Source organism: Sphingobium herbicidovorans, from assembly GCF_002080435.1.
GTDB classification, from domain to species: domain Bacteria; phylum Pseudomonadota; class Alphaproteobacteria; order Sphingomonadales; family Sphingomonadaceae; genus Sphingobium; species Sphingobium herbicidovorans.
On the sequence record NZ_CP020538.1, the window covers coordinates 1,084,364 to 1,197,578 of the forward strand.

Sequence of the window (113,215 nt, forward strand, 5' to 3'; positions counted from 1 at the left end):
GACGCCGCCCCGCACATCATCATTTCCGATGAGCTGCGCAGCCCGCCGCCCCAGCCCGGCGTCAACCTCTACAAGGGCGCGGCGGTCGACCTGCGCCACTACAAAGTCCGCAACGAGGTGCGCGGGCTTAAAGGCTGGCCGGAGATATTGCGCACCATCAACGCGCTGCCCGGCGCCATCGGCTCGCCCAGTCTGAGCGGCGCGATCACCTTGCGCAGCGGCGGACGGGAGGAAGCGCTGACCATCGTCGGCGTCGATCCCGCAATCGAGGAAAAGGTGAGCACTATTCAGGACCAGCTGCGCGTCGGACGCCTGCGCGATCTGGAAAGCACACAGGGCGGCATCATCATCGGCGAGGAAATGGCCCGTCGGCTTGGCCTTGGCGTGGGTGATGTGGTGGGCGCGACCTCCGCTTCGGGGAAAAGCCGGTCGCTTCGCATCGTCGGCATGTTCAAACGGGGCCAGACGCAGATTTCATCCGGCTTGGGCTATGTCCTCTTAAGGGAAGCGCAATCGCTGCTCGGCCGTCCCTTCATCATCAACCGCATCGGCGTCCGTCTGGCCGACCCCTATGAAGCCCAGCCGATCAGCCGCCGCCTGGAGGCGCGCTACGCCTACAAGGCGGAAAGCTGGCAGGAGCGTTCCGCCGACTTTCTCTCCCTGCTCGTGACCCGCAACGTCATCATGTACAGCGTCGTGTCGGCCATCCTGCTGGTGGCCAGCTTCGGCATCTACACGGTCGTATCCAACAGCGTGTCCGACAAGAGGCGCGACATCGCCATCATGCGCTCCATGGGCTTTTCAGAGCGCGATCTTCAACTGATCTTCGTGTTCGAGGGTCTGGCCCTGGCGTTGATCGGCATCGTCGCCGGATGGCTGCTCGGTTACGGGCTGATGGCGATCCTCGGCTCGCTCAAATTCCCCATCGCGGGCGAAGACCAGCGCCTGCCCCTCGACCGCTCCGCCCGGCAATACGCGATCGCGGCGGCCGCCTCCCTGCTCTCGGGCGTGATCGCCGCATGGTTGCCTGCCCGAAAGGCCGCGCGCGTCGATCCGGTCGACATATTACGGGGCGCGGTATGAGCGCGATTATCGAAGTTGAGGGCGTTTCCCGTAGCCTTCCGGGCACGCCTCCCGTCACGCTGGTCGCTGACGTTTCCCTATCCATCCAGCCCGCCACCTTCGTCGCCATCGTGGGGCCGTCCGGCTGCGGTAAATCTTCGCTGCTCTATCTCCTTGGCCTGCTGGACCGTCCAACAAAGGGCCATGTGCTGTTCAACGGGCAGGACATGAACCCGCTGCGCGGCGACGCGCGCGCGCAGATCAGGTTGGCGAGCTTCGGCTTCGTCTTCCAGTTCCACTTCCTGCTGCCCGAGTTTACCGCGCTGGAAAATGTCATGCTACCCATGCGCAGGCTCGGCAAACGCCCGCTGGGTGAGATACGCGCCAAGGCGCAGGCGTTGCTTGAGGGCATGGGTCTTGGAGAGAAAAGCGCGAAGACGCCCGATCGCCTCTCCGGCGGCGAACGCCAGCGCGTCGCCATCGCCCGCGCCATCGCGAATGATCCGGCACTGGTGCTGGGGACGAGCCCACGGGCAATCTCGACAGCCAGAACAGCGCCCGCGTGGTCGATATGTTTCGCAACCTTGCCCATGAGCAGGGCCGCGCGGTCGTCTGCGTCACCCATGATCCCGATGTCGCTGCGGCCGCCGATGTCCAGATCTCCATGCTGGACGGCCGCATCAAGGAAACGAGCGTGAGGCCGCGATGAGTGCTGGCGTCAATCCTGCCTTCATACAACCCTATCTGCCGCTTCTGGCCGCCATAGCGATCGGATTGCTGATCGGCATACAAAGGGGATGGGCGCAACGATCCTTCGGCACCGGTCGCCGCGTCGCCGGATTCCGCACCTTCGGCCTCATTGGCCTGATCGGCGGCATAGGGGGTCTGGCGCCGGACATGATGGCAGCCGCCCTTGCAATCGGCGTGGCGGCCGTTTTGACCGCGGGCTATGTCCGCAGCGCGGATCAGGACCATCTGTCGGCCACCACCACGCTCGCGGGCATATTGACCTTCTCGGCCAGCTATTGCGCTACCCGCTTTTCTCCGGTGTTCGGCCTGGCGATAGGCGGCGCAACCTTTGTCATGCTGAGCGCCCGACACTCGATGCACGCCGTGTTGAAGGGAATGGACGAACAGGAAATCGAAAGCGTCTCGCGCTTCCTGCTGGTCGCGCTGGTCATCCTGCCCCTGCTGCCGGATCGGGCGATAGGGCCCTATGAAGCCTGGAACCCCCGCAGCATCTGGCTGGTCGTCGTGTTTGTCATGGGCCTGTCCTTCGCGGGCTATGCCCTGTCGCGCCGGCTGGGGCAGGACAGGAGCATCCTGCTGGTCGCCCTGACGGGCGCGATCGTTTCGTCCACCGCAGTCACGGCCGAATATGCACGGCGCCTGCGGGAAGAGCCTGCTATTCGGGGGCCACTCGCAGCGGGCATCGCCATCGCCTCGATCGTGATGTTCGTCCGGGTGCAGTTGCTGGCGCTGGCGCTCATCCCCCGCGCGCTGCCGACCCTGGCCATCACCATGGCGCCCGCGACAATAGTCTCCGTCCTGTTCGCTCTCTTCGCCTTCCGCCAACATCGCGGCGAAAGCGCAAAGGTCAGCATCTCCAACCCGCTCGGCTTCACCCCCGCGCTTATCCTGGCTGGCATGGTGGTCGTGCTGTCACTGGTGGCAAGATGGGCGCTGCATCATTTCGGGGAACAGGGGATGGCGGTGGTGCTGACGCTCACCGGCATTTCTGATGTCGATGCGGCGGTCATCACCATGTCGGGGCTGCCCGCTCATATGCTCAACGATCAAATCGCCGGGCTGTCGCTGGGCGGCGCGGTCCTCGCCAACACCTTTGCCAAAGCGGTCATGACGGTGGTCATCGGCTGGGGCCATGGCGGCATCCGGGCTTCGGTCCCGCTTTTTGCGGCGCTGTTGACGGCGGCAGCCAGCATCTTGGCCTGGGCGATGTTCCTCTGACGGATGCGGACAATTCCGTAGTGCAAAGCCGCTCGAAAGGCGCAGGATGGACGCGATGATGGTGGAGGAGCGCATGCCCGACGAAACACTTGGCAAAGCAGCGCGGCAGGGCGCCGCCGCGCGAAAGGCCTTGCCCGTAGACCGGTCGCCAGAGGATAATGGCGTCGTCTATCTCAAGATCCCGGTGAACCAGCTATGATCCCAGCCTTCCCCCACGCGCAACCAGTCGAAGGGCTGATCGGCGGCCTGATGATCGGCATCGCCGCCGCCATCATGCTGCTCGGCCTCGGGCGTATAGCAGGCGTCAGCGGTCTTGCCGCACGCGCCACCGGCCTCGCCGACAGCGGAGCGCCGCGCAACATTGCGATCGCTTTCATCATCGGCCTGCCCGCAGGCGCGCTGGTCGTATCCCTGCTGACAGGCGGGGTGCCGGCGCGCTTCCCGTCTATCGGCCTGCTGCTGATCGCCGGCGTCATCGTCGGCTTCGGCACGCGGCTCGGGTCCGGCTGCACCAGCGGTCATGGCGTGTGTGGCGTGTCCCGCCTCTCGCCCCGCTCCCTGCTCGCGACGGCGCTCTTCATGGCCAGCGGCTTTGCCACAGTCGCGGTCCTTCGCCTCGCAGGCGCCCTATGATGAAAATCGCCCTTGCCCTGATCTCGGGCGCGCTGTTCGGCGCTGGCCTGGCTCTATCCGGCATGGCGGACCCGATGCGGGTGCGCGCCTTCCTCGACCTGCTCGGCCCTTGGGATCCGACGCTCGCTTTCGTCATGGGCGGCGCGATGATCCCGATGGCGATCGCCTGGGTGGTGCAGAAACGACTTGAGCGCCCCCTCGCTGGAACATCCTTCAACCTGCCCGAAACGCGGAGCCTCGACTGGAAGCTGGCGCTGGGCGCGGTGCTTTTCGGCATAGGCTGGGGCCTTGGCGGCCTCTGCCCCGGACCTGCGATCGCCAGCCTTGCGCTGAAGCCGATCCATGTCGCGCCCTTTGTCCTCGCGATGTTGGCTGGCATGGCGCTCAACCGTTTTCTGCCCAGCGGCGGCGCAGGCGAAAATCAACGGGCAAGATGGACTGGCAGCCCCCGCCCCCCTGCGTCCGAAACGCCGCGTGGCTGAATGGCGGCCGTTATCCTGGATGGCCTTCACTATGCGCTGAGGGGGCATTACAGGCGGCCTTGACGTCTCCGTCCTCGGCGGAGCGGCGGACGGCGCAAGTCAGCCTTTCTGCAAGTTCCGCTCCAGCAGCTTCAACCGATCGACGATCGAAAAGAAGAAAGCCGTCGACCAGCCAGTCAACATGATGCCATTCGCACCCTCGATCGGCCGCTCCTATTTGGCGCCATGCTCGCCGCGGCGATGGAGCCGGAGCAGATAATCGTTTCGGCCGCCGTCCCAATCTTGCTGTGCCTTGTAACCCTGCGCCTGCTGATCAAAGCGGATTGGGCGCGCCAAGCTGCCTAATGGAGTGGCGCAAAGGACTTTGTCTTCGCATTAGTTACAAACTGGCACAGTTTGTTCGACATCCACAACTAGCCGGTATTTTTCGATTGACCTTGCTTGACTTGACGGCTTGATCGCAAACGCCTTCTTAACCAACGCTATATATCGCTCGAAGGCGTCAAAGGGGATTCTCGATGCGATCAGATGCTGCCAACCTCCTTGCCCGGCTGGGGCGCAAGGATTTCAGATACCGTGAGTTTACCGATAATTTCGCGGATATGGAGTTGTGGCCGATCTTCGAGGCCCTTCTGACCGACGACCGCGTGGTCGGCAGGCCCGTTTCCGCCCTTGCCGCCCGCAGCGTCGAAGATGTCATTCCCGTAGGCAAGGCGGCCTCCGCCAAGCCAGCACCGGCTCAGTCCAACGGGGGGATTTTCGGCAGCTATTCCGCCCCCCGCCGCGACGCCTCTCCCCCCAGAGCAAAAATGACCTTCGATCCTTCCTGCAGCGCATCTCGGACGATGAGGAGGGTCAGAACTGATGCCCCTTATCCTTTGCCATTCCCCGAAAGGCGGAACCGGAACGAGCTTTATCGCGGCGCATCTTTCGATGCACCTCGCGCGCCAGGGCCATGATGTCGCCGCGCTCGATTTCACCTATCAGGACACGCTGAAACTGTTTTTCGGCCTGCTGCCGACCCAGGCGCTGGCCGAATTTCACGGAGGCGGCTCGGCGCTCGCGGTGGCGGGCGTTGAGCTTTTCTCTGCCTATCGGCTGAGCCGGGAGCCGGATTTCACCGAAGCGCTCCGGCGGGGCCAGTCACCGTTCAACGACGGCAAGATCTATATCGCAGACGTCGCTGCGGGCGACCGGGAGACCAAGGACCTGCTGCTTCCCCACGCACAGTTGCATGTCTGCACGTTGCTGCCGCAACCCGTTTCGCTGGCGGCGCTGACCAAGGTGGCGGCGGGAACGCCCACCATCGAACTGCCCAATACCGCCTATATCCTGAACCAGCTCGATGACACGCACCGCTTTTCGCGACACACCCACATCTTCCTGCGCGAGCTGGTCGGCGACCAGCTGGTCGGCACGGTCAGGCGGGACGAGGCGGTGAACGAGGCGGCCGCCATGTTCGAGCCGATCAGCAAATATGCCCCGGCCAGCGCCGCGCTCGCGGACATCCGCACCGTCGCCGGGCAGATCGAGGCGAGGATCGGCCTTAACGCCAATGTGGAACAGTTGTCATGAAGCTGTTGTCATCGCCAATCGTCAAATGGAGCGTGGTTCTTTTCGCCGCCATGCTGGTCGTCCTCGTCATCGGCGTCCCGCTCGACCTGGAAGCGCAGTGGCTTTTCACCGGCATCACGATAGCGGGCGCCATCATCCTTGGCCGGTCGCGCACGCGCAAGGCAACATTGGCCCTGGGGCTGCTGTCGATACTGGTGTCGACCCGCTACATGTTCTGGCGCACGACGCAGACGCTGGAATTCGGCACGCCGCTGGAGTTCATTCTGGGTGCAGGGCTCTATCTGGCAGAGATATATGCCTGGATCATCCTGCTGCTCGGCTTTCTCCAGACCAGCTGGCCGCTCTATCGGCCCGTCATCGAGCTTCAGGGCGAGCCTGAACAATGGCCCACGATCGACGTCTTCATCCCGACCTATAATGAAAGCCTCTCCATCGTGCGCAATACCGTGTTCGCGGCGATGGACATGGACTACCCGGCCGACCGTTTCCGCGTGTTCATCCTGGACGATGGCAGGCGACCCGAATTCCGTGCATTCGCCCGGCAGGTCGGCTGCGGCTACCTGACGCGAGCGGACAATCTCCACGCCAAGGCGGGCAATCTGAACGCGGCCATGAAGAAAACCGCGGGCGAACTGATCGCGGTGTTCGATTGCGATCACGTCCCCACGCGCGCTTTCCTGCAAATGACGGCGGGTTGGTTCCAGAAGGATCCCAAGCTGGCGCTGATGCAGACGCCGCACCATTTCTATTCCCCCGATCCGGCGCAGCGTAACCTGCGCACGGTCGAGGATCTGCCGGGGGAAGGCGACCTGTTCTACGGCAATGTTCAGCGTGGCAACGACCTGTGGAACGCCGCCTTCTTTTGCGGTTCCTGCGCCATCATCCGGCGTGAAGCACTGACCCAGACCAATGGTTTTGCCGGAGAGACTGTAACGGAGGATGCGCACACCGCGCTCAAGCTCCAGCGCATGGGGTGGAACACGGCCTTTATCAGCGCGCGCCTTTCGGCAGGCCTGGCTACCGAGCGGTTGGTGCTTCACATCGGCCAGCGCATCCGCTGGGCGCGGGGAATGACGCAGATCCTGCGGATCGACAATCCGCTGATGGGGTCCGGCCTCAAATGGCAGCAGCGGCTCTGCTACCTGAACGCGATGCTGCATTTCCAGTTTCCGCTGCCGCGCATCGTGTTCCTGACCAGCCCGCTCGCCTATCTGATCTTTGGCCAGAACATCATCCACGCGTCGGCTTCGCTGATCTTTGCCTATGCCGCTCCGCACCTCTATTGTTCGATGGTCTCGGGCGCGCGCTCGCAGGGCGGGGACCGGCGGCCATTCTGGGGCGAAATCTACGAAACGATCCTCGCCTTTCATCTTGTCCCCGCAACCGTGTTGACGTTGTTCCAGCCGCGCAAGGGCAAGTTCAACGTGACCGACAAGGGCAGCTTGCTCGACCGTACCTATTTCGACCTGGGAACGGTAAAGCCGCATCTGGTCTGCATCGGGCTAATGCTGTTCGGCGTCGCGCTCGGCGTGGTGAAGCGGGTCTTCTTCCCGCACATCTTCAACATCCAGACCGATACGCTGGTCTTGAACACGGCTTGGGCCCTGTTCAGCCTGGTTATCCTGCTGGCGGCGGTGTCGGTCGCGCGTGAAACAAGGCAAGCGCGCGAATTCATCCGTATCCAAAGCCAGGTGCCCGTCACAATCTATGTCCAGGACGGGCATGTTTTCGATGCCACCACAATCGACCTATCCATGGGTGGCGCTGCCATCCGCCTGCCGCAGGACATATCTTTGCGAGACCGGACAGTCACCCACATCTCGCTGCCCATGGGCGACGAGAAGCTGACCTTGCCGGTCGATACCATCCGAATTGAACATGGGGAGGCGTTTCTGCGTTTTCAGCCGCTTGATATGACGCTGTCCCGGCATCTCGTCCGGGCCATTCTGGGACGAGCCGACGCCTGGGAGCCTGCGGCCCCGCAACAGCCGGTTTCGGGCCTGCGGTCCCTATGGGACATCATCGTCGTCGATTTCACCACGCTCAAGCGTATCTTCCGCCTCAATCGGACCGAGCGCCGCAATGTGAAGCGCATGGCGGCCATGGCCGGGGTGAAGGCGTCCGCGCTCGTCCTGGCCGCAGGCGCGCTGATCAGCCTCACGCCCGATGGCGCTCATGCGGCCCCTGCTGCGGCGTCCGCCGCCCAAAGCGCCACCGCGCCAGCGAGTGGAGCGCGCCAGCAGCGGCTCAGCTTCCGCGACCTGCAGGTCAAATCCCCGATTCGGCTGCAAGGCACGCGGGGAGAGATCGGCATCCCGTTCGGCATGCGCCGTAACGATGTGGTGACAAAGGCGGCGTTGACGCTGAACATGGCCTGGTCGCCAGCCATGATCGGGGATCTTAGCCAACTGGTCGTCCTGCTGAACGGCGAAGTCGTCCAGGTGGTGCCGCTTCGTCCCGGCGACGCGCGTGGGCAAGTCCTGAACATCCCCGTGAACCCGGCATTGTTCCTGCCGGGCGACAACCGCCTCAACCTGCGCCTTTTGGGCCATTACACGCGCGACTGCGAAGACCCGTTCCACAGCTCGCTGTGGGCGAATATCAGCAATGTGCGATCCTGGTTCGACCTGACCGTCCAGAGCCTGCCGCTTGGCCCTGACCTTGCGCGCCTGCCCAGTCCCTTTTTCGACCGCAGCGACAACCTGCCCCTGCGCTTGCCCTTCATATTCGCGGGCGCGCCGGGCAATGGCGAACTGGAAGCCGCCGCCAGCATCGCGTCCTGGTTCGGTGGCATGGCAAGCTATCGCGGCTATTCCTTCAAGCCGCTGTTCAACCAGCTGCCCCAGGGCAACGCCGTCGTCTTCCTCTTGGGCAACCGTCCCGTTGGGGGCGTGCAGATGCAGGTCCGGGGACCATCGGTCGCCGTCATCCGCAATCCGCGCGATTCCTTTGGCACCCTGCTGGTCGTCATGGGTCGGAACACGCAGGAATTGAAGCTTGCGGCGGCAGCCGTCGCCAGCGGACGCGGCGTGTTCGGCGGCACACAGATGGCGCTCGACAATGTGCGCATCCCTGCGCACGGTCGCTATTCGGCGCCGCGCTGGATCAACACCGACCGGCCAGTGCGCCTGGGCGAACTCACCGACGCCTATTCCTTGCAGGGACTGGGGCTGCCTCCCGGCCCACTCAGCGCCCGCTTCCGCATAGCGCCCGACCTGTTTTTCTGGCCTCGCCAGGGTGGCAGACTGGACCTGCACTATCGCTATCCTAGCGCCGATTGGCTGGACAAGCGGGGATCACGGCTCGACGTGTCCATGAACAATCAATATCTGCGCACCCTGCCCGTTGCGGGGGGCGACCTGTGGGATCAGGTGTTCAAGAGCCGTGGCCCCTCATCGCAGGACAGCAAGGCATCCATCGTGCTGCCGCGCTACAATCTGTTCGGCCAGAACGAGCTGATCTTCGACTATAATCTGATCCTGGCGAACAAGAAGAAGTGTGAAGGCACGCTGCCTGAAAATGTGCGGGTCAGCATCAGCCCGACGAGCACGATCGATTTCAGCCACGCCTATCATGCGTTGCAGATGCCCGATCTCGCGACTTTCGCAGGGGCCGGTTATCCCTTCACGGTCCGCCCGGACCTCGCGGAAACCGCCGTCATCATGCAGCGCAATTCGTCGGCCAGTGCGATCGAGGCGTTTCTGGCGCTGATGGGCCGCTTTGCCGACTCGACCGGCCTGCCCGCTACCCGCGTCACCGTGATGAACCGGGTCGAGCCGTCTGCGCTTGAGGGCAAGGACATATTGGTCGTGGGCGCCAGCAGCCTTGCCGGGTCCGATGCGCTGTTCGGCGGTTCGCCGGTGCGTTTCAGCAATGGCGGCCTTCAGGTTACGGAGCGTTCACCTTTCCAGAGTGCGCAGAATTTCTTCGCGCTGGGGGCTCGCTCCAGTCCGGAGGACGCGCAGCAGATCATCTATAATGCGCGCGGATTTTCCGGTATCGCCGGATTCCGTTCGCCCTTCGACAGCGAACGCAGCGTTGTTGCCGTGCTGGCTGACGATCCCAATGCGCTGCCGCAACTGGTGAACGGCATGGCCGATACCAAGATCAACGCGCAGATTCAGGGTGACCTGGCCGTCACCGATGGCGAGGGCATGACCAGCTTTGCGGTGGGGCCGACCTATTGGGTGGGATCGCTGCCGATCTGGATGCGCATCGCCTACTGGTTCAGCCAGCGCCCGATCCTGATGGCGGCCAGCGGGCTGCTGCTCGCGTTGCTGCTCGCCGGGCCTGCCTATCTCTATTTCAACTCGCAAGCCAAGCGCCGCCTGGACGGGGCTGACGAAGCATGACCGGAGCGACGACGATGCGAAAACTGCTAATCGCTACACTGCTGGCGTCGGCGGTGACGCCCACGATGGCGGTCGCCGAGGTGCCCGGCGTTTCCGCGCTCATTCAGCAGGGGCGCTACTGGCGGTCGAAGGGGCGTAATGACCTCGCCGATCAGGCCTATCGTCGCGCGCTGGCGCTCGATCCCGCCAATGCCGAAGCGCGGCGGGGGCTGGACGGCGCGCAGGCACGGCCCGTCAGGCCCGCAGCAGCGGCGACGGCGGCGAAACCCGCGCCGCGCGCCACACCGGCACAAGCTGCACCGCCAGCTTCCGGTCGCACCGCGCCCCGCGATACCGGCGGTGACGCGCGCGCGGCAGGCTTCAGGGCGCTGGACCGCGGCAATCTGGGCGAGGCCGCTACGCTCTTCGAGCGCGCGCTGGGACGCAACCGCAATGATGCCGATGCCCTTGGCGGGCTTGGCATCGCCCGGCTTCGCCAGAATCGTTTTACCGAAGCGCGCGACCTGCTGGAACAGGCATCACGGCGAGGCACTGCGTCCAAATGGGCGGAGGCGCTCTCTGCTTCTCGATTCTATGCCGATCTCGGCGAAGCGCAGGCGGCCCTTTCGGAAGGCCGGGTGAGCGATGCACAGGCAAAGGCCGAAGCGCTGGTGCGGTCCGACTTTTCCGACCGGCAACCTGCTTTGGAACTGCTCGCCAACGTCTATGAACGGCAGGGCCGCTATGCGGACGCGGCGGATATTCTCCGTCAGGCATCTGGCAGCGGCGCGGCGAACGATCAGTCGGAACTGCGGTTGAAAAGCCGGGCAGCGCGGGGCCGAGCGCTCGCCGCGCTCGAGCGCGGCGACGATGTGACCGCGGAACAGGAATTTCAGTCGGGCCTGCTGCTCGACCAGAATGATCCCTGGATCCGCTACGAATATGCGCGTTTCATGATTGATCGGGGGCGGGTGTCGGATGCCGATGCGCTGGTGCGCTCGCTGTCCGCTTCGTCGAATCCGGATGCGCTCTATGCAGCAGCTCTTATCAATAATTCCCTCAAGCGGTTCGGGGCAGCCGAGGCGTTGGTCGATCGCATCCCCGACAGCCAGCGCACATCGCAGATGCGCAATTTCGCCATGGGACTGAAGGCCGATCAGGCGATCCAGCGCGCGCGCGACATCGGCGCGATGGGCCGTCAGGCCGAAGCGCGGGCGGCGCTCAATCAGTTGAGCGGGATGCCCGGAATGCCCGCCGCAAAGCAGGCGGCGATCGCCGATGCGCTGTATGACCTGGGCGACACGGCCGGCGCGGCTCAGCTTGCCCAGCAGGCGCTTGCCGGCGAAATCAGCGATGTCGAAGGCTATGAGCCGGTCGTCCGCGTACTGGCCAAGACCGGGCGCGATGATCTGGCGGCGGCCGCCCTGCAACGGGCGAACGAACTCGCAGGAGCATCTGCCGATGGTCAACGTGCGCTCGCCCGCATCAATGGAGGCATGGCGGCGTCACAGGCCGACCGGCTGCGGCTGGCGCAGCAATATGCGCCTGCCTTCGATATACTCCAGTCCGCATGGAATGCTGCGCCGGGGAATCGCGAAGTGCTGTCCGCGCTTGCACGACTCTACCAATCGGGCGGGATGCCTGCGCGGGCAGCCCAGACTTATCAATTGATCCTGGCGCAGTCTCCCAAGGACCGCGAAGCTCAATTGGGGCTGATCGAAACGGCTGGAGCAGCGGGCGACAGGGCTCTCGCGCAGCAGGCGGTAGAGCGGGCGATCCAGACATGGCCCGACGATCATGAAATCTACATGGCCGCCGCCCGGATGGAGCAGGCGCGCGGCAATGAAAGCGGCGCGGTGCGCTATCTGAAGCGCGCGCGGGAAGTTTATGCGCGGCGGATGGGCGGCAGCAACGTGCAGCTAACCGCCAGCAACCCCTTTGGCGGCGCTGCTGGAATGGGCGGAGGCATGGGCGGAAATCCGTTCCGGTCGCAGGCATTCGCCCCCGCACCAGCGCCGGTCAATCCCTTCGCGCTGGACGGTGGCGCGCGCCTTCCATCCTATCAGGCAGCGTCGGGCTATGCCGCCGCTCCTGCGCCTTCAGGCGGCGGGTTCGGAGGCGGAACCATGGCTGCGGGCGGCGCCGCTTATGGCACGCCGGACGGGGCAATCGCGCCGGGTGGAGCGATGGGCGATCCAGTCCTCGCTCGCCTGGAATCCGACATCCGCACCCTGTCAGGCGAAAGCGGGCCCCGCGCCGAGGTCGAAACCGGATATCGCCAGCGGTCAGGCGAGCCGGGACTGAGCGAACTGAAGGAAATCACCGGTTCGGCCACCATATCGACAGGCATCGGCAGCGGTCGCCTGTCGGCCAAGGCTGAAGCGGTGGTGCTGGACGCCGGAGCGCCCAGCGCTTCGGGTGCCGCGCGTTTCGGCGGCAACGGCATAGCTGAAGCAACAGCAATCGGCGGGCAGGTCTCGCCGCGCAATATCGGCATCGATTCGCAGCATGCAGCCGGGGTCGCGCTTTCCGCGTCCTACAAAAGCCCGCTGGTCGAATTGGAGGCGGGTGTCACGCCGCTGGGGCTGGGAGACACGAAAGCGACGTGGCGGGCCGCCGTCACACCGCGATTCTCCTCCGACGCATCGGCAAAGCTGTGGTTCGAGCGGCAGCCAGTGAAGGACAGCATCATTTCCTATGCCGGAGCGAAAAATCCGGCGACGGATGCACAGTTGGTTCAGGCGGCCAGCGCGATCGTTGCGGCAGCAGGTGAACGCGACCCGGTTACGGGCCAGCGCCTGTTGGACGTCCCCGGCTTCTTTGGACCCTATGGCATGGGCGAGCGCTGGGGACAGGTGATGAAAACCGGAGGCGGCGCGTCGTTCAGCTACGACCATAACGGCTCCGGCTTCTACGGAGACGCCAGCTTCCATCGCTATCGCGGCGAAAATGTCCGCAACAATTACGGCATCCAGCTGAATGCGGGCGGCTATATGCGTTTCTATCGCGGTGACAATTCGTCCCTGACCGGCGGCATCAACGTCAATTATCAGGACTTTGACAACAACCAGAATTTCTTCACCTACGGCCATGGCGGCTATTTCAGCCCGCAAAGCTTCATCAGCGTCAGCTTCCCAATCCGTTACGCCTATGACAGCAGCCGGTGGGAAGTCAGAGGCAATTTCGCGCCCGGTTACCAAAGCTATGATCAGGAAGCGGCCAACCTTTATCCCACCAGCGACGCTGCGCAGGGGCTGCTTAACAATCTGAAACTCCTCAACAGTGACGTGCGTTCTACCTATGACGCCATCAGCAAAACGGGCTTCGCCCTGTCTGCGGACGGCGCCATTTACTATCGCGTAAGCCCTTCCATGCGAGTGGGTGGACAAATGGGAATCAACACGTTCGGCAATTATGACGAGTTCCGGTCTCTGATCGGCATTCGCCAGTCATTTGGAGGTGCGCAGTGAGCGAAGTCATGCGTCGGCTGATGCCGGATCAAAGCGCCTCGGGTGATCCCAAGGGCCTGGCGCTGCTGGTCGCGATGACGGCTGCCGAAATCTGGAACACGGCTACGCCTGCACAGGCGCACGGTTTTTTCCTGGCCGTGGGCCGCAAGCTGGCCGCCGCAGAGCCGATGGATGACGCCACCGACCTGACCCTGCTGGCGACGCGCGCCAACAAATTGTGGGCGGCGCTCGACTGGGGCCATGTGATCTTCTGCATGGAACAGGAAGGCATCGCCATTCGCCATCAGGGCCTGCCCCCGGCGCTCGACGGCGATGTCGAAGGGCTGTGGTCGGAAGTCATTTCAGCGGTGCTGGAAGGCGCCTATGACAGCTGGTTCCGCGCGCTGGGCAGCGGCGATACGCTCGTGACGCGCCGCGTCGATTTCAACGGCGGCGCCCTGGACCTGTGGCATGGCCGTTGACCGAAGAGCATTCTCGCTCGCCGCGCTCGCTGCGCTGACCATTTCCTGCGCACGGGCCGGGGGGCGTCCTGCTTTGAAGAACGGCATGTGGCCCCGATTCAAATCCGCCTTTCTCGATCGGTCGGGGCGCATAGTTGACAATGGCAATGGCGGGATAAGCCACAGCGAAGGCCAGGGCTATGGCCTGTGGCTCGCGCTGACGGCCAATGACCGGGATGCATTCGACAGCATCCATCGCTGGACCGAAGCGACGCTCGCCCGCCGCGACTTCGCGCTCTATTCCTGGCGCTACGACCCGCGGCAGGAAAATCCTGTCGCCGACCGCAACAATGCGACCGATGGCGACATCTTCATCGCTTGGGCGCTGGCCCGCGCAGGCGAACAGTGGCAGGACGCGGCATTGACCGCCCGGTCCGAGGAGATCAGGGCGGCGATCCTCGCCCATCTTGTGATCGAACGCTTCGGGCGGCGGTTGCTCTTGCCCGGCCTTGACGGTTTTTCGTCGCCTAATGTGGTGACGGTCAATCCATCCTATTTCATCTGGCCTGCCTTCGATCAGTTCCGGCGGCTTGATGGAGAAGCGGTCTGGGGCAGTTTGATCCGCGATTGCGAGAAGCTGCTGAAGGCAGCTCGTTTCGGCCCACGCCGCCTTCCGACCGACTGGATCGACGTTACTGCCGATCCGGCGATCGCCCCCGCCGCTTCCAAGCCGCCCCGCTTCGGCTTCGACGCGGTGCGCCTGCCACTTTATGCGCAGGCGGGCGGCAGGCCGCAGTTGGTCAGTCCGATCATTGACTGCTGGCGCGGCTATGTCCGCGCGCGTCGGGAGATCCCGGCATGGATCGACGTTCAATCAGGGCAAGAGGCGGACTATGCGCTCTCTCCCGGCGGCATGACGATCGCCAACCGCGCGCTTGGCCTGCCCGCGTCGTTGCCGCTTTCGTCAGACTATTACGCGGCCGCGTTGCAGACGCTCTCCCAGTCGCTCTGACACGGGATCGGGCCACGGCCCGTCCCGCATTGGCGACATCTTCCTGTGTGCAGAAATATAGCTGTGCCTTGCCGCCTCGCTCGGATTGATAGAGCGCGGCATCGGCGCAGCGGCGGCGCAGCGGCGGCGCAGCGGCGGCGCAGGCGAGGCCTCTGGCGGGGCAGCGCCGCCACACTCTGGACAACGCTCTTCCTTCATCATCGGCGTTTTATCATCGAATGCTTCGTTCAAATGTTGAGGGGCACTTATGACACGCCGCTAAAGCGCTCCCGGCCAAATCCAGAGGTGGAAGCCCCCACGCGCAACGCAGGGATCGATCCTCGCTTAACCGAAGATCAGCGCGAACAGGCGGCGGCACGCCTCCGCGATCAGGCGAAGATTCAGGCCTAAACAAAGCACGGGGAAAGCCTGACTAGCGAAAGCCGTAGCGGGGAACCTTTATGGAACACACCAACATTCTAAAAATCATCTAGCAAAATCAATGATAAATGGCGGAGCGGGAGGGATTCGAACCCTCGATACGCTTTTGACGTATACTCACTTTCCAGGCGAGCGCCTTCGACCACTCGGCCACCGCTCCGCATGCACTGGAAGGCGGCTCCCTATCGCGCGTCGCGGCGGGTGGCAAGGGGATGCGTTACTTTCATTGCGATCCGGCAAAATCGCGGCCTTGGGCGGCGCTGCTGTAATTCCGTCCGGGCAGACTATATCGGATAAGAATATCGTTCCGGCGGCGGCCCTCAATCCGGAACAATCGTTGCTTACCCTGCGATAAAATTCCCTTGGATGATATGCGCTGAAGGGATGGAAAGGCGAAAACATGATTGTAGGCACGGTACGGGAGATCAAGAATCACGAATATCGCGTCGGCCTGACGCCCGAAAGCGTTTATGAGCTGACCGCTCATGGCCATCGTGTGCTGGTTGAGAGCGGTGCGGGTGACGGGATTGGCGCGCATGACTCGCTCTACGCGAAGGCAGGCGGCGAAATCGTATCGGCCGCGCGGGATGTATTCGCTTCGGCCGAAATGGTGGTGAAGGTAAAGGAACCGCAGCCCGAGGAACGCGCAATGCTGCGTCCGGGGCAGATCCTCTACACCTATCTCCACTTGGCGCCCGATCCGGAGCAGACGCATGATTTGGTCGCATCCGGCGCGATCTGCATCGCCTATGAAACGGTGACCGACGACCATGGCGGCCTGCCGCTGCTCAAGCCGATGAGCCAGGTTGCCGGACGCATGGCGATCCAGGCGGGCGCGACGGCGCTGGAAAAGGCGAACGGCGGACGCGGCGTGCTGCTGGGCGGCGTGCCCGGCGTGCTTCCGGCCAAGGTCTGCGTCATCGGCGGCGGCGTCGTGGGCTTCAACGCGGCACAGATGGCGGCGGGGCTCGGCGCTGACGTCACCATCCTGGACCGCAGCCCCGAAGTACTCGAAAGGCTGGGCATCTATTTCGAAGCGCGGGCCAAGACGCGCTTTTCCAACCGCGCCAATCTGGCCGAATGCGTGGCCGACGCGGATCTCGTGATCGGTGCGGTCCTCATTCCCGGCGCCGCCGCGCCAAAGCTGGTGACGGCGGACATGCTCAAGACGATGAAGAAGGGCGCAGTGCTGGTCGATGTCGCGATCGACCAGGGGGGCTGTTTTGAAACCAGCCATGCCACGACCCATGCCGAACCAACCTATGTGATCGACGGCATCGTTCATTATTGCGTCGCCAACATGCCGGGCGCAGTCGCGCGCACCAGCACCTATGCGCTCAATAATGTGACGTTGCCCCATGCCCTGCGCATCGCCGACCTTGGGTGGAAAGAAGCGCTGCGGTCCGATCCGCACCTTCTCGCCGGTCTCAATGTCTGGGACGGCAAGGTCACCTATGAAGCGGTCGCGCAGGCGCTGGACCTTACCTACACCCCCGCACGGGAAGCGCTCGGCTGACAACGCCTGCCTTCTCTATTTGCGCTCGGGAAAATTGCTGACCAGCTGCGCGCGGGTTCCCGCCACGTCGACGATGCGGGCCTGGCGATAGGCTGCGACCTCCTGCGCGGTATAGGGCCGAAACCGACCGGGATCCGGCTTGCCCATCGTCGCCATGATCCAGTTCATCACCTCGGCCAGATCAGCGTCGCTCAGCTTGGAATTGGCGGAACCCGGAACCTGGATCAGGAAGCGACGTCCACCGTCTACCTCAAGGAACCGGGCGATCTCCCCTTTCATCGAGGGAACTTTGCCCGCCATTCCGCTCCCGTCAGACAGATGGCATCCTTGGCATTCCGTCATGTAATTGACGCGCGGCGTACGCCCGTTTCGCGCAAGATCGGCCGGGCGCGTCGCCGCCCCTTCGGCGATTGCGGAAACCGCGAAGGTCAATCCTGCGATACACAGAAAAGCCCGCTTGATCATGATTACGCCTCAGGCCTCGCCGAGGACTACAGCGGTGGAACAGTTATAGACAATGCCTACTTGGGTTCCCAGACACCAATTGATATCGTTCGAACCGGAGGGCTGATGCACCGGCGTATCGCCTTCGTTTCTGTTGCACTGACACCGCCCGCAAGCAGACTTGCCGCAGCAGTCATTGTACGAAATGACGTAATCCTTATTGTCGACAGGATTACGGCAGGTTCCCACCCATGTGATTGGCGACGGCTCCGTCCCCGGAGGACAGGATGAGGTAGATCCCCCGCAGCAGGAGCACAGAAAACCGTCGATCGCGCAGTAGCGCCAATAGTCGCACGAATTGGGATCGCCCTGTTCGCCCGGTTGCTGCGCAGCCAACGCCCGAGACACAGGCAGGAGCGGCAGCGAAGCCGTTATGCCCAAGGCGCTCATCCGGCCGAAGAAGCTTCGCCGCGATATACCGCGCGCCGCCGTCCGGCTTATGCGCTCCATGATGCGGTCTATCCTGTTCATTTTATAGCTCCCTGTAGGCTCAGCCGGCCATTTCCTGGCGCGCCATATAGTCCTGGATCGATGCGATCCCGATCCGTTGCGCTTCAAACAGGCTTTCGGCATGTTCGCGATTGTTGATGAGGCCCTTGGCCGCGACCCTGCCTTGCTCATCGAGAAGCACGGCATAGGGTAATTTGCCGACGCCATGCGCGCGCCCAAGATCGGTTGAAAGGACAAAGGGATAAGCTTCGAGTTTTTCCCGTTCGATCAGCTTCCTTTGGGCCGCCTCGTCGCCGTCACTGGCAAGCACCAACCGGGTCGATCCCGCATACTCACGCGCCATCGAACGGATAATGGGAAGCATGATTTTGCAAATCGGACAGGTCGGCGACAGGAAGAATATAATTGTGGAAAGGCCGTCCTCCGCTTTGCCTCCGATCACCACCGTGCCCCCATTCAGGCTGGGCAGTATGAAAACCCGGGCCTCCTCCCCTACTTTGCTGCCTCCCGTCAGGGTCAGGGCGCCAACCGGCCCCAATCTTTCGTGCAGCATGCCCACCTGCCGGATCAGACCAACGATCAATATCGCCATCCCAAAAATCGCAAGCCACTGAACCGCAAAGGCTGTCAGAAAGAACATGTGGTTCATCGACCGCTTCCTTTCGTCTGATCTAAAGCCGGAAAAAGGCCGGCCCCATAGTACAGCAAGGCAAAAGTTCCCAACGCGCCGGCGAGGGAAATCCAGTCGATCACCTGAAGCTGACGCTGTTCCAACGGCAATGCCGCGCTGATGAAGGCTATGGTCGCGAGCAGAAAATTTCGGAGGACCAGCGCCCAACTGATTGGAGAGCCGGTCTGCCCGAACGAACAACCGCAATCGATGGCGCGATTGCCCCGAACGATGTTGGTGGCAATCGCGACAGCATAGATCGACAATAGAATACCCAATCCGGCAAGACCAGCCTGGGTACCCAGCCAAAGACCGACCAAGGCCGTCATGCCGAATATAATTTCGGCCAGAAGAATAAGAACCGCCAAAGTTTTCGATAACATTGCAGGCGCCAGCCTGTAGTTGCCGACAGTGACCGTGAACGCAGACATTGAGCTCAACTTCTGAACCGCGCCGGCCAGGAAAAGACATCCGAGAAAAATGTCCACGATCAATACGAGCAGAATGTCGCCAGTCATGGCTCGTCGCCAACCGGTGCCGGCTGAATGACAGTCATGGTCGGTCCCAGCCCTTCCACCTTGCGAAGTAGCCGCCCTGCGATGGCATCGTAAATCCGCAAGTCACGATCACCAAACATGGTCGTATACAACAACGGCCTATCGTCTTGGCTCACAGCGACGGCTGTGGCCGGTCCATCGAGCTTGATACGTTGGATCCTCTTGCCTTGCGCGGCATCAAAGACCCAAAGTTCCGTACCTGGATCCTTGTGCGTGTAGGGACCACCTTCATGCATCAAGACATAGAGGCGACCCTTAGCCCGGTGATATGCGGCAGTTTGAAGCGCACCCGGTCGCCAAGTGCCCTCATTGGCTCCCATCAGCGACCACGTCCGCTTGAGCCGAGGCTGTGCCGTCGAATGGTCGATGACATGCACTTTGCCTGACGGAGTGAAGAACAACCATTCCGTTCCCGTCCAGACACCCTTTTCGGTAACCGGATCGTGATCGTCGAACAGCTTTCTGGTCGGCTTGCCGAGCTTCAATTGCCCGGTTGAATCCAGCGTGGCTGGCAGTAGGGATCCGTCGCTGCAGATAAGGAATAATTCGGACGCGCTGGTGGGATAGATAAGACTGCAGCCCGCCGTGGCGTATTCGCCCACAGTTTTCTGCGCAGCCATGTCCAATACAGTGACGGACTGCTCCGGCGTGAAATTATAGACTAGGCCGAAACGTCCGCCTGGCATGACCGGGGCCGCAGAAATGAATGGCATGCCATTATATCTCTTCGGGGGAAGGACCGCCTCTGCGCCGGGCGCCAGGTCAGCGATCTTGTAGAAGGTCGCCACGTCGGTCCGCGTTCCACGGGTCCCGCGAGAGAAATGAGAGCTGATAACAGCGAACTTCTTGCCATCCGGGGCGATCAACAGAGTGCCATGGCCATATCCTCCGCTCACCATGCCCAACATGCGCCCGCTGTCGCCGTCGATGAGATAGGCTCGCCCGTCGAGCATGCGATCGAAGGAAACGTCGTTCAACCAGACCCAGTGCGGCTGCATCGTGTCGGCAAGCGTTTCCTGCGTAAGTTCTTCAGGCGCGAGTTGAGCGCTTGCGGGAATGACTGTCGCGAAGCACAGTGACAAGATGCAGCCGGCTAACCCCTTCATGGCAGTAAAGCCTCCTTTTACTTTTTTGTACTGAGGTAAGCTATCAGGTCCGCGCGATCCTGGGCGTTAGGCATTCCGCCAAAGGCCATGCGGTTTCCCTTCACAAGAGCAGCGGGACGAGCAAGAAAGGCGTCCAGTTTTTCAGTTGTCCATGCAAATCCCGCCGCCTTCATCGCCGGCGAGTAATTGAAAACTGTGCTAGCCGCCTTCCGCCCCACGACGCCTGCGAGGTTCGGGCCGACCGAACTTTTTTTCGCGGGATCCACGCTGTGGCAAACCTGGCAGCGGGCAAATACTTTCTCACCCTTGTTTGGATTGCCAGCGGCATGCGCTTCGAAGGGGACCAGCGCCATTGAGACAAGCGATAATAAAAACAGAGACCTCATGAACAAACACTCCGCTCTTTACTCCATTTTCCAATTCTCATGTGCCCCGGGATGGCTGTCGTCAGCCCGCACTTACAGCGCGCTGTCCACTAACGCAGCAACGCGCCGCCTCGGCTTGGCACTTCCTCCTTCGCACCTTTGTCTCGTCAGACCTATATCCGAATATTTTTGGGTTTCATGATACTGCCTCAACTGTCATTATAACGCAATACCCGTCCGAGTGGTCAGCTAAATTTCTATTTTTAGATTTTATGGCGTATTTCCATACGTTTATAAAGACATCGAAAGGCCAGCCAAAGGCCTGCCTTATGCGTGATGATGGTGCAGCTAAACGAAAAATAAGGGGCCACTCTCTAAAACGCGAATTGATTCGGTATTGAACGGTGTCAGAAACCTTCCTATTGCGCATTTGAAGCGAGGGTGTTTTTTGCCGAAGAAGAGAACACAGGAACGGGGCCGGTTGCGCCGCACGCAAATGGTGACTGCAGCGCGAAAGTTGTTGTTCGTCCGGGAACTTGATGAAATCGCGCTAACGGATATCGCTGACGCCGCAGATATCCCCAAAAGTTCCGCCTACCATCTTTTCCCCACCGCGTTCGATGTACATGCGGCGGCAGCGCAGGAAATAGCAGGAGAGCTGGAACGGCATATGAGGGGCCTGCACCTTCCGATCTGCGACGGCTGGGCCGATTTTGTCGGCGCATTCATCCGCCATGGCGCGCGTTTTTTCAATGACCATCGCGATGCCATGCAGTTGCTTCTCGGGCCAAAATCTCCACCGGCCATCAAGACAGTTGACAGGGAGAAATCAGACCTGGCGATCAGCAGGCAACTGGTCGATGCCCTTTCGAAACATTATGTTTTGCCTGACTGGATATCTCGCGATGAGACGTTCTTCAGGGCGATCGAGATTGCCGACCTTTTCTTCAGCCTATCCGTCCTGCGTTGCCAGCGGATCACCGAGGAATATGTGGCAGAGGCCGTGCGTGCGACCAATGCATATCTGGCGCTTTATATTCCGGCCATATTACCGCCTGCGGAGGAGTTTCCTCTGATCGCGGCGCTTGGGGATCAAAGTCGTTGAGCCCGAACCAGTTGAACCGCGGGTCAGTTTGCCCTTGCGATTAAATGTCCGACCGTTCATTCTATTAATGCAGTACCACCGGATTCGGGAGTGACGCCAATTGATGAAGATGCTTGCGCTTTATACGTTGCCTGACGATCCGGTAGCGTTTTTGGCCCATTACAAGGCCGTTCACTTGCCCCTCGTGCGGAAGATCCCGGGTCTGATTTCCGCAAACGTAACCCATGTGACTCGCACGCTGATCGGGCAGGATGGCAACTTTCTATTGGCCGAGATGACCTTTTCCGATGGCGAAGCGCTGAAGAAAGCACTCCGCAGTCCAGAAAACGCTGCGGTCGGCGCCGACGCCATGGGCTTTGCCGGCAAAATCATCACTGTGATGACCGGCGAGGTTCTCGATATCTGATTATTTCACGCCATTGAAGGAGAGAGAGATGGCTTCAGCCGCAACGATAGTTCCCCTGAACAGCGTCACCAGCTTTCTCAGCGGCGAACATGGCCTATTCATCAATGGAGAGTGGCGGGCGGGGCACAGCAAGCAGCGTCTGCCGGTCTATAATCCAGCAACCGGCGAACAGATTGCGTCGGTCGTCAACAGCGACGATCGGGACGTCGATGAAGCCGTGCGCAGTGCTTTTGCGGCCTTCGACAAAGGGATCTGGTCTGCCCTCGCCCCGGCCGAAAGGGAACGCATCCTATTGAAATTCGCCGACCTCATCGAGGAAAATGCCGAGGAACTGGCGCAACTGGAAACATTGAACCAAGGGAAGTCCATCAACATTTCGCGCTTCGTCGATGTTGGCGGGGCACCGGCCTATGTCCGCTACGTTGCAGGGCTTACCACCAAGATAACCGGCGAAACATTCGACGTGTCTATCGGGGCCATCCCGGGTGCGCGCTACAATAGTTCCACACGACGGGAGCCAATCGGCGTGGTGGGCGCCATTTCGCCTTGGAACTTCCCCATGATGATCGGGCTCTGGAAGATCATGCCCGCTCTGGCGGCGGGATGCACCGTTGTCCTGAAGCCATCGGAGATTACGCCGATGACCAGTCTCAGACTGGTGGATCTTGCTGCCAAAGCCGGTCTTCCCGCCGGGGTACTGAACCTCATTACGGGTGACGGAAGGACAGGCAAAGCTCTGGTTGATCATCCGCTGGTGGCAAAAATCACCTTCACGGGTTCGACCGCGACGGGCAAGGCCATTGCACGTACGGCGGCGGATCGGATGCTTCGCACTTCATTGGAACTGGGCGGCAAGAATCCGGCGATTTTCCTGGAAGATGCTCCCCTCGATCAGGCGGTCCAAGGCGCTATACTGGGCGGCTTCTTCAACAATGGCCAGGTCTGCGCCGCATCTTCCCGCCTGTATGTGGCCCGTGGTATCTATGAACCCTTCGTCCGCACTCTGTCGGAGGCAGTCAACGGGATGGCGATGGGGCCGGGCCTTGACCCGACCGCGCAAATCAACCCCGTCGTGTCGGAAGGGCACCGCGGGAAAATCCTCGAACATCTGGCGAGGGCCCACCAAGACGGCGCCCGCATCGTGGCGGGCGGCGACTGTCCGGACCGGGACGGCTATTATGTCCGGCCGACGGTGATTGTCGATGCAGCACCCAATCTGGCGATATCCAGGCAGGAGGTTTTCGGTCCGCTAGTGACAGTCACCCCGTTCGACGACGAAGAGGAAGCGATCCGACTTGCAAATGACAGCGAAATGGGCCTGGCGGCGTCTCTCTGGACCAACGATCTCTCGAAAACAATGAGACTTGTGCCGCGGATTCAAGCTGGTACCGTTTGGGTCAACTGCCACAATCTGATCGATCCCAATATGCCGTTTGGCGGCTTCAAGGAATCGGGTCTCGGCCGCGACTTCGGGATTCGTTCGCTCGACGGTTATACCGAAGTGAAGTCGGTCTGCATCGCCTACTGAGCGATCCGCGAAACTATCCTGAAAAGATCATATCCGCCCGGCGGCCACCGGGCGGATCTTTTTTATGTGCCAGATGGGTAACGCGCCATCCTTGCGGACGGCGCCAGCCAATCAGGCGCAGGCTGTGACGCGGAGATCCCGGACGTGCGAGGCCTTGCCGGTTGAGCGCGGGATCTCGCCATTGTTGCGCAAGTTGATCCGTACGGTGATGCCGATCGCGTCCTTGATGTAGCCGGCCAGCAGCCGACATTGCTCCACCCCGGTCTGCTGATCGATTCCACTTCGCAATTCCACGTCGATCGCGACCTCGTCCATGCGCCCAGGGCGGGTAATCTCCACTAGGAAATGCGGCGCAAGGCCCGCGCATTTCAATAGCTGTTCTTCGATCTGCGTGGGGAAGACGTTCACCCCACGAATGATGAGCATGTCGTCGCTGCGACCAACAATCTTGGCTATCCTGCGATAAGGGAGGCCGTCTCCTGGCAACAGACGGGTCAGATCGCGGGTACGGTACCGGATGATCGGCAAGGCTTCCTTGGTGAGAGAGGTGAACACCAGCTCACCTTCCTCTCCTTCGGCAAGAACTTCACCGGTCTCAGGGTTGACGATCTCCGGCAGAAAATGATCTTCCCAGATGGTGGGGCCATGTGTACCTGCAAACTCCTGCGCCACGCCGGGACCCATCACTTCAGACAGGCCATAGATATCGCTGGCCTTAAGATCGAATGCTTCTTCTATCTCGCGGCGCATTGATCTGCCCCCACCGAGTGGACCGATTGGTTTGTTAGTGGATTAAAACCGCTGGCGCCATATCCGGGTGGAGGTGGAGCGAAGCGGAACCGGAGGCCGGATATGGCGGTGTCGCCGTTTCCGGTGCCGGTGGTCGGTAGCCCAGGCTGCTATGAGGGCGGACGGTGTTGTAATGCCGCCGCCATGCTTCGATCAGCACCTTGGCCTCTGCGAGGCTGTAGAAGATCTCGCCGTTGAGCAGTTCGTCGCGAAGCGACCCGTTGAAGCTTTCGTTATAGCCATTCTCCCATGGTGATCCCGGTGCGATGTAGAGCGTCTTCACGCCGATCTGCCCCAGCCATTTCTGGACAGCTGTCGCGACAAATTCGCTGCCATTGTCGGACCGGATATTCGCTGGCGGGCCACGCGTGATGAACAGGTCGGCCAAGGCGGCCAGCACGTCTTCGTGGCGGAGCTGCCGTGCGACAATGAGCGCCAGGCATTCTCTGCTCGCCTCGTCGATGATGGTCAGGATGCGGAACTTGCGGCCATCATGCGTCCGCCCTTCGACGAAGTCGTAAGCCCATACATGCCCCGGATACTCGGGCCGCAGGCGGATACATGATCCATCGTTGAGCCACAGGCGTCCCCGCTTTGGCTGGCGCGGCGGAACCTTCAGTCCCTCACGCCGCCAGATACGCTCAACCCGCTTATGGTTCACCGTCCACCCCGCATGGCACAGCAGCGCCGTCACCCGGCGGTAACCATAACGACCATATTGCTTCGCCAAGGCGACGATGTCCTCGGTCAGCGCCTGTTCGTCATCCGCCCCACGCGGCACCTTGCGCTGTGTCGATCGATGCTGGCCCAGCACCCGGCATATCCGTCTCTCAGACACCCGGACTGGAAGCTCTCGTCGCAGATGATCGATGCAGCGCCGTCGCCGCGCGGGGCTCAGAAGTTTCCCCGTGCAGCCTCCTGCAGGATCAGCTTGTCCAGCGTCAGGTCCGAGATCGCCCGACGCAGCCGCTGGTTCTCTCTCTCCAGATCCTTCATCCGCCGCGCCTGGTCGGTCTTCAGCCCGCCATATTCTTTGCGCCAGCGATAATAGGTCTGCTCGCTGACCCCAATCCGGCGGCACGCCTCAGCGGTCGACGCCCCCTGCGCCAGCACAATCTCAACTTCACGCAGCTTGCCGATGATCTCTTCCGGCTTGTGCTTCTTGCTTGGCATTCAATGTCCCCTTCGTGGTCCAGACTATCATAGTCTCTGGGCCACTCAGCGGGGGGCAGATCAATGGGGCGCCAGGATGTCACGGCACTCGCGGGCCAAGTCCCAAGCCTCCAGGTAAACCAATATAGCCCGACAGTTACCGTGTTCAACGTACGTGGGGTCTCACAGAACGATTTTGCCGATTCTCAGGAAGCTCCGATCGCTTTCTATAATGACGAAGTGTACATTGGCGCTCTCGGAGCGATTAGTGGTCAGACCTTCGATCTGGATCGCATCGAAATTCTTCGCGGCCCGCAGGGCACGTTGTTCGGCCGCAATGCGACGGGCGGTCTGGTACAGATTGTGACGGCCAAACCCACGCGACAACTTGAAGGTTTTGCAACGGTTACCGTCGGCAGCCATGGTCAGATTGCGACCGAGGGCGCGATCAGCGGCCCACTTACCGATAGCATCCGGGCGCGGCTATCCGTGACGTCCAACCATCACGGCGGTTATATCGATAATGATTTCGGTCCTGATCGAGGGGGCGCGCGTTTTTATGGCGGTCGTTTCCAGATCGAGGCGGATGTGGGCAGTTCCGGGAAACTGTCGGTCAAGCTGGAGGGGCTCCGCAACGATCGGGAACGCAGCGCTGGCGCTTATAGTCACGTATCGACCGGAGTGACTTCGGATGGCCTGGGTTTTGCTCTCGCCTCCAACGAGGATTTCTGGGGGACTTGCGCCGGGTGCGACGCGACCGGATACAAAGACGCGGATGGCGACCCGTTTACCGGGTCGTACAATTATGATGCGCGCTTCAATCGCAAATATTGGAGCGCTAATGTACGCTATGAGCAGGATTTCGGTGACGTGAACTTTGTTTCGATCACCAACTATCAAGATCTTAAAAAGACCTATAGTGAAGATGCCGACATATCACCAAATTCAATATTTATTTATACAACAGACCAAGATCTTTATCAGATGTCCCAGGAATTTCGAATTTCAGGCGATTCTGATAAATTCAACTGGGTTGCAGGTGCTTATGGTTTAAAGATCAGGACCGACAATATCTATAACGCAAACTTGCTGGATTCTTTTGGAATCAACGAGGTTTACGGGGGAAGGCAGACGACGGAGAGCCTGGCCGTCTTCGGGCAGGGTGAATATTTTCTGATGGACGAAATCAGCCTTGTTCTGGGCGCGCGGTACAGCTGGGACTGGAAGAAGTTCGATTTCACCCATACGGAATTTTACGCAGATGGATCGGCGCCCTCGGTGTTCCAGTTCAATCCTGCTACCAATCCCGCATTGGCCAAGCAGAAGTTTGACAATTATTCGTACAAGATTCAGGTCAACCTTCATCCAACCGATGACGCGCTTGTCTATTTTGGCGTTAATCGTGGCACAAAAAGTGGTGGTTTCGGCGTTCAGGCGTTTCAGCCGATCAACCCGAACACCATTCCCTTCGATGAGGAAATTTTGACCAACTATGAGGCAGGCTTCAAGGTCTCCTTGTTCGATAAAAAGGTCAACCTGAACGGTTCTGTTTTCTATTATGATTATCAGAACTATCAGGCATTCTCGATTGTGGGACTATCGCAGTTTGTCGGCAACAAACCGGCCGAAGTGGTCGGCGCCGAACTGGAACTTCAGGTGCGGCCGACCCGCGGCCTATTCCTGTCAGGCTTCCTGACGAAGCTCAATACCCAGGTGAAGGACATTGTATTGCCCTCGGGCAGAATGGTTGACCGGGTCATGCCGCAGGCGCCGTCTCTCAGCCTGGGTGGAATGGTGCGCTATGAATTTCCGGTCGGCCCGGGCGCCCTTTCCATGCAGACCGACTGGAAATATGACAGCTCGCAATATTTTTCGACGTTCAACGCGCCGATCGACCGGGAACCCTCACGCGTGGTGGGGAATGTTCGCGTGGCCTATGCCACCGATGACGACCACTGGGAGGTCGCCGCTTTTGTAAATAACGTCACCGACAGGGAATATCGGGTCTATAATCTCGATCTGTCATCCACGTTCGGCTTTTCGCAGCAGACCTTCGCGCGGCCCCGCTGGTTTGGCGGCAGCGTCAAGTACAATTTCTGAAGCCATATTCGGAGCAGCAAATGTCATCGAAACCTTTATCTGGTGAGCCCTTGCAGTCCTCCGTGACGCGACGGGATTTTGTCGGGGGCACAATGATCGGTTCCGGTGCGATGCTTCTCGCTGCCGGCGCGCCGTCCTTCGGGACGGCCGCCAAGGCTCAGACCGTTGACGCGCCCTTGACGGGCCTGGCCGAGGACTGGACGGGTCCTGGCGGCATCGGCGACTATGCCGGTAAGAACGGTAACACGCATAAGATTGTGAATGCCGCTCATAATGACATCCGCAACGGAACCCTCGACAAGCGTATCGCCGAGGCTCCGCTGGTAGATGAGCTTTATGACCTCGTGATTGTGGGATCGGGAATTTCCGGGCTGACGGCTGCCTATGTCTTCCTAAAGGAGAAGCCCGAGGCGAAAATTCTCGTGCTGGACCAGCACGAGATTTTCGGTGGCGAGGCAAAGCAGAATGATTTTGAAGTGGACGGTTATCGCCTTACCGCTCCCCAGGGCTCCACGGGCATAGTGGTGCCCTGGGCAAAGGCCAAGGAAGCCGGTTTCCCCACGCCTTTCCTCAAGGAATTGGGATATCCCGAAGCCTTTACCTACCAGGAACCGGAGAATCTTTCGCAGCCCATCCAGATCCCAGCGGATATGTGGACGCCCATGCATATCGGATGGGAACGCGCCGACATGGCCTTTTATTACGAAGGCAAGGGCATGGTGAAGAACCCTTGGCGCAACGGTTTCGCCGAGGCGCCCATCCCCGACAAGGTGAAGCGCGCTCTGGTCGAACTCGAGCTTTTCCGCACACCGCCTCAACGCGATGATTGGGCCCAGTGGCTCGACAGCATGTCATACAAGCAGTTCCTGGCCAATGTGGCGAAGGTTCCCGCCGATGCTCTGGACGATGTCTGCGCTTATCTTGACCCTGTAATGGCGGCGATGGGTTGCGGGCAGGGTTCTGATATTATTTCAGCCTATAACGCCTATGGTTTCATGATGCCGGGCGTTAACGGCTATTCGCGCTACCAGAGCGGCGGCCCCGATCCGACTGACGGCATTTATCTTGCGACTTTCCCGGGCGGGAATACTTTTGCAGCGAAGCGGTTCCTGAAACTCGCCAAGCCAGAAGCCCTGTCAGGCGGCGATGGCCTTTATGACATTCAATATAGCAGCGTAAATTGGGAGACTCTTGACCGGCCGACGGACAAGTACCGGATGCGGCTAGGCGCAACGGTGTTTTCGGTGGTACATGAAGGTAAACCTGGCAAGGCAAAGACCGCGCGGATCACCTATGCCAAGGACGGTAAAATGGCATCGGTGCGAGCCAGGGGCGTGATTTGCGCGGGTCAGCAACATGTAAACCGGCGTATTTGCCACGATATCTCTCCCAAGTATCGGGAAGCAATGCAGGCATTCCACCACGCCCCGATTTTGGTGGTCAACGTAGCCCTGCGTAACTGGAAGTTCCTTGACAAGCTGGGCGTCGCCGCCGTGCGCTGGTTTGAAGGCCTGGGCTGGTGGACCAGCTTGAGGCGAAATCTCGTGCTTGACGGCAAGGAGACACAGCCGCTCGATCCCAACAAGCCGGTGGTGTTGACCCAGTATATACCTTTCCTTCTTCCGGGTACGCCATTCCCGGATCAGTGCACGCAGGCGCGGATGCAGTTATTCAGCATGACCTTCGCAGATATCGAGGCACAGATTAGAGAACAGTTCACGAAGATGTTCGCCCCCTATGGTTTTGATGCCGACCGCGATATTGCCGGGATCATCACCAATCGTCAGGGCCATGCTTATTTTGTCGGCTATCCCGGCTTCTACTTCGGAAAAGACGGCAAGCAGACACCGATGGAAGTGTTGCGCGAACCATTCCACAGGATTGCGTTCAGCCATTCAGAGCTGTCCGGCGCCCAGATGTGGGAGACCGCAGCCGAGCAGGGCGAACGCGCGGCTAAACAGATGCTCGAAAAACTTGCTTGATGGAGATTATTTAATGAAATTCCCGATTTCCGGCGCCGCGATGGCTCTAGCTCTTGCCGCTGCTTGGTTGCCTGCCTGCGCAGCAGCGCAGCAGCCCCCCCAAATTGGCGCCGTATCGGCGATGCCGGACGAACTGGCCACATTCCAGGCAGCGACCAGCAAGCTTTACGCGATGAAGGAGAAGGCCTTTGCCCAGGGCGATGTCGACCCTATTATCAATCGTTTCTACGCGGCAAATGCAATTTCTGTCGGACCGGAAGGCAAGCCCTATGAAGGGCGAGCAGCCTATGCGGAAAATTACAGCAAGATTGTGCAGACCTATAATGTGAAAGTTGAGCCGATCCATGCCTATGTAAACGGCAATGCTGGATGGGAATGGGCCAATTTCCGCGTCGCGCCCAAAGATGCCGCATCAACGGAAAAGCCCTTCTCTTTCGTAATTCTTTTTCTTTGGGCTAAAGTAAATGGCGAGTGGGTGTGCGCTGGGGATTCCTATGTAGTTGGCGAATTCAAGAATGACTGATTCTATGATGGTTTCGGTATTTTAAAAGTATTTTTTGATCAGTCTGGACCCTATTCGCACGAGGTAAAGTAGTTGGCGCATTCGGCTGGCTGGAAGATATCGCCGAGTTTTCCGATTAGGGTCCACAGGCCGTTGACGGTTCGCTCCTCAGTTTTTGGCAGCCTCGCCTTGGGCCGCGAGAACGCTTTCTCGACGGCATCCACACGCGGCTTGCTGTGGCTCTTGGGAAAATATGGCGAAAGGCGCGCCATCTGCTCGTCCGTCAGCCAATACAGGTCGCTCATGCTCAGTCTCCTCGCGGAGCCTGAATCACATCGCCCTCAGCTAATCAATGGGTCCTGAGGCTAGGTTTTAGCGCATTTATCTGGATCGCAGTCAGCATCTGGGGGCCTCGCTCAAAATTGCCGAAAAGGCCCCCAAATCACCTGGATGGAGGTGGACGGAGGACGACGACACCGGAAAGCCGATGCCAAATAATACCAGTTTTTCAGGGGTTTTGCGAGGTCTGAGGCCCTTCGAAAAGGGCAGTTCTGGTGCCGCTTACAGGACTAGCGCATCACCTACCTGAAACCGGCTGAAAACCTACGATTCTGCCATTTGCTTCGCCTTGGTTTGTGCCATCATTTTGCACCAGTGGCAAGTGGGTCCTGTGTTTGAGTCCCTGAACGTGACTCGAATTGACCATGACGGGACAGCGGTAGTCCCCAAACTTCGACGTAAGTATTGGAGCTTCGCAATGCCTCTGCATTGTCCTCTCGCCACTGAGTAGCCCGTTTCGCGTCCTGCTTCGCTGAGATTGCGGGTCTGGACCTATCCATCTTTACTGTCCTTTGGCTTCCTGGTCCGCTTCTTTGGAGCTTCCAAGGCCTTTGGCTTGGCAATTGTCACCTTCTTAGCATCGTGCATCTCTAAGATCGTATATGATTTTGCTTCGCCGCCCTCCTGCGAAACATAGGCATCCACAATGTAGACATATTGTAGGGGGTTGCGACGACCTTTCACCATTTTCTCTTTTAGGCCTGCCACGTTAGGAGGAAAGTAGACGGGGAGCGGCTTGTCGCTAACAGCCTCTATGACTGCCTTATCACCTGTGGACCCTTTGGATTTCGCTGGGCCTTTGTTGGCCTGATGAAGCGTCAACGCCACGCCCCTAAGCAGATTCTGCTCCTGTGAGATCAAATCTCTCTTAGATTGTAGCTGCTGCGCTTCCTCAGCGAAGCGATCAGCATTTATCCAAACGCGGTTAATCTCAGCTGCGTCAAAAGTGGCCTCTACTTCCACCTTCCGCTCTTTCGTTTCACTCCGATATTTAATCTGCGCTACTGAAAACGCGGCGTCCTTCTTGCCTGCTAGAGGCTTCAGCAAGGCCGCTAACTCTGAGGCGACCTCAGGCTGGACATCTTCCACCGGCGCAGTAGTCGAAGCAGCCCGTTCAAGATCAGAGAACGCGTCCATTGCGTTTATCAATCTCTTGTAAAAATCCCCCAAACTGTTGACGTGCCCAATGTAAGGGACCGTTTGCGAAAGAATTTGAGCAACAGGCGCAAGCTCTGCAATGATGCTGCCAGACCGCAGGCTCGCTACGGCAAGTTTGTCATGCTGTCCTGATAGCTGCCCATATATCCGGTCTAGCGCCGCGAAGCTCCCTGCAAGGTCGCCCAAGGCAATAGGACCGCCTGGTTCAAATCGAAACTCAATCGTTTCCCGCCCGTCCGGCTTACCCTCGCCTATATCCATCATCCTTGGCACGGTAACTCCCTCATTTCGATGCCGTTATGTGCGGGAGAGTTTAACAGAACTCAAATAAAACTTTCGGGGCGTCTCCCTGCTCTCCAAAGCCCGAACAACAACCAACAAGCCAAAGCTTTAACGGTTATTTCGAAATCGATCAGATCGACCGAGCGGGGGAACCCGTAACCCGGCCAGAAGGGACCCGCTGCGAAGGGACCCATGACACAGGGGGACCCATCACCACCCCTGCCCTCCTCTCCTCCTGGCCGCTGCCCTCCAGTCCTGCCGCCTTGGGCTGTGATTGCCATTAGCGGCGGCTGGCTGGCGCTGCCCCAACAAACATTTGCCCGATGAATTTTATGGATTCACAAGCCTGGGCATTGCTGTTACATATCCGTCAATGTCCGTAGACTGAAACGTTACAGGGATGAGCCATGACCTCCTATGTTGCTTACGCTCGCGTCTCCACCGCCAAGCAGGGGCGTTCCGGCCTGGGCCTGGAGGCACAGCAAGCAGCCATCGCCGCATATGTGAAGGCAGGCGATACGCTCCTGGCTCCTACCTATGTCGAGGTCGAGAGCGGCAAGCGGACTGATCGCCCCGAATTGGCGAACGCCCTGCGCCATGCCAAGCTGACGGGCGCAACGCTCCTGGTCGCCAAGCTGGACCGTCTATCCCGTAATGTCCGTTTCCTCCTCACGCTCCTAGAGAGCGGGGTAGATGTAGCGTTCTGCGATCTTCCTCAGGTCTCTGGCGCGATGGGCCGCTTCATGCTGACCCAGATGGCCGCTGTAGCTGAGCTAGAGGCTGGCCTTATCTCTGAGCGGACCAAGGCCGCTCTTGCCGCTGCAAAGGAGCGTGGCGCTGTCCTGGGCGGCTTTCGTGGCGTGAAGGTCGATCCGGCTCAGGGCCTGGCTGAACGCCAGCGCCGCGCTGAAGATTTCGCTGGGCGGGTGAGGCAGGAGGTCGAGAGCTTGAAGGCTCAGGGCGCGACAAGCCTGCGGGACATTGCGACTAAGCTAAACGAACGCGGAATTAAGACGCGGCGTGGCGGGGAATGGTCCGCTGTCCAGGTTTCCCGCGTCATGGCTGAATGAACTACTGTCCACAAACAGAGATATTCTCCAATTGTGGAGCGTTAAATTTTTCTTAGTTTATTTTTGGTCTTGCGCTCTATCTAGCTGACTCTAAATAGCTTTCTCAGTTCATTACCAAGGGGGAACAAAATGACAGACCTATCCTTCGCCATTGCATCCGAGACCCATGACCTGATCGACGTAGCGGACATGGGTGATGGCGCTCTGATCCTGACGGAGAGCAATGAGGACGGCACGGTAGCCAGGATTGCCCTCAGCTTCGATCAACTAGAGGCAGCATATCTGGCCCTGGCTCCTCGCTATTCCGATGCTCCTGCCATGGCTCTTGCGGCCTGACACAAAAACACAGATCGAAACGGCATGAGGGCGCGGGGATCGACCTTCGCGCCTTTAGTTATTCTCACAGGACCTACAGAATTGACCTCTGCTGCCTCCTCCACCTGGACCAAGCCTATTGCGGACCTCACGCCATCTGAACGCATGGCGGAGCGGGACCGTGCGGTATGGATGGCGCTGGACGGATACGCGAAGTCTCCCCAGGCGAGGGCCTTAGCTGCGTCGATCCTGAAGGAGCATGAGGAGACCCTAGCTCCCCAGGGGATGCAGCGGCGGGATGAGCGGATAGACAACATCCAAACTGCCTTGGGCGCTACGCTGTGCGACCTAATAGGCGCTGCGTCCCAAAGGCGATGGTCCTGGAGGTCTATGAGGCGGCAAGCTTACTCGCGGCAGGCTGTATCCTATCGGACCTTCGCCCTTGTGCGGGAGGTCCTGCTATCGGCTGGACTAATTGAGGAGCTTTCCCATTTCATCGATGAGAGCGGCTTTGGTCCCGTTGGTATGGCGACAAGGCTGCGGTTGACCCAAGCCGGAATGGCGCTGGTCGAGCGGCACCGGATCAACCTTTCAGACCATGGGGCGCATTTTGGCTCTGACGCTGACCGGAAGGCCCTTCTTGCTGCCGCGATAGACCTCTAAAACTGTGTTCCCGGTATAACTAGGGTTACTTAAGCCTCTAAAGGTATGACATGGAGAATAACATATAGAAGACTTAAGGTAGACGATACGTCGATACGACATATGGTAGGCTTGAAGCTGGACTGAAAACAGACCCTCTATCCATCTCAGTTTGATTCTTGATCGAAAGATGAAACAGTCTTGGGTCTTCCCCTTCTAGGCTTCAATCTTGGTCCTCCTTCATGGCCTCACTTTGAGACCGCTCCAGGAACCTCACGAAACCATAAGACATACGTAGACCTATGGTCGTCACGTCTCCGGTCCATCGGTCCACAGTGACAGCAGGAGGAGACAGAAGGAGAGAACACAGGTTCTCCCTCCAACGTCCTCCCCTCGTTTCCATGACTGGCGCGTCTACCAGTTTCGCCACGCCCGCATCGGCCGCGCCTAGATTTCCAGGGGGACGAAATGGGATGGAGATAGATGCCTCAGGAAGGCCCATCTGAGCGCAAGGCAATGCCGCTCCGCAACCCAAGTAGCCCAACGTCCCGCGATTCGCTCAGATGGCATCGATTCGGCCCAAAATCAGAGGCTATCGCAGCCCTCAGCCTTCCAGATGCGTATCCAGCGATTGCCGGTCGTCTGAGATGCCCCGAAACGCTCCCCCATCTCTGCCCCTGTCACATGGCGAGAATGTCGATGAGCCTCCCAATAGCATCGGGCTTCCTCCAGCCGTCCAGCGTTGCGTTGACGGTTTGTCACCCTGAGATGGTCCAGGCGCTGGAGGCATCGGAGATGCTCAGCGTTGCAACAGGCGCGACGATTGCAAATGTGATCGACCTCCCAGCCTGGAGGAATCGGACCCTTGCGGGAGCGGTAGACAATGCGGTGGAGATTCTCGGTCTTGCCCCTGCCTTCATCATCCCTGCGCTTTAGCTGGACATAGCCCTGCTTTGTCGGCGCTATGTTGATTGGAATGATGCACGGCTGGCGCATGGCTGGATGCGGAAGGCGCTGGAAACGCAAAGTCCTCAGAGGATTGGGCATTACAGCAGCCCCGAAATGTTCGGATGGTAATGCTGTAGGAGCCGTTTAGCCGCCCTGCGCCTGTCTCTGAGCCGTCCAGGGCATCGGACCATGACAAGGGCCTTCTTTGTCGCCGCAATGCCCTTCGCGTCGTCTGCTGCAATCGCACCCTGTTTGATGAGGCGCTTGATCAGCTTTTCCGCTTCGACCTCTGCTGCCAATCGTGCGACCTGGACAGCACTATGGTTCCAGCCGTCCGGGGTCCCTGCCGGTCTGCCCCTGCGGTTTATGTTTTCAGGCTTGCGGCGGCTGGCGAGGTATCGACCATAGGCTGAGCGCTCCTCAGCGGTCTCCATCATGCCCCATATTCCATTGCCCCTGTAGTGACCCTTGGGGACCCTTGGAGGAACGAGAGGCTCGGCGAACGACAGCGACAGGTAGTCGGCTACGGACGATGGCGGCTTGCGGGGAGCTTTGCGGGTCTCAGGCTTATAGCTGAAAGAGAATGACGATGGTCGAGCGTCGGATGGCTTCTGAGATTTTGGTGGTTCTGGCATGTCGTTTCGTATCGATAATGAAAAAATGCCCGCCAGACACATGAGCATCTGACGGGCGTAGGTGGAGGCTACTTTTTGATTTGAGAGACGAGCGGCTGGAGCGTTGCCCTGGCCTTGTCCCTCAGGCCTTCCGGCAATCGGTCGAGAGCATCCGTTGCGATGCCCTGGGCCTTGTCGCGGCTGGATGTGTTGCCGATGGTGGCAATAGCGCTGGAGAGGATTTCCCTCGCCCCATCGTCCAGGCTGCTATCGGACCTCACGGCATCAATAACGCTGGAGACCCTAGCCTGGTTCGCTTCAGCCGTGGCGCGGTAGGCGATAGGGTTGCGGATGGCAGGACCTGATTGCTGCTGGCTCTGCTGGAAAACTTCAGCATCCAAAATCCGTCCAGCCTGCTCCTTGGCATCATACAGTGAATTGACTGCATCCCGGTCTGGAGCAGCCTTGTCCAATTCATCAGACCAAGCCTCATATGCCTTCGCGAAATTCCGCTGGGCTTCAGTGATGCCCTGGTCGCTGGATTTCCATGTAGGTGCGGCTGGAGCGGCAATGTCAATCGCCATCCCTCCGCCTTCATTAGCTATCGGCTGAGGAGCTACCTCACCAGCGCTGTAGATTGCTGGCGGCTGGCCTTGCTGCATCGGGATCTTAGGCTGCGGTTGCCATTTCGGGTCTCTTGCCAGCGCTCCCTTTTCGGCCATAGCAGCCAGCCGGTCCACAATCGCATTGCCAGCGTTACCGACCATCAATTTATCAGGTTCAGCAAGGAAGGCATTGAACTGCTCTGGAGTGATGGTCCCGTCTTTCAGAAGCCGTAACGCCCCTGCGTCCTGCTGCGAAGGCAGGAGACCTGTCCGTTCATAGGCGAAGGCCCGGAAACCGCCATTGCCCACTATATCATCCTTTGCGTTCGCAACGCTGATCCGCTTGCCTTCCTGGGCCATCCGTGCGGCAGATGCCGCCTCTTGGGCCTTGGCTGCATCAGCTTCGCGCTTCGCGTAGAACGGAGCGTCCTGGGCATCAGCGGAGAGCTTACGTAGGGCGTCCCTCGCCACCTTGGCCTGGGTCCTCCCCGCTGCGACCTCTGGCAACTGAGCGAATTTAGGAGCCTGGGCCGCAAGCTCCCTTGCTGCCGTGGCGGTTTCGCTGGCTGCGCCTGCCGTTGCCATGCGACCGAGCGCGGACCCAGCCCATGCGCCTACAGGTCCCCCGAGCTTGAACCCTGCGGCTCCTCCTACGGCTTCGCCAATGACCCGCTTAGCCGTTCCGCCGCTCCCCGACCCCTCAGGGACAAGGGCGCGAAGGCGACGGGCCTTTGAGATAGCAGCGGAAACCGCATCGCCAGCCGGGGTTCCATCGGCCAAGGCTGCGACCTCCTGATCAGAGAGGAGGTGACGCTGGGCCATAGCAGCCCTGAGCCGTTGTGTGACTGAGGGCGGGAGGCCTAGCGCCCTGATCTCATCGATAGGAAGGTAGCTCTCCTCCAGGTCTGAGACCAAGCTGGAAATCCGTGCCTCTTTCAGCTTCTTTTTGCCTTTGCTGGCACTGACGGTTTGAATGAGCCTGTCCAGGTCGTCCGCAATTTCCGCATCGACAGGGGCGAAGGGGTTGCCTGCCTGTTGAGATGCAAAGCGAGCCTGCGCCAGTTTGGGGGACAGCTTTTCCAAAGCAGATCGCGCCACCCTCGCCGTTCCCATGCCTGCGCCATGCAACGCAGCGCCGCCAGCGGCTCCAGCAACAGCGCCCATAGCCGCGCCGTCGATGCGGTCTACAGGGGACCCTTCGTCCGACCCGAAGCCGTAAGCCATGCCATAGAGGGAGCCGGTAGCCGCCGATGCCCCAAGTTTCTCCAGCGCCTTAGCGCCCTTCGCCGCTCTCACGGCTCCAGCGATGGGCAGCAATCCACCGCCGATCGATCCCGCAAGCGAGGACATGGGATTTTCCTCTCTCGCCAATTCCAGGACCTGACGATTCCGGGCGACATTGGCATCATAGGCTTCCCCGATGCCCTTGCCATTCCAGATATTATCATCCGTCATGCCGGGAATGACCGACTGGAGACCCGCGCCTATCTCGTCCATGGTCCCGAACGTGATGGCATCGCCCGCGCCGATCAGTGCCGATTGCCATGGGGCGGCGATAGGCTGGCGGGATGATGGGCCTGTGTTATCCACTACCAGCCCGGCCTGGGGAGCCTGGAGCGAACTCTGATAGGCTGCTTCCTGCTCCTGAATCCATGCGTCGGTGGCAGGGTCTGCGCCTGGGCCGCTGGCAGACTCATAGAGCGGCATTTCGCCCACGGCTGGCCCCAGGTCCACCGGAGGGGACATCTCGGCCTGAGGAGCCGCATGAGGAGTCTGTGGAGCCTTCGCCGGTTTAGAGGCAGACCCAAGGGAGGCAGCAATCTCCTCCACCTGAGCCGCCTGTTGCTCGGGGCTTAGCTCCAGAAAGGCATCGTTTAAGCGGACCTCTTGTCCATTGATCCTGAGGACTGGCATTAGCGCACGACCTCCCAAGTGATCCCGGCTTTGGTCCTGCCGCTTGCCACCCTGGCCTGAGGACGGGGGGAGCTATGGGAAACGTCCGCGCCATACTGGCCCGACAGGTCGTCAATGCGCCCTTGAGCCTGAGCCTGCCGCCGCTGGATGGAACGCTGGACGATGCGGAAGTTGTTGAGGGTAGATGCGAGGTCGCCGCCGCCCACATCGATTTCTGCCATCGCACGGTCGGCATCGCCATCCGTCTGGACGCCTTTATTTGCAAGCAGAAGTGCATTTCGCATCCCTTCAAGCGCTGTCTTATACTGGCTGTAGAGGACCGTCTGCTCATTCCCGCCGATGCCGGTAGCCAGTGCAAACTTATGGTAGTTGTTCGACAGAATACCTAGCGGCAGCTTTCCGCTCTCCAACGCCTGGATGACGGGAGCAATGGATTCCGCCGTGTTAGCAAGCCCGTTGCGGACATCAGTATAATCGGAGACCTGTTTCTGGATCGCTGCCGGTGGCGGCTTACCTCCAGGTCCGTTAAGCCGTGCGGCTTCTAGACGGCTTGCCGCTCCAATCTGGGCAACTTCCAAATCGGTAGCTGAGCGCTTGTCGATACCATATCGGGCATCGTCGCTGTCTTGAGCTTCCCAACGGTCCTTATGCGTCAGCATGTCTAGGTTGCGACGGGTCTGCCCATCGTCCCGGATGCCAGCGATGGTCATGGCGTTCAGGAGCTTCTTTTCCTGGAGACCTTCAGCGTAATCCGCCAGTGGCGTCCGCTCCATCTTCACCTGACCCGTTACAGGATCGATGGTCGCCTTATAGGCACCGTCTGAAAGGAATTGCGTCTTCGGCTTAATCCGGTCCTCCTCGCGGTCGAGAGTATCCTGGTAAGCCATGGCTCCCTTGCCGAAACCTTCAGCAAACGTAGGGGCGCTGAGTAGCTGAGCGCCGAACGCCAACAGCGCCTTATTGCCGCCTGGCTGGCGCATAACGCGACCAATGAGACCTGGGCGCTTTAGCTGAGCATCGACCGGCTGGAGGTCTGGATAGAGAGCGCCCGCTGGCTGGAGACTATCGGGCGAAACGTCTGGCCCTGCGTAGAGCGCGGGGGCGTTATCGCCATAGGTCGATCCATCCTCCAGAGGCAGGCCGTCTAACAGCTTGCTCAGAGGCGATGGTCGTGGCGATGGGTAGAGCGCTGATGGCTCTGGGTAGTTTGGCATTTAGGTATTTTTCCAACGTTGGATTATTGTGGCCCGTCGCAACATGGCGCGGGCGTGAGGCAGCGACCGGAGCCGTAGCTATCGGCTAAAGGGGCGCTGTGTTTCGTGGGGCGCTGAGTGCGCTTACGCCCCCTTATGGGGGATATATGGGCATTTAAGCTCAACGCTCCCGATTTCCTTTTCGGAATCAAGAGCTTACGTCGATTTTCAATCGCGCAGAAACTGCTTGATGATTGAGCAATAAAATTACCGAAAATGAGCTTGAAAAGGCAAATAAATTACAATTTCTAGAAGTAGCGGAAATCAGCCGTTTCTTGAAGTCGGCCTAAGGATTTCTGCGGGTCTTAGAGAGGGGCTTATCCCGAAGATTCGAGGGTTCCGCGACCCTTCTTTTGAGAGATAACACAGGACTTTCGGCGCTTGGGACCGGGTAGAGACAGCCGGTTTGCAAGATGGGCTGATGATAATAGACCGGCCTGTGTGAGTGGCACGGTTGAGGCTTGTGCCCTTGGTCGCTGCCTGGGTCTTTCGACGGTAACGACAGGCCCGTTAGGCAGAAGTGTAGAGGGTATATCCGAGAATAAGCCGGTCTCCCCGTAAAATGTGGGGGATAGCTCCACTACCGGGAAAGGTGGCCTTTTAGTCCCTCACGGAGCAGCCTCATAGCTGGCTCCCTGGCTCGCGGCCTCTACCTCATCCACCGACCATTTTAGAGCAGGCACAACAGCGCTCCAATCCTCACGGTCCAAACGGTCCACCTGGGTCCGTAGGTCACTAACGGCATCGTCCATATCATCGACCTTCTCGCTCAGCCGGTGATACATCAATTCCGCCCTATCGGCCCTCAGCCGCTGCTCCTCGGCCTCTACGTTGCCACAAGCGGACAGAAGGACGAACGCGGCAACGGCGCTAACGTGCAATGCCTTCATGGCCTTAGCCTCCCCTCTTTTTGCTTGTGTCGGCTGGCGCGGCCCAACGTCTCACGCCCGATAGGTCCAACCCTTCATATCTGAGCTTTTCCATCTCCAGGCCCCAAGCCTCTCGGGTCCCATATCGTGCATTGGTCCCCGCGCTGACCTGAACGTGACCGGCGATATATTCTACTGCTTCCGCAGGGATGCCACTCTGTCTTGCCGCCGACATGAAGTTATGGCGGAACTCACGCGATGGTCGCTTGCCCTCAGGGACAACGCCATGCTCCCGAGTATAGAGACTCCACCACTCGCCAAAGCCTGCGAATAGGTCATTTCCTTTCGGCCTGAGCTTGGGAAATAGCGCCTCCTCGCCCTCATCCTCCAGCCACTTCAGATAGGCGGGAAGGCCAAGGTCGATCAGCGCCTGAGGGACAGGAAATTGACGGATACCGCTGCGATGGCGGGAGGTCTTTAGGCTCCTGGGTCCCTTCGCCGGATGGACGCCCTCATCGGTTATTTTCATGTTCCACTTGCCAGCATCGTCCTGCCAGAAATCGGAACGGATGAGCTGTGCGATTTCGTTCGGTCGTGCGCCTGTCCACAGGAGGAATAACGGGACCCAATAGACCGCCTCGCCCTTGCCGCGCTTGGGGCGTTCGCCCTTGGTAAACACAGGCAGGCGAAAGATGGCGTTTATTACGTCCATCGGGAGACCTTGCTGCCCCTCAGAGGGCGGGAGATTGCGCCTTACGTCATGGTTAGCAAAGGGGTTGGGTCGCTTGTCGTCTACATCCCCTCGCCTAACGCCCCTATTCCAGATGGTCGAAAGGGTCCCGAGATGCTGAGCTAAGGTCGTGGCGCTTATTCTTTGGACTTCTGCCCTTCCCTCATACTTTTCCACCAGCTTAGGCAGCGGGAGCCGAGCCTGGGCGGGAGGTAGACGCACCGGGCGTTGCGACAGGAGGTCCAGCCAAGCGGAGACCATAGCGCGTTCGGTCTTTTCGTGGCTCAGCTTCGGATAGACCTCATCCCAAAAGCGGAGAGCCGTTTGCCACGCCTGCCGGGTCGTTAGGGGGACATGCTCTCTGGGAGAGGCTCTAACGGCATCGGCAATGTCGCGCATTGTCATGCCCTGCTTTTGCTGTGCCTTCGGACCCTCAGCCTTGGGTGGCGCTGCGAAGTCGGGGAGAGGCTCAGGCTCGACAGGGGGCGGCACAATCTCGCCATTGAAGCGAGCTAGGACCGCTGCGTAAATCTCATGGTCCTTCGCCAACAGGCGATAGCACAGCGCAAAGTATTCCCGTCCCTCGGGATCAGCGGCAAGGTTAGCAGCGTCCAGCAATTCATTCGCTGCCTGGGCCTCAATCTCTATGACCTTCGCTCTGTCCCCCGAGCCTAGCGCCTCCTTCCAGACCTGGAGCGCAACAGGCAGGCCAGAAAGGACCCGCTCGCGCCTGGAGCCGGGGATTTCCTGTCCAGCATCGTCCAGGGCGTTAAGAGCTATTGGGCTGTAGCGGAGCGATGGGACCCAAGGCAGATTAAAGGCGCTATCGTCGGGATCGAAGTGGGAAAGCTCAGCGTCCTTCAAGATGCGGAAGGCGTAGCTGTCCACCAGATAGGGAATGTCGGCATCCTGGAGGGGACGCTTGGTCCCCGTTGCCTTCGCCTGGGCATCAGCCAGCATCCGATCATAGTCCGCTACGGCCTGCCGATAGATTTCCGCTGCCCTGCCCTCATGGAACGTTCGAGCGCGAAGGGACCGCTTTAGCTCGCGGGCGCGGCGCGGGAGGAAGGGCCGCAAGTCAGTCGGAAAGATTCTACGGTAGGACAGGATTCCGGTTTTCGGGTCCTTGTCGATGTATCGCACAGCCACTCCCACAGCCTCATCGCTCCACGCTCAGCGGGTGCATTTTGCACCAGCGATTGCACCAGTGAAGCAGACAGAAAACGCAGATTAGCGCGGGTTTCGCAGATTTCCAACGATTTCAGGGGGTAATGGTGCCGCTTACAGGACTCGAACCTGTGACCCCCGCATTACGAATGCGATGCTCTACCAACTGAGCTAAAGCGGCGTTCGGGGGGCCAGATAACAGCGGTTGATGCATAGGACAAGCGGGCATTGCATCTTCACGCATCATCATCATCGCCATGCCCGCATTGGGTGTTTTTATCGGCCCTTCCGTTCTTCACGGCATATTTACCATCCCATGGCAGTGTCGAGTCTCAGGAAAGCTTTTCTTCTGGGTTAGGGACCGACCGGATGGACACTCTGCGGGGGCAGGAAATCTCCAGTGAACAGGATGATTTCGATTATGCCGACAGTCAGGCGATCGAAGCGCCGCCCAGCGTCGGCTCCGACGAACGCCGCATGCAGGTGCGCGCCTATAATTATTGGGCGTCACTGCTTGGGGACCGCGCCCTCCCGTCGATCGAGGATCTGTCCCCGGATCATCTCGAAGATTTCGGCCCCAACAGCGTCCTGCTGGACTTCAGCACCGGGCTCGACAATCCGGCGGTCGTCTATCTTGGCACCGCGCTGCGCCGCGAGTGCGCGGTCACCGGCGCGATCCAGTTCATCAACGACGTGCCCTCCCGCTCGCTGCTGTCCCGTCTGACCGACCATTATCTCCAGATCATCGCCAATGCCGCGCCGATCGGCTTCGAAGCCGGGTTCGTCAACCAGCGCGGGGCGGAAATACTCTATCGCGGCATCCTCATGCCCTTTTCTTCCGATGGCGAAACGATCGATTTTGTCTTCGGCGTCATCAGCTGGAAGGAACTGGCGAGCGAGGCCATTTCGGACGAACTGGGCCGAGAGGTTGACGCCGCCCTGCGCGGCAGCGCCCAGTCCCGCGACGTCGCGCCGATCTGGGCGGATGGCCCGGCCGCCGGTGAAGAGGACACGCTGGACCTGGCCGGCATGGAAAGCCCGGCCGAGGACGCCCCGCTTGCCGACTGGCTGGCCCTTGCCCGCGACGGCGCGGAACAGGCCCGAACCAGCGAAGCCCGCACCCACACTGCGCTCTATCGCGCCATCGGCCTTGCCTATGACTTCGCGCTGATGAGCGAAGCGTCGCCCGACGATTATGCCGAAATGCTGACCGACGCAGGCATCAAGGCGCAGGCGCGCAGCCCGCTGACCGCCGTGGTGAAGCTCGTTTTCGGCTCTGCCTATGACAAGACGCGCATCACCGAATATGCGACCGCGCTGGAACATGCGAAAGCCGCAGGGCTAGGCCTCGGCGCGCTGGGCGATTATCTGGGTCAATATCCCGGCGGGCTGAAGGCGCTGATCCGCGACGAGCGGGCCCAGCGCCGCGCCGCCCTGCCCGACCGCCCCGATCCGCGCCAGAGCGCCCGCGCCGCGCTGAAGTCCGCCGCACCCATCGACCCTGTCGCCATTCCGACCGACGCGGACGGCCTTGCCGTCGTCATCGCGCGGCGTGAAGCGGACGGCACGATTGCCATCGTCGGCGCGTTGCCCGATGGATCGGATCTGGGCCAGCGAGTGATCGTCGCAGCGGCGCGTTGACCGCCGCTCCTCATTATATGTCTGACATACGTAACTTTATTTCCACCTTCATGTTGAGCCTCCTCGGGCGGTAGCGCATAACGACCGCTATGGCCGAGGAGACGCATGGCGGCGTTCCAGCGTCTTCTCCATTCCAGCAGAAGCGGGTAATCCGCTCCGGGAGAAGAGACGCATGACGGCACTGGCTGATCCCAATATGAAGCAGGTCGACGCATCGATCCGCACGGCGCTGGAGGCGGCGCTCGAACGGGGTGCGCTTCCCGGCGAAAGCGAAAATTTCGATCACGACGCTGCATCGGCCGCAGCCGCCTTTCTCGGCCGCGCCGCCCATGTCCGCAAAGCGGGCCAACTCGCCATCGCCATCGAAACGCTGGGGGAAGGCGCGACCGGCCGTTACATGCGCGTCGCCATCGTCAATGACGACATGCCTTTCCTGGTCGATTCGATCGCCAATGCCCTGGCGGCGCACGACATCACCATTCATCGCCTGCTGCATCCGGTGCTGTCGGTCGATCGCGACGAAAGCGGAAAGCTGGGCGCGATCCTGGATGACGAAGCGCCCGGCGCCCGCCGTGAATCGATGATCTATATCGAAGCGGACCGGGCCGACGCAAAGGGCCGCCGCGCGCTCGAAAAATCGCTGCGCCACACTTTGACGGACGTCCGCGCCGCCGTCGCCGACTGGCCGAAGATGCGCGAAGCCCTTAGCCGCGATGCCGAAACCATACCCGACAGCGAAGGCGCGGCGCTGCTCCGCTGGTTCCTCGCCCGCCATTTCACCCAGACGGGGCATGAACGCCGCCGCCGCGATGGCACGGCGGAGGATCGCCTCGGCATCTGCACGCTGGAAGGAACGCCGCTGCTCGCGCCCGCCTCCGTCGATGCGGCCTTCGCCTGGTTCGAGGAAGGCAGGCGCAACCCGCTCATCATCAAATCGAACCAGCTTTCCCGCGTCCACCGGGCCGTGCTGCTGGACCTCATCATCGTGCCGGTCCGTGATGGCAAGCAGCTGGTCGCGCTGTCCATCCACGCGGGCATGTGGACCAGCGCCGCGCTGGCGGCGACCCCGGACAAGGTGCCGCTGCTGCGATCGGCCCTCTCGGCGCTCATGGACAAGTTCGGCTTCGATCCCGCCGGGCATGCGGGCAAGGTGCTCGCCCATGCGCTGACCGCCCTGCCCCACGACATATTGATCGGCTTCGATCATGAAACGCTGGAACGGCTCGCGCTGACCTTCATGTCGCTGACCGATCGCCCGCGCCCGAAGCTGGCGCTCGCGACCAGCGCGCTCGCCCGCCATCTTTACGCCTTCGCCTGGCTGCCGCGCGACGACCTGACGACGGCCCGCCGCCTCGCCGTGCAGGACATGCTGTCCCAGGCGGCCAACGCCCCGGTGCTCAGCTGGTCGATCGCGCTGGAGGAAAGCGGGCTGGCGCTGCTGCGCATCACGCTCGACCTGCGCGACGGCGGCGCGGTGCCGGATGAATCGCCGCTCGACCGGCAGCTGAAACAGATGGTGCGGGGCTGGCTCCCCGCCGTGGAAGAAGCGCTTGCCGAGACCGAAGAGCCCGGCCGCGCCGCCGCACTGGCGCAACGCTATGCCCCCGGCTTTCCCATGGCCTATCGCAACGGCGCGGGCCCGGTCGAAGCGGCGATAGACATTCGCCTGCTGCACGGCCTTGCCGGTCCCCACGACAAATCGATCCGCATCTACCGCAATGGCGATGACAGGCCCGAAAGGCTGCGCCTCAAACTCTACAGCCATGATGTCATCGCCCTGTCCGAGGTCGTGCCTGCGTTCGAAAATTTCGGCTTCCGCGTGATCGACGAAATGACGACGGCAATCGACGGCGGCGCGCAGGGCCATGTCCAGCGTTTCGTCCTTGAACTGCCGGCAGGCGGCGATGCGGAGCCGGTGATCGCCCGCGCCTCCGTCGTCACCGAAGCCATTGCGCAGGTGCTTGAAGGCCGAGCGGAAAATGACCGCTTCAACGAATTGATCGTGACGGCGGGCCTCGCGCCCCATGCGGTCGTCCTGTTCCGTGCGCTGTTCCGCTATCTGCGCCAGACCGGCATGGCCTATGGCATGGCGACCTTCGCCGAAACGCTGCGGCGCGAACAGGACGTCGCGCATCAACTCATCGCCCTGTTCGAAGCGCTGCACGATCCTGCCGTCAAGGATGGCCCTGCGCGGGCGGGGCAGGCGCAGGCCGCCATCGACGCGGGGCTGGAGCGAGTCACGGCCATCGACGAAGATCGCGTGCTGCGCCTGCTGCGCGCCGTCATCACTGCCACGCTGCGCACCAATTTCTTCAGCAGCGCGGCAACAGAGGCGCTCGCCTTCAAGCTCGACAGCGCCCAGGTGCCGGGCCTCCCCGCCCCGCTCCCCTGGCGCGAAATCTGGGTCTATTCGCCTCGGGTAGAGGGCGTTCATCTGCGCGCTGGCCCCATCGCGCGCGGCGGCATTCGCTGGTCGGACAGGCGCGATGATTTCCGCACGGAAATTCTCGGCCTCATGAAGGCGCAGCGGGTAAAGAACGCCGTCATCGTTCCCACGGGCGCAAAGGGCGGCTTCTACCCGAAACAGCTGATTAGCCCGCAAGTCGATCGCGACGCCTGGATGGCGGAAGGGACGGAAAGCTATCGCATCTTCATCCGCGCGCTGCTGTCGGTCACCGACAATGTCGTCGGCGACAAGGTGCGTCATCCCGCCCGGGTCGTCGTCCATGACGGCAATGATCCCTATTTCGTCGTGGCCGCCGACAAGGGCACGGCGTCATTCAGCGACGTCGCCAACGCCATCGCGCTGGATCACAAATTCTGGCTGGGCGACGCCTTCGCCAGCGGCGGATCGCACGGCTATGATCACAAGGCGATGGGCATCACCGCGCGCGGCGCGTGGATCAGCGTCCGGCGGCACTTCGCCGAAATGGGCGTCGATGTGCAAAGCGAGCCGGTCACGGTGGTCGGCTGCGGCGACATGTCTGGCGATGTGTTCGGCAACGGCATGCTGCTGTCGAAATCGATCAGGCTGCTGGCCGCCTTCGACCACCGCCACATCTTCCTCGATCCCGATCCCGATCCGGCCAAAAGCTGGGAAGAACGCAACCGCCTCTTCCAGCTTCCTCGTTCAAGCTGGGACGATTATGACAAATCGCTCATCTCCAGCGGCGGCGGCGTTTACCCTCGCACCCTGAAGAGCATTCCCCTGACGCCGGAGGTGCAATCCATCCTGGGTGTCACCGAAACGGAAATGGAACCTGCCGCGCTCATCGGCGCAATCCTGACAAGCCCCAGCGACCTCCTCTGGTTCGGCGGCATCGGCACCTATGTGAAGGCCGCCTCCCAGAGCCATGGCGACGTTGGCGACCCGGCCAATGACCGGCTGCGCGTCAATGCAGAGGATTTGCGGGTCAAGGTGGTCGGCGAAGGCGCCAATCTTGGCGTCACGCAGGCCGCACGCATCGCTTTTTCGCTGCGCGGCGGTCGCATAAACACCGATTTCATCGACAATTCCGCAGGCGTCGATTGCTCGGACAATGAAGTCAACATCAAGATCGCGCTGAACAAGGAAATGGCCGAGGGGCGGCTATCCTTCGAAATGCGCAACAAGCTGCTCGAAAGCATGACCGGCGCGGTCGCCGACCTCGTGCTGGAGGATAACCGCCTTCAGGCCCTTGGTCTCTCCATCGCGGAAACCGGCGGTCCGGCCGAAATTGCCAGCTATATCCGCCTCATCGAAACCTTTGAGGAAAGCGGCAGGCTCGACCGGCAGGTGGAGGGCCTCTCGGCCAATGACCAACTGTTGCGGCGCGGGCAGGACGGGCTGGGGCTTACTCGCCCCGAACTCGCTGTCCTGCTCTCAACCGCGAAACTCGCGCTGCAGGATGCGATCGAACATGGCGGCCTGGCCTCCGATCCCGGCATGGGCGCGGAGCTCGCCGCAGCGTTCCCGCCAGCGATGCAGAAGAAAGAGGCGGACGCCATCGCTGCCCACGCCCTCGCGAGGGAAATCGTCGCTACCAAGGTCGCCAACCGTATCGTCAACCGCCTGGGCCTGATCCATCCTTTCGAACTGGCCGAGGAAGAAGGCTGCACGCTCGCCGACCTCGCCAACGCCTTCCTCATCGCTGAACGGCTTTACGACATCGGTACGCTTTGGGCGGACATCGACGCGGCCGACATGTCGGAAGCTGCTCGGCTGGCGCTGTTCGCCGACATTGCCGGTGGCGTTCGCGCACAGATCGCCGACATCTTGCGCAGCCTGCCCGCCGGTACGCTGCCCGGCGCTGGCCAGGCCATGCTGGCGCAGGGCGTGGAAAAGCTGGCGAAAAAGGTCGATGACCTGCTCACCAGCGAAGCGTTGCGCCGTGCCAATGCCGTGATCGATCGCCTGCTGGCCCTTGGCGCGCCAGAAGATCTCGTCCGCCGCGCGGCGGGCCTGTTCAAGCTCGACGGCGCGGTCGGAATCGCCGCGCTTTCAGGACGGATGAAGATCGATGAAGTCGCGCTGACCCGCGCCTTTACCTATCTGGGCGAAAAGGTGGGCATAGACTGGGTGCAATCCACTGCCGCGCGGATGAACCCCTCAGACCCGTGGGAAAGGCTGCTCATCTCCGGCGTCGCTCGCGACATGCAGCAGGTGCGGCTCGACTTTCTGGAGCAGGCGGGCACGACGGGGGACAAGGACATCATAGCGCATGTCGATGCATGGCTTGCCCAAAAGCAGCCGCGCATCATGCAGTTCCGGGCCCTTGTCCAACGCGCCAAGGCCGCCGCGTCCCCCAATGTGGCCATGCTGGCGGAAATAGCTGGGCAGGCGCGCGGGCTTCTAGGCCGCTGACCCGCCCTCCTCGCCCGTCATCCCGTCATCCCCTCACCCCGTCATCCCAGCGAAAGCTGGGATCTCAAGCCCCACAGCGCGACCCGTGACCTCCACGGGCCGCGCCCGTCTGATCGCCAGCATCCCCCCGCCCTCCTCGCCACATTCTGATACAATTTAATCCACGGCCACGTTTGCAATTGCGAGTCGTTCGCGTTATGCGAAGCGCCTCACTGTCAGGACCGCCCCTCCTCCATGCACGCCCCCGTCCGCGTCCAGCCGAAGAAAAAGAAGAAGGCCTTTTGGCTGAAGCAATTGCATAGCTGGCACTGGATCAGCTCCGCGATCAGCCTTATCGGCCTGCTGCTCTTCGCCTTCACTGGCATCACCCTCAACCACGCCGCCGATGTGGAGGCTTCGCCGCAAACGATTGAAAAGACGGCGACCCTGCCCGCGCCCCTGCTCCGTCGGATCGCGCCGGATGACGCTGCCGACAGCAAGAAGCCGCTGCCCGCCTCCATCGCTGCCTGGGTGGAACGTGAAACCGGCTCCCGCGCGACCGGTGAAGCGGAATGGTCCGCCGACGAAATCTATCTCGCCCTGCCCCGGCCGGGCGGGGACGGCTGGGTGTCCATCGACCGGCATAGCGGCCAGATGACCAGCGAAAGCACCAGCAGGGGCTGGATCAGCTACCTCAACGACCTGCACAAGGGCCGCAACACCGGCGCCGTCTGGAAATGGTTCATCGACATTTTCGCGGTCGCTTGTTTCCTATTCGCAATGACCGGCCTGCTCCTCCTGCAACTCCACGCCGCCAAGCGCCCCAGCACCTGGCCCATCGTCGCTTTGGGCCTCGCCATCCCAGCCGTTTTAATTATCGTTTTCATTCATTAGTTCAGGGGGAAACCAGCCATGCACCACGGCTACAAACTCATCCTCGGCAGCGGCGCCGCGCTCGGCGCGGCGACAATTCCAGCATCCGCCCAGACGCTGAATGTCAGCGTCACAATCCCGCGCCTCCCGGTCGCCGAATATCACCGCCCCTATGTCGCCATCTGGCTGGAAAAGGAAGGATCGTCGCCTCGCACGCTGTCGGTCTGGTATGACGTCGACAAGGCCAAGGGGGAAGGCGCAAAATGGCTGCGCGACATCCGCCAATGGTGGCGGGTATCCGGCCGTTCGATGACCCTTCCCGCCGACGGCATCACCGGCGCGACCCGCGCGCCGGGTGAACAGAAGGTCGCCTTCACCGCCGGCAAGGGCCCGCTTGGTCGACTGACACCGGGCAATTACACTCTTGTAGTAGAGGCTGCGCGCGAAGTCGGCGGCCGCGAACTGCTCCGGCTACCGTTCAGCTGGCCAGCAAAGCCCGGCGCGACGTTGCGCGCCAAGGGCAGCACCGAATTGGGAGCCGTCAGCCTGAGCGTCGGCAAATAAAGGGGACTATCCATGCACGCCAAATATCTGATCGCGGGCGCCCTCGCCGCCCTTATGGTCTCGGGAACCGCACAGGCGCACCGCCAGTGGATGCTCCCATCCTCGACCACGCTGTCGGGCACGGAAAGCTGGGTCACGGTTGACGCTGCCGTGTCCAACGACCTCTTCTATTTCGAACATGTGCCAATGCGCACCGATAACATCGCGGTAACGCAGCCAGATGGCTCGCCGGGCAAGATCGAAAATGCAGCGACCGGGAAGTATCGCTCGACCTTCGACGTGCATTTGACGCAAGCGGGCACCTATCGCATCGCCAGCGTCTCGACTGCCGTCATGGGCAGCTATACGCTAAATGGCGAAGTGAAGCGCTTGCCGCGCGGCATCACCAAAGACAATATGGCGGCCGCGATCCCGGCGGGCGCCACCAATGTCCAGACCAGCGAAGCCACGAACCGGAACGAGATATTCCTGACTCTTGGCGCTCCTACGACCACCATCTTCAAGCCAACCGGCGTCGGCATAGAGATGGTCCCCGTCACCCATCCAAACGATCTTGTTTCCGGCGAATCGGCAACATTCCAGTTTCTGCTCGATGGCAAGCCCGCAGACGGCCTCAAGATCACGGTCATTCCCGGTGGCATCCGCTATCGCGATGCGCTGGGTCAGCAGGATCTTGTTACCGACAAGGACGGCAAACTTTCCATCAACTGGCCGCAACCAGGCATGTTTTGGCTGAATGCCAGCATCGGCGGCAGGCGTGAAGGTAGCGAAGACGCTGGCCCACCCCAGCGCCGCGCTTCCTACGTCACCACGCTGGAAGTGCTGGCGCCCTGACCGGCGTCCGCATAGCGATCCCTGCCGATCTGTTGCCTGGCTCCCTTGCCGGGCGGCACCGGAGGGGCGTTGTCTCTGAACTGTCCGGGCCGACCATGGGCACCAGTTGGTCGGCCCGTATTGTCGACGCGCCACCCGGCTGCGCAGCCCTCATCGGCGATGTGCTTGCCAGCGTCATCGCACAGATGAGCAATTGGGAGCCGCAGTCCGACATCAGCCGCTTCAACGCTTTGCCGGTCGGCACTTGGGTTACCCTGCCCCCTGACATGATGAAGGTTCTCAAGGCAGGCATCGACGTTGCCCGCCGGTCGGGTGGTGCCTTTGACCCCGCCATTGGCCGCTTGGTCGAACGGTGGGGCTTCGGCGCGGCGGGCATCACCGGCCCGACCGCCGTGCCTAGCCATCCCGCCCCTTGGACAGCGATTGAAATCGATGGCGACAAAGCGCGCCGCCTCGCTGATGTGACACTGGACTTTTCAGGCATAGCCAAGGGCTTTGCCGTGGATGCGGTTGCACAAGCCCTTCGCGATCTGGGTACAGCCACCTTTCTCGTTGAGATTGGCGGCGAACTGCGAGGCAAAGGTGTTCGCCCCGATCTGCAGCCTTGGTGGGTTGATGTGGAAGCACCCCCTGGGCTTGCCGTCCCGACCCTGCGCATCGCCCTGTGCAATCTCGCGGTCGCGACCTCAGGCGATTATCGTCGCTTCCGGGAAGAAGGCGGCAGAACGCTGTCGCACAGCATCGATCCGGCCACCGGCAGTCCGATGAACAATGATGTCGCGTCGGTCACCGTGCTGCACGAAGAAGCGATGCTTGCGGACGCCTGGGCAACAGCCATCACCATAGCGGGCCCCAGCCGCGGCATGGCTCTTGCCGCACGCGAAAATCTCTGCGCCCGTCTCGTTCTGCGTACACCTCAAGGCGCCCAGGAATTCATGACGCCGGCTATGGCGGCTATGCTGGACTAACGATATGGGCAGGGTCAGGCGTCCGCCCAGCGCCGCAGCAGATTATGATATACGCCGGTCAGGCGGATAACCTGTGCGTTGTCGTGACCAAGATCAGCCGCCAAAGCCTGAACACTGCTGTCGAGGTCAAAGAGCATCTGCCGGGCCGCATCGTCCCGAATCATGGACTGCAACCAGAAAAAGCTCGCCACTCGCCTGCCCCTGACAACCGGCTCCACCCGATGCAACGATGATGAGGGATACAGCACCGCGTGCCCGGCAGGGAGCTTCACCTGTTGTACACCGAAATTGGTTTCGATGGTCAGCTCTCCACCCTGGTAAAGTTCGGGGTCTTCAAGGAAGACCGTTATCGAAAGATCTGATCGGACACGGAAACCCGTGCCCGCCTGTATCCGCACCGCATTGTCCACATGAACACCGAAGGCCTGCCCACCCGCATAGCTGTTGAAAAGCGGCGGAAAGATCTTGAGCGGCAGTGCGGCGGCGATGAACAGCGGTGACTTGCCCAGCGCATCCAGAATGATCTGCCCCGCCTGCTGCGCCTGTGGCGCATCTTCGGGCAGTTGCATATTCCGCTTGGCCAACGCCGACTGATGACCTGAAGTAACATTGCCATCGACCCACTGCGCCGCATCGATCAACGAGCGAATCCTGTGCACAGACCCGGAATCCAGTAGGTCAGGAATGACCGTCAACATCATGCGTCTCCAAAATAGCCGTCAGCACCGCTTGGCTGATTGCCGGGCTGCATCAGGCCGCATTGACCTGCAGAACAAAGGGAATTTCGACGATACCCCTGACCTTAACCGGCTGCCCCTGCTGAATCATGGGGCGCCAACGCCAGCGGCGGACAGCATCCTTGGCTGCATCATCCAGCCGGGAATAACCACTGCTCCGCGAGACATTCAGCGTTTCCACTGCGCCATCAAGGCCCAGCGTGAGTGCAAGAACGACCGTGCCCTGCTCCCGCTTACGCCGGCTCTCGAGCGGATATCGTGGCGGCTTCCCCGATATCATCTGTGTACTGAGGTCGCCGCCCTGGACAATGCCGGATGGTACTGGCGCAGCGGCGGCAACGACTGGCGTCGGAACGGCCACCGATGGCGGATTGATCAGCACGGGTGGAGGCGTCGGGGTGGTCGAAATCTGAGGGGTCGGTGCCGGAACCCGGACGACCGGGATGGGTGCAGCCACCTGAGGTTGGGAAGGTGGCGGCGGAGGTGTTTCTTCTGCCAGTGGGGGAGCGGGCTGGGTCAGATTGACGACCGTCAGCCGCGCTTCTTCATGCCGCTGGCTGAGATGACGCACATGCATAATCGCAGCGATCAGCAGCGCGTGTGCCACAAGGATAGCCGTAATGACCAACCAGTTCGGCGAACCGCGTTCCCCGTAGCGACCGGCGGGAACGACTTCGGCGTGATGAGCAACTGTCCGGATCGGCTCTGCGACGCTGTAAGGCAAGATGGCATCGGCCGCCTCATCCACAATCCTTTCAGCTGCACGAAGCATGCACCAATCCCCTTCTGGCTGCCGCGCCGGCGCGCGAGAAATAGCGCGATTCATAATGCGATACAATTGCAATTTGAGCGAGGGTGGGCGAGCAGCAGCCCGAGGAGGAGGAATACCGCCGCTCGCCCATTTCCCCGGCCCGGGACAAAGGCCGGGGGATTTTTACTAGAACGCGTAGTTCAAGCTCAATACCGCCGACCGGGTCGGGGCGGGCTGCGCCCAGCTGTTATTCACGTTATTGCGCACCGTCGTCACATATTTCTCGTTGGTGAAATTCTGGACGTTGAGCTGTGCAGTCAGTTTCTCGGTGATGAGATAGTTCGCCATGAACCGATGGATCGTGTAGCTCGGCACATAATAGCCAGTATACGTGCCGGCGGTGAGCTGCGCCACTGTAGGCTGGTTCAGCAGGAACTTGCCCTGGTAGGTGATGCCGTAGCCCAACTCCAAGCCGAAGTCGAAGCGGTAGGTGGTGAACAGGCTACCCGAATGCTTGGGCGTATTCGTGAGCGCATAGCCACGCGCTGGATCTGGGAAAGCGGCGCTATTGGTGCAGTCTCCCGCAACAGGGCTGGTCGCCCCCGGATTTTCCAGACAGAAGTCAGACACACCCTGCTTGATCTTGCTCTTCAGGTACATGTAGTTGGCCGAGATCGTCCAGTTGCTGGCGATGTTCCCAGATGCGCCCAGAGAAATGCCTTCAACACGCTGGAAGCCGTCGGCCGCCCGATCGGGCAATAGCGGATCTCCCGACAGCACCTTGATCTGGTTGCGATCGTTGCGGAACATCGCCGCTGTCAGCAGAAGCTTCGCATCGAACAGGTCTGCCTTGACGCCTATTTCATAGTTTTTGGTCGTTTCGGGCTTCACATTACAGGTGCCACTGCCGCCGAATTCGTTGTTTGCGGTGCAGGACCCATCGACTGAAGCCTTGGAAGGGAGCTTGGAGTTGCCATAGGCGACATAGACGCTGGTGTTCGGCGTCGGCTTCACAACCAATCCGACGCGATAGGAGAAGAGGTTGTCATCGATCCGGGTGGGGTCCGTGACTTCCGTGGGATCTCCCAATGTGGCTGACCCCGCATTCGTATCGAAGCTGACCGTCCTGTTGCTGCCCTTCACCTTTTCGTAGCGAATACCGCCATTGAGTTCGAGCCAGTCGGTGAACTTCATCGCGTCGAACAGATAGGCGGCATAGCTGGTCTGCTCGCCAATGTTGAGGGAGTTCAGGATGAAGTTCGTCGGACCGCTATAAGCGTTACTGCCATAGAAGCGCTGAAGCCCAGAAGTCGCCGTTGGCCCGACAATCGTGCTGCTGGGGTCCGCGATGCTAACCAGTGGATTGTACAATCCCAGGCTAGCTGCGGCATTATAGAGGTCGTTGGGGATAGCCGCGCTCTGGCCGCGAGGTATAATGAAGGGGGCCGCATAAGGATCATATCCGTCAGCAGTGCGGCCAAGGCTTCCCTGACGCTGATGGTAGCGTTCCCATAGCGCTGACCCGCCGATGACTAGACTGTGCTCAATGCCCCCTGTGTCGAACTCGGCACTCAGGTCGAACTGGGTGTAGGCCGTTTCGTTGCGGATGAAGCGCTGATTGCCTCGTCCGCCTGTCGGCAGATAATAGCCAACAGGAATGGTTAGCGTTTCGCCCACTTCGCTAGTGAGAATGGTGGTCGTGCAGGCGCCACCAGTGTCTGGATTAAAGCCGCCAGCGGTGCCGTTGTCGAGGCAGAAAACGCCGTTCGGCTGGCTGGTCACAGTATTCTGGCGGATATTCTCATAGCGGGTCAGGTTACGGACCTTGAGACTGTCGGTGAACGCATGGCTGAAGATCGCCTGCAGCGAATTGGTCTTGCTGTCCTGACGGTCGATATTGGCAAAGCCGTAATAGCCCGACCGATCAAATTCATCGAGGATGCCGCCCTGCGCGGGATAATAACGCAGACCATATTGCGGCATCGCTTCATCGTCCAGATGCTCGCCCTGGATCGTCAAGCTGGTCGGGCCATCTATGCCCAAGGTGATGGCAGGAGCGATGCCCCAACGCTTGTAATATTCGACATCGCGGCCCGGAACGTCATTTTCATGATAAACGGCGTTGATGCGGACCGCGATCAAGTCGTTGATGCGCTTGTTGGCATCCACGGTTGCGCGGTAATAGTTGTCAGTGCCGATACCTGCGTTCAGGATGGTCTGGTCATCCGCGAGCGGCCGCTTGGTCACGAGGTTGATCGTCCCCGCCACCGACCCGCCGCCGTTCATGACCGAGTTCGCGCCGTTGGTAATCTCAACCTGCTCTATATTGTAGACCTCATTGCGGTTGAGAAACGCGCCGGAACGCACACCATCGACGGTGACGTCATTCTTGGCATCCTGTCCGCGCAAGATGATGCGATCGCCATAGCCGAAGCCCCCCTCGCCAGCACCGAAAGTGATCCCGGGCACCGTCGACAGCACATCCCGGAGGGTGAGCAGGTTCTGTTGCTGGATTGTCGCCTTGTTGATCACCGTGACCGTCTGTGGCGTATCCAGCAGAGGCCGGACATATTTGGGTGACTCCGCTCGCTCGACTTTCACTTCAGATGCGTCGATGGCGGTGTCGGTGACAGTCATTCCGCCGAGCTTCGGGGCTGATTCCTCTTGGCTATGTGCAGCGGAAGCAAATGCTAGCGCGCCCACACAACTTAGCGCCAGAAACGGCGCCGACTTAGAACTCGACATGGAATAGAAACCCCTTTCTCTTTGCATGATGGGGGCTGCTATTGATAATAGTTCGCAGAGTCAACGCTATTGAGAATAATTCTTATATTCGTTCCGTGCGAACAGCCAGCAGCGGATGGCGCTGGCAAGGTTGGGAGCGGGGTCCGCTGACATTCGGTCCAGATCTATGCGCGCGACCAGCGCGTTCAGCGGCAGGCTCAGCCGAGCAGCCTCATTTTGCAGCGCTTCCCAGAAGATGGGTTCCAGACTGATCGCGGTCTGGTGTCCCGCAATTGTCACGCTACGTTTGACCGGCGGGCCGAAGGGAGACTTCGCCCCGCGGCCCGAACCCAGATTTCCAGGAATATCTGCGTCCATCAATACATGTGCTGGCCACCGTTGATCGACAGGGTGCTGCCAGTAACAAAGCCCGCATCGTCATTACAGAAGAATGCCACACCGCGCGCAATTTCCTCTGCATAGCCCAGGCGGCCGACTGGAATCTTGGCGACGATTTTTTCCAGCACGGCCGCCGGCACCGCTGCAACCATATCGGTATCGATATAGCCGGGGGCAATGGCGTTGACGGTCACGCCATATTTCGCACCTTCCTGCGCCAGAGCCTTGGTGAACCCATGGATGCCCGACTTGGCGGCGGCATAATTGACCTGCCCATATTGTCCGGCCTGGCCATTGATCGACCCGATATTGACAATACGTCCCCAACCCCTTCCACGCATTCCACCGAAGGTTGCCTTTGCCATATTGAAGCAACCGCCCAAATTGATGCGCATCACCTCATTCCAGTCTTCAAAGCTCATCTTGGACAAAACGCCGTCGCGCGTGATCCCGGCATTGTTCACGACGATGTCGACAGGGCCCAACTGATCGGCCACCGATGCACAACCGTCCAGACAAGCCTGGTGATCGCCCACATCCCAGCGAAAGGCCGGGATGCCAGTCCTGTCGGTGAAGGCTCGGGCCTTTTCGTCGTTGCCCCCGTAATTGGCTGCCACTTTGCAACCCAATTCCTTGAGTGCAACGCTGATCGCTTCGCCGATGCCGCGCGTTCCGCCCGTGACGATCGCAACTCTGTTCATATCAGCCTCCCCTAGGTAGTTGGACGAAATCATTTTCCAGCCATCCCGCCAGTTCGCGGCCGACAAGATTACGGTAAAGAAGCATAGCTTCCGTAGATGCGTTCAAACAGCTAAAATGGGCAAATTTATTACCCCCGGCCGCCAAAAAGTCGTCACGGCCGCGCATGGCGATTTCTTCCAGGGTTTCCAGGCAGTCCGCCGAAAAACCGGGCGTGAGAATGGCGACCGACTTCACCCCTTGCGAAGGCAGCGCCCGCAATGTTTCGTCGGTTGCCGGACCAAGCCATTTCGCCCGCCCGAAACGGGATTGGAAGGAGATGCGCACTTCCCTGCCCAACGCATCCTGAAGCAGCTTCGCACTGGCAAGACACTGCTCATAATAGGGATCACCCAGTTGGCGAGTGCGGTCGGGCATCCCATGGAAACTGGCGAGAAGCAGGTCAGGGTTGAAATCCAGTGCGGCCAATTGACGCTCGGTCGAACTGCGCAAGGCTTCTATATAGGCGGCATCCGCATAATAAGGGGGCAAGGTCCGGATCGCTGGCTGAGCGCGCAAGCCGGCGAGCGCCGCATAGCAGGCGTCCAGAGCAGTAGCGGTCGTGGCTGCGCAATATTGCGGATAGAGCGGCGCCAGCAAAATGCGCTCGCATCCAGAGGCGATCATCGCGTCCAGCCTGTTTGCGATTGACGGATTGCCGTAGCGCATCGCCCAATCGACCGCGACATTAGGACCGACCAACGCCTGCAACTTGATCGCCGTTTCGCGCGTATAGACGGCCAGTGGAGACCCACCCTCCATCCAGACTTCTTGATAGGCTTTCGCCGACTTGGCAGGCCGCGTCAGCAGGATCGGTCCACGCAATATGGGCTGCCATAGCAGTTGCGGGATCTCCACGACGCGCCTGTCGGAAAGAAATTCCCCCAGATAGCGTCGTACGGCAGAAGCATTCGGCGCATCGGGCGTGCCCAGATTGATGAGAAGAATTCCGATATTTCGCATGTTCGATACTATGTCCGAGACAGGATTGGCAGATTGCGGAAGCGCTGCCCGGTGACGGTGAAAAGTGCATTTGCGATGGCGGGTGCTACCGGAGGAGCGCCAATGTCGCCAAGTCCCGCTGGAGCGGCTGTGCTGCGGATCAATTCGACCGTCACTTCGCCGATGTCGGCAAGACGGGGCAGATCCATGCGCCGTAATATCGCACGGGCTGGCATGGAGTTGGCATAGGGAACCGAAGCGCCCATCGCCAGGGCCAGTCCGTAGATCAGCCCGCTTTCCACCTGCTGCCGCGCTATGTCGGGGTTTACCTGTTCGCCACCATCAATGGCCGCGACGATCCTTCCCACGCTAAGCTTCCCGCCGTCCAGTGCCGCTTCGACCATTACGGCTGCATAAGCGCCATTCATCACATGCACCGCCAACCCCTGGCCGCTTCCTTCTATGCCACCCTGCCAGCCGCCCATCGCGCCAACTGTGGTCAGGCAGCGAGCCAGACGTGAATTGCCGCCCAGCATCTGGATACGGAAAGATAGTGCTTCGATGCCCGCTTGATGGGCGAGTTCGTCGATAAAGCTCTCCGTGATGAAGGCACCGTGAAGATGAGCATTGGCGCGTGTAAATCCTAGCGGAAGACCGGTATCGGCCGGATAATGATCCACCGCCCAATTCGGCAGGGCATAGGGAAGCTCCATCCCTGCCACCGCCAGGCGCGTGGAGGTTCGGGCAGAATCACGGCTCGCTTCGTGCGGCAACTTGCCATGCGCAATCCGATCCCATGTCTGCGTCATGGCGCAGGGGGCCGCGACCTTCGCCAGCCAGCCTTCGATGGTGCCGTTGCGGCCCAGCTTCGCCGCCATCCGGGCGTGCGCCGGGGCGCTGGGGCGGTCATGGATGACGTCTTCCAGCCTGGACCAGAGCAACTGGACAGAGCGCCCCATCTCCCTGGCGATCAGCGCCGCCTGCACGCCTGCTTCGAAATCCATCTTGCGGCCGAACGATCCTCCGGCGTGAAGCGGATAAAGCGTTACGCTGCCTTCGCCCACATCAAGCGCGTCGGCGATCGCCGCCCGGGCAAGCGCGGGCGCCTGCGTGGGCATCCATATCTCCACCATGTCGTCGCTGACCCGGGCCGTCGCGCACATCGGTTCCAACGCCAGATGCAGGCCAGACGCGACAGTGAATTCGCTGGCCAGGATGGTGGCGTTGTCGAACAGGGGTTTCAGGTCGCCTTGAGAGTAGAGCCGTTGCCCCGCCGATCCTGAAAAGGCGCCTTCGAGCGCGGCATCGATGCTCGCGCTGCTGACCGGCGGCCCTCTCAATTCGAATACAGGGTCGCTAAGATCCAGCGCCTTGTTCGCCGCCCACCAATTGGTCGCGACCGCGGCGACCCAGCGCTCATTCCGCACCAGCTTCAGGAAACCGGTTACGGATTTTGCCGGCTGCTCATTGACTTTCGCGAGCACGGCGTCGCCAATCGGCCCCTGACGAATGGAAGCGAACAGCATGTCAGGCAAACGGACGTCGCCGGCGAAATTATGGCTACCGTCGATTTTGGACGGGGTGTCGAGCCGGGGCAAGTCTCGCCCGGCAAGTCTGTCGGCCTGCCCCTGTCGAAACGGTAAAATTTCAGGCAGGTCGAAATCTGCTGCTTCAGCCGCCACTTCCCCTATCTTCAGGGTCCGCTGGCCACCATCGGATATTATGCCGTTGGATATGTCGCAGCTTTCCCAGGGCAGATCCCATCGCGCCGCTGCCGCCTGACACAAAAGCACGCGAGCCGCAGCCCCCGCTTCCCTGTAGGCTTCTTGGAACATCGGCACCGATGTCCCCGAACCTGTCAGCATCAGCGCCCGGCGCGTCGCATATTGATCGATAGCCCAGTCGCCTGCGCCACCCATCAGACGCGACCAATCGCTCGCCAGCCATTGCTTCGCCAGCAATGTGTTGGCGTAGAGCGGACTTATAGGGGCGCTTTGCACGCCGACGGTTCGCCAGTCCGCGCCCAATTCGTCGGCCAATATCTGGGGCAGCAGCGTCGTCACGCCCTGGCCCATTTCAGATTGGGGGACGATGACGATGATGCGCCCGGCATTGTCGATCTTGAGGAAGGCGTTGACGACCGTCTCGTCCGGCGCAGCGTTCAGGTTGGGGCGGTATGTGCGCGGCCATATGCCCCATGCCAGCAGCAGACCTGCCGACGCCCCCGCGCCAACCAGCAGCGTGCGCCGATTGACGCCCTTTAGTTGCTCTATACGGTCTGCCGCCTTTCGCGGTGCGCGCCCCATTCAAATGCTGATAAAGGCGCTTGGCGCGGCTGAAAAGCGTTAATCCGCACGCACCGGCGGGATGTTGAAACGAGGGATGTCGATCGCCGGGCAGCGATCCATCACCACCTTGACCCCAGCGGCCTCTGCGCGCGCCGCCGCCGCGTCGTTGATGACGCCCAATTGCATCCAGACGGCTTTCGCACCCGCCGCAATGGATTCGTCCACCGTTTCCCCCGCAGCCTCACTACGCCGAAAAATATCCACCATATCGATGGGCACACCGATATCGGCCAGCCGCGCCCAGACAAATTCTCCATGAACATGTTCGCCCGCGATCTGGGGATTGACCGGCAGAACGCGATAGCCGTGGTTCTGAAGAAACTTCATCACGCCGTAGCTGGGCCGGTTGGGCCTGTCCGAAATGCCCACTAGCGCAATCGTGCGCGTTTCCTGAAGCAGGTCGATAATGTCCTGCGGCTGTTCCAGCGGCATCAGCATGCTCCATCAATGGCAGGTGCGGCAAGGACGCGGGACGCCTTCAAACCGTTCCCTGCCCTGTTTCAGGCACGCAGCCAGGCAGCCACCTTTTCCGCGATGGCAAGGAAAGCCCGCCCCGAAGCGTCGTCACCAGCAGCAGGAGGGTCGCCGGCATCCGACCGGCGCCGTATGTCGATGGCGAGGGGGATGCGCCCAAGGAAGGGCATGCCCATAGCCGAACCGGCGGCTTCCGCACCGCCCGTGCCAAAGGGATCGGAGATTTCACCACAATGAGGGCAGCTATATCCCGCCATGTTTTCAACCAGCCCGATCAACGGCACCTGCGTCTGTTCAAAGAGGCTGACCGCGCGGGTGGCGTCGATCAACGCCAGATCCTGCGGAGTTGACACGATGACCGCGCCTGCGGGCTTATGCTTTTGCACCATGGACAGCTGAACGTCCCCTGTGCCCGGAGGCATATCCACCACCAGCAGTTCAGCATCGCCCCAGTCGGCGTCGATCAGTTGCGACAGAGCATTGCCCGCCATCGGGCCACGCCACGCAAGCGCCTTGCCCGGTTCAACCAGATGAGCCATCGAAAGCATCGGGACGCCAAGCGGGCTATCGACCGGAACCAGCTGTTTGTCGCGCGCCTGCGGCTTCCTGTCCTCGCTAGCCATCAACCGTGCCTGCGATGGTCCGTATATATCGGCATCCACCAGCCCCACGGCGAAACCGAGACGTTTTAGCGCCACAGCAAGATTGGCCGACAGGGTGGATTTGCCGACGCCCCCCTTCCCCGACGCCACAGCGATGATCCTGAGAGGCTTGCGTTCGGCCGTCATGGCGATGCGCACATCCTTCACGCCCGGCACCAACAGGCCGCCTTCTCGGATCGCAGCCGCGACAGCGTCGCGGCGCTCAGCAGACAGGCCGCCCACATCCAGCACCAGATTCATGATTCCGTCCTTCACGCGAGGCGCGCTGGCACGGCCATCGGTTAGCGACTTCAGGCGGGCGGAAAAACTCTCAAGATCGGTCATGATAGCGCCTCCTAGGCAATAATCGTTGCGAAGGGCACTGTTTTTCGCGGCCGAGCCTTCCTATAGAGACGGGATGAAGAGAATTTTCGGGTGGATGCCTCGCATCGTGCACGCAATGGCCCAGGGTCCCTGGGGCGGCAAAAACGATGGCCCTGGCGGCGATGACGGTGCGGGCAAGGGCGGTGACGGCGGGCCCCGCAACCCTTGGACGCAGCCGGGCCGCTCCCCTGGCGACAAAGGGCCCTCAGCTATCGAGGAACTGCTGCGCCGCAGCCGGGAAAGCTTTGGCCAAGGCGGCGGCGGTTTCGGCAACCTGCCGCCCCGGCCCACTGGCAAGACGCTCTGGCCTGCTGCGGTCGGAATCCTTGTTGTATTGTGGCTCGTTCTGACCTGCTTCCACCGGGTCGGTCCGCAGGAACGCGGGGTGGTGACGCTGCTGGGGAAATACAGCCGCACCCTGACGCCCGGCATCAGCCTGACGCTGCCTTCGCCTTTTGAAAACGTCGCCATTGTGGACGTCGAGGAAATCCGGGCGATCGACATCGGATCGCTGACCGCACAGAGCGAAAATCTGGTACTGACCGGCGATCAGAATATCATCGACCTGGCCTATTCCGTGCGCTGGAACATCCGCAACCCAGAGCTTTATTTGTTCCAGCTTTCCGATCCCGATGCCGCGGTGCGCGAAGTCGCTGAAAGCGCGATGCGGTCGGTAGTCGCCAGCGTCAGCCTGGACGATGCGCTGGGTGCGGGACGTACCGAGATAGAGCAGCAGGTCGAACAGCGCATGCAGGAGATACTGGAGAGCTACAGGTCAGGCATCCGGGTTCAGGGCGTCGCCATCAAGCAAGCCGACCCGCCGACTGCAGTGAATGACGCGTTCAAGGCGGTTTCCGCCGCCCAGCAAACCGCGCAGACCTATCTCAACGAAGCCCGCGCTGCCGCGCAACAGGTGACGGCAAAGGCGCAGGGCGAAGCCGCCGCCTTCGACAAGGTATATGAACAGTACAGGCTGGCGCCAGAGGTCACCCGCCGCCGCATGTATTATGAAACCATGGAGGGCGTGCTGTCCAACGTCGACAAGACGATCGTTGAAACCGGCAACGTAACGCCGTTCCTGCCGCTCCCGGAACTGAAACGCCGGGCGCAAGCGGCGACCGCTTCTGCGGGCGCTTCCGCTCCCGCCAGTGGGGAGGGCCGGTGATGCCGACTTTCATCCGCCATCCCGTGGCCCTCGCCCTGTCGGTAATCGCGCTGTTGCTGCTTATCGGCAGCACGGTCGCGATCGTGCCGGAGACCAGGCAGGGCGTGGTCGTGCGCTTTGGCGATCCCAAGAAGATCGTCAATCGCTACCTTCCGAATGAGGATTTCGGCAAGACAGGGGCGGGCATCATCCTGCGCTGGCCTTTTGTCGATCAGATCGTCTGGATCGACAAGCGCGTCCTCTCTGTCGAGATGGAGCGGCAACAGGTGCTATCGACCGATCAGCTCAGGTTGCAGGTCGATGCCTTTGCCCGCTACCGGATCGTCGATCCCCTGCGCATGTATATAGCGGCCGGTAATGAGGAACGGGTCTCGGATGCCTTGCGGCCGATCCTGGGATCCGCGCTGCGCAACGAATTGGGCAAGCGCCCCTTTGCCGCTTTGCTTTCGCCGGAACGCGGCCAGGTGATGGACAATATCGAGGCCGGTCTCAATCGCGTGGCGCGGCAATATGGCGCAGAGATCGTCGATGTGCGGATCAAGCGCGCCGATCTGCCCGACGGCGCCCCGTTGGAAAGCGCCTTCACCCGCATGCGCACCGCGCGCGAGCAGGAAGCGCTGACGATCCGGGCGCAGGGGGCGAAACAGGCCCAGATCATCCGCGCGGAGGCAGACGCCAACGCAGCTCGCATCTATTCGGAAAGCTTCGGCAAGGATCCGCAATTCTACGATTTCTATCGCGCGATGCAGGCCTATCGCTTCACCTTCGCACCGGAACGGCAAGGATCGACGTCCATGCTGTTGTCACGCGAGAATGACTTCCTGAAGCAGTTTCAGGGTAGCAACTGATGGATGGCAGAAATGGTAAAGGGGGTCTGGATCATTTCGGAACCAGCGTCATTCAATGAGGGTTAAGGCTGGGCAGTGCATCCGACTCCCGCAGAGTCCTGCCCTTTCCTTCGCCAAGTTCACGAGAGGACCGTCACGAGTGCGTTACGCTTATGCCCTTACCGGCGCCCTGCTGCTTGGTGGCACCGCCATCGCTGTCACTTCCAGTCCCAATGTCGGCGCGCAGGTCGCGCAGAATGAAGGGATGCAGGCCGCTGCTCCCGCGGGTGCCCCTGCCAGCCTCGCCGACATGGTTGAAAAGCTGCAACCCGCAGTCGTAAACATATCGACCAAGCAGCGCGTCCAGGTGCAGAACCCGTTTGCAGGGACGCCGTTCGGCGACCTGTTCGGGCAAGGCCAGGGCGGCAGGCCCCAGACCCGCCAGGCCCAGTCTCTGGGGTCGGGCTTCATCATCTCGGCGGACGGGTACATCGTCACCAATAATCACGTCGTATCCGCTGGCGCAGAAGGCGCGTCGGTGGATTCGATCACCGTGACCCTCACCAATCGGGAGGAATATTCCGCCAAGCTGATCGGTCGCGATCCCGCGACCGACATCGCCGTGCTGAAGATCGAACCGCGAAAGGCGCTCCCCTTCGTCAAGTTCGGTGACAGCACCAAGGCGCGCGTGGGCGACTGGGTGATTGCAATTGGAAACCCCTTTGCCCTGTCCGGCACGGTAACTGCGGGGATCATTTCCGCCGTCCATCGTGGCACCGGCGGCACCTATGACAAGTTCATCCAGACCGACGCATCGATCAATCAGGGCAATAGCGGCGGCCCGATGTTCGACATGCGCGGAAACGTAATTGGCATCAACAGCCAGATCCTGTCGCCCTCGGGCGGCAATGTCGGCATCGGTTTCGCCATTCCATCCGAACAGGCCGCGCCCATCGTCGCTACGTTGCGCAAGGGTGAGAGCGTCAAGCGCGGCTATCTGGGCATCCAGATCAGTCCGCTCGGCGAGGACCTGGCCGAATCCCTTGGCCTGGCCAAGAACCGGGGCGAGTTCGTCCAGGGCGTTGAACCCGGCAAGGGCGCCGACCGGGCCGGGATCAAGGCAGGCGACGTGATCGTCAGTGTCGCTGGTCAGGAAGTGACCCCGGATCAAAATCTGTCGTCCATCGTCGCGTCGCAGCCCATAGGATCCCGTGTCCCGATCGTGCTGCTCCGCAATGGCAAGCGCCAGACGGTAACGGCAATCGTCGGCGAGCGCCCGTCCGAGGCTGAACTGAACAGCTTTGCTCAGCGGCAGGACGAGGACTTCAGTGAACGGCAGCCAGACGACCAGTCCGGCAACAACCAGGCGACCCAGCAGTCGTTGGGCATCTCGGCCATCCCGCTGACACCCAACATAATTCGTCAGCTGGGCGTCGCCGCCGACACGCGCGGCGTTGTCATTACAGCCGTGGATAGCTCGACCGATGCGGGCGCCAAAGGCCTGCGCAGAGGTGATGTCATCATCACCGCCAACAACCGTCCGGTCACCAGCCAGGCGGAACTGGACGCGGCGGTGCAGCAGGTGTCATCGCAGGGCCGCAACGCCATATTGTTGCAGGTGCTGCGCCGGGGCCAACCTCCCGTGTTTCTGCCGGTGCGCCTGCGCAACAAATAACCACGCGATAGAGCGTTTCGTTACGGGCCGCGCTTGCCGGAAGCCCTGTCTCGCTCCTAGAGTGCGGACAGACTCCGGCGGGCGCGGCCCGAAGCGTTTGGGGAACTTGATGCAATGAGCGACGGCATATTCATCGGCCTTGGCGCCACGGGCAAGGATGGCGCAGTTCCCCAGACGTTGAACCTCCGGCGGGCCAACCGGCATGGCCTGATCGCGGGCGCCACGGGCACGGGGAAGACCGTCACCCTGCAAGGCATGGCGGAAGGTTTCTCCGCACTGGGCGTTCCCGTATTCCTCGCCGATGTGAAGGGCGACCTTTCTGGCATCTCGATGGCGGGATCGCCCACCGCGAAAAATGCCGACAAGCTGGTCGCCCGCGCCAAGGAAATCGGCATCGACAATTACAGCTACGCCGACAATCCTGCGATCTTCTGGGATCTCTATGGCGAACAGGGCCACCCGATCCGCACCACCGTCAGCGAGATGGGGCCGCTGCTGCTCGCTCGCCTGATGGGCCTCAATGAAACGCAGGAGGGCGTCCTTACCATCGCGTTCAAATATGCCGATGAGGAAGGGCTGTTGCTGATCGACCTTGGCGATCTTCAGTCGATGCTGGCCTATTGTGCGGAGAATGCCGACACGCTTTCGGCCCGCTACGGTAATGTCACCAAGGCCAGCGTTGGCGCGATCCAGCGCCAGCTGCTCCAATTGGAAAGCCAGGGCGGCGCCCATTTTTTCGGCGAACCTGCGCTCGATATTCATGATTTCCTGAAAGTGGACGACCAGGGTCGGGGCTATGTGAATATCCTCGCGGCCGACAAGCTCATGCAGAGCCCGAAGCTCTACGCCACGTTCCTGCTCTGGCTGCTGAGCGAACTGTTCGAAACGCTTCCCGAAGTGGGCGATCCCGACAAGCCGGTGCTCGTCTTTTTCTTCGATGAGGCGCACCTGCTCTTCGATGATGCGCCCAAGGCGTTGACCGACAAGATCGAGCAGGTCGTCCGCCTGATCCGTTCAAAGGGCGTCGGCGTCTATTTCGTAACGCAGAACCCGATCGACATACCCGAAGAAGTGGCGGGCCAGCTTGGCAATCGTGTTCAGCACGCACTGCGCGCTTTCACCCCCCGCGACCAGAGGGCAATCAAGGCTGCGGCCGAAACCTTTCGCATCAATCCGGATCTGGATGTCGAAACCGCGATCACGGAATTGAGGGTGGGCGAGGCGCTGGTGTCGCTGTTGCAGGAGGATGGTTCGCCGGGCATCGTCCAGCGCACCCTGATCGCACCGCCGCGCTCCCGACTGGGCCCTGTGAGCGCGAAGGAGCGCGCCATCATTCAGTCGATATCCCCATGCGCCGACAAATATGACGAAGCGATTGACCGCGAATCTGCCGAGGAGATCCTTGCGGCTCGCGGCGAGGCTGCTGTTGCCGCCGCGCAAGCTGCAAAGGCGAACGCTGAATCCGAAAAGGCGGCTGCCGTTCAGGCAAAGCTGGAGGCGAAACAGCGAGAGGCGGAACTCAAGGAACAGGCGCGGCGCGACGCCATAGCCGCACGGGAAGCGGCCAAGCCATCCGCGCTGGATAGGGCAGTCCAATCCGCCAGCCGGTCCGCGGCGTCATCGGTGGGGCGGCAGGTCGCGAACGAGCTTGGCCGTGCCGTATTTGGGGGATCGAGCCGCCGTTCGGGCGGATTGGCAGGACAGTTGGTGCGCGGCATTCTGGGCAGTTTGTTCAAGTAACACCGCCAGCGGAGGAGAAAAGACAATGGCTATCGGAAAGACCGTCGGCTTCGCCCTGGCATTGGGACTTGCGTTGCCCGCCCATGCGCAGGATCATCGCGACCTGCGCAGGGCCGCCGACGCCGCGATCGTCAGCGATATCGCCCGCGACCGGCAGGCAGAGCGCGACGCAAGACTGCAACCCTATGCCTCCCCCGGTTATGGCCCCATTCAAAGCGCCGCCGCTGCGCGCAGCGCGTGCGCGGCCAAGGCGCGTGAAGAAGCGGGAGGTGGCGCAAGCGTCCTGGGAAGGATCACCGCCCGCACCATGTCGACAGGTTGGGAAGTGGAAGGTGAAGTCGGTCCAGTTGGCGGCTTGCATTCGGTGCCCTTCGTCTGCTCCGTACGCAATGGATCGGTAAGCGGCATCCTGCTAACCCCCCACCCCTGAGCGCTTGGGCGAGGGCGACATCAGCGGTTATGCGGCTGCAATAATGCTGTCGTCATTCTCTACCTGCGAAGTTGCGTATCGTGGTGCAGGCGTTAAGGAAATCGCATGAGCGCCCCTGCCCATCCAAGCCATCCGCTAAGCTTCGGGAATTTCCGGGCCTATCTTCTGGGACGGCTTGCCAGCGTACTGGCGCAATATGGCATGATGATCGTGCTGGGGTGGCAAGCCTACAATATCGCCCGCGAAAGCATGAGCCCATCGGGCGCCGCCGCGCAGCTTGGCCTGATAGGGCTGGCGCAGTTCGTTCCCCTCTTCTTCCTCACCCCCGTCACGGGCTGGGTTGCGGACCATTTCGACCGCCGGATGATCGTGCGCCTGACGCTCACGATGTTGACGATCGCATCAGGGCTGCTGGCTTTCGCAACTTACGAGGGCTGGGTCAGCCTTCCCCTGCTCTTTGGCATAGCTGCGATCGTCGGGATCGCGCGCGCGTTCAATGGGCCAGCATACAGCGCGCTCGCGCCGAACCTGGTGCCCCGCGATGTGTTGCCCAGCGCAATCGCCATGTCGAGCGTCGCGTGGCAGGCCGGGATGATCATCGGCCCCGCTTTGGGCGGATATGTTTTCGCGATAACGTCGTGGGGAGCCTATGCGATGGCATCGGCGCTGTTCGCGGTGGCCTTCGCGGGCATGTGGATGATCGGCCCCGTGCCACAGCCGCCGCGTGACATGAGCCGCCATCCCATCCGCCAGATGGTCGATGGCCTGACCTATGTTCGATCCAACCGCCTGGTTCTGTCCACCATCACGCTGGACCTGTTCGCGGTGCTGCTCGCGGGCGCGACGGCGCTGCTGCCGGTCTATGCGCGTGACATTCTGAAGGTCGGATCGACGGGACTGGGGCATCTTGCCGCATCGCCCGCCATTGGCGCAGGGATCGTCGCGCTGTTCTTCTCCTTCCGGCCGATGAAGTCGGAAGTGGGTCTGAAGATGCTGGCGGCAGTCATCGTCTTCGGCCTTGCCACCATATTGTTCGGTTCCACCGCTTTCCTGCCCCGGAACATCGCTGTCGAGGTTGGCATCGGCGCGCTGCTGCTGCTCGGTGCGGCGGACATGGTATCGGTCTATGTGCGCCAATCCCTGATCCAGCTTCATACGCCGGACGCCATGCGCGGCCGGGTGTCGAGCCTGTCGCAACTGACCATCTCGGCGTCCAACGAGCTGGGAGAGGCGGAATCCGGTTTTCTCGCCGCGCTCGTCGGCCCAGTTGCCGCAGTGATCGGCGGTGGAATAGGTGCTATCGTCATCACCATCATATGGGCGCGGCTCTTTCCCGAACTGCGTCTTGCACGTACCTTTGACCGACCCGACTTGAGGGAGGCGGACATCAGCCAGGAGAAGGCCCCATGAAAGCTGCCAATATTCTCGAAACCATCGGCAACACGCCGCACATCCGCGTAAGCCGCCTGTTCGCGGACGCGCCGGCGGGTTCCGAAGTCTGGATCAAATCGGAACGCGCGAACCCGGGCGGATCGATCAAGGACCGGATCGCACTGGCGATGATCGAGGCGGCGGAGGCTTCCGGCGATCTGCAACCGGGCGGAACCATCATCGAGCCCACATCAGGCAATACCGGTGTTGGCCTGGCCATGGTTGCCGCAGTCAAGGGCTACAAGCTGGTTCTGGTCATGCCGGAGAGCATGTCGGTCGAACGCCGCCGGTTGATGCTGGCCTATGGCGCGACATTTGACCTGACCCCGCGTGAAAAAGGCATGAAGGGCGCAATCGAGCGTGCGCTTGAATTGATCGAGCAGACGCCAGGGTCATGGATGCCGCAGCAGTTCGAAAATGCGGCCAATATCGATGTGCATGTCCGCACGACCGCTCAGGAAATCGCGACGGACTTCGCCGACAGCCCGCTCGACGCGCTCATCACGGGAGTAGGCACGGGCGGTCACATCACCGGCGTTGCCGAGGTTCTGAAGAAGCTCTGGCCGGATCTGAAGGTCTATGCGGTCGAACCCACCCTGTCCCCCGTCATCAGCGGCGGCCAGCCTGGCCCCCATCCGATCCAGGGGATCGGGGCCGGCTTCATCCCGGCTAACCTGCACACGCAACTGCTGGATGGCGTCATTCAGGTCGATCCCGCCGATGCGAAGGAATATGCCCGCCGCGCCGCGCGCGAGGAGGGGATGCTGGTGGGCATATCGTCGGGCGCGACGCTGGCCGCGATCGCACAGAAGCTGAAGGAGCTTCCCGAGGGCAGCCGCGTTCTGGGCTTCAACTATGACACGGGCGAACGCTATCTTTCAGTTCCAGATTTCCTGCCCGAATAAACCCGGTCGGGCGCAGGCATGACCAGTGCTTGCTCCAGCAATCCGCCGCATCCGGTGATGTGGCCGGTCTGGTTGCTGCTGTTCGCCGGCTTGCCTGCGCTGGTGGCGGGATGGGAGGCGCGCGCGCCTGTGGCGGAGACCGCGCGGTCGCCACTGGCCCAGCATGCGCGGTTCAAGCGGCCCATGACCGCCGCGCCCGTGGTGCAGCCGCTGGAGCTTTACGCGCTGGATCGCGATCAGGCGCGGGCCTTCAATATGGCAGTGGCCTTTGCGCGCCTGCCAAATCCGTCGGCCCGCCCCTTTGTCTTTACAGGGTCCGAAGCCGACCTCGCGCGGGCAACCGATTGCCTGGCCGCGGCGCAGCTTTATGAAGCGGGCGACGACCCGGTCGGCGAGCAAGCGGTGGCGCAGGTGGTGCTCAACCGCGTGAGGCACCCGGCCTTCCCGAAAACAGTGTGCGGCGTCGTCTTTCAGGGGCAGGAACGATCGACAGGCTGTCAGTTCACCTTCACCTGCGACGGGGCGCTGGCGCGGACGCCGGGTCAGGCGGCATGGGATCGGGCGCGGCAGATCGCGAAGGCCGCGCTAACGGGCAAGGTGTTCAAGCCCGTGGGCTATGCCACCCACTATCACACCGACTGGGTTGTGCCCTACTGGAGCGGGAGCCTGGACAAGATCGCGGCAGTGGGGACCCACCTCTTTTTCCGCTGGCGCGGATGGTGGGGAACGCCCCCCGCCTTTAGGCTGGCGCGTGAAAGCGTCGAGCCGGTAATCCCCCGGATCGCCACACTGTCAGCGGCGCATCAGCATGGGAGCAGCGGACTATCCGGAGCGCCCCTGCCCGGCGGGGAAACGCTGGCTGCTTTGACGGCGAGGCCGCAGGAGGCGATCGGGGCTGAATCGCTCGGACGGATGATGGCCGGGGTCCGGCTGGTCGCGATTGCGCCGGGGGCGAAAAGCTTCCTTGTCGAATTGAGCAAGACGGCAGCACCGAACAGTTGGCCAGTCCTGGCGCAGACTTTCTGCGCGGGGCGGCCGGAATGCAGGATCATGGGCTGGCGGGCGGGCACCGCTCCGGGCGGCTTTCCATTGTCCGGGGACCAGATGGAAAGCATGAGCTTTGCCTATATCCATAACGCCGCGACAGGGTTGCAGCGGGCATTGTGGAATTGCGGGCAAACGCCGCGGGAAAGCAAGGGCGAGTGCATGCGGCAACGAGTGCCGACAGTGCAGGCGGAAGCTCCGCCGCCGCTGACGGGAATGCGGCGGAAGGAGCGGTTCGAAACAGTGACGATCGTGCCGTCGGCGGGGGAAAGTCATGAATGAAATCGCGAAAAGTCGCGAATTTTGAGGGGTTTTCCTATTTCCTATTTATGTTTTTTTTTAGTTTGTTAGACGACCCGCCGTACTTCACGAGGTCGTGAAGCATAGGCCGGTGGAGAGCCGGAGTGGATCAGCCAGCGGCAAGCGCGGAGAGCGGGCCCTAGAAGCGGTAGCGAACGCCTATAACGCTGGGTTCAAGGATGGCTTTCAATCTGGACACCCAAGCCGCAAACACATTTGGTTTGTAAACTACATAGCCACCAACAAAAAAGGGGCCGCCGGGCAGGCGACCCCTTTTATCCTCTCCGCGAAAGCGGTCGGGTTTGTTTTAGTCGGCTTTCGACTGGAGGTTGACGGCGGCGTATTTGCCGCGACGATCTACTTCCAGTTCGAAGTCCAGGCGGTCGCCTTCGTTGAGGGCGGACATGCCTGCGCGTTCCACGGCGCTGATGTGGACGAACGCGTCGGGCTGACCGTCGTCGCGCTGGATGAAGCCGAAGCCCTTCATGGCGTTGAAGAACTTGACAGTGCCGCTGGCGCGTTCACCGGTCAGCTGACGCTGCGGGCCACCGCTGCGTTCGCCGCCGCCGAAGCCGCCGCGTTCAGCGCCGAAGCCGCCTGCACGGGGTTCGCGGGGTGCGCGATCCTGTACGGGGAGCGGCTCGCCTTCAATCTTGAGGTCGGTCGCCGAAATCTTGCCGCCACGGTCCACCAGGGTAAAGCCGAGCTGCTGACCTTCGGCCAGGCCGGTCAGGCCCGCCTGCTCAACGGCGCTGATGTGGACGAACACGTCCTCTGCGCCATCGTCACGGACGATGAAGCCGAAGCCCTTTTGCCCGTTGAAGAATTTGACTACGCCAGTGCCTTCGCCAACGACCTGCGCGGGCATGCCACCGCCGCCGCCGCGACCGCCGCCGAAACCACCGCCGCCGCCGCCGCCGCCGCCGCCGAAGCCGCCACCGCCGCCGCTGCGGAAACCGCCGCCACCGCCGCCGCCACCGAAGCCGCCGCGGTCACCACCGCCGAAACCACCACGATCACCGCCGCCGAAGCCGCCACCAAAACCGCCGCGATCGCCGCCATAAAAATTATCGTCGCCGAAACTGTCGCGCTTATCCTTGCCGCGCCCGCCGCGGCGACCTCTATCAAAACTCATGCCCTGTTGGTCACTTTCGCTTCGCCCTTACGATACCGGATAAACATGCCGGGCGAAGACATGCAGAATCCACCGCAACACATGCGGTTTGGGAATCACTATATCAGTTTTTCAGGGCAGCGCGAATGATTTTAGCCCGAATGCCGCCACATTTGCGGGAATCGGGCTGGAACGAGGCTTTTGAGCCGGGCCAAAAGCGTCGATTGAGTTACGCCCGCTTTCGCCATAGAGGGGGTGGATGAGCGTATATTTTCATGAAGAGGACCTGCCCGCAGACGTCCTCGCCCCCGGCGCGATCGCCGTAGATACCGAAACCATGGGCCTGATCACGCCGCGCGACCGGCTGTGCGTGGTGCAGATCAGCGACGGCCAAGGCGACGAGCATCTGGTGCGCTTTGGTCCGGAAAGCGACTATGCCGCGCCCAACCTTCGCGCGGTGCTGGCCGATCCGGAGCGGCTGAAGCTCTATCATTTCGGGCGTTTCGACATTGCGGCGATCAAACATTATCTGGGCGTGGTGGCGGCCCCGGTCTATTGCACCAAGATCGCGTCGCGCCTGATCCGCACCTATACCGACCGGCACGGGCTGAAAGAGCTGGTTCGCGAATTGCTGGGACAGGAAATCAGCAAGCAGCAGCAGTCGAGCGACTGGGGTTCGCCCACCTTGTCGGACGCGCAGAAGGAATATGCGGCGTCGGACGTGCGCTACCTGCATGCGTTGAAGGCGGAACTGGACAAGCGGCTGGTGCGCGAAGGCCGGATGGAACTGGCGCAGGCCTGTTTCGATTTTCTTCCCCACCGGGCAGAGCTGGACCTGGCGGGCTGGCCGGAGATCGACATCTTCGCGCATATGTGAGGACGAAAAGCTTTACCCCATGTCCATTCAGGCCGAACAGCAACGTCACGCCAGGCGCCATTGGGCGCAGCCGGGCGGCCGCCATGACAGGCTGGTCGCGCGGCTGAAAAACTGGCTGCCCGTGTCGGTGGGCGTGCTGGCGGCGCTGTTGGTGACGGCGCCCTTTACCGGCGGGGACAAGGTGAGCTTCGTGCTCGACAAGAACAAGGTCGAAGTGGCGAAGGAACGGATGCGCGTATCCGAAGCCCTGTATCGCGGGGAGGATGGCAAGGGGCAGCCTTTTTCCCTGCGCGCGGGATCGGCGGTGCAGAAAAGCTCGCGCGAGCCGATCGTGGACCTGAATGACATGTCGGCGCGGATATTGCTGAGCGAAGGGCCGGCGGTGCTGACCGCGCGCCAGGGACGCTATGACATGGACAGCGAGCGGGTGGCGGTGGACGGGCCGGTGCAATTCGAAGCGGCGGGCGGATACCGGCTGACCACGCGGGACGTTGGCATTGACCTGAAAACCCGGCGCATGCGCAGCGACGGACGCGTTGACGGGCGAATCCCCATCGGCACGTTCAGCGGCGACCATCTGGAAGCGGACCTGGGCGCGCGCACGGTGACGCTGAACGGCAGGGCAAGCTTGCGCATCGAGCAAAATGGCATCAAAGGGCAGAGGTGATGAAAAGATCGCTGATCCTGCTGACTACCGGCGCGCTGGGCGCGGCACTGGCCTATGCCGGCGCGGGCGCGCAGGTGCTGAAAAACCACGACAGCAACGCGCCGGTGAACTTCAACGCCGACCGGATCGAGGTGCAGGACCGCGCCGACCGCGTCGTCGTGTCGGGCAATGTCGAAGTGACGCAGGCCGGCATGAAGCTGAATGCCGCACGCATGACCGTCGCCTATCGCAACGGTACTGGCGATAGCGGGGTCGAGATCGACCGGATCGACGCTTCGGGCAATGTCGTCGTGACCAAGGGGAGCGAGACGGCACGCGGCAATGTGGCGATATACGACCTCAACCGCCGCCTGATCACCATGCTGGGCAATGTTTCGCTGACGCAGGGAAGCAACCGGCTGACCGGCGGGCGGCTGGTGATCGACCTGACCAGCGGACGATCAACCGTAGATGGCCGCGCATCAGGCGGAGCATCGGGCGTTTCAGGCGGATCGGGCGGGCGCGTATCGGGCACGTTCACCGTCCCTCAGCGCAGCAACTGACACTCGTTTCCCAGGCGACGAGGCGAGGATTCTTGCGGCAGAAGGGCCACTGTCAGCAGACGAATCATGGCATTTTCATGGCAAAGTGATAGAGTGATTATCAGCGGGGTCGTCTCTCGATTCTGCGAGGTCCATCATGTCACGGTTGCGGATGGCGGCGGTTGCCGCCTGTAGTTTCTTCACACTCTCATCAGTCCAGGCCGTGGCCTCGGAAGCGAAGCAGTGCTGGCATCCCTATGAAGTCGAAGCCGCCAAGGTGCGGGATTTGCATGTCATGCTGATGCTGGGGGCGCTGCGCTGCAAGGCGGCGAACAAGGATATGATGGGCAAATATGAAGCGTTCACCGCCAGCAAGAGCGGGCTGCTGAACAGCTACAACAATGTGCTGAAAACCCGGTTCATGCGCGTGAACGGCATCAGCGATGCACAGCGCGCCTATGAAGCATTCAACACAAGGCTGGGCAACAGCCATTCGGGTCTGGCGCAGGCGGCGAGCTATTGCGCCATGACCGACACGTTGCTGACCCTGGCGGCGAGCGCGAACGACCGCGAACTGCCGCAACTGGCGACAAGCTTTTCGGAAAGCGCGCTGGGCATCGACACGCTGTGCGAGCCTCCGGCAGCAGCGGTGACGGCTCCAGCGACAGCCGCGCCGCATGAGGCGATCACTGCGACGCAGGCGGCTCCGGCGACCGTTGCCGTTGCCAAGCCCGAAGAAGCGGTCACGGAGCCGGTGTCGGCGGTGGCGGCGCTGGAGGCGGCGGCCGTGGCGCTGCAGAACGCCGCGGCGAGCCTCAAGGCGCAGTCCGCGGCTCCGGAGGCGACAGAATCGGCGGACAAGCCCGTGACGGCTGCGCCGGAGGCCAGTCCGGCAGTGCCGCAACCGGTGACGGCAAAGGCGGCCCCGACCGGATGAGCGCCCAAGGGCGCCGGTTGCCGGGAACGAAATGAGCGGCAGGGGTCCGACCCACCCCGCCGCCCATTCAGGGGTGAGAAGGGAGATTCCCTTCCGATCCTATGGCCGCTGATCCCACGAACGGAGGCTGACGGTTCCATTCCCTTCCACGGCGAGTTCGCCAAAGGCGCCTGTGCGCAACTTTAGCGAGGCGGGGGACAGGCCAAGGGCGAGCAGCGCGAAGCGGGCCGCGCCGTTGCTCGTGACGAGAAGGTCCGCGCCCTCCCCTCCTTTGGCGAACCAGTCTTTCCAGGCGGCGATGCGGCTTTCGGCGTCAACGGTCCAGCCAGCAGGCGCGATGCCGTGCGCATCCCAGTCGTGGATCGCCTGCGCACCGATGCGGGCGATCACTTCGGCTTCGGGACGGCCTTCGTCGGATCCGTGGTCGATTTCGTTGAGCCAGGGAAGCGTGCCATCGGGGGCATGGCCGATGGCGGCCCCGATCCGCGCTGCGGTTTCTGTCGCGCGCAGCAAGGGGCTGCTGAAGAGATGGCGGACCGGAAAGTCCTGGCCAGCGAACCATTGGCCGAGGCGGTCGGCCTGCACGCGCCCGCTATCCACCAGCGGGAGATCGGTGCCCGCGCCAATCCGACAAGCCGCCGCGCTGCTTTCGAAGGTGTTGCCGTGGCGTATGATGAAGATGCGGCGCATGGGATTAACTGGACTGTTGTGCGTAAAACGGGACCGGGGCGTGTTGGCCGAATTCACAGCGGCGTGGGGTCGCCATGGGCCGCGATCAGGGCTTCGACGCGCTGGATGTCGGCTTCGGTATCTATTCCCGAGCTGTCGAACAGCGGCGGATCGATGGCGACGGTCGTGACGGGAATGCCGAGTTCGATCAGGCGCAGCTGTTCCAGCCCTTCGAGATTTTCCAGAGCGGTGGGCGGCGTCTGCTCAAAGCGTTGGAGGGCGTCGAGCGTATAGCCGTATAGGCCGACATGCCGCCAGACGGGAGACAGGGGCTGGCTGGCGCGCAGAGCCTCTTCATTGCGGATGGCGGGGATGATGTTTTTCGAGAACCAGAGCGCGCGTCCGTCGGGCGCGCGGGCGCAGGTGGTGCCGCTGAAAGGAGAGCAACGCTTGTGATCGCGCAATGCGTCGAGTGCGGGCCAATCGAGCGCAATGACGGGGGTCGCGACCTGCGCGCCCGATTGCAGCGCGGCGATGACGGCGCGCAGCGCGCCATGCGGCTGGAAGGGCGAATCCCCTTGCAGGTTGACGACGAAGCGTGGCGGCGCAGGGCGTTGCAGCGCGGCGGCCAGCGCGCGGCCTGAGCCTGTCGCGATCGCGCTGTCGGTCATGATCGCATCGCACCCGGCAGCATGGGCATGATCGGCGATTTCCCGGTCATCGGTCGCGACGACCAGATCGGTATCGACGAGGCCAGCGACAGCGGCGCGGGCCATGGCGATGGTCCGGTGCAGCAGCGTCCGCCCGGCGATCAGGCGCAGGGGCTTGCGCGGCAAGCGGGACGAGCCCGCGCGCGCCGGAATGACGATGATGCTGTTCAGGCGACCCCGGCGTGCAGCAGGTCGTGCATATGGACCGCCCCCATCAGCCGCCCACCTTCGCAGACGAACAGCAGAGTGATGTTGTGCATGTGCATCAGGCGCAGCGCTTCGGACGCCAGCTCGTCGGGGCCGACGGAGAGCGGCGGCACCGTCATGAACCGGCCGACCGCTTCGGTCAGTTGCTGCGTGCCCGTGACCGTGCGGCGCAAGTCGCCATCGGTGAAAGCGCCGATCAGTTCCCCGCCCTGGTTGATAACGGCGGTGCCGCCCAGGCGCCCGCGCGTCATTTCGATGGTCGCGTCGAGCAGCGAGGCGTCTTCGCACACGCGCGGCACGGCGTCGCCCGCAGCCATCAGGTCGCGCACCTTGAGCAGTTGCGCGCCCAGGCGGCCGTTGGGATGGAATTTGTGGAAGTCATCGGCCGAAAAGCCGCGCATTTCCATGAGCGCGATGGCGAGCGCGTCGCCGAACGCCATCTGCACCGTGGTCGAGGTAGTGGGAGCAAGCTCATTGGGGCAGGCTTCGCGGACGGCGGGCAGCAATATGCAGACATCCGACGCGCTGGCCACCGTGCTTTCCGCGCGCGCCGTCAGGCCGAGCAGCGGAATGCCGAAGCGTTTGCAATATTGGATGATCGGGCCGAGTTCGTTGGACTCGCCCGAATGAGACAGCATCAGCACGATGTCGTCGGGCGTCACCATGCCAAGATCGCCATGTCCAGCGTCGGCCGGGTGCATGAACAGCGCCGGTGTCCCGGTGGATGTCAGCGTCGCGGTCATCTTGCGCGCGACGATGCCGCTCTTGCCCATGCCGGTGACGATCAGGCGGCCGCGCACATTCATGATCATGCCGACCATGCGCAGAAATATGGCCGCAAAATCGCGGTCGGCAAATTTCGCTTCAAGCGCGTTCAGCCCGTGAGACGCAACGGACAAGGTCCTGCAGGCCGTTTCCACGATGCGGCTGCCGGAATTGAATGGCACGATTTTCGATACTGTCGACACGCTTTTTCGCCCTTTTTTCCATGCTTTACCGCCGAGTTTCCCGTACGGCTGCACATGGCGGCGGGCGCCATGACTGGCGCACCGCATTATCATCGATTCAGCGACCTCCCTCGGCTACAAGCCGACCCCGGCCACGGAAATAGGCCTGTTGCGAGAAGGTTGGCAATTCATTTTGCAAACGCGAATGAAAATTTGCGCGCCTTTATTGCCACAGGAAACGGAAATTATTGCTGATTCATGACTATCGGGAACCTATTGCACACCAGCGCGTAGTGGCGCGGATTTGCCTGACGGTTCAGCTTGCGTGATAGTCGCGATACCAGGATACGAAGCGCGGAACGCCGACTTCTATGCCCGTCGTGGGGGCAAAACCGACGTCACGGGCGATCGCGCTGATGTCCGCGAAAGTGGCGGGCACGTCGCCCGGCTGCATCGGCTGAAAATCGATTTCCGCCTTGCGCCCGATCGCCTGTTCCAGAACCGAAATCAGGTGCATCAGCTCTTCGGGGCGATTGTTGCCGATATTGTAGAGCCGGTGCGGCGAGCGGCTGCCCCCCGCCTTCAGCCCGCCGTCATCGGCAGGCGCGTGGTCGAGGCAACCGATCACGCCGCTGACGATATCGTCGATATAGGTGAAGTCGCGCTGCATCCGGCCATGGTTGAACACGGGGATCGGATCCCCGGCGAGGATCTTCTTCGTAAAGATCCACATCGCCATGTCGGGACGGCCCCAGGGACCATAGACCGTGAAGAAGCGCAGGCCCGTCATCGGTATGCGGAAAAGATGGGCGTAGGTTTCGCTCATCAGCTCGTCCGCACGCTTTGTGGCGGCGTAGAGCGAAACGGGATGATCTGCGCGGTCCTCGACCCGGAACGGCAGCACATCATTGCCGCCATAGACGGATGAGGAGGAGGCATAGACCAGATGCCGCACCCGCCGCTCCCGCGCCAGTTCGAGCATGTTGACATGGCCCGCCAGATTGGAGCGGACATAGGCATGCGGGTTGATGAGCGAATAGCGCACGCCCGCCTGCGCGCCGAGGTGGACGATCGCCTCCACCGTCTGCCCGGATAGCGCGGCATTGAGCGCGTCCATGTCGGCGAAGTCCAGTTCCGCGAAGGTGAACAGCTTGCCATGGCGTTCATGCAGGGCGGCGACCCGGTCCCGTTTCAGCGACACCGGGTAATAATCGTTCATATTGTCGATGCCGATCACCGCCCGCCCCGCGGCGAGCAGCCGGTCGGCGACGGCCATGCCGATGAACCCGGCCGCGCCTGTGACAAGGATGGTCATGCGTCCACCGCCGCGCGTGACAATATATGGTCGGTCGGCATGGGAATCTCTTTCAGCGGTGGGATCTTAGCTTTCTGTAAACAGACAATCCGACGCGCGATGTAAAGGGCTTTCCCCGAAAGAGGCACGCGCCTGTCCAAATGAGGCGAGTTTAGTCTTTCCCTAATCATTGATGCTTATGCGCTGGGGCATGGACATGGCATCCCATCCCCTGGCCAGCGGCAGCCGCATCTATGGCCCTGCGCAGCGCGCGCGCTGGACGGCGCTGGCGGCGGACGCGGCGGAGGCCAACGCCTTTTATGCGCCGGACATGCTGTGCGCGGCGCTGGACCACCTGGCGAGCGCGCCCGGCGTACGTCTGGTCGAGGCGCAGGCGGGCGGCGAGCTGATCGGGCTGCTGCCGGTGGTGGTCAGCCAGCGCCATGGCCGGTTGCCGATCGCCAGCGTGGAAAACTGGATGCACGCGCACTGCTTTTTCGGCGCGCCGCTGATCCGGCGGGGGCAGGAGGTCGCGGCGTGGCGCGGATTGCTGGCGCAGCTGGACGACGCGCATTGGGCGCCGGGTTTTTTGTATTTGCAAGGGCTGGACGCGGCGGGCGCGAACGCAGCGGCGCTGGAGGCGCTGTGCGTCGAACAGGGACGCGGGCGGCGCGAGGTGCATCGCCATGACCGCGCGATGCTGCGGTCTGCGCTGGACGCCGAAAGCTATTGGGAAACGCATGTCCGCGCGAAGAAGCGCAAGGAGATCAGGCGGCTGCAAAAGCGGCTAGCGGAGCTGGGCGCGGTCGAGCAGCGGCAACTGGAGAAGCGGGCGGAGCTGCCCCATTGGTGCGCCGATTTCCTGACGCTGGAGGCGGCCGGATGGAAGGGGCGCGAGGGCACGGCGATGGCCTGTTCACCCAGCGACGCCGCCTTTTTCCGGGCGGCCTGCGCGGCGGCGTTCGACGCGGGGCGGCTGCATTTCCTGCGCATCGACCTTGACGGTCGGCCGATCGCGATGCTGGCGAATTTCCGGCATGGCGAGGGCGCTTTTTCCTTCAAGATCGCCTTTGACGAGGAATTGGGACGTTTTTCGCCCGGCGTGCTGATCGAGCTGGCGAACCTGCATGCGGTGCAGGGGGACCCGGACATTGGGTGGATGGACAGCTGCGCGGCGGCTGACCATCCGATGATCGACAGCCTTTGGGCCGAGCGGCGGACCATCGTCCAGTACCGCATCGCGCTGCGCGGGCGGGGACTGGACCGGATGAGGCGCACTGCGGCCTTTGCGCTCGCCAATGGCGCAGAGGCGCTCGCCAGCCGACTGAAAGGACAATCATGACCGCGCATTCGCCGATTGCGGCGCAAGTCTTTCCCCCAGAGGCACGGCAGCGCTTTGCCGCGATATATCCAGACGAGGCGGCCAGGCTGACGCATGGGCTGACCGGCCACCCGCTGCTGGCGATCGAGGCGCTGGCCGGACTGGCGGAACGGATGCCTGCGGCGTCGGTCGAATATAATCTGGGCGCGCTGCCGCTGGGCGTACGGCCGGAGGATACGCCATCCAACGGGTTGAGCCTGGGCGACACGATCCGCACTATCGAGACAAACGGCAGTTGGGCGGTGTTGAAGAATGTCGAGCGGGACGCGGCCTATGGCGCGCTGCTGGACGCGGCGCTGGCCGAAATTGCGCCGCTGGTCGAAGCGCGCACCGGGCCGATGCTGAACCGGGAGGCGTTCATTTTCCTGTCCTCGCCCCGCAGCATCACGCCATTCCACATGGACCCGGAGCATAATATCCTGCTCCAGATCATGGGTGAGAAGGTGATGACCGTCTTTCCCGCTGGCGACGAGGAATTGGTGCCCGCCGTACAGAGCGAGGCGTTCCACGCAGGCGGGCATCGCAATCTTGTGTGGCAGGAAGCGTTTCGCGCGCGCGGGACGGCGGTGACGCTGGCGCCCGGCGATGCGATCCATGTGCCGGTCAAGGCGCCGCATTTCGTGGAAAATGGCGCGGGCGTGTCGATCAGCCTGTCGGTGACATGGCGGTCGGAGCGGAGCGTGGCGGAGAGCGAACTGCACGGGCTGAATGCGCTGCTGCGGCGGCGGAGATTGCCCACGGGTCGGATCGGCGCGCGGCCGGAGCGGCAGGGCGTGCGGCGGCTGGCCTATCGGATCATGCGGAAGCTGGGCGTTTAAGCACCCGGCGGAGCAATGCTTCACCCTCCAGACGCGGACTGAAGCGTTCAAGCTGCCACCATTCCAGCGCCTCTTCCCGCGTGGCGAGGCTTTGCTTGTAGCGGTCCTTGCCCGCCAGCAGGGAATAGAGCGAGACGCCGCGACCGGCATAATGATCGACGGCGGCGGCGTGGCAGAGCAGGCCGGGCTTGTCCTTCGCCGTGCGGGGGGCGGCAAAGGCGGACTGATAGTTCATCGCCTGACCGCGATACAGGAAATTGACGAGCAGGCCGACAACCCCGCCTTCATCGGTGAAGCGGAGCAGTTCCACTTCACCGGTCGTGCGGCCTCGCTCGGCAAGCATGGCGAGGAAATGACGGAAGGCAGGATCGGCCCAGGCGTTGTCGGCATGACGGCCTTCATTCAGGGCGCGCATCTCGTCCAGCCAGCTTTCTGCTTCTGCCATGCTTTGGGCAGTCGCAATGCGGGGCAGGCCGCCATGGTCCTTGATCGCGCGGCGGATCTGGCTGCGGGTGTTGGCGCTGAGCAGCGAGAGATAATCGCCGCCCGCCGCGCGCACGGCGTCGAGATCGACCTGATAGACTGGCGAACGGTCAAGGCAGGTGGCGCGGCGCAGCGAAAGGCCGAGCAAAGGCGATCCCGGCGCGATGCCGCTGAACCGCAGCGCACGCCAGTCCGCGCGGCGCAGAAGCGCGGTGTGAAAGGCTTGGGCAGCGTCCCCTTCCCTGCCGCGCGCAACCAGCAGGCCGTTATGTTCGACAAAGGGACGGTCGGCGACGGGATCGCCCGATTGATTGAGCGAGAGCGTCGCGCAGCGGCCAAGCAGGCGGGGCTGCATTGAATGGCCCAACAGCGCCAGCGCGATCTCCCTTCCCGCGTCATCCGTGACGGTGAGCAGGTCTGGCCGCACGGCGTAGCTGGCCAGCCAACTGCCGGTCCAGGTCCACCCCAGGAAGAAGGATGCATCCGAAGCCTCTTCCAGCGCCTGCCAGCGGGGCGCAAGATCGGCTGGGTCGGGCAGGCGGGAAAAGTGGGCGTTGAGGGCCATCGCCCTCCTTGTGGCAGAGCCGCCGGGGCGGTCAAGCCATGGCGATGACCGGCGGCATCAAAGGCAACGCCGCTTGTCGGGATCGACCGATCCGTCGCGCCGCACGCCCGCCCGCGCCAGATCGCGGCCCATGCGGCCAGTCAGAAAACGGAACCACATGCGAAAATCCGCACGAAGCGACCAAAGCGGATGACGGAAGGTGGCGGGCCGGTTTCGCTCAATCAGGCCATGACCGATCCACGCAAAAGCATAGCCAGCAATAGGAAGGGTGGGAAGAAGCCACCATTTGCCGGTCACGGGTAGCGCCGCGAGCAGGATGACGACCGTGCTGGTCCCGGCATAGTGCAAGGCCCGCGTCGCGGGGCGCGCATGTTCCTGAAGATAATAGGGCCAGAATTCGCGGAAAGCGGCAAAATCGCTCATTATCTCCCCTCCATATCGACCCTTCTAGGGAATAGGTCGATCCAGGTTAAGAAAGATGCGTCAGGCCGTGTGCAAATCGGGAGCGAACAGGAAATAGTCATAAGCCGCCCGCGCCACTTCCGCCATGATGCGGTCGCGGGCGGCATGGCCGCGATGATCCTTCATCACAAAGACCGAAATGGCGATCCTGCGGCCGTCGGGCAGCGTGATGATGCCGGTGTCGTTGCCAAGACCATTGAGCGTCCCGGTCTTGTGCGCGACCGGCGTACCGGGCGGACGCATGCCGACAAGGCGCGCCTTGCCCGTCCTGCAGCGGGACATGATGCCCAGCAGCATGGCGGCGCTGGGACCTTTCAGCGCCTTGCCATGATGAATGGCGGACAGCAGGTCGTTCATCGCGCGCGGCGTGGACGTGTCGCGAGGATCGGCGGCAAAGGCCATGTTGGGCAGGTCGCGCGCGTCACGCTGCCGCGAGGACAGCACGGATCCCGCTTCATCCCCTGCGGCCCCGAAATCGACCTTGGCGCGGGCGAGAAGCTGGGCGGTATTGCTGTCCACCCGCTGACCGCGAATGCCGATCGACTTGAGCCAGCCATGCACCGCCTGCGGACCACCGGCCCGCGCGACCAGCGTATCGGTCGCCTCATTATCACTGCGCGTGAGCATCAGGTCGAGCAATGTATTGACGGACAGCGGCGTGCCGAGGCGCGGCAGCTTTTCATCGAGGCGCAGCGTGCCCGCATCGGCGAGCGAGAGGATCTTGCCAGCCACGGCCACCTTGTAGGTGCTGGCCATGGGGAAAAGCGTGTCGCCATTATATTGCAGCGTCTCGCCATTGTGCAGGTCGCGCACGGCGATGCCGACCGTCCCGTCGCTGAGCGTTGCGAAGCGCGCAAATTCACCGAGCAGCCGTGACTGCGCCGTCTGTTGCACCATGTCGGGCTTCGGCCCGAAGGCGTCGGCGGCAGGCAGTGGAGCGAGGAACAAGCCAAAGCCCGCCAGAAGGGCGGCAACGGAAAAACGACGCGGCATGAACCTTCTTTCCCCGATTCGCGGCTGTGGGGCAAGGCCGTTTGCACAGGTTGACAGGCCTCTGCCGACCGGGTCATCACCGGGCGCATGACAGAAACGATCAAGCTTCACGAAAGCTGGCGCGCGCCGCTGCGCCCGGAATTCGACCGCCCATATATGCAGACGCTGAAACAGTTTCTGGCGGAGGAGAAGGCGGCGGGAAAGCGCATCTTTCCCAAGGGCGGCGAGTATTTTCGCGCGCTGGACCTGACGCCGCTGGAACAGGTCAGGGTCGTCATCCTGGGGCAGGACCCCTATCATGGCGAGGGGCAGGCGCATGGCCTGTGCTTCAGCGTGCGGCCGGGCGTGCGGACGCCGCCATCGCTGGTCAACATCTACAAGGAACTGAAAAGCGACCTGGGCCTGACGCCGCCGCGCCACGGCTTTCTGGAACATTGGGCGCAGCAGGGCGTGCTGTTGCTGAACAGCGTGCTGACGGTCGAGATGGGCCGCGCGGCGTCGCACCAGAAGCGAGGCTGGGAGCAATTTACCGACGCGATCATCCGGGTCGTCAACAGCCGGGCCGACCCCGCCGTGTTCCTGCTATGGGGCGCCTATGCGCAGCGCAAGGCGGCGTTCGTCGATCAGGACAGGCATCTGGTGCTGAAGGCCGCCCATCCTTCGCCGCTGTCGGCGCATAACGGCTTTCTGGGATGCCGCCATTTTTCACAGGCCAACGCCTTTCTGGAGGCGAAGGGGCGTGGCGCGGTGGATTGGGCTTTGCCTGAGTGCGAAGTGGGGTGACGGGGACCAGCCGTCCCTGGCCGGTCACCGCTTCCGGGCGAACCAGATGACGTGGCGAGGCCCCTTGCCATTGTCGCGCGCCTTGACCGCAACTTCGTCCACCGCGAAGCCCGCGTTGCGCAGGCGGCGGGTGAAGGGATCGTCGGACCCGGCCGACCAGATGGCAAGGATGCCGCCCGGTTTCAGCGCCGCTTTCGCGGTGGCAAGGCCGCTCGCTGAATAGAGCCGGTCGTTGGCGGGTGCGGTGAGGCCGTCGGGGCCGTTATCGACGTCGAGGAGGATCGCGTCGTAGCTTTCATTGGCGGCGGCGATTTCGGCTGCCACATCGCCCTCGATCAGCGTGACGCGGGGATCGTCCAGACAGCCTGCGGCCAGCTCCGCCATCGGCCCGCGGGCCCATTCGATGATCTTGGGCACCAGTTCGACCAGCGTGATCCGCCCGCCCTGCACCAGTTCCGCCAAGGCAGCGCGCAGGGTGAAGCCCATGCCATAGCCGCCGATCAGAATATGCGGCGCGGGGCAGCCTTTCAACCGCTCCAGCGTCATGACGGCGAGCGCCTTTTCCGAACCGCTCATGCGGCTGCTCATCAACTCGTTGCGGTCGAGCACGATCATATGGTCGGCGCCGCGACGGTAGAGCTTCAGTTCCTGTCCGCCCGGTACGGGGGCGGTGTCGATCAATTCACGCGGTATCACGGCCATGTCCTTCCTTGGTCGGCCCCGCATGGCAGCTTGCTTGTGCGCACGCAAATCTTCAAAGGCTGGCGCAGGCGGCGCGACGCCCCTATCTGGCGAACGGTCCCCCTTCCCTTCTCAAGCAGGCAGTTCTTTTCCCGATGCGTTATTTCCTCGACACCGAATTCAACGGATTTGCGGGCGCGCTGATCAGCGTGGCGCTCGTCCCGGAGTTCGGCGACGACGAATTTTACGTGTCGCTGCCACTGGCGGAGGAGCCGCATGGCTGGGTCCAGCGCAACGTGATCCCCTATCTGCGCCATGTGCCGCCGGGGATCGACATGGAATTGGGCCGGGTGGAAGCGGCGCATCACCTGGCCGACTATCTGGCGGGTGATCCTGACCCCGTGATCGTGGCGGACTGGCCAGAGGATCTGGCGCATTTCTGCGCGCTGCTGGTGACCGGGCCGGGGCAGATGGTGGATATGAACGGGTTGCAGCTGCAACTGGTGAACGCGGCCGGGTTCAGCGCGGCGGCGAACAGCCGTATCCCGCACAATGCGCTGCATGACGCGCGCGCGTTGCGGGATTTTTGCCTGGGGAACTGAAAGGGGCTGGAGTCAGCCGTAAGGGCGCAGGCCAGGGCATGAGACCCCCGCGCTGGCTTCGCCGCCCTTCGGGTCGCTGGGCGACGGGGATGCTTACACGCGGCGCTGCCGAACAATTAGCGAGGCCCGGTCCTGCTTGCGCAGGCCGGGCCTCATTCCCTCTCCAAACCGATATCAGAGATCAGCCGTCGTAGTCGCCGCCAACATTCTGGTTGCGTGGCGGAGCCGCGGCGGTGAGGCGCAGGGCCTCCGCCGACTGGGCGATCGAACCGATTTCGTCAGGCGTGTCGTCATCGTCGATCTGCACCTTCTGGAGCGAACCGATAAGCGAATCGTGCAATTCAGCCGGGAGAACAGTTTCTTCCGCGATCTCACGCAAGGCGACAACGGGGTTTTTATCGCGGTCGCGGTCCAGCGTCAGTTCAGCCCCGCCGGAAATCTCACGGGCGCGCTGCGCCGCAAGCAGGACGAGATCAAAGCGGTTGGTAACCTTGTCGACGCAATCTTCGACGGTAACGCGGGCCAAACGGGCGCTCCTGACAACGGAATGAAAATCGTGAGGACCGCGCCTAACAGCGGCTGCCCGACGAGTCAACGAAAAGCCCATAAAGCCGTGGCGCGACGCGACAATTAGAGGCATGAATGGGATATGGCGACCAACCGGCAGTCCCCCGCAGAGTGTGCTGAGACCGGGATCAGCCTGTCGATCGGGGGGAATCGCCTGAAGGTGATACAATCCGGCCCCGCCCTGCGCGACGTGCTGATTGGCCTGATCGACGGGGCACGGGAGAGCCTGAAACTCTATTATTACATCTTTGCGGATGATGAGAGCGGGCGGATGGTGCTCGACCGGCTGGTCGCGGCGCGCGGACGCGGCGTTGCGGTCACGTTGATGATCGATGCGTTCGGATCGGCCGACACGCCCGTCGCTTTCTTCGACCCGCTGATCGCGGCGGGCGGGCATTTCGGGCGCTTCGGCGCGCGACGGTCGACCCGCTACCTGATCCGCAACCATCAGAAGATGACGATCGCGGACGACCGGCGGCTGTTGCTGGGCGGATTCAATGTCGAGGATTCCTATTTCGGACTGCCGCAGGACGATGCCTGGGCGGACCTGGGGCTGATCATCGATGGGCCTCAGGTGGCGGCGATGAGCAACTGGTTCGGGCAATTGTGGCGCTGGGTTTCGACCAGGCGGCAAAGTTTCCGCACGCTGCGGCGGATGGTGCGGCACTGGCATCCATCGCTGCATCATGATCCGGGCGATCCGATACGCTGGCTGATCGGCGGACCGACGCGCCGCTTGAGCCCTTGGGCGCAGGTGGTGAAGCATGACCTGGAGCATGCCAGCCGGGTGGACATGATCGCCGCCTATTTCTCCCCCGGACGCGGCATGCTGAAACGCATCGCCCGCGCCGCGCGGCGACAGGGCGCGCGGATCATATTGCCGTCCCGGTCCGACAATGGCGCGACGGTGGCGGCGGCGCGGCTGCTCTATGGCCCGCTGCTGAAGCGGGGGGTGGAGATATGGGAATATCAGACCTGCAAGCTGCACATGAAGCTGATCGTCATCGATGACGCCGTCTTTGTCGGATCGGCGAATTTCGACATGCGCAGCCTGTTCCTGAACCTGGAGATCATGCTGCGGATCGAAGACAAGACGTTGGCGCAGGAGGTGCGGGACTTCATCAGCCGCCGTGCGGGCGAGAGCCGTCAGGTGACGCTGGAAAGCCACAAGGCGCAGCGCGGCGTGCTGACGCTGATCAAGCAGTGGATCAGCTATTTCCTGGTGGGCGTGCTGGATTATACGGTTACGCGGCGGCTGAACTTTCGCGACCCCGACGCCGATTGACGGTCGGGGCCACAAAGGCCGGTCACATGCTGATCGCGTTGCGGAACATCACGAAGGCGATGATCACCAGATAGATGCCGAAGATGCGCTTGAGCAAATGGGCAGGCAGGCTGTGCGCGGCCGCCACGCCGAGCGGTGCGGTGAGGATCGACATGGACGCGATGGCCAGCGTCGCGGGCATGTTGACGAAGCCGAGCGATCCCCATGGCAGGCCGGTTTCCTTGAACCCGATCAGCGCGAAGCCGATGGCGCTGGGGATGGCGATCAGCGTGCCGATGCCCGACGCCGTGGCGATGGCGCGGTGAATGGAACGGCCGCACAGCGTCATCACCATGATCGCGATCGTGCCGCCGCCAATGCCGAGCAGCGCGGAAAAGGTGCCCAGTCCCCCGGCGATGCCGACGCGGACGATGCCCGACGGCATTTCCTCGCTAATGACCTTCCCGCCCACCCTGGGCAGCAGGAAATTGAGCGACATGAGGAACACGCCCACCGCGAAGATCATGGTCAGCACCTTGCCGTCCACATGCCCCGCGAGCAAAACCCCTACCCCGTCGCCCAAGATGATCCAGGGAGCCCAGGACTTGAGCACCTCAAACTCCACCGCGCCCCGCTTTGCATGAGCGAGCAGTGAGCGGATCGACGTGACGATAATCGTGGCCGCCGATGTGCCGATCGCCACATGGGCGATTGCCTCATGCGTGCCACCCAGCAACGGCAGGACAACGAACAGCGCGGGCACGACGACAAAGCCGCCGCCGATGCCGAAAATGCCTGCCGCAAAACCGGCAAACAGGCCCGCGCCCAGCATGGCGATCAACGGGATCAGCCAGTTGATGAGCTCGCCATGCATCAGCGCGCCTCCCTGCTGCCATGAGGCTTTGGACGCAGCAGCGGAGCGGCTAGGAAAATGCATTCGACCATGACGTGATACCCAGGCCTCTCTTCGTCGGGATGTGCTTGGTTGGGGCAGGGAACAACTGCCCCTGACAAGCTAGACGAACGAGGTCGGGGAACCCGCAAGGATGCGAAAGACTAGGGCGTAAACCCGAAGACGGTGGCCAGGTGGAACCGCCGCACGTCAGTCAGCGATCTCGCCAGCGGCCCCACGGATGCGCATTCCACGATATTGATTTCTGCGAAACTAGTCCTGGAAACTCGCCAGAAAATCATCGAACCGTTCGGGGTCGAACACGCGGCCGTCGAAAAACCGATCAGGCCCAAGCGTCAGCTCGCCACGTTTGGAGCCTACGGCCAGAGGCTGGCCAACCGCGCCTTCCACCTTCATGCTGGCGCCCGGAATCGGCACATTGCTCTCAGCCAGTGCGCGGCGGAAAATGTCAGGGCGGAAAACCGATGCGGCCTTGGCGGCATTTTCGGGCGTGTGCTCGACCATTTTCCAGCGGACCAGCTGCGAATAGAGCCAGAGCGCCTGACTGCGCCAGGGAAATGGCGTGGCCTCCCGCGAAAAAAGCATGAAGTCCGGCATATCGAGCGGCGGCATGCCGGTTCGGGCAATGATGCGGCCCGATAATGCACGTGCGACAAGGTCCGCGGGCTGATCGACGAAATGGCGTTGGGACAACAGATGCGCCAAAGCCTCATGATTTTCCCGTTCGTCGCACCAGGCGGCGGCACGCACCAGTGCGCGGATCAGGGCATCGACCGCCTGCGGATTTTCTTCCAGCCATGGCGTGCGGAACGCCAGCACCTTTTCGACCCCGCGCCGCCAGATGCGCTCGCCGATCGCCACGGCTTCGGCAAGGCCCGCATCGACTGCCGCGCTGCCCCAGGGCTCGCCTGCGATAAAGCCGTCAATCTCTCCCGCCCGCATCGCCTCTACCGTCAATGACGGCGGCACGACGCGCAACAGCACATCCCGGTCGGGATCGACGCCCGCGCTCGCCAACCAGTAACGCAGCATGATGGCGTGACTGGAAAAGCGATGGACGACGCCGATCACCGGCTTGCGCTTCCAAAGGCCGATGGCCGTCGCGAAATCATGCGCGGTGCCCAGCGGATCGTCGAGCCGGGCCGCGATATCGGGTTCAAGCGCCTGGGCGAACTCCCGCGCCATCACCAGCATATTGCCGTTGACGTTAAGCTTGTAGGGCGCGGCGAGGGGCGCTGGCTGCTGGCTCAAACCCAGCGTTACCGCGATGGCGAGCGGGGCGAGCATGTGCGCGGCCTGCACCTGACCGAAGATCAGCCGGTCGCGCAAGGTCGCCCAGCTGACCGTTCGGACGAGGTCGAGGGCAATGCCTTCTTCCTCGGCAAAGCCCTTTTCCCGCGCCACCGCCAGCACGGCGGAATCGGTCAGCGGCAGATAGGCGATACGCAGCGATGTCGTCACAGGCCACCTCCCAACAAATCGCTGGCTGTTATCAGTGCCTGAGCGACATCCACGATCTTCTTCCCCTGATTCATCGCGCTCGACCGCAATAATGCATAAGCGTCCGGTTCCGTCAGGCCGCGCTGGCTCATCAGAATGGACTTCGCGCGGTCGATGATCTTGCGGTCGGACAGCGCGGTGCGCGCATCATCAAGCTCGCTCTGGAGACGCGCAAAGGCGTTGAACCGGCGCACGGCCAGCTCCAGCACCGGCTTCACCCGCTCCTTGCGCAGGCCATCGACAACATAAGCGGATACGCCCGCGTCGATCGCCGCCCCGATCATCGATTCGTCGGATTGATCGACGAACATTGCGATCGGCCGGGCCAGCGCACGGCTGACAGAAAGCATTTCCTCCAGCGTGTCGCGGCTGGGGCTGCCCAGGTCCATCAGCACGACATCGGGCGCCATGCGTTCAAGCCGCGCGACGAAGCCGCCGCGCGGGGGAACGATATGGATATCGTCATAACCTGCCTCGCGCAGTCCATCTTCCAGAACCGTGGCGCGCAGGCCGCTGTCATCAATGATGACGATTCGCATTGGACCCAGCCCTTTTGGCTCTTCAGTGACCTTGATGCTGCGCCGCGTCAATCGGGGGCCGACGGCCCGGTTGTCAGCAACCGGCCCCTCCTATATAGCGACACTTGGACGTACGGAGGATCATCACCATGGACATGCAGCTGATCGCACAGCCCCAACGCTCTGCTTTCAGGAAGTTTTTTGTCCATGCCTGCCATCATCCTCTCTCGTCTCAGCTGGTCTGCGCCTGACGGCACAGCCGTCCTTTCAGACCTCGATTTTCGTTTCACATCCGAGCGGATCGGCCTTGTCGGGCGCAACGGCGTCGGCAAATCGACGCTGTTGGCGCTCATCGCCGGTCGGCTGAAAGCGGGCGGCGGAAGTATCCAGACCGGCGGCACGGTGGCAGAGCTGCGCCAAACGGTGCAGCCCAGCGCCGACGATACGATCGCCGACCTGTTCGGCGTCCGGAACGCCATCGCGCTTCTTGCCAAGGCCGAAAGCGGTTTGGCGGACATGGACGAGCTGGCGGCATGCGACTGGACGCTGCCCACCCGGATCGAAGAAGCCCTTGCCGAGGTCGGCTTGACCGCTACCCCGGAAACGCGTCTCGATCAGTTGTCGGGCGGGCAGCGGACCCGGGCGGCGCTCGCCGGCACGGTCCTTGCCCAGCCCGACTTCCTGCTGCTCGACGAACCCACCAACAATCTGGACGCAGAGGGCCGCATGGCGCTCATGGCGCTGCTCCGGCGCTGGCGCGCGGGCGCCATCGTCGTCAGTCATGACCGCGCCCTGCTGGAGGAGATGGATGCAATCGCCGAACTGACCAGCCTGGGGATCAGCCGCCACGGCGGCAACTATTCTTCATGGCAAGCGCGCAAGGCCATCGAACTGGCCGCTGCCGAGCAGGATCTCGCCCATGCCGAGCGGCAAATGGGAGAAATCGCCAAGCGCACCCAGATTGCCGCCGAACGCAAGCAGCGGCGCGATGCGGCCGGGGCGCGCAAGGGAGCAAAGGGCGACATGCCGCGCATCCTGATCGGCATGCGAAAGATTCGGGCGGAGGGCTCCGGCGGCGAAGCGGCGCGTCTTGCCGACCGCCTCCGCCGCGATGCCGTGCAAGCGGCCGAGGCGGCGCGTGAACGGATCGAACTTGTCGAAAGCCTGACCGTCGCATTGCCGCCAACCGGCGTGCAGCCGGGCCGCCGCATCGTGACGCTCGACCAGGTCACGGCAGGTCATGCCCCGGATAACCCGGTGTTGCGCGACCTGTCACTCACCATCGCCGGACCCGAGCGGGTCGCCATTACCGGCCCCAATGGCGTTGGCAAATCGACGCTGCTGCATGTCATCGCGGGCACGCTGCCCCCGCTTGCCGGTCGTGTCGATCGGGTCGCGGCCTGCGCTCTGCTCGACCAGCGCGTGGAACTGCTCGATCCTCGCGCCAGCATCGCCGATAATTTCGCACGGCTGCATCCGCAGGCCAGCCATAATGAGGTGCGAGCGGCGCTGGCGCGTTTTCGGTTTAGGGCGGACCTGGCATTGCAACGGGCCGGACATCTGAGCGGCGGACAATTGCTGCGGGCCGGGCTCGCCTGCGTACTCGGAGGCGCTACGGCGCCGCCTCTGCTGATGCTGGACGAGCCGACCAACCATCTGGATCTGGACAGTGTCGCCGCGATCGAACAGGGGCTGTTGGGCTATGACGGCGCGCTGATCGTGGTCAGCCACGACCAAGCCTTCCTGCGCGCCATCGGCATCGGCCGCGAGGTTCGCCTTGGCCAGGGCGTAAACTAATGCACTGCGGACGTGTCCACCCGGCCGGTCGGCTTGGGCGCGAGCCAGACCATCGCCCCGGCCAGGAACAACACCAGCGCCGCAATGAAGAATACATGGTTCATCGACATGACGGTCGCTTGCTGATCAACCAGATTGGCGAGCATCTCCGGCGTTTGCGCGGCCGTTATGCCGGCCCTTTCCAGCGAGGATCCCACGCCCGGATCAAGGGCGGCCACCATGTCATTGCGCGCAACGCGCTGGCCATTGCCCCAGCCGGTCAGGACCAGCGAAGTGGAAATTGCGACGGCCAGCGTGCGCAGAAAACTCTGCATCCCCGCTGCCGATGCGGTCTCTTCCGGCGGCACGGATGCAAGCGTCAGCGTGGTCAGCGGGATCATGAAAAAGGGCATGGCAAAGCCCTGCGCGATTTGCGGCATCGACAGCGTCCAGAAATCGGCCGTGCTGGCCCATCCCGAACGCCACAATGTCACGAAGCCCATCCAGACGACCGATCCCGAAATCAGAATTCGCACATCGATCTTCCCGACTGCGCGTCCGGCGAAAGGCGCCGCGATGATCGCGGTCATGGCGGTGAACGCGGTAACGAAACCCGCCGAATAGGCGGTGTAGCCCATCGACATTTGAAGCCATTGGGGAATGATGACGATGCCCGCAAAATAGGCGCCAAAGCATAGGGAAAGGGTGATCACCCCGGAGGTAAAGCCAATGTGGCGGAACACGCGCAGATCGACGATCGGATGTTCGTCCGTCAGTTCCCATATGATGAAGACAAGGAAACCGATGCCGGACATGACGGCAAGCGCCACGATCATCGGGTGGTTGAACCAGTCGTGGTCACGCCCTGTGTCGAGCATGATCTGAAGACAGCCGATCCAGAATATCAGCAATCCCAGCCCGATATAGTCGATGGGCAGCTTTTGCCTTTCGGTTTCAACCGGACGCAGCAGCGCTATCGCCGCGAAAACGCACATGGCGGCGATCGGCAGGTTGATGAAGAAGATCCAGTGCCAGCTCCAATTGTCGCTGATATAGCCCCCGAGGATCGGTCCCATGGCCGGACCCGCCAGCGTCGTCATGGCCCACAGGCCCATCGCCTTTGCCCGCTGTTCGGGCGGAAAGATGCGCATCATCAAGGCCTGCGACATCGGCATCAGCGGCCCGCCGCACAGCCCCTGCCCGATGCGGCAGGCGACAATCATGCCAAGCGTCGTCGATAGACCGCAAAGCAGCGAAAATATGCCAAAGCCGATCATGCCCCCGATGAACAGGCGCACCGTCCCGAAACGCAGCGCAAGCCAGCCGGTCAGCGGCACGCAGATCGCTTCCGCCACCGCGTAAGAGGTGATGATCCATGTCCCCTGATCGGCCGATATGCCCAGATCTCCGGCAATATGCGGAACCGACACATTGGCGATCGTCAGGTCCAGCACGACCATGAAGTTGCTCAACGCCAGGACCAGGCCGGCCAGCATGCGCTGCCGGGGGGTCAGGGTAAAGCTCTCGGCTGCGCCTTTCACCGCAAGAGGCTTCAGTCAGCCGCGAGGTCGATTTCGACCTCGGTCGACAGGCCAACGCGCAGCGGATGCGCCGCCAGTTCCCTGGGATCGAGCGCGATGCGCACCGGCAGGCGCTGGACGACCTTGATCCAGTTGCCCGTCGCATTCTGCGCCGGGATTATCGCCATGGACGATCCGGTGCCGCCCGAAAATCCGACGACCTTGCCGTGATAGACTACATCGCCGCCATAAATGTCGGCCACGACCGTCGCGGGCATGCCGATGCGCACGCGGCGCAGCTGCCCTTCCTTGAAGTTCGCATCGACATAGACCTGGCTCAACGGGACGATGCTCATGATCGGGCTACCCTGCGCGACGCGCTGACCAACCTGCACCTGACGGCGCGTCACCACCCCATCGATCGGCGCCCGGATGACGGTTCGCTCAAGATCGAGCCGGGCATTTTCCAACTTCGCCTTGGCCGTCAGCACGGCAGGGTCGGTTTCCTCCGTCGAACCGCGCACCAGCGCATTATTGGCGGCAAGCTGCCCTTCGGCCGCGCCGCGCGTCGCCTGCGCCATCGCCACGCCGGCCCTCGCCTGCTCCAGCCCTGCCCGTGCGGCGGCGAACGCCTTGCGCGCGCTGGTCACTTCATCGCCCGAAACCGCCCCTTCGGGCGCCAGCGCCTCGCGCCGCTGCAGGTCGATGCGGGCCTTGTCGAAATCGGCCTGGGCCGCCGCCAGCAGGGCGTTGGCCTGGCCGATATCCGCGGCTCTGGCCTGTACCTGCGCGGCAAGCGACGTACTGGTGGCGGCGGTCTGACGGAAACGACGGCGTGCCTCGGCAAGGTCGGCTTCCGCCTGCGCCAGGGCGATGCGCGCATTGGTCGGGTCCAGCCGCACCAATATGTCGCCGCGCTTCACCGCCTGCGTGTCCGTCACCCGCACTTCGATTGCCTGCGCCGAAATGAGCGGCGTGACCTGAGCGATCTCTGCATTCACATAGGCATTGTCGGTCCCGACATGATTACGGCCGACGAGGATATACCAAAGGGCAAAAACCGCCCCGATGATGAACACGGCAAGGCCAAGGCGAACCAGCCATTTCTTGCGCTGTGCCATCATCCGTTCCTTCCGGTCCGCGCCGCTGGCGTCGGCGGTGAATTCGGGGACTGCGTCAGCCATTGGGAAAGTCCTTGGGCGAAGCGCCGCTGGCGGCAAAGCCGCCGCCAAGCGCGCGAATGAGGGCGATGTCCAGCGTGAAAGCGCTGGCTTCCAGCTCCGCGACGGACTGGCGTGCCGCGAGCAACTGGTCCTCGACGTTCAGGACGTCGAGATAGGTGAACAGGCCGCCCCGATACCGTTTCTGTGCGATTGAATAGGCTTCTTCCGACGCGGCCAGCGCAGCACGCGCTTCTGTCAGCCGCTGATCGAGAATGCGGCGGCCAGTGACGGCGTCGGCGACTTCCTGATACGCGCCGAGCACGGTCTTGTCATAATTGGCGACCGCCTCGTCAAACACCGCCCGCGCCCCGCGATAACGACCGCTAAGCTCCCCGCCATGAAAGATCGGCAAGCTGATCGCTGGGCCGACCGTGCCGAACAGCGAATCCTTGCTGAACAGCGTATCGAGGAAGGAGCGCGCGCCGGTAGCGGAAGGATCCGTGAAGGAGCTGTCATAGCCAAGCGATTGGACGCCGATTAGCGCGCTCAGGCGGACGGCCGGAAAGAAATCGGCGCGCGCGGCCTTGATCCGCTTGGCCGCGGCTTCGGTCCGGGCCAGCGCAGCGGCAATGTCGGGGCGGCGCGCCACCAGGTTGGTGGTGACGTCGGCAGGCAAGCCCAGCGGCGCGGGAGCGCCAAGGCGCGGCTGCGCGATGGCCAGCCCGCGATCAGGCCCGGCCCCGATCAGCGCCGCGATCTGATGGCGTCGGATAGCGATGGATTGATCGATACCGGCAAGCGCCGCGCGGGCGGAAGCGACCGTGGCGTCGGCCTGCCGTACGCTGCCGCGCGTTTCCAGGCCATTGCGCTGACGCTGCGCCACCAGCTTCTGGCTCGCGCTGCGGATGTCGAGCGCCCGCTCCTGAATGGCCCGCTGGTCGAACAGGCGCGCCAGATCGGCATAGGCATCCGCAACCCCGGTGGTGAGCACCAGCCGCGCCCGCTGCGCGTCGATACGCGCTGCTTCGGCTTCGGATGTGGCGGCGGCCAGGGCCGCGCGATTCCTGCCCCACAGATCAAGGTCGAAATTCAGGTCGAGCGTGGCCTGGCCGGTGCCCAGCCATCCCTTCGGCACGAAATCCTTGGGAAAGCCCATATTATAGCTTTGCCTGGTCGCAACCGCCGATGCGTTGGCGTCAATCGAGGGCAGGAGCGGAGCGCCAGCCTGCTGCGCGGCGGCCGACGCCTGGCGGAAACGGGCAGCCGCCGCAGCCATATCGGGCGAGCCGGCCAGCCCTTCCTCCATCAGGCGGTCGAGTTGCGCATCGCCATAGATTTTCCACCAACCCTCGTCAGGCCAAAGGCCGTCGCTTTGCCCCAAGGTCTGGGACGCGGCGATGCTTTGGGCGGTGCGAGGTTCCGGCGCCGACCCAAGGTCAGGTATCGACGCACAAGCGGCCATGGCCAACATCCCGGCGGCCGATGCGCCAATGCGCAGGAAATGAACGAAGCGACTCAAGGGCATAAAACCGTACCATATGGTATGAAAACCGCCTCTGCGCCTGCTGCAACGCCTTGTCAACATAAATATCGTACTATATGGTACGGTTTTATGACAGACCAGATCGACATGCCCCGGTTGTCGCGGCGCGAATTGAGAAGACGGGATCGCCGCGACGCGATCATCGCCGTGGCGCGCCGGTCATTCCTGGCATCGGGCTATGCTGCGACGACAATGTCCTCGATCGCCGCGGAACTGGGCGGGTCAAAGGGGACGTTGTGGAGCTATTTCCCCAGCAAGGAGGAACTGTTCGCCGCAGTGTTGCGCGATGCGACGGAAACCTACCATGCTGACCTGCTCCAGCTTCTTGATTCGCGCGGCGAGCTTGAGCCGACGCTGGTTCGCTTCGGCCATGATCTGATCCGCAGGCTCACGTCGGTCGAAGCCATCAGGCTGCACCGGCTGATTGCGGGGGAAGCAAACCGCTTCCCGGAAATAGGCGCGATCTTCTTTGAACTTGCGCCCTTGAATACACGCAAGCTGCTCGCGCGCTTTCTGGAAGGCAGCATGGAACGAGGCCAGCTGCGGCGCGCCGATCCGCAATTGGCGGCTCGCATGCTCATCGTCCTGACCCTGTCCGGCTGTCATCAACAGATGATCTGGGGGAGTACCAACCCGCCCAAGCCTGAACAGATCGACGCAGACGTCGCATTCGCCGTGGATTGCTTCCTGCGCGCCTATGCACCCGAAGCGGGAAAGCCTGCGCCGTCAAGTTCGCATTAACCATTTATTTGCGGGACTATCCTAGATCAAGGTGTGCCAGGAGATGCGCGCCATGCAGTTTTTCAACGCCAATGCCCTTCAACGCAAAGATGGCGACGACAGGATCGAGAGCGCCCGACCGGCGCGACGCCGCCGCCTGCTGCTGATCGACGAGAATGAAACCGCGCGCGCGGTCATCGCCCGCCGTCTTTCACACCTGCATTATGATGTCGCGCTGGCGGAGAACGGTTTTGTGGCGCTCAACCGCCTTCTTTCCCGGCCGGTCGATATCATCCTTATCGACATGGGCCTGACGATCCTGCCAGGCATCGCCACGATGAAAAAGATCCGCGCGGCGGGGCTTGCAGACCAGGCCAGCTTCGTGATGATCACCGGCAGGCAGGACAGCATCAGCGCAATCGAAGCGCTGGAGGCCGGCACCGACGATCATGTCGCAAAGCCATTGGACTTCGATGTGCTGGACGCGCGGCTGCGCTATCTTTGCCAGCGGGCAGACGAAATTGGCGCGCTGACCCGGCACAATGCCGAACTGGACGCCCGCATTGCCCGACGCGCGGTCGAACTGGGCGAAACGCGCGACGCGCTTGAGTTATTGCAGGCGGACAGGGCGCGGCTGGTTTCATCGATCCAGGCCCTGAATGATGAGATTGTCCGATTGAGCGCCGCCCGCGGCTGAAGTCAGCGCAGCCAGTGCGTTGCGGCGAACCACCCGGCTATCCCCGCCGCCATGACGCCACAGACGCCCACCACCCCCCAGAATGCCCAGGCTTCATGGGCAAATGGAATACCATCGACATTCATGCCAAGCAGGCCGGTCAGGAAGGTCAGCGGCAGGAATACCAGCGCCACGACGGAAATTATCAGCGCCTGCCGGTTCATCTGTTCGGCGCGCAGGTCGGTCAATTCTTCATGCGCCAGCGCCGACCGTTCGCGCACCGCCTCCAGTTCCTCGGCCATGCGTGCGCAGCGGTCCGCCGCCTCCTGAAGGTGCAGGCGGTCATCGGGCTGAAGCCATGGCGCTTCGGCTGCCGACAGCCGTTCGAGCGCCTGCCGCTGGGGCGAGATGAAGCGGCGGTAACTGATCGCCGTCGCGCGGATTTTAGATGCTTCCCGCCGTACCTCCGCCGCGCCGCTGTCGCTGAGCGAGCTTTCAATTTCGTCCAGCGTGTCGCCAAGCTCCGCCACTTCCGGGTCGAGCGCTTCGGTGATCTCCTGCGCGAAAGCGGCGATCAGGTCGCCTGGATCCTGAATCGTCCCCGCCAGCATCCGTTGCATCACCGGCTCGATCGCCGCGAGCGGCCGATAGCTCACTGAAATGACGCGCGCATGCTCCGCCCATAAGCGAATGGAGACCAGCGGATCGCCGACCGCATCGTCCTGCGCCCCCAGTCCCCGCAGGTTTATAAGCGCGCCATGCGCCATCAATGTGCAGCGCGGGCGCGTTTCTTGCGCCAGCAGCGCGGACAGCGCGGCCTCCGGCATACGGTCGCAGCGCGATACGACGGCCTGCGCGTCTTCCCGCCAGCCGTCGGCGTGGATCCAGCTGAACGCCGCGTGATCGGTCTCCGCGCAAAAGGCGTCGAGTGAAATCTCCCGCGCCTGGCCGTGATCGCTGACGATAACGCGGCTCATTCCGGCATTTCCAGCCAAAGCGAAAGCCCCTCGCCCGGATCGACAGGCGGCGCGTCCGCAGGCAAGCGCACCGCATCGGCGCGCGCTCGGTCGAGGATGACCGAGGGCACATCGGCGGCGTGATAAACGCGGTCAGCTTCCCCCAGCAGGCGCGCGGCGCGCAACGTCAGATCATCGGGGTCGCCCGACAACAAGGGGATGTGGACAAGGCGGGACGCAGCTGCATCGCCCTGCCCCGTCAACCACAATGGCACAGCATCGGCGGCGTCATCGCGAAAGGGGTCCATCGGTCCGCCCGACGCCAATCCCGCGTCGATCGCCCGGCGGCGCGCGCCTGCATCGGGCCAGCGGGCTCTGATGGCGGCGCGCGCATCGTGCAGCGCGCTGGCCAATGCGCCCAGCTTCTGCGGCAGCAGCGCCTCGATCCGCTGGCGTAGCGCTTTGGCCAGGCCTGCCGACGCTCCACCGGTGCCGATGGCGATCAGCACCGGGTCGCGGTCTATGATCGCGGGCAAGGTGAAATCGCAAAGGTTGGGGCGATCCGTGGCGTTCACCAGCACGCCGCGCGCCTTCAGCCGGGCCACCGTCGCCTCATCGCCGTCGGCGACGATCGCGAGCGCCGCGTCGCCATCCTCGCCGACAATGCAGGCCCCTGCCCGCTCCAGCAGCCGGCGCTTGGCCTCCGCCGCCTCTCCGGCTCCCGTCAGGATAACCGGCCTGCCCTTCAATATCAGGAAGACGGGCAGGCCCTGCATCAGTCGCGGACCCAATCGGGAATGCTATCCCCCTCGATCAACGCCTCGATAGGCGGCCGCGCGCGGACCACCGCCCATTTGTCGCCGGAAACCAGCACCTCGGGGGTCAGCGGGCGACTGTTATAGGTGCCCGCCATGGTCGCGCCGTAAGCGCCCGCAGTCATGAAGGCGACCAGGTCGCCCGCCTGCACCACATCCATGTCGCGGTGCATCGCGAAGGTGTCGCCCGTCTCGCAGACCGGACCAACCACATTGGCGGTCTCCCGCCTGCCAACCGGAACGACCGCGCGAATGTCGTGCCAGGCATCATAAAGGCTGGGCCGCATCAGGTCGTTCATCGCGGCATCGACAATGACGAACGGGGCCTGCGCACCCTGCTTCACCCGCACCACGCGCGACAGCAGCGCGCCCGCATTGCCGACGATGACCCGCCCCGGTTCGAACATCAGGCGGACGTTCCAACCCTTCGTGATCCGCGTCACCATCTCGCCATAGACGGCGGGCAGCGGCGGGATCGGCAGCGAAGGATCATAAGGCACGCCCAGACCGCCGCCCAGATCGGCGGTGCGGATGCTGTGGCCCGCCGCGCGCAACTGCTCGATCAGCGCGCCAACCTTGGTGAAGGCGGCTTCCAGCGGCGTGAGGTCAGTCAACTGGCTGCCGATGTGAACCGCGACGCCCTGCACATCCAGCCCCGGCAGGTCGCGCGCCACGGCATAGCTTTCCAGCGCCCGATCATAGGGAATGCCGAACTTGTTTTCCGACTTCCCCGTCGAAATCTTCGCATGCGTGCCTGCATCGACATCGGGATTGATGCGATAGGCGACCGGAGCGGTCTTGCCCATGGACATAGCCACTTCGGACAGCATGTCCGCCTCCGGCTCGCTCTCCAGATTGAACTGGAAAATGCCGTGTTCCAGCGCCAGGCGCATTTCCTCGGCCGTCTTGCCGACCCCGGAAAAGACGATGCGGCTTGCCGGAATGCCCGCCGCGATGGCGCGCAAGAGCTCGCCACCCGACACCACATCTGCGCCGAGGCCGAGTTTCGCCAGCGTCGCCAGCACGGCGCCATTGGGGTTGGCCTTGACCGCAAAGGCGATCAGGGGATCGTCCAGCTGCGCCAGAGCATCGCGAAACACGTTGACGTGGCGGGTCAGCGTCGCGGTCGAATAGATGTAGACAGGCGTGCCGACCGCCTGCGCGATCTCCGCCATCGGCACCTGCTCCACATGCATGACGCCGTTTACATAGTCGAAATGGTCCAAGGGTTGTTTGTCCTAGCGGGTCTTATTGGGGCTGGCGTTCGGGTGGCAGGTCGAACGGATCATCCCGGCGCTCCTGCGACTGGGTGAGCAGTTCGACATTACGCTCCGGCCGCGCCTGGATGGAGGGAGTCATCAACTGCTGCGCGGTCGGCGCGGCGGCCGCGCCTACGGGCACCGCTGGCATTTTCTGGCCCTCGACCGGCTTCAACGGCTGTCGGCCGCCGCAGGATGCCAGGGCGAGCGCGATTGCGCCCAGCGCCAGTCCCCGGCCAAGCGTGATCCTCATGCCTTTTCCTCCCGCGCCTGCGCGATCCGCGCCCGCACCTGATCGGGCGCCGTGCCGCCATGGCTCTTGCGGCTGGCGACCGAAGCGTCGACCGTCAGCACCGCATAGATGCGCTCATCGATGCGCGGATCAATGGCCTTGAGCGTCTCGATCGGCAGGTCCGCGAGCGGCGTGCCAGCGCTCTCCGCCGCTGCGACCGCCCGCCCGGTGATATGGTGCGCCTCGCGGAACGGCACATCGGCTTCGCGCACCAGCCAGTCGGCCAGGTCAGTCGCCGTCGCAAATCCGCTTTCCGCCAGCGCACGCATGCGATCGGTGCGGAACGTCACCGTCTCGATCATCCCGGTCATCGCCGCGATGGACAGGCCGATCAGGTCATGCGCCTCGAACACCGGCGGCTTGTCGTCCTGCATGTCCTTGGAATAGGCGAGCGGCAGGCCCTTCATCGTGACGCACAGCGCCGTCATGCAGCCCATGATACGCCCGGCATGGCCGCGCACCAGTTCGGCGGCATCGGGATTGCGCTTCTGCGGCATGATCGAGCTGCCGGTCGAATAGGCGTCGGGCAGTTTGACGAAGCCGAAGGGCTGGCTTGCCCAGATGATGAACTCCTCCGCCAGCCGTGACAGATGCAAAGCCAGCTGCGTCGCGGCCATCAGATAGTCGAGCGCGAAGTCGCGGTCGGAAACGCTATCCAGGCTATTGTCGGTCGGCTTGGCAAAGCCCAGCGCCGCCGCCGTCGCGTGCCGGTCGATGGGGAAACCCGTGCCGGCCAGCGCCGCCGCGCCCAGCGGGCATTCGTTCAGCCGGTCGCGCGCGTCCGCAAAACGGCTGCGGTCGCGACGGATCATCTCACGATAGGCCATCAGGTGATGGCCAAGCGTCACCGGCTGCGCGGATTGAAGGTGGGTGAAGCCGGGCATGACCGCATCGGCATGTTCCTCCGCCCGCGCAAGCAGCGCCTGCTGCAACAGGTCGAGCCCCGCCTGCACCTCATCTATCGCATCGCGCACCCAAAGGCGGAAATCGGTCGCCACCTGGTCGTTGCGCGAACGCGCCGTATGCAGCCGTCCCGCCGTCGGACCGATCAATTCGGCCAGCCGCGACTCCGTGACCATGTGGATGTCTTCCAGGTCCAGGTTCACCGGCACGCCATTGGCTTCATATTCCGCCGCGATCCGGTTCAGCCCCTCGGTGATCGCCTGCGCGTCCTCGCCCTCGACGATGCCCTGTTTCGCCAGCATCGCGACATGCGCCTTCGACCCGGCGATGTCCTGCTTCCACAATCGCTTGTCGAATGGGATAGAGGCATTTATCTCGCGCATGACCGAAGCCGGGCCCGCTGCAAAGCGCCCGCCCCACATGCTGTTGGAGCCGTCCCCCGTGCGATCTTCCTTGCCCTGCGTAATGACACTGCTCCTGCTGGCTGGCCTCGGCGCGTGCGATAGGCAATCACCGGCCCCGGGGCAAGGTCAAGCAAATAGCAGCGAGGAGGCTCCGGCCGTCAGTGGCGAGGCACGGGGTCCGGCGGAAAGCGGCAAGGAAGGGGCGTTCAGCTACACCATCGACCGGTCGAAGGCCGGGACGCCCGCCCCCGACTTCACCTTTACCGGCCCCGACGGCGCGGATGCGACGCTCAAGGACTTTGCGGGCAAGCCGATGCTGGTCAATCTCTGGGCGACCTGGTGCGCGCCCTGCGTGGCGGAAATGCCGACATTGGATGCTGTGGCGAAGGCCTATGGGCCAAAGCGGCTTGCGGTTCTCACCATCTCGCAGGACAGCCAGGGCGAAAGCGTGGTGAAGGCGTTTTTCCAGAAGCATGAACTGCCCAATCTCCAGGGCTGGATCGACCCGGAAAACCAGTTCGGCTTTCATTACGCCACCGGCATGCTGCCAACGACCGTCCTCTATGATGCGCAGGGCAAGGAAATCGCCCGCGTGGTCGGCGCTCTGGACTGGCACAGCAAGGAAGGCCGCGACCTGATCGACGCCGCACTGGCGTCGTAACGCGCCTGTCCGCTGCCAAGCAAGTGGTTGCGGCCTTGAAATAAGGCTGGCTACACGAACCACATCGCCAAATCCGCCATCGCGGCCGATTGCAAACTGAGCATGGCGATTGCACGTTTCTCACGCACGCTATTGTGCACTGCAATAGCGGCTTAACGCGGCCTCTTCGTCTCTCCCACTGCACGAATAAACGTAAAAGCAGGGGGCAAGAGATGAAACGACTATCCGCTCTTAGACTATCTCTCATTCTCGCATCGTCCTGGTCCGCGGCCGCGATTGCGCAGGAAGCAGCCCAGGAACCGCAAGCCGATGACGGAGGGGCGATCATCGTCACGGGCACGCGCGCCGTCGGCATGCAAGCCGCCGAAAGCGCAGCGCCCATTCAGCTATTGAGCGAGGAGGCGATCAGCCATGTCGGCCAGCCGAACCTCAATCAGGTCCTGACGCAGATCGTCCCCAGCTTCACCGCCCAGACGCAGGGCACCGATCTGTCGAGCTTCTCGCTGTCCGCGCGCCTGCGCGGGCTGTCGCCCAACCACACGCTGGTGCTGGTCAACGGCAAGCGCCGCCACGGCAATGGCATCCTCCAGGTCATATCCGGCCCGTTCCAGGGTTCGGCGGCGCCCAGCATCGACCTCATCCCGCCAGACTCAGTGGCACGCGTCGAAGTGCTCCAGGAGGGCGCGGCGGCCGTCTACGGCACCGATGCGATCGCGGGCGTCATCAACTTCATCCTCAAGGACCAGGACGAAGGCGGCACCTTCAAGATCACCGGCGGCCAGCATTATGACAGCGAAGGCGAGCTTTTCTCCGTTTCCGGCAACATGGGCTTCAAGCTGGGCGAAGACGGCTTTTTCAACCTGACCCTGTTCCATCGTCGCCAGGACTATACCACTGTCGGCACCGGTCAGGTCCAGATCACCCAGCCCGACGGCACGCTCCAACCCAACACGCCTGCGCAATGGTCGAACCTTGCGGGCGACGCCCTGTCCGGCATCAATGGTGGCCAGCCGCGCACGAAGCTGACGCTTGGCTTCTACAATATGGGCTACGACTTTGGCGGCGTCGAACTCTACAGCTTCGGCGACTATGCCCGTCGGGAAGGCTGGGCCAATCAGGGTTATCGCCATCCCAAGCGCATCTGCTACGAAACCGGCAATCTGGGCGGTGGCATTACGCCGACGCCTTATGATCCGAGCATCTGCTACAGCGACACAGGCGTCTGGGGCATGGTCCCGCTACAGCATGTGGTCGAGGACGAATATAGCTTCACCATCGGCGCAAGGGGCGAATTTGGCGGCGGCTGGAATTATGACATCAGCGGCACTTACGGCGCGCAGAAGGACAGCATCTACACCGAAAGGTCAGCGCATCGCGAGCTCTGGCAGGAAAGCTACGCCGCTGGCGGCCCCGCCACCGCCATCACCCCCAGCAGCGCCTATGACGGCGGCTTCAAGCTGGCTCAGACAACCCTCACCACCGACATCCGCAAGGAATTCGAAGTGGGAATGGCCAGCCCGCTGACCCTGGCGTTCGGTGGCGAATATCGGAAGGACGAATATGAGATTCTTGAGGGCGACCCGGTTTCCACCTACAAGACCGGCGTCCAGTCCTTCCCCGGCTACAAGGCGACCGACGCTGGCGATTTCCAGCGTAGCTCCAAGGCCGTATACGCCAACCTGATCACCGAGCCGGTCGATGGCTGGAGCGTCGATCTTGCCGGTCGTTATGAAGATTATACCGACTTTGGCGACACGGCGATCTGGAAGGTCACGACCCGCTACGACCTTTCCGACGCGATCGCGGTCAGAGGCACCGTCAGCACCGGATTCCGCGCGCCGACCCTTGCAGAACAGAAATATTCGACCATCAACGTCGGTCCGACCAGCGCCGTCGCCCAGTTGCCCGCCGGTACGCCTGCCGCCGCCCTGCTTGGCTTTGAAAATCTGAAGCCTGAAAAGTCTAAGAATTTCTCTGCCGGTATCGTCCTGCGGCCAGTGCCGAAGCTGGCTATCACGGTCGATGGCTATCTCATCAAGATCAAGGACCGCATCACCGGGACTGCGGCGCGCAACGCGGTGCTTAACGGCGTGATCCAGCCGGGCGCCGCCGATATCCTCAACGCCCTCAGCGCGGCGGGCATCGTCCTCGACAGCGCCCTCCTGACCAGCGGCACGATCGGCGTGTCCAGCTTCACCAACGGCATCGACACCCGTACCTGGGGCATCGATTTCTCCGCCAGCTATCCGGTGACGCTCGACTTCGGTACGCTCAACCTCTCGCTGACCGCCAACTACAACAAGACGAAGATCACCGACAACAAGGTCGGCTACCCGATCTTCAACGCGGCATCGGAAAGCAATATCGAGCGGTCGAACCCGGACTACAAGATCGTGGCGAACGCCCTGTTCAAGAGCGGCAAATTCACGCTGAACCTGCGTGAAACCTTTTACGGCAAGACCAGCGTACTGGTTCGTCCGGCCTTCACGTCAAGAGACGGAAATGGCGCCATCATCATACCTGACGGCGGCTTCCTGATCGCCGATGGCGCAGGTGGCGCGGACCAGCTCTACTTCAACGGCGTGGTCAAGGCGACTGCGATCACCGACCTGGAACTGGGCTACGACTTCACCGATTTCGTCAAATTCTCGGTCGGTGCAAACAATCTGTTCAGCAAGCGGCCTGAAGTGCCCAAGACAATCGACGGCGTAACCGTCCCGGTCGGCGTGTCGCCTTATCAGAATGGCACGGGCGCCTATAACAGCTATTACGGACACGGCCCCTACGGCACGTCGGGCGGTTACTATTACGCTCGACTGGACTTCAAATTCTAGAAAGCTCTCGCAGGTCGCGAAGGAAGGCCGGTTCCGGAAACGGAGCCGGCTTTTCCCGTCCTACCCCAACAGCGTCAGAGCGCCCGCGCCTCGCGAACCACCAGCACGGGAACGCCATCGCGCACCGGATAGGCAAGCCCCGCCGCATCCGATATCAATTCACGCCGCTGCGCATCCCACCGCAACGGCGTCCGCGTCACCGGGCAAACCAGTTTCTCGAGCAGATAGGGATCCAGCGTGGCGCTCATTGCATGGTGGTCCCGCCGTCACGCTCGATCCGGCCTATGATCTGCATCAGCTGAATGATCCTTTCGGAACGCTCGCCCAGCGTATCAGCCTCCAGCAACGTCTGCTTGGCCGCAGGGTCGAACGGCGCGATCTGGGCGATGCCGTTGACCAGCGACATGTCGTCCAGCCGGGACACCGCCGTCCAATCGACCACATAGCCCAGCGCCTCGGCAAAGCGCCGGGATTCCTGTTCCAGCGCGGCGCGTTCGACGGCGTGCAGCACCTCATCCTCGGGGGCCTGCTCCACATCGGCCTCGATCTGACGAAACGCAGTGGCGACGTCCAGTTCGCGGATCACGCGAAAGCGCGCCAGCCCTTTCAGGATGATGTTGAAGCGGCCATCGTCCAGCGCCTCGATCTGGCTGATATGCCCCAGGCAACCGACATCGAACAGCGCAGGCTTCGGCCCATCCCCACGCGGCTGGATCATGCCGATGCGACGATCCCGCGCCATCGCGTCGTGGATGAGCGCCCGGTAACGCGGCTCGAATATGTGGAGCGGCAAATCCATGCCGGGCAGCAGCAATGCGCCCGAGAGCGGGAAGATGGAGACGCGGGCGGCGTTCACCTTCGCGCCGTCAGGCAAAGAGGATCTGCGACAATTTCCGGCGCTGCGCCGCCACCCACGGGTCTTCCAGGCCGGTCGCTTCAAACAGCTTCACCAGTTGTGCCCGCGCCGCGCCATCGTTCCACTCGCGGTCCCGGCGGACGATTTCCAGCAGCTCTTCGGCCGCACGGTCGCGGTCGCCATTGGCCATCAGCCCGCCTGCGAGTTCAAACCGCGCCTCATGATCGTCAGGATTGGCGGCGACCTTCGCCTCGATCCCCGACAGGTCTGAAACCGGCCTTGCATCGCGGGCGAGCGCAATCGCGGCCCGCGCGCGATCCACAGCCTGATCCTTCGCCACATCGGCAGGCAGCTCGGCCAGCACGGCCTCCGCCTCGTCCAGCCGGGCCAGAGCAACCAGGGCGCGGGCATGGCCGGACGCGACCTCCGCATTGTCGGGCGCCATCGCGCCGACCTGCTCGAACACCGACAGCGCCCGTTCATTATCACCAGCGGTCAGCAGTTCCTCGCCCATCTCGATCAGGGGCGCGATTTCCTGAAGCTGCGCCTTCTCATCCGATTCGATGGGCAACTGGGCGAGCAACTGGTCAAGGAACTGCTTGAGCTGACCTTCGGTTCGCGCCTGGCTGAGGTCGGCGACCGGCTGCCCCTGGAACACGGCATAGACGGTCGGGATCGACTGGACGCGAAACTGTGCGGCGATGAACTTATTTTCATCGACGTTGATCTTCACCAGCTTGACGCCCTTGGGCTCATATTCGGCGCAGACCTTTTCGATGACGGGGGTCAGCTGCTTGCAGGGGCCGCACCATTCGGCCCAGAAATCGACGATGATCAGGCTGGTGCGCGACGGATCAACCACATCGCGGCGGAAAGCCTCCACCGCCGCCTTGTCGCCGTCACTCAGTCCAAGGGTCGCCACTGTCCTAGTCTCCTGCCTTCATGCGGTTGGGTGCCGCCTCCATACAGCGCCTTATGTGGGGCGTCACCCTGTCCGCACAAGATCAGCAGGTCAGAAGGTATAGCCGACGCCGACCGCGCCCAGCCACTGGTTCTTCGACCCGGCAATGCTGACCACCGGTGAGTCCGCATAGTCGCCCAGCATGCGCGAATAGCCGCCCAGCGCGAACAGCGCCCACCCCTTGCGCAGGTCGCCCGACAACGACATGCCGCCGGTCAGGTTCACGCCAATCCGCCTGAAACCAGCCTTGTCGCCCGCCTCCGCATATGCGGGAAGCCCGGACGCCAGCGCACCTGCGCCATCCACGTCGAAATAATAGCGGCCATATTTCTTGCCGACATAATCGGCCGAAACCCCCAGGCCGACGAAGGTTCGGGTCGACAGAGGTGCGAAATATTCGATCGCCGGGGTGACGACATAGCTATCGTGCGCGCCCGCCACATCCTTGGTCACCGCGACGCGAGCGGACAGATTATCATAGTCGCTGGTCAGAACGCCGGTCTTGCCGATCCCGACAAAGCCGCCCACCTCCACCGCGACGTCCCGCTTGCCGAGCGCGCGGACGGCATCGTCCTTGATGTTCTTGCGGCTGGAACGGTCGAAGCGCACGCCGACAACCGGGCCCAGCTGAAAATCAATCCCGTCACCCCTGTTGGGGATGGCGTCGACATAAAGATTTGGCCCGCGCGTCCAGAAGGCGAAGTCGCTGACCTTGCCACGCAGCTGAGGAACAGGAATGACGCGATAATCGTCCGACCCCTCGTAGCTGGGGATCACGGCCGCACCCAGGCCGACCGTCAGGACATTGCTATCCTCAACCTGAGCCAAAGCAGGATGAGCGCCGCCCATTGCAACGAAAGCAAGGCCCGCGACGAAAATTTGGCGATGGTTCATAGATCCCCTGTTCCACGAAAATGGTCAGCAGGCTGAATGTTTCGCTGCCATTACGGTTCCGCTGATAGTCAATTACAGGAAATATTTGATCTTTATTTCCTGCCGCACCCCTGATCCCGCCACCTGGAATTGCGCCGAGCGAAAGCTGGGGGCGCCGAAACGGATGGCGGGATTGCGCGAAAACCCGACGCCCTCGCGCGGAATGCCCGCAAATGTGTCGAGCTTTCCATTGCCATTTTCATCATGGATGATCGCAATGGCGTAGTCGCCCGGCACGACCTCTCCCAGCGGGATCGCAGCGGTCGTGGCGGCTACGCTCAGATGCCGTTTGTCGGGATCATGGCTGCAATCGGGGAAATAGGCAGGCGAACGGGTGATGCAGACGAGCAGCGCGCCCTTGTTCGATCGTAAATTCTGCACGCTCATGCTCAATGGCTGCGGCTCACTGATGGGCGCAGCGCCGGGCAGCACAGCCATCACACCGCCCAGAAACAACAACCCCATTCTCATGCACGCGTCTTTCCAAAGTCGCCCAGCCCCCGGTCGGTGCCGCACAGCCGGTCCCATACACGGAAATACAGGCCGTAATTACAGCTATATAGCTCATGATGCCGTTGATGATGGCTGGCCGTAATCAGCCATCGTCCAGCGGGGCCCTGAACCAGCCAGCGCGGAAACATCTCCCACCCCATATGGTTGGACACCCCCATGACAGTCATGATCGCCAGCACCCCGCCCAGCGCCGCGACATGGATCGGAATGATGAAAACAAGCGCCGGAATGACGACCGCGCCGGTCAACGCTTCCCAGGGGTGAAAGCTCATTGCGGCCCAGGCGGTAGGCGGGCGGCTCGCATGATGGACGGCATGGGCGACGCGAAACAGACGGGGCCGGTGCATCCAGCGATGCGTCCAATAAAACCAGCTGTCATGCGCGGCCAGATAGAGCAGCACCGAAACCGGCAGATACCAGATCGGGAAAGCATGAATGTCGGTGTATATTCGCGTCCAGCCTTGCGCCTGCCACCCCCAGGCGACGACGCCAGCCGGGACGCCGTAGATCAGCGCCGACGCCATCGACCAGCCGATCTCGCGCCGGATCTGCGGGCCTAGACGCGCATAAAGCCCCGGCTGCCGCACATGCGTCGCCAGCGCGAATCCCCCGCTGGTCAGCAGATAGCGCACGCCGACGATGAAGCTCATGGCAAGGGCGGAAAGGATAAGCGCGGAAGCCATCGGAGCGGACTATAGGGAGCGCGGGTCGCCGCGTCACCCCGGTCACATCAGGTTCGCGGGCGCGCCTGGCGATAACTGCCCAGCATCCGCACCCATTTGCTGTGAAACTCCAGTTCCGCCAGCGCGCGGTCAACCGCCGGATCCCCCGGCATGCCTTCGATATCGCAGAAAAACTCGGTCGCGGCGAAACTCGCCCCGCGCTGATAGCTTTCCAGCTTCGTCATGTTGACGCCGTTGGTCGCAAAGCCGCCCATCGCCTTGTAAAGCGCGGCGGGGACATTCTTCACCTCGAACAGGAAAGTCGTCATCACCGGGCCAGCGCCGGGTTCCGGCATCTTCGGCTCCCGCGACAGCACCAGGAAGCGCGTCATATTGTCGTCGCTATCCTCGATATTTTCCGCGACCAGCTTCAGACCGTACAGTTCGGCGGCAAGGTAGGGGGCTACCGCTCCATCACCGGGCTTGCGCGATTCCGCCACCAGCGCGGCGGCGCCGGCGGTGTCTGCATAAGCAACCGGCTGGATCCCCCGCTCGCGCAGATAGTGGCGGCACTGGCCCAGCGCCTGCGGGTGACTGATCGCGCTTTTGACCGGCGTGTCATCCACCGCCATCAGGCAATGGCGGATGCGCAGGAAATATTCGTCGATGATGTGCAGCCCCGATTCGGGCAGCAGGAAATGCATGTCGGCCACGCGGCCGTGCAGGCTGTTTTCGATCGGGATGATCGCCCGCGCCGCCTGACCGTTGCGTACCGCATCAATGGCGTCTTCAAAGGCGAAACAGGGCAGCGGCACGCAATCGGGCGCATAACCCAGCGCAGCAAGATGCGAGTTCGCGCCCGGTGCGCCCTGATAGGCGATGGCGCGCGAGGGATCGGCTGCCGCCTTTGCGGCCAGGTCCGCGACGATGACGCGGGCGGGGGCGGGATAGTTTTCCATGGGTGCCAGCGCGCTTAGGCACTCCTTCGCACGCGCGCAAGCACGCGCAAGGCGGCGCTCCAGCAAAAGCGGGCAATAGTGCGTTCAACCACGCTTGCGCGTTCGCTCTTGCGCCATTATGGCAGCGCGCTAAAGGGGGCGCGGAAACCAAGCCGCCAGAACAAAATTCAAGGGAATCCAAGCGAAATGGCCGATCGTTTCAACACCGTTGCAGGCTGGGCGTTGTTTGCGGGGATCGTTGCGCTGGGTGGCGGTATCGTCAGCTCCAAATATTTCCACTCCGAGCGTCCTGAAAAGATGGGCTACGCGATCGAAGGCGTGGAAGCAGAGGGCGAAGGCGCCGCCGCCGGACCGGGCCTCAACACCCTGCTCGCCAGCGCGGACGTCGCGGCCGGTGAAAGGGTGTTCGCCAAGTGCGCCGCCTGCCACACCGTGAACCAGGGCGGCGCAAACGGCATCGGCCCCAACCTCTTCGGCACCGTGGGCGAAGCCATCGGCCAGGGCCGGGGCGGCTTTGCCTTCTCGGACGCGCTCAAGAGCAAGGGCGGCGCGTGGACCTTCGAAAATCTCGATCACTGGCTGCAAAGCCCGCGCGAATTCGCGCCGGGGACGAAGATGACCTTCGCGGGCCTGGGCAACCCTGCCGATCGCGCCAACCTCATCGCCTGGCTGAACACGCAGGGTTCGAACCTGCCCCTGCCTGCCGCGGATGCCGCCCCGGCCGAAGCCAGCGCGACACCGGCTGAAGCTGCCGCAAACGCCACCAACGCTGCTGAAAGCGTCGAAGGCGCGGCTCCGGCCAATGCAGCCCCGGCAGGCGGCCCCGCTGCCCCGACCACCGGCAAGTAAGGCGGGCCTGACCCACCATTGATTGAAGTTCGACGGGCGCGGCAGCGATTGCCGCGCCCGTTGCTTTGTTGGGGACAGTTAGATCGGGTTCCCGCGAATATCTTCCGCTTTCTACATACCCGCTGGCAGGAACCTTGGGGGCCATAGCAGACCAGCCGGCAGCAACCCGTCATGCCAGCGAAAGCTGGCATCCGCTCTCCCGGTCGCGCCCTATCAGTGAGATCACCGCCTATGCTGACGGGACGAACTCTGCCTGGTCGAACTCAGCGGCCCTTATCGCGCCGCCACCAGCAGCTTGTCGATCTTGCGGCCATCCATATCGACGATCTCGAATCGCCATCCCTGATAGTCCGCGAAATCACCCACCTCCGGCAGGCGCTTCAACAGCCAGAGCGCGTGGCCAGCAACGGTTGCATAGTCCCGGTCCTCCGGCAGATCGATACCGATCCTGTCCGCCAGCAGATCGACGGGCATCTGCCCCGACACCAGCAAGCTGCCGTCCTCGCGTTCGACGACATCCGGTTCATCATGACCGCCACGATCAGATGCGAAATGCCCTGCAATGGCCGACAGCAGGTCGGCAGGCGTCGCGATTCCTTCGAAATGGCCATATTCATCATGGACCATCACCATGGGCACATCGGCGCGGCGCAGCACTTCCAGCGCGTCCATGGCGTCGACCTGATCGGGCACCACTTCCACCCGGCGCATCAACGCGCCCACGTTGAGTCTCTCGCCCCGGAAAAGAGCCGTCATGATGTCGCGGGCCTGTACGACGCCGACAATGTCCTCAACCGTGCCGCGCCCCACCGGCAGCCGGGTGTGGGGCGTTTCGAGCAATCGGGCGCGGATCGTTTCATCATCGGCGCCGATGTCGATCCAGTCGACGTCCATGCGCGGCGTCATCACCTCGCGCACCGGGCGGTCGGCCAGCCGCACCACGCCGGAAATGATCGCCCGCTCGCTTTCCTCGATCACGCCTGATCTGCTGGCCTCCGCCACGATCAGGTGCAGCTCTTCGGCCGTCACATGGCTTTCGGATTCGCGTTTCAGCCCCAGCAGACGGAATATGATCGCGCTCGACCCGTCGAGTATCCAG

104 protein-coding genes, 2 tRNA genes and 3 pseudogenes (2 of these 109 cut by a window edge) are annotated in these 113,215 nt (G+C 62.3%); 51 read left to right on the forward strand and 58 right to left on the reverse strand.

The features are described 5' to 3' along the window. The 11 genes and pseudogenes from B6S01_RS05245 to B6S01_RS05300 all read left to right on the forward strand — a co-directional run. Window positions 1-1,083: the 3' portion of an ABC transporter permease gene (locus B6S01_RS05245; RefSeq protein WP_037465907.1), read on the forward strand. The gene continues 168 nt to the left of window position 1, outside the view; 1,083 of the gene's 1,251 nt are visible here — the last part of the coding sequence; its start codon lies off the left edge, out of view; its stop codon occupies window positions 1,081-1,083. After that, window positions 1,080-1,760, forward strand: a complete 681-nt coding sequence (locus B6S01_RS05250) for an ABC transporter ATP-binding protein (protein ID WP_234810788.1) — start codon at window positions 1,080-1,082, stop codon at window positions 1,758-1,760. Before B6S01_RS05245 ends, B6S01_RS05250 begins: the two co-directional genes overlap by 4 nt. 7 nt (window positions 1,761-1,767) lie before the next feature. Beyond that, a complete protein-coding gene (locus B6S01_RS05255) occupies window positions 1,768-3,030 on the forward strand; it encodes an MgtC/SapB family protein (protein WP_051908248.1) in 1,263 nt (420 codons plus the stop codon). Between the two features lie 46 nt (window positions 3,031-3,076). After that, a complete protein-coding gene (locus B6S01_RS20995) occupies window positions 3,077-3,229 on the forward strand; it encodes a hypothetical protein (protein ID WP_156103359.1) in 153 nt (50 codons plus the stop codon). Then, window positions 3,226-3,663, forward strand: a complete 438-nt coding sequence (locus B6S01_RS05260; protein ID WP_037465901.1) for a YeeE/YedE family protein — start codon at window positions 3,226-3,228, stop codon at window positions 3,661-3,663. Before B6S01_RS20995 ends, B6S01_RS05260 begins: the two co-directional genes overlap by 4 nt. After that, window positions 3,660-4,058, forward strand: a pseudogene (locus tag B6S01_RS05265) (DUF6691 family protein); the annotation flags it as partial. The gene B6S01_RS05260 and the pseudogene B6S01_RS05265, both read left to right, overlap by 4 nt. A gap of 951 nt (window positions 4,059-5,009) precedes the next feature. Further along, entirely contained in the window at window positions 5,010-5,720 is a 711-nt protein-coding gene (locus B6S01_RS05280) for a cellulose synthase operon protein YhjQ/BcsQ (RefSeq protein ID WP_037465893.1), read from the forward strand. Window positions 5,721-5,770: 50 nt separating this feature from the next. Then, on the forward strand, window positions 5,771-10,072 hold the full coding sequence (bcsA, locus tag B6S01_RS05285; RefSeq protein ID WP_407695232.1) for a UDP-forming cellulose synthase catalytic subunit: 4,302 nt from the start codon (window positions 5,771-5,773) through the stop codon (window positions 10,070-10,072). 14 nt (window positions 10,073-10,086) lie between these two features. Beyond that, window positions 10,087-13,521 (forward strand): cellulose synthase subunit BcsC-related outer membrane protein, encoded by a 3,435-nt coding sequence (locus B6S01_RS05290; protein WP_231568002.1) that lies wholly within the window; start codon window positions 10,087-10,089, stop codon window positions 13,519-13,521. Continuing rightward, window positions 13,518-13,982: a cellulose biosynthesis protein BcsD gene (gene bcsD, locus B6S01_RS05295; RefSeq protein WP_051908247.1), complete on the forward strand. Its 465-nt coding sequence runs from the start codon at window positions 13,518-13,520 to the stop codon at window positions 13,980-13,982. The genes B6S01_RS05290 and bcsD overlap by 4 nt, the downstream gene beginning before the upstream one ends. Then, the gene (locus B6S01_RS05300) at window positions 13,972-14,973 is read left to right on the forward strand and encodes a glycosyl hydrolase family 8 (protein WP_037465886.1); all 1,002 of its coding nucleotides are present in this window, start codon (window positions 13,972-13,974) and stop codon (window positions 14,971-14,973) included. The genes bcsD and B6S01_RS05300 overlap by 11 nt, the downstream gene beginning before the upstream one ends. Window positions 14,974-15,462: 489 nt before the next feature. Here the strand turns inward: B6S01_RS05300 and B6S01_RS05310 are convergent. Beyond that, window positions 15,463-15,553, reverse strand: a tRNA-Ser gene (locus B6S01_RS05310). A 240-nt stretch (window positions 15,554-15,793) separates the two neighbouring features. Between B6S01_RS05310 and ald the strand changes: the two genes are divergently transcribed. After that, complete coding sequence (gene ald, locus B6S01_RS05315; RefSeq protein WP_037465880.1) at window positions 15,794-16,909, forward strand: alanine dehydrogenase; 1,116 nt, start codon at window positions 15,794-15,796, stop codon at window positions 16,907-16,909. Window positions 16,910-16,924: 15 nt separating this feature from the next. On the opposite strand, the gene B6S01_RS05320 is transcribed toward ald, so the two are convergent. From B6S01_RS05320 to B6S01_RS05345, 6 genes are read right to left on the reverse strand one after another with little or no spacing between them, the layout of a single operon-like run. Continuing rightward, a complete protein-coding gene (locus B6S01_RS05320; RefSeq protein WP_037465878.1) occupies window positions 16,925-17,374 on the reverse strand; it encodes a c-type cytochrome in 450 nt (149 codons plus the stop codon). A 9-nt stretch (window positions 17,375-17,383) separates the two neighbouring features. Next, on the reverse strand, window positions 17,384-17,884 hold the full coding sequence (locus tag B6S01_RS05325; protein ID WP_081570294.1) for a methylamine dehydrogenase light chain: 501 nt from the start codon (window positions 17,882-17,884) through the stop codon (window positions 17,384-17,386). A 19-nt stretch (window positions 17,885-17,903) separates the two neighbouring features. Beyond that, window positions 17,904-18,512 (reverse strand): methylamine dehydrogenase accessory protein MauD, encoded by a 609-nt coding sequence (gene mauD / locus B6S01_RS05330; protein WP_037465877.1) that lies wholly within the window; start codon window positions 18,510-18,512, stop codon window positions 17,904-17,906. After that, window positions 18,509-19,051, reverse strand: coding sequence for a MauE/DoxX family redox-associated membrane protein (locus tag B6S01_RS05335; protein ID WP_037465875.1), 543 nt, complete (start codon window positions 19,049-19,051; stop codon window positions 18,509-18,511). Before B6S01_RS05335 ends, mauD begins: the two co-directional genes overlap by 4 nt. After that, complete coding sequence (locus tag B6S01_RS05340; RefSeq protein WP_037465872.1) at window positions 19,048-20,196, reverse strand: amine dehydrogenase large subunit; 1,149 nt, start codon at window positions 20,194-20,196, stop codon at window positions 19,048-19,050. The genes B6S01_RS05335 and B6S01_RS05340 overlap by 4 nt, the downstream gene beginning before the upstream one ends. A gap of 17 nt (window positions 20,197-20,213) precedes the next feature. Then, on the reverse strand, window positions 20,214-20,582 hold the full coding sequence (locus B6S01_RS05345; RefSeq protein WP_051908246.1) for a c-type cytochrome: 369 nt from the start codon (window positions 20,580-20,582) through the stop codon (window positions 20,214-20,216). A 460-nt stretch (window positions 20,583-21,042) separates the two neighbouring features. Here B6S01_RS05345 and B6S01_RS05350 point away from each other — a divergent pair, with 460 nt between their 5' ends. The 3 genes from B6S01_RS05350 to B6S01_RS05360 all read left to right on the forward strand — a co-directional run bounded on the left by B6S01_RS05350 (window position 21,043) and on the right by B6S01_RS05360 (window position 23,600). Continuing rightward, complete coding sequence (locus B6S01_RS05350; RefSeq protein WP_234810789.1) at window positions 21,043-21,666, forward strand: TetR/AcrR family transcriptional regulator; 624 nt, start codon at window positions 21,043-21,045, stop codon at window positions 21,664-21,666. A 103-nt stretch (window positions 21,667-21,769) separates the two neighbouring features. Continuing rightward, window positions 21,770-22,072: an EthD family reductase gene (locus tag B6S01_RS05355; RefSeq protein WP_231567999.1), complete on the forward strand. Its 303-nt coding sequence runs from the start codon at window positions 21,770-21,772 to the stop codon at window positions 22,070-22,072. Window positions 22,073-22,100: 28 nt separating this feature from the next. Further along, complete coding sequence (locus tag B6S01_RS05360) at window positions 22,101-23,600, forward strand: aldehyde dehydrogenase family protein (RefSeq protein WP_037465864.1); 1,500 nt, start codon at window positions 22,101-22,103, stop codon at window positions 23,598-23,600. A gap of 111 nt (window positions 23,601-23,711) precedes the next feature. Here the strand turns inward: B6S01_RS05360 and B6S01_RS05365 are convergent, their stop codons facing one another. Continuing rightward, window positions 23,712-24,350: a phenylacetate--CoA ligase gene (locus B6S01_RS05365; protein ID WP_231567998.1), complete on the reverse strand. Its 639-nt coding sequence runs from the start codon at window positions 24,348-24,350 to the stop codon at window positions 23,712-23,714. 34 nt (window positions 24,351-24,384) lie between these two features. Further along, a protein-coding gene (locus B6S01_RS05370; RefSeq protein ID WP_094182605.1) for an IS3 family transposase occupies window positions 24,385-25,562 on the reverse strand; the annotation gives its coding sequence in 2 pieces (ribosomal slippage) (window positions 24,385-25,298 and window positions 25,298-25,562; 1,179 coding nt in all). A 63-nt stretch (window positions 25,563-25,625) separates the two neighbouring features. Between B6S01_RS05370 and B6S01_RS05375 the strand changes: the two genes are divergently transcribed. The 3 genes from B6S01_RS05375 (at window position 25,626) to B6S01_RS05385 (ending at window position 30,146) form a co-directional block, all read left to right on the forward strand. Beyond that, entirely contained in the window at window positions 25,626-27,641 is a 2,016-nt protein-coding gene (locus tag B6S01_RS05375) for a TonB-dependent receptor (RefSeq protein ID WP_037465074.1), read from the forward strand. A gap of 92 nt (window positions 27,642-27,733) precedes the next feature. Continuing rightward, on the forward strand, window positions 27,734-29,623 hold the full coding sequence (locus B6S01_RS05380; protein ID WP_231567985.1) for an NAD(P)/FAD-dependent oxidoreductase: 1,890 nt from the start codon (window positions 27,734-27,736) through the stop codon (window positions 29,621-29,623). A 13-nt stretch (window positions 29,624-29,636) separates the two neighbouring features. Beyond that, window positions 29,637-30,146, forward strand: coding sequence for a YybH family protein (locus B6S01_RS05385; protein ID WP_037465070.1), 510 nt, complete (start codon window positions 29,637-29,639; stop codon window positions 30,144-30,146). A gap of 50 nt (window positions 30,147-30,196) precedes the next feature. Here B6S01_RS05385 and B6S01_RS21275 read toward each other — a convergent pair. The 4 genes and pseudogenes from B6S01_RS21275 to B6S01_RS05395 form a co-directional block, all read right to left on the reverse strand. Then, window positions 30,197-30,340, reverse strand: a pseudogene (locus B6S01_RS21275) (IS630 family transposase); the annotation flags it as partial. Between the two features lie 3 nt (window positions 30,341-30,343). Next, a pseudogene (locus B6S01_RS21280) lies at window positions 30,344-30,430 on the reverse strand (IS5/IS1182 family transposase); the annotation flags it as partial. A 336-nt stretch (window positions 30,431-30,766) separates the two neighbouring features. After that, entirely contained in the window at window positions 30,767-30,964 is a 198-nt protein-coding gene (locus B6S01_RS22105; RefSeq protein ID WP_156103354.1) for a type II toxin-antitoxin system CcdA family antitoxin, read from the reverse strand. After that, window positions 30,957-31,886 carry a hypothetical protein gene (locus B6S01_RS05395; RefSeq protein ID WP_037465067.1) on the reverse strand — a complete coding sequence of 310 codons (930 nt, stop codon included), beginning with the start codon at window positions 31,884-31,886 and terminating at the stop codon, window positions 30,957-30,959. The genes B6S01_RS22105 and B6S01_RS05395 overlap by 8 nt, the downstream gene beginning before the upstream one ends. A 425-nt stretch (window positions 31,887-32,311) precedes the next feature. Between B6S01_RS05395 and B6S01_RS05400 the strand changes: the two genes are divergently transcribed. The 3 genes from B6S01_RS05400 to B6S01_RS21005 all read left to right on the forward strand — a co-directional run bounded on the left by B6S01_RS05400 (window position 32,312) and on the right by B6S01_RS21005 (window position 33,952). Next, the gene (locus B6S01_RS05400; RefSeq protein ID WP_037465065.1) at window positions 32,312-32,974 is read left to right on the forward strand and encodes a recombinase family protein; all 663 of its coding nucleotides are present in this window, start codon (window positions 32,312-32,314) and stop codon (window positions 32,972-32,974) included. Window positions 32,975-33,103: 129 nt separating this feature from the next. Then, window positions 33,104-33,310: a hypothetical protein gene (locus B6S01_RS05405; protein ID WP_037465064.1), complete on the forward strand. Its 207-nt coding sequence runs from the start codon at window positions 33,104-33,106 to the stop codon at window positions 33,308-33,310. 369 nt (window positions 33,311-33,679) lie between these two features. Beyond that, on the forward strand, window positions 33,680-33,952 hold the full coding sequence (locus B6S01_RS21005) for a hypothetical protein (protein WP_156103353.1): 273 nt from the start codon (window positions 33,680-33,682) through the stop codon (window positions 33,950-33,952). Between the two features lie 564 nt (window positions 33,953-34,516). Here B6S01_RS21005 and B6S01_RS22110 read toward each other — a convergent pair. From B6S01_RS22110 to B6S01_RS05425, 3 genes are all read right to left on the reverse strand, one after another. Next, a complete protein-coding gene (locus B6S01_RS22110; RefSeq protein WP_081570296.1) occupies window positions 34,517-34,978 on the reverse strand; it encodes an HNH endonuclease signature motif containing protein in 462 nt (153 codons plus the stop codon). Beyond that, entirely contained in the window at window positions 34,978-35,316 is a 339-nt protein-coding gene (locus B6S01_RS05420) for a hypothetical protein (protein WP_037465058.1), read from the reverse strand. Before B6S01_RS05420 ends, B6S01_RS22110 begins: the two co-directional genes overlap by 1 nt. A 266-nt stretch (window positions 35,317-35,582) precedes the next feature. Further along, the gene (locus B6S01_RS05425) at window positions 35,583-37,181 is read right to left on the reverse strand and encodes a hypothetical protein (protein WP_156103352.1); all 1,599 of its coding nucleotides are present in this window, start codon (window positions 37,179-37,181) and stop codon (window positions 35,583-35,585) included. A 39-nt stretch (window positions 37,182-37,220) separates the two neighbouring features. Between B6S01_RS05425 and B6S01_RS21010 the strand changes: the two genes are divergently transcribed. Beyond that, entirely contained in the window at window positions 37,221-37,670 is a 450-nt protein-coding gene (locus B6S01_RS21010) for a hypothetical protein (RefSeq protein WP_156103351.1), read from the forward strand. Window positions 37,671-38,011: 341 nt separating this feature from the next. On the opposite strand, the gene B6S01_RS05430 is transcribed toward B6S01_RS21010, so the two are convergent. From B6S01_RS05430 to B6S01_RS05445, 4 genes are all read right to left on the reverse strand, one after another. Further along, complete coding sequence (locus B6S01_RS05430; protein ID WP_156103350.1) at window positions 38,012-38,899, reverse strand: hypothetical protein; 888 nt, start codon at window positions 38,897-38,899, stop codon at window positions 38,012-38,014. Between the two features lie 974 nt (window positions 38,900-39,873). After that, window positions 39,874-40,155, reverse strand: a complete 282-nt coding sequence (locus tag B6S01_RS05435) for a hypothetical protein (protein WP_062792966.1) — start codon at window positions 40,153-40,155, stop codon at window positions 39,874-39,876. Window positions 40,156-40,159: 4 nt separating this feature from the next. Next, window positions 40,160-42,013 carry a site-specific integrase gene (locus B6S01_RS05440; RefSeq protein ID WP_037465048.1) on the reverse strand — a complete coding sequence of 618 codons (1,854 nt, stop codon included), beginning with the start codon at window positions 42,011-42,013 and terminating at the stop codon, window positions 40,160-40,162. A 123-nt stretch (window positions 42,014-42,136) separates the two neighbouring features. Next, window positions 42,137-42,212, reverse strand: a tRNA-Thr gene (locus B6S01_RS05445). A 188-nt stretch (window positions 42,213-42,400) separates the two neighbouring features. On the opposite strand from B6S01_RS05445, the gene B6S01_RS05450 reads away from it, so the two are divergent. The 6 genes from B6S01_RS05450 (at window position 42,401) to B6S01_RS05475 (ending at window position 51,733) form a co-directional block, all read left to right on the forward strand. Continuing rightward, on the forward strand, window positions 42,401-43,672 hold the full coding sequence (locus B6S01_RS05450; RefSeq protein ID WP_037465047.1) for a PAS domain-containing protein: 1,272 nt from the start codon (window positions 42,401-42,403) through the stop codon (window positions 43,670-43,672). Between the two features lie 172 nt (window positions 43,673-43,844). After that, entirely contained in the window at window positions 43,845-48,515 is a 4,671-nt protein-coding gene (locus tag B6S01_RS05455; protein WP_037465045.1) for an NAD-glutamate dehydrogenase, read from the forward strand. Window positions 48,516-48,749: 234 nt separating this feature from the next. Then, window positions 48,750-49,388 carry a PepSY-associated TM helix domain-containing protein gene (locus tag B6S01_RS05460; RefSeq protein WP_037465043.1) on the forward strand — a complete coding sequence of 213 codons (639 nt, stop codon included), beginning with the start codon at window positions 48,750-48,752 and terminating at the stop codon, window positions 49,386-49,388. A gap of 18 nt (window positions 49,389-49,406) precedes the next feature. Continuing rightward, window positions 49,407-49,931 carry a DUF2271 domain-containing protein gene (locus B6S01_RS05465; protein ID WP_037465041.1) on the forward strand — a complete coding sequence of 175 codons (525 nt, stop codon included), beginning with the start codon at window positions 49,407-49,409 and terminating at the stop codon, window positions 49,929-49,931. Between the two features lie 12 nt (window positions 49,932-49,943). Continuing rightward, window positions 49,944-50,765, forward strand: coding sequence for a DUF4198 domain-containing protein (locus B6S01_RS05470; protein WP_037465040.1), 822 nt, complete (start codon window positions 49,944-49,946; stop codon window positions 50,763-50,765). Between the two features lie 95 nt (window positions 50,766-50,860). After that, window positions 50,861-51,733: an FAD:protein FMN transferase gene (locus B6S01_RS05475; protein ID WP_037465038.1), complete on the forward strand. Its 873-nt coding sequence runs from the start codon at window positions 50,861-50,863 to the stop codon at window positions 51,731-51,733. Window positions 51,734-51,747: 14 nt separating this feature from the next. Here B6S01_RS05475 and B6S01_RS05480 read toward each other — a convergent pair whose 3' ends face one another. From B6S01_RS05480 to B6S01_RS05520, 9 genes are all read right to left on the reverse strand, one after another. Then, window positions 51,748-52,431 carry a Fe2+-dependent dioxygenase gene (locus B6S01_RS05480; protein ID WP_037465262.1) on the reverse strand — a complete coding sequence of 228 codons (684 nt, stop codon included), beginning with the start codon at window positions 52,429-52,431 and terminating at the stop codon, window positions 51,748-51,750. Between the two features lie 52 nt (window positions 52,432-52,483). Further along, window positions 52,484-53,242, reverse strand: coding sequence for an energy transducer TonB (locus B6S01_RS05485; protein WP_037465036.1), 759 nt, complete (start codon window positions 53,240-53,242; stop codon window positions 52,484-52,486). A gap of 165 nt (window positions 53,243-53,407) precedes the next feature. After that, window positions 53,408-55,966 carry a TonB-dependent receptor gene (locus B6S01_RS05490; protein ID WP_037465033.1) on the reverse strand — a complete coding sequence of 853 codons (2,559 nt, stop codon included), beginning with the start codon at window positions 55,964-55,966 and terminating at the stop codon, window positions 53,408-53,410. 66 nt (window positions 55,967-56,032) lie between these two features. Then, on the reverse strand, window positions 56,033-56,323 hold the full coding sequence (locus B6S01_RS05495) for a ribbon-helix-helix domain-containing protein (RefSeq protein WP_051908220.1): 291 nt from the start codon (window positions 56,321-56,323) through the stop codon (window positions 56,033-56,035). Continuing rightward, window positions 56,323-57,045 (reverse strand): acetoacetyl-CoA reductase, encoded by a 723-nt coding sequence (gene phbB / locus B6S01_RS05500; RefSeq protein WP_037465030.1) that lies wholly within the window; start codon window positions 57,043-57,045, stop codon window positions 56,323-56,325. Before phbB ends, B6S01_RS05495 begins: the two co-directional genes overlap by 1 nt. Window position 57,046: 1 nt before the next feature. Further along, window positions 57,047-58,045, reverse strand: coding sequence for a ferrochelatase (gene hemH / locus B6S01_RS05505; protein ID WP_037465027.1), 999 nt, complete (start codon window positions 58,043-58,045; stop codon window positions 57,047-57,049). Between the two features lie 8 nt (window positions 58,046-58,053). Continuing rightward, a complete protein-coding gene (locus B6S01_RS05510) occupies window positions 58,054-60,330 on the reverse strand; it encodes a molybdopterin cofactor-binding domain-containing protein (protein WP_037465024.1) in 2,277 nt (758 codons plus the stop codon). Between the two features lie 39 nt (window positions 60,331-60,369). After that, the gene (locus B6S01_RS05515) at window positions 60,370-60,804 is read right to left on the reverse strand and encodes a CoA-binding protein (protein ID WP_037465258.1); all 435 of its coding nucleotides are present in this window, start codon (window positions 60,802-60,804) and stop codon (window positions 60,370-60,372) included. A 68-nt stretch (window positions 60,805-60,872) separates the two neighbouring features. Next, the gene (locus B6S01_RS05520; RefSeq protein ID WP_037465021.1) at window positions 60,873-61,832 is read right to left on the reverse strand and encodes an Mrp/NBP35 family ATP-binding protein; all 960 of its coding nucleotides are present in this window, start codon (window positions 61,830-61,832) and stop codon (window positions 60,873-60,875) included. A 94-nt stretch (window positions 61,833-61,926) separates the two neighbouring features. Between B6S01_RS05520 and hflK the strand changes: the two genes are divergently transcribed. The 8 genes from hflK (at window position 61,927) to B6S01_RS05560 (ending at window position 71,370) form a co-directional block, all read left to right on the forward strand. Beyond that, entirely contained in the window at window positions 61,927-63,036 is a 1,110-nt protein-coding gene (hflK, locus tag B6S01_RS05525; protein WP_037465018.1) for an FtsH protease activity modulator HflK, read from the forward strand. Then, window positions 63,036-63,884, forward strand: a complete 849-nt coding sequence (gene hflC / locus B6S01_RS05530; RefSeq protein ID WP_037465016.1) for a protease modulator HflC — start codon at window positions 63,036-63,038, stop codon at window positions 63,882-63,884. The genes hflK and hflC overlap by 1 nt, the downstream gene beginning before the upstream one ends. A 139-nt stretch (window positions 63,885-64,023) precedes the next feature. Beyond that, on the forward strand, window positions 64,024-65,538 hold the full coding sequence (locus B6S01_RS05535) for a Do family serine endopeptidase (RefSeq protein WP_037465013.1): 1,515 nt from the start codon (window positions 64,024-64,026) through the stop codon (window positions 65,536-65,538). A gap of 114 nt (window positions 65,539-65,652) precedes the next feature. After that, window positions 65,653-67,278 (forward strand): helicase HerA-like domain-containing protein, encoded by a 1,626-nt coding sequence (locus tag B6S01_RS05540; protein WP_037465009.1) that lies wholly within the window; start codon window positions 65,653-65,655, stop codon window positions 67,276-67,278. Between the two features lie 25 nt (window positions 67,279-67,303). Next, window positions 67,304-67,708 carry a hypothetical protein gene (locus B6S01_RS05545; protein WP_231567984.1) on the forward strand — a complete coding sequence of 135 codons (405 nt, stop codon included), beginning with the start codon at window positions 67,304-67,306 and terminating at the stop codon, window positions 67,706-67,708. Window positions 67,709-67,813: 105 nt separating this feature from the next. Next, window positions 67,814-69,118, forward strand: coding sequence for an MFS transporter (locus tag B6S01_RS05550; protein ID WP_037465006.1), 1,305 nt, complete (start codon window positions 67,814-67,816; stop codon window positions 69,116-69,118). Then, window positions 69,115-70,044, forward strand: coding sequence for a cysteine synthase A (gene cysK / locus B6S01_RS05555; RefSeq protein ID WP_037465003.1), 930 nt, complete (start codon window positions 69,115-69,117; stop codon window positions 70,042-70,044). Before B6S01_RS05550 ends, cysK begins: the two co-directional genes overlap by 4 nt. Before the next feature lie 18 nt (window positions 70,045-70,062). Continuing rightward, window positions 70,063-71,370 carry a cell wall hydrolase gene (locus B6S01_RS05560; protein WP_037464999.1) on the forward strand — a complete coding sequence of 436 codons (1,308 nt, stop codon included), beginning with the start codon at window positions 70,063-70,065 and terminating at the stop codon, window positions 71,368-71,370. Window positions 71,371-71,695: 325 nt separating this feature from the next. Here the strand turns inward: B6S01_RS05560 and B6S01_RS21895 are convergent, their stop codons facing one another. Next, on the reverse strand, window positions 71,696-72,523 hold the full coding sequence (locus B6S01_RS21895) for a cold-shock protein (RefSeq protein WP_051908219.1): 828 nt from the start codon (window positions 72,521-72,523) through the stop codon (window positions 71,696-71,698). 238 nt (window positions 72,524-72,761) lie between these two features. Here B6S01_RS21895 and B6S01_RS05570 point away from each other — a divergent pair, with 238 nt between their 5' ends. From B6S01_RS05570 to B6S01_RS05585, 4 genes are all read left to right on the forward strand, one after another. Further along, window positions 72,762-73,379, forward strand: coding sequence for a ribonuclease D (locus B6S01_RS05570; protein WP_037464992.1), 618 nt, complete (start codon window positions 72,762-72,764; stop codon window positions 73,377-73,379). 19 nt (window positions 73,380-73,398) lie between these two features. Next, a complete protein-coding gene (locus tag B6S01_RS05575; protein ID WP_037464990.1) occupies window positions 73,399-74,046 on the forward strand; it encodes a hypothetical protein in 648 nt (215 codons plus the stop codon). Further along, window positions 74,046-74,588 (forward strand): LptA/OstA family protein, encoded by a 543-nt coding sequence (locus tag B6S01_RS05580; protein ID WP_037464989.1) that lies wholly within the window; start codon window positions 74,046-74,048, stop codon window positions 74,586-74,588. The genes B6S01_RS05575 and B6S01_RS05580 overlap by 1 nt, the downstream gene beginning before the upstream one ends. Before the next feature lie 136 nt (window positions 74,589-74,724). After that, the gene (locus tag B6S01_RS05585; protein WP_156103349.1) at window positions 74,725-75,504 is read left to right on the forward strand and encodes a hypothetical protein; all 780 of its coding nucleotides are present in this window, start codon (window positions 74,725-74,727) and stop codon (window positions 75,502-75,504) included. A gap of 99 nt (window positions 75,505-75,603) precedes the next feature. On the opposite strand, the gene B6S01_RS05590 is transcribed toward B6S01_RS05585, so the two are convergent. From B6S01_RS05590 to B6S01_RS05605, 4 genes are all read right to left on the reverse strand, one after another. After that, window positions 75,604-76,194, reverse strand: a complete 591-nt coding sequence (locus B6S01_RS05590; protein ID WP_037464987.1) for a histidine phosphatase family protein — start codon at window positions 76,192-76,194, stop codon at window positions 75,604-75,606. A 53-nt stretch (window positions 76,195-76,247) separates the two neighbouring features. After that, window positions 76,248-77,042: a 3-deoxy-manno-octulosonate cytidylyltransferase gene (locus B6S01_RS05595; protein WP_037465250.1), complete on the reverse strand. Its 795-nt coding sequence runs from the start codon at window positions 77,040-77,042 to the stop codon at window positions 76,248-76,250. A gap of 8 nt (window positions 77,043-77,050) precedes the next feature. Further along, window positions 77,051-78,058 (reverse strand): KpsF/GutQ family sugar-phosphate isomerase, encoded by a 1,008-nt coding sequence (locus B6S01_RS05600; protein ID WP_037464984.1) that lies wholly within the window; start codon window positions 78,056-78,058, stop codon window positions 77,051-77,053. A gap of 295 nt (window positions 78,059-78,353) precedes the next feature. Next, window positions 78,354-79,352, reverse strand: coding sequence for an NAD-dependent epimerase/dehydratase family protein (locus B6S01_RS05605; RefSeq protein WP_037464981.1), 999 nt, complete (start codon window positions 79,350-79,352; stop codon window positions 78,354-78,356). A gap of 190 nt (window positions 79,353-79,542) precedes the next feature. Here B6S01_RS05605 and B6S01_RS05610 point away from each other — a divergent pair, with 190 nt between their 5' ends. Together B6S01_RS05610 and B6S01_RS05615 are read left to right on the forward strand one after the other, a co-directional pair. Continuing rightward, window positions 79,543-80,673, forward strand: a complete 1,131-nt coding sequence (locus B6S01_RS05610) for a GNAT family N-acetyltransferase (protein WP_037465247.1) — start codon at window positions 79,543-79,545, stop codon at window positions 80,671-80,673. After that, window positions 80,670-81,530, forward strand: coding sequence for a cupin-like domain-containing protein (locus B6S01_RS05615; RefSeq protein WP_037464977.1), 861 nt, complete (start codon window positions 80,670-80,672; stop codon window positions 81,528-81,530). The genes B6S01_RS05610 and B6S01_RS05615 overlap by 4 nt, the downstream gene beginning before the upstream one ends. On the opposite strand, the gene B6S01_RS05620 is transcribed toward B6S01_RS05615, so the two are convergent. Genes B6S01_RS05620 through B6S01_RS05630 form a run of 3 tightly spaced genes read right to left on the reverse strand, consistent with a single transcriptional unit; the run spans window position 81,508 to window position 84,033 of the window. Continuing rightward, entirely contained in the window at window positions 81,508-82,578 is a 1,071-nt protein-coding gene (locus tag B6S01_RS05620) for a GNAT family N-acetyltransferase (protein WP_037464975.1), read from the reverse strand. The two genes, B6S01_RS05615 and B6S01_RS05620, sit on opposite strands and share 23 nt — an antisense overlap. 57 nt (window positions 82,579-82,635) lie before the next feature. Next, window positions 82,636-83,001 (reverse strand): DUF962 domain-containing protein, encoded by a 366-nt coding sequence (locus B6S01_RS05625; protein WP_037464973.1) that lies wholly within the window; start codon window positions 82,999-83,001, stop codon window positions 82,636-82,638. A 60-nt stretch (window positions 83,002-83,061) separates the two neighbouring features. Continuing rightward, the gene (locus tag B6S01_RS05630) at window positions 83,062-84,033 is read right to left on the reverse strand and encodes a serine hydrolase (protein ID WP_037464970.1); all 972 of its coding nucleotides are present in this window, start codon (window positions 84,031-84,033) and stop codon (window positions 83,062-83,064) included. 87 nt (window positions 84,034-84,120) lie between these two features. Here B6S01_RS05630 and ung point away from each other — a divergent pair, with 87 nt between their 5' ends. Then, window positions 84,121-84,816 (forward strand): uracil-DNA glycosylase, encoded by a 696-nt coding sequence (ung, locus tag B6S01_RS05635; RefSeq protein WP_037464968.1) that lies wholly within the window; start codon window positions 84,121-84,123, stop codon window positions 84,814-84,816. A 24-nt stretch (window positions 84,817-84,840) separates the two neighbouring features. On the opposite strand, the gene B6S01_RS05640 is transcribed toward ung, so the two are convergent. Beyond that, window positions 84,841-85,512 carry a spermidine synthase gene (locus tag B6S01_RS05640; RefSeq protein WP_169802837.1) on the reverse strand — a complete coding sequence of 224 codons (672 nt, stop codon included), beginning with the start codon at window positions 85,510-85,512 and terminating at the stop codon, window positions 84,841-84,843. A gap of 140 nt (window positions 85,513-85,652) precedes the next feature. On the opposite strand from B6S01_RS05640, the gene B6S01_RS05645 reads away from it, so the two are divergent. Beyond that, window positions 85,653-86,099 (forward strand): hypothetical protein, encoded by a 447-nt coding sequence (locus B6S01_RS05645; RefSeq protein ID WP_037464963.1) that lies wholly within the window; start codon window positions 85,653-85,655, stop codon window positions 86,097-86,099. Between the two features lie 181 nt (window positions 86,100-86,280). Here the strand turns inward: B6S01_RS05645 and rpoZ are convergent, their stop codons facing one another. Beyond that, window positions 86,281-86,625, reverse strand: a complete 345-nt coding sequence (rpoZ, locus tag B6S01_RS05650; RefSeq protein WP_037464961.1) for a DNA-directed RNA polymerase subunit omega — start codon at window positions 86,623-86,625, stop codon at window positions 86,281-86,283. Between the two features lie 123 nt (window positions 86,626-86,748). Between rpoZ and B6S01_RS05655 the strand changes: the two genes are divergently transcribed. Then, window positions 86,749-87,951 carry a phospholipase D-like domain-containing protein gene (locus B6S01_RS05655; protein WP_037464959.1) on the forward strand — a complete coding sequence of 401 codons (1,203 nt, stop codon included), beginning with the start codon at window positions 86,749-86,751 and terminating at the stop codon, window positions 87,949-87,951. A gap of 22 nt (window positions 87,952-87,973) precedes the next feature. Here B6S01_RS05655 and B6S01_RS05660 read toward each other — a convergent pair whose 3' ends face one another. The 3 genes from B6S01_RS05660 to B6S01_RS05670 form a co-directional block, all read right to left on the reverse strand. Beyond that, window positions 87,974-88,804 carry a sulfite exporter TauE/SafE family protein gene (locus B6S01_RS05660; RefSeq protein ID WP_037465245.1) on the reverse strand — a complete coding sequence of 277 codons (831 nt, stop codon included), beginning with the start codon at window positions 88,802-88,804 and terminating at the stop codon, window positions 87,974-87,976. A gap of 291 nt (window positions 88,805-89,095) precedes the next feature. Then, window positions 89,096-90,304, reverse strand: a complete 1,209-nt coding sequence (locus B6S01_RS05665) for a CmpA/NrtA family ABC transporter substrate-binding protein (RefSeq protein WP_037464956.1) — start codon at window positions 90,302-90,304, stop codon at window positions 89,096-89,098. Then, window positions 90,301-90,882 (reverse strand): ANTAR domain-containing response regulator, encoded by a 582-nt coding sequence (locus B6S01_RS05670; protein WP_037464954.1) that lies wholly within the window; start codon window positions 90,880-90,882, stop codon window positions 90,301-90,303. The genes B6S01_RS05665 and B6S01_RS05670 overlap by 4 nt, the downstream gene beginning before the upstream one ends. Window positions 90,883-91,068: 186 nt before the next feature. On the opposite strand from B6S01_RS05670, the gene B6S01_RS05675 reads away from it, so the two are divergent. Further along, on the forward strand, window positions 91,069-92,658 hold the full coding sequence (locus tag B6S01_RS05675) for an ABC-F family ATP-binding cassette domain-containing protein (RefSeq protein WP_174525890.1): 1,590 nt from the start codon (window positions 91,069-91,071) through the stop codon (window positions 92,656-92,658). Here the strand turns inward: B6S01_RS05675 and B6S01_RS05680 are convergent. Genes B6S01_RS05680 through B6S01_RS05690 form a run of 3 tightly spaced genes read right to left on the reverse strand, consistent with a single transcriptional unit; the run spans window position 92,655 to window position 96,845 of the window. Further along, the gene (locus B6S01_RS05680) at window positions 92,655-94,133 is read right to left on the reverse strand and encodes a DHA2 family efflux MFS transporter permease subunit (protein ID WP_051908218.1); all 1,479 of its coding nucleotides are present in this window, start codon (window positions 94,131-94,133) and stop codon (window positions 92,655-92,657) included. The two genes, B6S01_RS05675 and B6S01_RS05680, sit on opposite strands and share 4 nt — an antisense overlap. A 56-nt stretch (window positions 94,134-94,189) precedes the next feature. Next, window positions 94,190-95,341: an EmrA/EmrK family multidrug efflux transporter periplasmic adaptor subunit gene (locus B6S01_RS05685; protein WP_037464948.1), complete on the reverse strand. Its 1,152-nt coding sequence runs from the start codon at window positions 95,339-95,341 to the stop codon at window positions 94,190-94,192. Beyond that, window positions 95,334-96,845 carry an efflux transporter outer membrane subunit gene (locus B6S01_RS05690; protein WP_037464947.1) on the reverse strand — a complete coding sequence of 504 codons (1,512 nt, stop codon included), beginning with the start codon at window positions 96,843-96,845 and terminating at the stop codon, window positions 95,334-95,336. The genes B6S01_RS05685 and B6S01_RS05690 overlap by 8 nt, the downstream gene beginning before the upstream one ends. A gap of 87 nt (window positions 96,846-96,932) precedes the next feature. Between B6S01_RS05690 and B6S01_RS05695 the strand changes: the two genes are divergently transcribed. Both B6S01_RS05695 and B6S01_RS05700 read left to right on the forward strand, forming a co-directional pair. Next, entirely contained in the window at window positions 96,933-97,604 is a 672-nt protein-coding gene (locus B6S01_RS05695) for a TetR/AcrR family transcriptional regulator (protein ID WP_081570300.1), read from the forward strand. Between the two features lie 52 nt (window positions 97,605-97,656). Then, window positions 97,657-98,280: a response regulator gene (locus tag B6S01_RS05700; protein ID WP_037465240.1), complete on the forward strand. Its 624-nt coding sequence runs from the start codon at window positions 97,657-97,659 to the stop codon at window positions 98,278-98,280. Between the two features lie 2 nt (window positions 98,281-98,282). Here B6S01_RS05700 and B6S01_RS05705 read toward each other — a convergent pair whose 3' ends face one another. Genes B6S01_RS05705 through argH form a run of 5 tightly spaced genes read right to left on the reverse strand, consistent with a single transcriptional unit; the run spans window position 98,283 to window position 102,906 of the window. Further along, window positions 98,283-99,236 (reverse strand): zinc transporter ZntB, encoded by a 954-nt coding sequence (locus B6S01_RS05705; protein WP_037464944.1) that lies wholly within the window; start codon window positions 99,234-99,236, stop codon window positions 98,283-98,285. Beyond that, window positions 99,233-99,991: a precorrin-2 dehydrogenase/sirohydrochlorin ferrochelatase family protein gene (locus B6S01_RS05710; RefSeq protein ID WP_037464942.1), complete on the reverse strand. Its 759-nt coding sequence runs from the start codon at window positions 99,989-99,991 to the stop codon at window positions 99,233-99,235. The genes B6S01_RS05705 and B6S01_RS05710 overlap by 4 nt, the downstream gene beginning before the upstream one ends. Then, window positions 99,991-101,256 carry a diaminopimelate decarboxylase gene (lysA, locus tag B6S01_RS05715; RefSeq protein WP_037464940.1) on the reverse strand — a complete coding sequence of 422 codons (1,266 nt, stop codon included), beginning with the start codon at window positions 101,254-101,256 and terminating at the stop codon, window positions 99,991-99,993. Before lysA ends, B6S01_RS05710 begins: the two co-directional genes overlap by 1 nt. 22 nt (window positions 101,257-101,278) lie before the next feature. Beyond that, entirely contained in the window at window positions 101,279-101,542 is a 264-nt protein-coding gene (locus B6S01_RS05720) for a hypothetical protein (protein WP_037464937.1), read from the reverse strand. Further along, window positions 101,539-102,906: an argininosuccinate lyase gene (argH, locus tag B6S01_RS05725; RefSeq protein WP_037464936.1), complete on the reverse strand. Its 1,368-nt coding sequence runs from the start codon at window positions 102,904-102,906 to the stop codon at window positions 101,539-101,541. Before argH ends, B6S01_RS05720 begins: the two co-directional genes overlap by 4 nt. A 43-nt stretch (window positions 102,907-102,949) precedes the next feature. Between argH and B6S01_RS05730 the strand changes: the two genes are divergently transcribed. Both B6S01_RS05730 and B6S01_RS05735 read left to right on the forward strand, forming a co-directional pair. Further along, complete coding sequence (locus B6S01_RS05730) at window positions 102,950-103,549, forward strand: TlpA family protein disulfide reductase (RefSeq protein WP_037464933.1); 600 nt, start codon at window positions 102,950-102,952, stop codon at window positions 103,547-103,549. Between the two features lie 212 nt (window positions 103,550-103,761). Continuing rightward, complete coding sequence (locus B6S01_RS05735) at window positions 103,762-106,383, forward strand: TonB-dependent receptor plug domain-containing protein (RefSeq protein WP_037464929.1); 2,622 nt, start codon at window positions 103,762-103,764, stop codon at window positions 106,381-106,383. Between the two features lie 74 nt (window positions 106,384-106,457). Here B6S01_RS05735 and B6S01_RS05740 read toward each other — a convergent pair whose 3' ends face one another. The 7 genes from B6S01_RS05740 to B6S01_RS05770 all read right to left on the reverse strand — a co-directional run bounded on the left by B6S01_RS05740 (window position 106,458) and on the right by B6S01_RS05770 (window position 111,267). Next, window positions 106,458-106,631, reverse strand: a complete 174-nt coding sequence (locus B6S01_RS05740) for a Trm112 family protein (protein WP_081570302.1) — start codon at window positions 106,629-106,631, stop codon at window positions 106,458-106,460. After that, complete coding sequence (locus B6S01_RS05745; protein ID WP_037465238.1) at window positions 106,628-107,239, reverse strand: LON peptidase substrate-binding domain-containing protein; 612 nt, start codon at window positions 107,237-107,239, stop codon at window positions 106,628-106,630. Before B6S01_RS05745 ends, B6S01_RS05740 begins: the two co-directional genes overlap by 4 nt. A gap of 10 nt (window positions 107,240-107,249) precedes the next feature. After that, window positions 107,250-108,161 carry a tetratricopeptide repeat protein gene (locus B6S01_RS05750; protein WP_037464927.1) on the reverse strand — a complete coding sequence of 304 codons (912 nt, stop codon included), beginning with the start codon at window positions 108,159-108,161 and terminating at the stop codon, window positions 107,250-107,252. A gap of 90 nt (window positions 108,162-108,251) precedes the next feature. Continuing rightward, entirely contained in the window at window positions 108,252-109,094 is an 843-nt protein-coding gene (locus B6S01_RS05755) for a MipA/OmpV family protein (RefSeq protein WP_037464925.1), read from the reverse strand. 72 nt (window positions 109,095-109,166) lie between these two features. Then, window positions 109,167-109,598 (reverse strand): DUF2141 domain-containing protein, encoded by a 432-nt coding sequence (locus tag B6S01_RS05760; RefSeq protein WP_407695196.1) that lies wholly within the window; start codon window positions 109,596-109,598, stop codon window positions 109,167-109,169. Window positions 109,599-109,600: 2 nt separating this feature from the next. Beyond that, window positions 109,601-110,329 (reverse strand): sterol desaturase family protein, encoded by a 729-nt coding sequence (locus B6S01_RS05765; protein ID WP_037464921.1) that lies wholly within the window; start codon window positions 110,327-110,329, stop codon window positions 109,601-109,603. Between the two features lie 47 nt (window positions 110,330-110,376). Continuing rightward, window positions 110,377-111,267 (reverse strand): prephenate dehydratase, encoded by an 891-nt coding sequence (locus B6S01_RS05770; protein WP_037465236.1) that lies wholly within the window; start codon window positions 111,265-111,267, stop codon window positions 110,377-110,379. A 186-nt stretch (window positions 111,268-111,453) separates the two neighbouring features. On the opposite strand from B6S01_RS05770, the gene B6S01_RS05775 reads away from it, so the two are divergent. Further along, a complete protein-coding gene (locus B6S01_RS05775; RefSeq protein WP_037464918.1) occupies window positions 111,454-112,116 on the forward strand; it encodes a c-type cytochrome in 663 nt (220 codons plus the stop codon). Between the two features lie 273 nt (window positions 112,117-112,389). Here B6S01_RS05775 and B6S01_RS05780 read toward each other — a convergent pair whose 3' ends face one another. Continuing rightward, window positions 112,390-113,215: the 3' portion of a hemolysin family protein gene (locus B6S01_RS05780; RefSeq protein ID WP_037464916.1), read on the reverse strand. 491 nt of this gene lie beyond the right edge of the window; 826 of the gene's 1,317 nt are visible here — the last part of the coding sequence; its start codon lies beyond the right edge, outside the window — the gene reads right to left on this strand; its stop codon occupies window positions 112,390-112,392.

Bases quoted from the DNA above. Each gene is read 5' to 3' on its own strand.
- B6S01_RS05250 (WP_234810788.1), top strand. From the start codon at position 1,080: ATGAGCGCGATTATCGAAGTTGAGGGCGTTTCCCGTAGCCTTCCGGGC.
- B6S01_RS05255 (WP_051908248.1), top strand. From the start codon at position 1,768: ATGAGTGCTGGCGTCAATCCTGCCTTCATACAACCCTATCTGCCGCTT.
- B6S01_RS20995 (WP_156103359.1), top strand. From the start codon at position 3,077: ATGGACGCGATGATGGTGGAGGAGCGCATGCCCGACGAAACACTTGGC.
- B6S01_RS05260 (WP_037465901.1), top strand. From the start codon at position 3,226: ATGATCCCAGCCTTCCCCCACGCGCAACCAGTCGAAGGGCTGATCGGC.
- B6S01_RS05280 (WP_037465893.1), top strand. From the start codon at position 5,010: ATGCCCCTTATCCTTTGCCATTCCCCGAAAGGCGGAACCGGAACGAGC.
- bcsA (WP_407695232.1), top strand. From the start codon at position 5,771: ATGCTGGTCGTCCTCGTCATCGGCGTCCCGCTCGACCTGGAAGCGCAG.
- B6S01_RS05290 (WP_231568002.1), top strand. From the start codon at position 10,087: ATGCGAAAACTGCTAATCGCTACACTGCTGGCGTCGGCGGTGACGCCC.
- B6S01_RS05300 (WP_037465886.1), top strand. From the start codon at position 13,972: ATGGCCGTTGACCGAAGAGCATTCTCGCTCGCCGCGCTCGCTGCGCTG.
- ald (WP_037465880.1), top strand. From the start codon at position 15,794: ATGATTGTAGGCACGGTACGGGAGATCAAGAATCACGAATATCGCGTC.
- B6S01_RS05320 (WP_037465878.1), bottom strand. From the start codon at position 17,374: ATGATCAAGCGGGCTTTTCTGTGTATCGCAGGATTGACCTTCGCGGTT.
- B6S01_RS05325 (WP_081570294.1), bottom strand. From the start codon at position 17,884: ATGAACAGGATAGACCGCATCATGGAGCGCATAAGCCGGACGGCGGCG.
- mauD (WP_037465877.1), bottom strand. From the start codon at position 18,512: ATGAACCACATGTTCTTTCTGACAGCCTTTGCGGTTCAGTGGCTTGCG.
- B6S01_RS05335 (WP_037465875.1), bottom strand. From the start codon at position 19,051: ATGACTGGCGACATTCTGCTCGTATTGATCGTGGACATTTTTCTCGGA.
- B6S01_RS05340 (WP_037465872.1), bottom strand. From the start codon at position 20,196: ATGAAGGGGTTAGCCGGCTGCATCTTGTCACTGTGCTTCGCGACAGTC.
- B6S01_RS05345 (WP_051908246.1), bottom strand. From the start codon at position 20,582: ATGAGGTCTCTGTTTTTATTATCGCTTGTCTCAATGGCGCTGGTCCCC.
- B6S01_RS05355 (WP_231567999.1), top strand. From the start codon at position 21,770: ATGAAGATGCTTGCGCTTTATACGTTGCCTGACGATCCGGTAGCGTTT.
- B6S01_RS05360 (WP_037465864.1), top strand. From the start codon at position 22,101: ATGGCTTCAGCCGCAACGATAGTTCCCCTGAACAGCGTCACCAGCTTT.
- B6S01_RS05365 (WP_231567998.1), bottom strand. From the start codon at position 24,350: ATGCGCCGCGAGATAGAAGAAGCATTCGATCTTAAGGCCAGCGATATC.
- B6S01_RS05375 (WP_037465074.1), top strand. From the start codon at position 25,626: ATGGGGCGCCAGGATGTCACGGCACTCGCGGGCCAAGTCCCAAGCCTC.
- B6S01_RS05380 (WP_231567985.1), top strand. From the start codon at position 27,734: ATGATCGGTTCCGGTGCGATGCTTCTCGCTGCCGGCGCGCCGTCCTTC.
- B6S01_RS05385 (WP_037465070.1), top strand. From the start codon at position 29,637: ATGAAATTCCCGATTTCCGGCGCCGCGATGGCTCTAGCTCTTGCCGCT.
- B6S01_RS22105 (WP_156103354.1), bottom strand. From the start codon at position 30,964: ATGGATAGGTCCAGACCCGCAATCTCAGCGAAGCAGGACGCGAAACGG.
- B6S01_RS05395 (WP_037465067.1), bottom strand. From the start codon at position 31,886: ATGATGGATATAGGCGAGGGTAAGCCGGACGGGCGGGAAACGATTGAG.
- B6S01_RS05400 (WP_037465065.1), top strand. From the start codon at position 32,312: ATGACCTCCTATGTTGCTTACGCTCGCGTCTCCACCGCCAAGCAGGGG.
- B6S01_RS05405 (WP_037465064.1), top strand. From the start codon at position 33,104: ATGACAGACCTATCCTTCGCCATTGCATCCGAGACCCATGACCTGATC.
- B6S01_RS21005 (WP_156103353.1), top strand. From the start codon at position 33,680: ATGAGGCGGCAAGCTTACTCGCGGCAGGCTGTATCCTATCGGACCTTC.
- B6S01_RS22110 (WP_081570296.1), bottom strand. From the start codon at position 34,978: ATGCCCAATCCTCTGAGGACTTTGCGTTTCCAGCGCCTTCCGCATCCA.
- B6S01_RS05420 (WP_037465058.1), bottom strand. From the start codon at position 35,316: ATGATGGAGACCGCTGAGGAGCGCTCAGCCTATGGTCGATACCTCGCC.
- B6S01_RS21010 (WP_156103351.1), top strand. From the start codon at position 37,221: ATGCAACGCAGCGCCGCCAGCGGCTCCAGCAACAGCGCCCATAGCCGC.
- B6S01_RS05430 (WP_156103350.1), bottom strand. From the start codon at position 38,899: ATGGCTTACCAGGATACTCTCGACCGCGAGGAGGACCGGATTAAGCCG.
- B6S01_RS05435 (WP_062792966.1), bottom strand. From the start codon at position 40,155: ATGAAGGCATTGCACGTTAGCGCCGTTGCCGCGTTCGTCCTTCTGTCC.
- B6S01_RS05450 (WP_037465047.1), top strand. From the start codon at position 42,401: ATGGACACTCTGCGGGGGCAGGAAATCTCCAGTGAACAGGATGATTTC.
- B6S01_RS05455 (WP_037465045.1), top strand. From the start codon at position 43,845: ATGACGGCACTGGCTGATCCCAATATGAAGCAGGTCGACGCATCGATC.
- B6S01_RS05460 (WP_037465043.1), top strand. From the start codon at position 48,750: ATGCACGCCCCCGTCCGCGTCCAGCCGAAGAAAAAGAAGAAGGCCTTT.
- B6S01_RS05465 (WP_037465041.1), top strand. From the start codon at position 49,407: ATGCACCACGGCTACAAACTCATCCTCGGCAGCGGCGCCGCGCTCGGC.
- B6S01_RS05470 (WP_037465040.1), top strand. From the start codon at position 49,944: ATGCACGCCAAATATCTGATCGCGGGCGCCCTCGCCGCCCTTATGGTC.
- B6S01_RS05475 (WP_037465038.1), top strand. From the start codon at position 50,861: ATGGGCACCAGTTGGTCGGCCCGTATTGTCGACGCGCCACCCGGCTGC.
- B6S01_RS05480 (WP_037465262.1), bottom strand. From the start codon at position 52,431: ATGTTGACGGTCATTCCTGACCTACTGGATTCCGGGTCTGTGCACAGG.
- B6S01_RS05485 (WP_037465036.1), bottom strand. From the start codon at position 53,242: ATGCTTCGTGCAGCTGAAAGGATTGTGGATGAGGCGGCCGATGCCATC.
- B6S01_RS05490 (WP_037465033.1), bottom strand. From the start codon at position 55,966: ATGTCGAGTTCTAAGTCGGCGCCGTTTCTGGCGCTAAGTTGTGTGGGC.
- B6S01_RS05495 (WP_051908220.1), bottom strand. From the start codon at position 56,323: ATGGACGCAGATATTCCTGGAAATCTGGGTTCGGGCCGCGGGGCGAAG.
- phbB (WP_037465030.1), bottom strand. From the start codon at position 57,045: ATGAACAGAGTTGCGATCGTCACGGGCGGAACGCGCGGCATCGGCGAA.
- hemH (WP_037465027.1), bottom strand. From the start codon at position 58,045: ATGCGAAATATCGGAATTCTTCTCATCAATCTGGGCACGCCCGATGCG.
- B6S01_RS05510 (WP_037465024.1), bottom strand. From the start codon at position 60,330: ATGGGGCGCGCACCGCGAAAGGCGGCAGACCGTATAGAGCAACTAAAG.
- B6S01_RS05515 (WP_037465258.1), bottom strand. From the start codon at position 60,804: ATGCCGCTGGAACAGCCGCAGGACATTATCGACCTGCTTCAGGAAACG.
- B6S01_RS05520 (WP_037465021.1), bottom strand. From the start codon at position 61,832: ATGACCGATCTTGAGAGTTTTTCCGCCCGCCTGAAGTCGCTAACCGAT.
- hflK (WP_037465018.1), top strand. From the start codon at position 61,927: ATGCCTCGCATCGTGCACGCAATGGCCCAGGGTCCCTGGGGCGGCAAA.
- hflC (WP_037465016.1), top strand. From the start codon at position 63,036: ATGCCGACTTTCATCCGCCATCCCGTGGCCCTCGCCCTGTCGGTAATC.
- B6S01_RS05540 (WP_037465009.1), top strand. From the start codon at position 65,653: ATGAGCGACGGCATATTCATCGGCCTTGGCGCCACGGGCAAGGATGGC.
- B6S01_RS05545 (WP_231567984.1), top strand. From the start codon at position 67,304: ATGGCTATCGGAAAGACCGTCGGCTTCGCCCTGGCATTGGGACTTGCG.
- B6S01_RS05550 (WP_037465006.1), top strand. From the start codon at position 67,814: ATGAGCGCCCCTGCCCATCCAAGCCATCCGCTAAGCTTCGGGAATTTC.
- cysK (WP_037465003.1), top strand. From the start codon at position 69,115: ATGAAAGCTGCCAATATTCTCGAAACCATCGGCAACACGCCGCACATC.
- B6S01_RS05560 (WP_037464999.1), top strand. From the start codon at position 70,063: ATGACCAGTGCTTGCTCCAGCAATCCGCCGCATCCGGTGATGTGGCCG.
- B6S01_RS21895 (WP_051908219.1), bottom strand. From the start codon at position 72,523: ATGAGTTTTGATAGAGGTCGCCGCGGCGGGCGCGGCAAGGATAAGCGC.
- B6S01_RS05570 (WP_037464992.1), top strand. From the start codon at position 72,762: ATGAGCGTATATTTTCATGAAGAGGACCTGCCCGCAGACGTCCTCGCC.
- B6S01_RS05575 (WP_037464990.1), top strand. From the start codon at position 73,399: ATGTCCATTCAGGCCGAACAGCAACGTCACGCCAGGCGCCATTGGGCG.
- B6S01_RS05580 (WP_037464989.1), top strand. From the start codon at position 74,046: ATGAAAAGATCGCTGATCCTGCTGACTACCGGCGCGCTGGGCGCGGCA.
- B6S01_RS05585 (WP_156103349.1), top strand. From the start codon at position 74,725: ATGTCACGGTTGCGGATGGCGGCGGTTGCCGCCTGTAGTTTCTTCACA.
- B6S01_RS05590 (WP_037464987.1), bottom strand. From the start codon at position 76,194: ATGCGCCGCATCTTCATCATACGCCACGGCAACACCTTCGAAAGCAGC.
- B6S01_RS05605 (WP_037464981.1), bottom strand. From the start codon at position 79,352: ATGACCATCCTTGTCACAGGCGCGGCCGGGTTCATCGGCATGGCCGTC.
- B6S01_RS05610 (WP_037465247.1), top strand. From the start codon at position 79,543: ATGGACATGGCATCCCATCCCCTGGCCAGCGGCAGCCGCATCTATGGC.
- B6S01_RS05615 (WP_037464977.1), top strand. From the start codon at position 80,670: ATGACCGCGCATTCGCCGATTGCGGCGCAAGTCTTTCCCCCAGAGGCA.
- B6S01_RS05620 (WP_037464975.1), bottom strand. From the start codon at position 82,578: ATGGCCCTCAACGCCCACTTTTCCCGCCTGCCCGACCCAGCCGATCTT.
- B6S01_RS05625 (WP_037464973.1), bottom strand. From the start codon at position 83,001: ATGAGCGATTTTGCCGCTTTCCGCGAATTCTGGCCCTATTATCTTCAG.
- B6S01_RS05630 (WP_037464970.1), bottom strand. From the start codon at position 84,033: ATGCCGCGTCGTTTTTCCGTTGCCGCCCTTCTGGCGGGCTTTGGCTTG.
- ung (WP_037464968.1), top strand. From the start codon at position 84,121: ATGACAGAAACGATCAAGCTTCACGAAAGCTGGCGCGCGCCGCTGCGC.
- B6S01_RS05645 (WP_037464963.1), top strand. From the start codon at position 85,653: ATGCGTTATTTCCTCGACACCGAATTCAACGGATTTGCGGGCGCGCTG.
- B6S01_RS05655 (WP_037464959.1), top strand. From the start codon at position 86,749: ATGGCGACCAACCGGCAGTCCCCCGCAGAGTGTGCTGAGACCGGGATC.
- B6S01_RS05660 (WP_037465245.1), bottom strand. From the start codon at position 88,804: ATGCATGGCGAGCTCATCAACTGGCTGATCCCGTTGATCGCCATGCTG.
- B6S01_RS05670 (WP_037464954.1), bottom strand. From the start codon at position 90,882: ATGCGAATCGTCATCATTGATGACAGCGGCCTGCGCGCCACGGTTCTG.
- B6S01_RS05675 (WP_174525890.1), top strand. From the start codon at position 91,069: ATGCCTGCCATCATCCTCTCTCGTCTCAGCTGGTCTGCGCCTGACGGC.
- B6S01_RS05680 (WP_051908218.1), bottom strand. From the start codon at position 94,133: ATGCTGGCCGGCCTGGTCCTGGCGTTGAGCAACTTCATGGTCGTGCTG.
- B6S01_RS05685 (WP_037464948.1), bottom strand. From the start codon at position 95,341: ATGGCTGACGCAGTCCCCGAATTCACCGCCGACGCCAGCGGCGCGGAC.
- B6S01_RS05690 (WP_037464947.1), bottom strand. From the start codon at position 96,845: ATGCCCTTGAGTCGCTTCGTTCATTTCCTGCGCATTGGCGCATCGGCC.
- B6S01_RS05695 (WP_081570300.1), top strand. From the start codon at position 96,933: ATGACAGACCAGATCGACATGCCCCGGTTGTCGCGGCGCGAATTGAGA.
- B6S01_RS05700 (WP_037465240.1), top strand. From the start codon at position 97,657: ATGCAGTTTTTCAACGCCAATGCCCTTCAACGCAAAGATGGCGACGAC.
- B6S01_RS05705 (WP_037464944.1), bottom strand. From the start codon at position 99,236: ATGAGCCGCGTTATCGTCAGCGATCACGGCCAGGCGCGGGAGATTTCA.
- B6S01_RS05710 (WP_037464942.1), bottom strand. From the start codon at position 99,991: ATGCAGGGCCTGCCCGTCTTCCTGATATTGAAGGGCAGGCCGGTTATC.
- B6S01_RS05720 (WP_037464937.1), bottom strand. From the start codon at position 101,542: ATGAGGATCACGCTTGGCCGGGGACTGGCGCTGGGCGCAATCGCGCTC.
- argH (WP_037464936.1), bottom strand. From the start codon at position 102,906: ATGTGGGGCGGGCGCTTTGCAGCGGGCCCGGCTTCGGTCATGCGCGAG.
- B6S01_RS05730 (WP_037464933.1), top strand. From the start codon at position 102,950: ATGACACTGCTCCTGCTGGCTGGCCTCGGCGCGTGCGATAGGCAATCA.
- B6S01_RS05735 (WP_037464929.1), top strand. From the start codon at position 103,762: ATGAAACGACTATCCGCTCTTAGACTATCTCTCATTCTCGCATCGTCC.
- B6S01_RS05740 (WP_081570302.1), bottom strand. From the start codon at position 106,631: ATGAGCGCCACGCTGGATCCCTATCTGCTCGAGAAACTGGTTTGCCCG.
- B6S01_RS05755 (WP_037464925.1), bottom strand. From the start codon at position 109,094: ATGAACCATCGCCAAATTTTCGTCGCGGGCCTTGCTTTCGTTGCAATG.
- B6S01_RS05760 (WP_407695196.1), bottom strand. From the start codon at position 109,598: ATGGGGTTGTTGTTTCTGGGCGGTGTGATGGCTGTGCTGCCCGGCGCT.
- B6S01_RS05765 (WP_037464921.1), bottom strand. From the start codon at position 110,329: ATGGCTTCCGCGCTTATCCTTTCCGCCCTTGCCATGAGCTTCATCGTC.
- B6S01_RS05770 (WP_037465236.1), bottom strand. From the start codon at position 111,267: ATGGAAAACTATCCCGCCCCCGCCCGCGTCATCGTCGCGGACCTGGCC.
- B6S01_RS05775 (WP_037464918.1), top strand. From the start codon at position 111,454: ATGGCCGATCGTTTCAACACCGTTGCAGGCTGGGCGTTGTTTGCGGGG.